Origin of the sequence: Novosphingobium sp. FSW06-99 (genome assembly GCF_001519065.1) — a bacterium.
Classification (GTDB): Bacteria; Pseudomonadota; Alphaproteobacteria; order Sphingomonadales; family Sphingomonadaceae; genus Novosphingobium.
Genome location: NZ_KQ954255.1, coordinates 252,870 through 365,659, shown reverse-complemented (window position 1 = coordinate 365,659; position 112,790 = coordinate 252,870). Strand labels below are relative to the sequence as shown.

107 protein-coding genes and 1 tRNA gene (1 of these 108 only partly in view) are annotated in these 112,790 nt (G+C 64.3%); 55 read left to right on the top strand and 53 right to left on the bottom strand.

Translation table 11 applies throughout. The features are described 5' to 3' along the window. The 4 genes from AQZ49_RS10515 to AQZ49_RS10500 form a co-directional block, all read left to right on the top strand. A protein-coding gene (locus AQZ49_RS10515; RefSeq protein ID WP_067615269.1) for a tyrosine recombinase XerC crosses the window boundary here: on the top strand, window positions 1-890 show its 3' portion. The gene continues 7 nt to the left of window position 1, outside the view; 890 of the gene's 897 nt are visible here — the last part of the coding sequence; its start codon lies beyond the left edge, outside the window; its stop codon occupies window positions 888-890. A 115-nt stretch (window positions 891-1,005) separates the two neighbouring features. Then, window positions 1,006-1,338: a type II toxin-antitoxin system ParD family antitoxin gene (locus tag AQZ49_RS10510; RefSeq protein ID WP_231739179.1), complete on the top strand. Its 333-nt coding sequence runs from the start codon at window positions 1,006-1,008 to the stop codon at window positions 1,336-1,338. A 3-nt stretch (window positions 1,339-1,341) separates the two neighbouring features. Next, window positions 1,342-1,659 carry a type II toxin-antitoxin system RelE/ParE family toxin gene (locus AQZ49_RS10505; RefSeq protein WP_067615265.1) on the top strand — a complete coding sequence of 106 codons (318 nt, stop codon included), beginning with the start codon at window positions 1,342-1,344 and terminating at the stop codon, window positions 1,657-1,659. A gap of 150 nt (window positions 1,660-1,809) precedes the next feature. Then, entirely contained in the window at window positions 1,810-2,325 is a 516-nt protein-coding gene (locus tag AQZ49_RS10500) for a hypothetical protein (protein WP_197411001.1), read from the top strand. Between the two features lie 43 nt (window positions 2,326-2,368). Here the strand turns inward: AQZ49_RS10500 and AQZ49_RS22295 are convergent, their stop codons facing one another. The 4 genes from AQZ49_RS22295 to AQZ49_RS10485 all read right to left on the bottom strand — a co-directional run bounded on the left by AQZ49_RS22295 (window position 2,369) and on the right by AQZ49_RS10485 (window position 5,893). Further along, on the bottom strand, window positions 2,369-2,803 hold the full coding sequence (locus tag AQZ49_RS22295) for a hypothetical protein (RefSeq protein ID WP_156428244.1): 435 nt from the start codon (window positions 2,801-2,803) through the stop codon (window positions 2,369-2,371). A 351-nt stretch (window positions 2,804-3,154) separates the two neighbouring features. Next, window positions 3,155-4,546: an ATP-binding protein gene (locus AQZ49_RS10495; protein ID WP_067615450.1), complete on the bottom strand. Its 1,392-nt coding sequence runs from the start codon at window positions 4,544-4,546 to the stop codon at window positions 3,155-3,157. 40 nt (window positions 4,547-4,586) lie between these two features. Further along, window positions 4,587-5,249, bottom strand: coding sequence for a response regulator transcription factor (locus AQZ49_RS10490; protein WP_067615260.1), 663 nt, complete (start codon window positions 5,247-5,249; stop codon window positions 4,587-4,589). Between the two features lie 284 nt (window positions 5,250-5,533). Next, window positions 5,534-5,893, bottom strand: coding sequence for a PepSY domain-containing protein (locus AQZ49_RS10485; RefSeq protein WP_231739178.1), 360 nt, complete (start codon window positions 5,891-5,893; stop codon window positions 5,534-5,536). A 129-nt stretch (window positions 5,894-6,022) separates the two neighbouring features. On the opposite strand from AQZ49_RS10485, the gene AQZ49_RS10480 reads away from it, so the two are divergent. The 3 genes from AQZ49_RS10480 (at window position 6,023) to AQZ49_RS10470 (ending at window position 9,702) form a co-directional block, all read left to right on the top strand. Further along, window positions 6,023-7,831, top strand: coding sequence for an ABC-F family ATP-binding cassette domain-containing protein (locus tag AQZ49_RS10480; RefSeq protein ID WP_067615258.1), 1,809 nt, complete (start codon window positions 6,023-6,025; stop codon window positions 7,829-7,831). Window positions 7,832-7,942: 111 nt separating this feature from the next. Then, the gene (locus AQZ49_RS10475; protein WP_067615256.1) at window positions 7,943-8,515 is read left to right on the top strand and encodes a helix-turn-helix domain-containing protein; all 573 of its coding nucleotides are present in this window, start codon (window positions 7,943-7,945) and stop codon (window positions 8,513-8,515) included. Window positions 8,516-8,517: 2 nt separating this feature from the next. Then, on the top strand, window positions 8,518-9,702 hold the full coding sequence (locus AQZ49_RS10470) for a glycosyltransferase (RefSeq protein WP_067615254.1): 1,185 nt from the start codon (window positions 8,518-8,520) through the stop codon (window positions 9,700-9,702). Between the two features lie 31 nt (window positions 9,703-9,733). On the opposite strand, the gene secF is transcribed toward AQZ49_RS10470, so the two are convergent. The 3 genes from secF to yajC are packed head-to-tail and all read right to left on the bottom strand — an operon-like array spanning window position 9,734 to window position 12,692. After that, window positions 9,734-10,705 (bottom strand): protein translocase subunit SecF, encoded by a 972-nt coding sequence (gene secF / locus AQZ49_RS10465; protein WP_067615252.1) that lies wholly within the window; start codon window positions 10,703-10,705, stop codon window positions 9,734-9,736. 15 nt (window positions 10,706-10,720) lie between these two features. Then, window positions 10,721-12,328, bottom strand: coding sequence for a protein translocase subunit SecD (gene secD / locus AQZ49_RS10460; protein WP_067615250.1), 1,608 nt, complete (start codon window positions 12,326-12,328; stop codon window positions 10,721-10,723). Window positions 12,329-12,347: 19 nt separating this feature from the next. Continuing rightward, window positions 12,348-12,692 carry a preprotein translocase subunit YajC gene (yajC, locus tag AQZ49_RS10455; protein WP_067615446.1) on the bottom strand — a complete coding sequence of 115 codons (345 nt, stop codon included), beginning with the start codon at window positions 12,690-12,692 and terminating at the stop codon, window positions 12,348-12,350. A 229-nt stretch (window positions 12,693-12,921) separates the two neighbouring features. Here yajC and AQZ49_RS10450 point away from each other — a divergent pair. The 5 genes from AQZ49_RS10450 to AQZ49_RS10430 all read left to right on the top strand — a co-directional run bounded on the left by AQZ49_RS10450 (window position 12,922) and on the right by AQZ49_RS10430 (window position 16,941). Beyond that, a tRNA-Pro gene (locus AQZ49_RS10450) sits at window positions 12,922-12,998 on the top strand. A 162-nt stretch (window positions 12,999-13,160) separates the two neighbouring features. Further along, window positions 13,161-13,955 (top strand): CmcJ/NvfI family oxidoreductase, encoded by a 795-nt coding sequence (locus AQZ49_RS10445; RefSeq protein ID WP_067615248.1) that lies wholly within the window; start codon window positions 13,161-13,163, stop codon window positions 13,953-13,955. Between the two features lie 107 nt (window positions 13,956-14,062). After that, window positions 14,063-14,425 carry an EF-hand domain-containing protein gene (locus AQZ49_RS10440; protein ID WP_067615247.1) on the top strand — a complete coding sequence of 121 codons (363 nt, stop codon included), beginning with the start codon at window positions 14,063-14,065 and terminating at the stop codon, window positions 14,423-14,425. 126 nt (window positions 14,426-14,551) lie between these two features. Next, entirely contained in the window at window positions 14,552-16,021 is a 1,470-nt protein-coding gene (locus AQZ49_RS10435; protein ID WP_067615245.1) for a lignostilbene-alpha,beta-dioxygenase NOV2, read from the top strand. Beyond that, window positions 16,018-16,941 carry an NAD(P)H-binding protein gene (locus tag AQZ49_RS10430; protein ID WP_067615444.1) on the top strand — a complete coding sequence of 308 codons (924 nt, stop codon included), beginning with the start codon at window positions 16,018-16,020 and terminating at the stop codon, window positions 16,939-16,941. Before AQZ49_RS10435 ends, AQZ49_RS10430 begins: the two co-directional genes overlap by 4 nt. A 246-nt stretch (window positions 16,942-17,187) precedes the next feature. Here AQZ49_RS10430 and AQZ49_RS10425 read toward each other — a convergent pair whose 3' ends face one another. The 5 genes from AQZ49_RS10425 to AQZ49_RS10405 form a co-directional block, all read right to left on the bottom strand. After that, window positions 17,188-17,685 (bottom strand): DUF3237 domain-containing protein, encoded by a 498-nt coding sequence (locus AQZ49_RS10425; RefSeq protein ID WP_067615243.1) that lies wholly within the window; start codon window positions 17,683-17,685, stop codon window positions 17,188-17,190. After that, on the bottom strand, window positions 17,682-18,548 hold the full coding sequence (locus AQZ49_RS10420; protein ID WP_067615241.1) for a CmcJ/NvfI family oxidoreductase: 867 nt from the start codon (window positions 18,546-18,548) through the stop codon (window positions 17,682-17,684). Before AQZ49_RS10420 ends, AQZ49_RS10425 begins: the two co-directional genes overlap by 4 nt. A gap of 11 nt (window positions 18,549-18,559) precedes the next feature. Next, window positions 18,560-18,973: a nuclear transport factor 2 family protein gene (locus AQZ49_RS10415; RefSeq protein ID WP_067615239.1), complete on the bottom strand. Its 414-nt coding sequence runs from the start codon at window positions 18,971-18,973 to the stop codon at window positions 18,560-18,562. Window positions 18,974-19,099: 126 nt separating this feature from the next. Beyond that, window positions 19,100-19,810 carry a nuclear transport factor 2 family protein gene (locus AQZ49_RS10410; RefSeq protein ID WP_067615237.1) on the bottom strand — a complete coding sequence of 237 codons (711 nt, stop codon included), beginning with the start codon at window positions 19,808-19,810 and terminating at the stop codon, window positions 19,100-19,102. A 109-nt stretch (window positions 19,811-19,919) separates the two neighbouring features. Next, window positions 19,920-21,323 (bottom strand): syringate O-demethylase, encoded by a 1,404-nt coding sequence (locus AQZ49_RS10405; protein WP_067615235.1) that lies wholly within the window; start codon window positions 21,321-21,323, stop codon window positions 19,920-19,922. A gap of 125 nt (window positions 21,324-21,448) precedes the next feature. On the opposite strand from AQZ49_RS10405, the gene AQZ49_RS10400 reads away from it, so the two are divergent. Continuing rightward, a complete protein-coding gene (locus AQZ49_RS10400; RefSeq protein ID WP_067615232.1) occupies window positions 21,449-22,579 on the top strand; it encodes a cobalamin-independent methionine synthase II family protein in 1,131 nt (376 codons plus the stop codon). 4 nt (window positions 22,580-22,583) lie between these two features. Here the strand turns inward: AQZ49_RS10400 and folD are convergent, their stop codons facing one another. Continuing rightward, complete coding sequence (gene folD / locus AQZ49_RS10395; protein WP_067615230.1) at window positions 22,584-23,453, bottom strand: bifunctional methylenetetrahydrofolate dehydrogenase/methenyltetrahydrofolate cyclohydrolase FolD; 870 nt, start codon at window positions 23,451-23,453, stop codon at window positions 22,584-22,586. A gap of 145 nt (window positions 23,454-23,598) precedes the next feature. Here folD and AQZ49_RS10390 point away from each other — a divergent pair, with 145 nt between their 5' ends. Beyond that, window positions 23,599-24,105, top strand: a complete 507-nt coding sequence (locus AQZ49_RS10390) for a MarR family winged helix-turn-helix transcriptional regulator (protein WP_067615229.1) — start codon at window positions 23,599-23,601, stop codon at window positions 24,103-24,105. Window position 24,106: 1 nt separating this feature from the next. On the opposite strand, the gene AQZ49_RS10385 is transcribed toward AQZ49_RS10390, so the two are convergent. Further along, complete coding sequence (locus AQZ49_RS10385; RefSeq protein ID WP_067615227.1) at window positions 24,107-24,826, bottom strand: nuclear transport factor 2 family protein; 720 nt, start codon at window positions 24,824-24,826, stop codon at window positions 24,107-24,109. A 105-nt stretch (window positions 24,827-24,931) separates the two neighbouring features. On the opposite strand from AQZ49_RS10385, the gene AQZ49_RS10380 reads away from it, so the two are divergent. After that, a complete protein-coding gene (locus AQZ49_RS10380) occupies window positions 24,932-25,846 on the top strand; it encodes an SDR family oxidoreductase (protein WP_067615442.1) in 915 nt (304 codons plus the stop codon). A 12-nt stretch (window positions 25,847-25,858) separates the two neighbouring features. Here AQZ49_RS10380 and yghU read toward each other — a convergent pair whose 3' ends face one another. Together yghU and AQZ49_RS10370 are read right to left on the bottom strand one after the other, a co-directional pair. Beyond that, window positions 25,859-26,764 (bottom strand): glutathione-dependent disulfide-bond oxidoreductase, encoded by a 906-nt coding sequence (yghU, locus tag AQZ49_RS10375; RefSeq protein ID WP_067615225.1) that lies wholly within the window; start codon window positions 26,762-26,764, stop codon window positions 25,859-25,861. Between the two features lie 85 nt (window positions 26,765-26,849). Then, complete coding sequence (locus tag AQZ49_RS10370) at window positions 26,850-27,323, bottom strand: Saro_0803 family transcriptional regulator (RefSeq protein WP_067615223.1); 474 nt, start codon at window positions 27,321-27,323, stop codon at window positions 26,850-26,852. A 58-nt stretch (window positions 27,324-27,381) separates the two neighbouring features. Here AQZ49_RS10370 and AQZ49_RS10365 point away from each other — a divergent pair, with 58 nt between their 5' ends. Then, window positions 27,382-28,851 carry a lignostilbene-alpha,beta-dioxygenase gene (locus AQZ49_RS10365; RefSeq protein WP_067615440.1) on the top strand — a complete coding sequence of 490 codons (1,470 nt, stop codon included), beginning with the start codon at window positions 27,382-27,384 and terminating at the stop codon, window positions 28,849-28,851. Next, on the top strand, window positions 28,848-29,309 hold the full coding sequence (locus tag AQZ49_RS10360) for a DUF3237 domain-containing protein (protein ID WP_231739177.1): 462 nt from the start codon (window positions 28,848-28,850) through the stop codon (window positions 29,307-29,309). Before AQZ49_RS10365 ends, AQZ49_RS10360 begins: the two co-directional genes overlap by 4 nt. A gap of 59 nt (window positions 29,310-29,368) precedes the next feature. Here AQZ49_RS10360 and AQZ49_RS10355 read toward each other — a convergent pair whose 3' ends face one another. Genes AQZ49_RS10355 through AQZ49_RS10340 form a run of 4 tightly spaced genes read right to left on the bottom strand, consistent with a single transcriptional unit; the run spans window position 29,369 to window position 34,833 of the window. Further along, the gene (locus AQZ49_RS10355; protein WP_231739176.1) at window positions 29,369-30,976 is read right to left on the bottom strand and encodes an MFS transporter; all 1,608 of its coding nucleotides are present in this window, start codon (window positions 30,974-30,976) and stop codon (window positions 29,369-29,371) included. Beyond that, window positions 30,973-32,028 (bottom strand): amidohydrolase family protein, encoded by a 1,056-nt coding sequence (locus AQZ49_RS10350; RefSeq protein WP_067615438.1) that lies wholly within the window; start codon window positions 32,026-32,028, stop codon window positions 30,973-30,975. Before AQZ49_RS10350 ends, AQZ49_RS10355 begins: the two co-directional genes overlap by 4 nt. 4 nt (window positions 32,029-32,032) lie before the next feature. Further along, window positions 32,033-33,463 (bottom strand): NAD-dependent succinate-semialdehyde dehydrogenase, encoded by a 1,431-nt coding sequence (locus tag AQZ49_RS10345; RefSeq protein ID WP_067615216.1) that lies wholly within the window; start codon window positions 33,461-33,463, stop codon window positions 32,033-32,035. Then, a complete protein-coding gene (locus AQZ49_RS10340) occupies window positions 33,460-34,833 on the bottom strand; it encodes an MFS transporter (RefSeq protein ID WP_231739175.1) in 1,374 nt (457 codons plus the stop codon). The genes AQZ49_RS10345 and AQZ49_RS10340 overlap by 4 nt, the downstream gene beginning before the upstream one ends. 181 nt (window positions 34,834-35,014) lie before the next feature. Between AQZ49_RS10340 and AQZ49_RS10335 the strand changes: the two genes are divergently transcribed. After that, the gene (locus AQZ49_RS10335) at window positions 35,015-35,941 is read left to right on the top strand and encodes an SDR family NAD(P)-dependent oxidoreductase (RefSeq protein WP_067615214.1); all 927 of its coding nucleotides are present in this window, start codon (window positions 35,015-35,017) and stop codon (window positions 35,939-35,941) included. A gap of 3 nt (window positions 35,942-35,944) precedes the next feature. Next, window positions 35,945-36,865: an SDR family NAD(P)-dependent oxidoreductase gene (locus AQZ49_RS10330; protein ID WP_067615212.1), complete on the top strand. Its 921-nt coding sequence runs from the start codon at window positions 35,945-35,947 to the stop codon at window positions 36,863-36,865. A 30-nt stretch (window positions 36,866-36,895) separates the two neighbouring features. Here AQZ49_RS10330 and AQZ49_RS10325 read toward each other — a convergent pair whose 3' ends face one another. Further along, the gene (locus AQZ49_RS10325; protein WP_067615210.1) at window positions 36,896-37,774 is read right to left on the bottom strand and encodes a methylenetetrahydrofolate reductase; all 879 of its coding nucleotides are present in this window, start codon (window positions 37,772-37,774) and stop codon (window positions 36,896-36,898) included. A gap of 3 nt (window positions 37,775-37,777) precedes the next feature. Beyond that, window positions 37,778-39,178, bottom strand: a complete 1,401-nt coding sequence (locus AQZ49_RS10320; protein WP_067615208.1) for a vanillate/3-O-methylgallate O-demethylase — start codon at window positions 39,176-39,178, stop codon at window positions 37,778-37,780. 133 nt (window positions 39,179-39,311) lie between these two features. Between AQZ49_RS10320 and purU the strand changes: the two genes are divergently transcribed. Continuing rightward, window positions 39,312-40,181, top strand: coding sequence for a formyltetrahydrofolate deformylase (gene purU, locus AQZ49_RS10315; RefSeq protein WP_067615207.1), 870 nt, complete (start codon window positions 39,312-39,314; stop codon window positions 40,179-40,181). Between the two features lie 34 nt (window positions 40,182-40,215). Here the strand turns inward: purU and AQZ49_RS10310 are convergent, their stop codons facing one another. The 5 genes from AQZ49_RS10310 to AQZ49_RS10290 form a co-directional block, all read right to left on the bottom strand. Beyond that, a complete protein-coding gene (locus AQZ49_RS10310) occupies window positions 40,216-40,938 on the bottom strand; it encodes an alpha/beta fold hydrolase (RefSeq protein ID WP_067615206.1) in 723 nt (240 codons plus the stop codon). A 9-nt stretch (window positions 40,939-40,947) separates the two neighbouring features. Beyond that, the gene (locus AQZ49_RS10305) at window positions 40,948-41,709 is read right to left on the bottom strand and encodes a glutathione S-transferase family protein (RefSeq protein ID WP_067615204.1); all 762 of its coding nucleotides are present in this window, start codon (window positions 41,707-41,709) and stop codon (window positions 40,948-40,950) included. 13 nt (window positions 41,710-41,722) lie between these two features. Beyond that, window positions 41,723-42,481 carry an SDR family NAD(P)-dependent oxidoreductase gene (locus AQZ49_RS10300; RefSeq protein ID WP_231739174.1) on the bottom strand — a complete coding sequence of 253 codons (759 nt, stop codon included), beginning with the start codon at window positions 42,479-42,481 and terminating at the stop codon, window positions 41,723-41,725. 4 nt (window positions 42,482-42,485) lie between these two features. Further along, the gene (locus AQZ49_RS10295) at window positions 42,486-43,358 is read right to left on the bottom strand and encodes an amidohydrolase family protein (protein WP_082701709.1); all 873 of its coding nucleotides are present in this window, start codon (window positions 43,356-43,358) and stop codon (window positions 42,486-42,488) included. A 79-nt stretch (window positions 43,359-43,437) separates the two neighbouring features. Beyond that, window positions 43,438-44,964: an aldehyde dehydrogenase family protein gene (locus tag AQZ49_RS10290; RefSeq protein WP_067615200.1), complete on the bottom strand. Its 1,527-nt coding sequence runs from the start codon at window positions 44,962-44,964 to the stop codon at window positions 43,438-43,440. 342 nt (window positions 44,965-45,306) lie between these two features. Between AQZ49_RS10290 and AQZ49_RS10285 the strand changes: the two genes are divergently transcribed. Together AQZ49_RS10285 and AQZ49_RS10280 are read left to right on the top strand one after the other, a co-directional pair. Continuing rightward, on the top strand, window positions 45,307-47,829 hold the full coding sequence (locus tag AQZ49_RS10285; RefSeq protein ID WP_231739173.1) for a TonB-dependent receptor: 2,523 nt from the start codon (window positions 45,307-45,309) through the stop codon (window positions 47,827-47,829). 74 nt (window positions 47,830-47,903) lie between these two features. Further along, on the top strand, window positions 47,904-49,379 hold the full coding sequence (locus AQZ49_RS10280) for an aldehyde dehydrogenase (protein WP_067615196.1): 1,476 nt from the start codon (window positions 47,904-47,906) through the stop codon (window positions 49,377-49,379). Window positions 49,380-49,463: 84 nt separating this feature from the next. On the opposite strand, the gene AQZ49_RS10275 is transcribed toward AQZ49_RS10280, so the two are convergent. Genes AQZ49_RS10275 through AQZ49_RS10265 form a run of 3 tightly spaced genes read right to left on the bottom strand, consistent with a single transcriptional unit; the run spans window position 49,464 to window position 51,055 of the window. After that, window positions 49,464-50,183, bottom strand: coding sequence for an SDR family oxidoreductase (locus tag AQZ49_RS10275; RefSeq protein ID WP_231739172.1), 720 nt, complete (start codon window positions 50,181-50,183; stop codon window positions 49,464-49,466). A gap of 25 nt (window positions 50,184-50,208) precedes the next feature. Beyond that, window positions 50,209-50,655, bottom strand: coding sequence for a nuclear transport factor 2 family protein (locus AQZ49_RS10270; RefSeq protein ID WP_082701695.1), 447 nt, complete (start codon window positions 50,653-50,655; stop codon window positions 50,209-50,211). 10 nt (window positions 50,656-50,665) lie between these two features. Next, entirely contained in the window at window positions 50,666-51,055 is a 390-nt protein-coding gene (locus AQZ49_RS10265; RefSeq protein ID WP_067615190.1) for a nuclear transport factor 2 family protein, read from the bottom strand. A gap of 117 nt (window positions 51,056-51,172) precedes the next feature. On the opposite strand from AQZ49_RS10265, the gene AQZ49_RS10260 reads away from it, so the two are divergent. Genes AQZ49_RS10260 through AQZ49_RS10240 form a run of 5 tightly spaced genes read left to right on the top strand, consistent with a single transcriptional unit; the run spans window position 51,173 to window position 56,518 of the window. Next, window positions 51,173-52,033: a DUF8021 domain-containing protein gene (locus AQZ49_RS10260; RefSeq protein ID WP_067615188.1), complete on the top strand. Its 861-nt coding sequence runs from the start codon at window positions 51,173-51,175 to the stop codon at window positions 52,031-52,033. Next, window positions 52,030-54,195, top strand: coding sequence for an outer membrane protein assembly factor BamB family protein (locus tag AQZ49_RS10255; RefSeq protein WP_067615186.1), 2,166 nt, complete (start codon window positions 52,030-52,032; stop codon window positions 54,193-54,195). Before AQZ49_RS10260 ends, AQZ49_RS10255 begins: the two co-directional genes overlap by 4 nt. A 15-nt stretch (window positions 54,196-54,210) precedes the next feature. Next, the gene (locus AQZ49_RS10250; RefSeq protein WP_067615185.1) at window positions 54,211-55,788 is read left to right on the top strand and encodes an FAD-binding oxidoreductase; all 1,578 of its coding nucleotides are present in this window, start codon (window positions 54,211-54,213) and stop codon (window positions 55,786-55,788) included. Then, the gene (locus AQZ49_RS10245; protein ID WP_156428240.1) at window positions 55,788-56,189 is read left to right on the top strand and encodes a c-type cytochrome; all 402 of its coding nucleotides are present in this window, start codon (window positions 55,788-55,790) and stop codon (window positions 56,187-56,189) included. The genes AQZ49_RS10250 and AQZ49_RS10245 overlap by 1 nt, the downstream gene beginning before the upstream one ends. Then, window positions 56,186-56,518, top strand: a complete 333-nt coding sequence (locus tag AQZ49_RS10240; protein WP_067615183.1) for a hypothetical protein — start codon at window positions 56,186-56,188, stop codon at window positions 56,516-56,518. The genes AQZ49_RS10245 and AQZ49_RS10240 overlap by 4 nt, the downstream gene beginning before the upstream one ends. Here AQZ49_RS10240 and AQZ49_RS22560 read toward each other — a convergent pair whose 3' ends face one another. The 3 genes from AQZ49_RS22560 to AQZ49_RS10225 all read right to left on the bottom strand — a co-directional run bounded on the left by AQZ49_RS22560 (window position 56,519) and on the right by AQZ49_RS10225 (window position 65,121). Further along, entirely contained in the window at window positions 56,519-61,672 is a 5,154-nt protein-coding gene (locus AQZ49_RS22560) for an autotransporter-associated beta strand repeat-containing protein (RefSeq protein ID WP_067615182.1), read from the bottom strand. Between the two features lie 458 nt (window positions 61,673-62,130). Then, window positions 62,131-64,251, bottom strand: coding sequence for an acetate--CoA ligase family protein (locus AQZ49_RS10230; protein WP_067615181.1), 2,121 nt, complete (start codon window positions 64,249-64,251; stop codon window positions 62,131-62,133). 30 nt (window positions 64,252-64,281) lie between these two features. After that, window positions 64,282-65,121 (bottom strand): p-hydroxycinnamoyl CoA hydratase/lyase, encoded by an 840-nt coding sequence (locus AQZ49_RS10225; protein ID WP_067615180.1) that lies wholly within the window; start codon window positions 65,119-65,121, stop codon window positions 64,282-64,284. A gap of 101 nt (window positions 65,122-65,222) precedes the next feature. On the opposite strand from AQZ49_RS10225, the gene AQZ49_RS10220 reads away from it, so the two are divergent. From AQZ49_RS10220 to AQZ49_RS10210, 3 genes are all read left to right on the top strand, one after another. Continuing rightward, window positions 65,223-65,639, top strand: a complete 417-nt coding sequence (locus AQZ49_RS10220; protein ID WP_067615432.1) for a MarR family winged helix-turn-helix transcriptional regulator — start codon at window positions 65,223-65,225, stop codon at window positions 65,637-65,639. Between the two features lie 157 nt (window positions 65,640-65,796). Further along, window positions 65,797-66,651 carry a beta-etherase gene (locus AQZ49_RS10215; protein ID WP_067615430.1) on the top strand — a complete coding sequence of 285 codons (855 nt, stop codon included), beginning with the start codon at window positions 65,797-65,799 and terminating at the stop codon, window positions 66,649-66,651. Further along, complete coding sequence (locus AQZ49_RS10210; protein ID WP_067615179.1) at window positions 66,644-68,221, top strand: AMP-binding protein; 1,578 nt, start codon at window positions 66,644-66,646, stop codon at window positions 68,219-68,221. The genes AQZ49_RS10215 and AQZ49_RS10210 overlap by 8 nt, the downstream gene beginning before the upstream one ends. 22 nt (window positions 68,222-68,243) lie before the next feature. On the opposite strand, the gene AQZ49_RS10205 is transcribed toward AQZ49_RS10210, so the two are convergent. Continuing rightward, window positions 68,244-69,293 (bottom strand): isopenicillin N synthase family dioxygenase, encoded by a 1,050-nt coding sequence (locus AQZ49_RS10205; protein ID WP_067615178.1) that lies wholly within the window; start codon window positions 69,291-69,293, stop codon window positions 68,244-68,246. Continuing rightward, window positions 69,290-70,147, bottom strand: a complete 858-nt coding sequence (locus AQZ49_RS10200; RefSeq protein ID WP_067615177.1) for a sugar phosphate isomerase/epimerase family protein — start codon at window positions 70,145-70,147, stop codon at window positions 69,290-69,292. Before AQZ49_RS10200 ends, AQZ49_RS10205 begins: the two co-directional genes overlap by 4 nt. Window positions 70,148-70,246: 99 nt before the next feature. Between AQZ49_RS10200 and AQZ49_RS10195 the strand changes: the two genes are divergently transcribed. After that, on the top strand, window positions 70,247-70,528 hold the full coding sequence (locus tag AQZ49_RS10195) for a DUF427 domain-containing protein (protein ID WP_067615428.1): 282 nt from the start codon (window positions 70,247-70,249) through the stop codon (window positions 70,526-70,528). 85 nt (window positions 70,529-70,613) lie between these two features. Here AQZ49_RS10195 and AQZ49_RS10190 read toward each other — a convergent pair whose 3' ends face one another. Genes AQZ49_RS10190 through ligK form a run of 3 tightly spaced genes read right to left on the bottom strand, consistent with a single transcriptional unit; the run spans window position 70,614 to window position 73,226 of the window. After that, a complete protein-coding gene (locus AQZ49_RS10190) occupies window positions 70,614-71,483 on the bottom strand; it encodes an amidohydrolase family protein (protein WP_067615176.1) in 870 nt (289 codons plus the stop codon). Beyond that, the gene (locus AQZ49_RS10185; RefSeq protein WP_082701694.1) at window positions 71,480-72,559 is read right to left on the bottom strand and encodes a 4-oxalomesaconate tautomerase; all 1,080 of its coding nucleotides are present in this window, start codon (window positions 72,557-72,559) and stop codon (window positions 71,480-71,482) included. Before AQZ49_RS10185 ends, AQZ49_RS10190 begins: the two co-directional genes overlap by 4 nt. Next, on the bottom strand, window positions 72,552-73,226 hold the full coding sequence (ligK, locus tag AQZ49_RS10180) for a 4-carboxy-4-hydroxy-2-oxoadipate aldolase/oxaloacetate decarboxylase (protein WP_067615426.1): 675 nt from the start codon (window positions 73,224-73,226) through the stop codon (window positions 72,552-72,554). Before ligK ends, AQZ49_RS10185 begins: the two co-directional genes overlap by 8 nt. Before the next feature lie 126 nt (window positions 73,227-73,352). Between ligK and AQZ49_RS10175 the strand changes: the two genes are divergently transcribed. After that, entirely contained in the window at window positions 73,353-74,501 is a 1,149-nt protein-coding gene (locus tag AQZ49_RS10175) for a LysR family transcriptional regulator (RefSeq protein WP_067615174.1), read from the top strand. Between the two features lie 4 nt (window positions 74,502-74,505). Here AQZ49_RS10175 and AQZ49_RS10170 read toward each other — a convergent pair whose 3' ends face one another. Further along, the gene (locus AQZ49_RS10170; RefSeq protein ID WP_067615173.1) at window positions 74,506-75,345 is read right to left on the bottom strand and encodes a class III extradiol dioxygenase family protein; all 840 of its coding nucleotides are present in this window, start codon (window positions 75,343-75,345) and stop codon (window positions 74,506-74,508) included. Further along, window positions 75,338-75,706 (bottom strand): protocatechuate 4,5-dioxygenase subunit alpha, encoded by a 369-nt coding sequence (locus AQZ49_RS10165; protein WP_067615172.1) that lies wholly within the window; start codon window positions 75,704-75,706, stop codon window positions 75,338-75,340. Before AQZ49_RS10165 ends, AQZ49_RS10170 begins: the two co-directional genes overlap by 8 nt. Window positions 75,707-76,044: 338 nt before the next feature. On the opposite strand from AQZ49_RS10165, the gene AQZ49_RS10160 reads away from it, so the two are divergent. From AQZ49_RS10160 to AQZ49_RS10140, 5 genes are all read left to right on the top strand, one after another. Then, on the top strand, window positions 76,045-76,869 hold the full coding sequence (locus AQZ49_RS10160) for an NAD(P)-dependent oxidoreductase (protein ID WP_067615171.1): 825 nt from the start codon (window positions 76,045-76,047) through the stop codon (window positions 76,867-76,869). After that, entirely contained in the window at window positions 76,866-77,891 is a 1,026-nt protein-coding gene (locus tag AQZ49_RS10155) for an amidohydrolase family protein (protein ID WP_067615170.1), read from the top strand. Before AQZ49_RS10160 ends, AQZ49_RS10155 begins: the two co-directional genes overlap by 4 nt. Continuing rightward, entirely contained in the window at window positions 77,888-78,307 is a 420-nt protein-coding gene (ligA, locus tag AQZ49_RS10150) for a protocatechuate 4,5-dioxygenase subunit alpha (RefSeq protein ID WP_067615169.1), read from the top strand. Before AQZ49_RS10155 ends, ligA begins: the two co-directional genes overlap by 4 nt. Before the next feature lies 1 nt (window position 78,308). Then, window positions 78,309-79,151, top strand: a complete 843-nt coding sequence (locus tag AQZ49_RS10145; RefSeq protein WP_067615168.1) for a class III extradiol dioxygenase subunit beta — start codon at window positions 78,309-78,311, stop codon at window positions 79,149-79,151. Between the two features lie 64 nt (window positions 79,152-79,215). Continuing rightward, window positions 79,216-80,175, top strand: a complete 960-nt coding sequence (locus tag AQZ49_RS10140; protein ID WP_067615167.1) for a Gfo/Idh/MocA family oxidoreductase — start codon at window positions 79,216-79,218, stop codon at window positions 80,173-80,175. Window positions 80,176-80,227: 52 nt separating this feature from the next. Here AQZ49_RS10140 and AQZ49_RS10135 read toward each other — a convergent pair whose 3' ends face one another. Beyond that, window positions 80,228-82,282 (bottom strand): putative bifunctional diguanylate cyclase/phosphodiesterase, encoded by a 2,055-nt coding sequence (locus AQZ49_RS10135; RefSeq protein ID WP_067615166.1) that lies wholly within the window; start codon window positions 82,280-82,282, stop codon window positions 80,228-80,230. Between the two features lie 225 nt (window positions 82,283-82,507). Here AQZ49_RS10135 and AQZ49_RS22810 point away from each other — a divergent pair, with 225 nt between their 5' ends. Further along, the gene (locus AQZ49_RS22810; protein WP_067615165.1) at window positions 82,508-82,837 is read left to right on the top strand and encodes a DMT family transporter; all 330 of its coding nucleotides are present in this window, start codon (window positions 82,508-82,510) and stop codon (window positions 82,835-82,837) included. Window positions 82,838-83,548: 711 nt separating this feature from the next. Here AQZ49_RS22810 and pobA read toward each other — a convergent pair. After that, window positions 83,549-84,718: a 4-hydroxybenzoate 3-monooxygenase gene (pobA, locus tag AQZ49_RS10125; RefSeq protein WP_067615164.1), complete on the bottom strand. Its 1,170-nt coding sequence runs from the start codon at window positions 84,716-84,718 to the stop codon at window positions 83,549-83,551. A 115-nt stretch (window positions 84,719-84,833) separates the two neighbouring features. On the opposite strand from pobA, the gene AQZ49_RS10120 reads away from it, so the two are divergent. The 5 genes from AQZ49_RS10120 (at window position 84,834) to accC (ending at window position 88,477) form a co-directional block, all read left to right on the top strand. Then, on the top strand, window positions 84,834-85,673 hold the full coding sequence (locus tag AQZ49_RS10120) for a helix-turn-helix domain-containing protein (protein ID WP_067615163.1): 840 nt from the start codon (window positions 84,834-84,836) through the stop codon (window positions 85,671-85,673). Between the two features lie 36 nt (window positions 85,674-85,709). After that, window positions 85,710-86,033 carry a hypothetical protein gene (locus AQZ49_RS10115; protein WP_067615162.1) on the top strand — a complete coding sequence of 108 codons (324 nt, stop codon included), beginning with the start codon at window positions 85,710-85,712 and terminating at the stop codon, window positions 86,031-86,033. A 61-nt stretch (window positions 86,034-86,094) separates the two neighbouring features. Then, on the top strand, window positions 86,095-86,529 hold the full coding sequence (aroQ, locus tag AQZ49_RS10110) for a type II 3-dehydroquinate dehydratase (protein ID WP_067615161.1): 435 nt from the start codon (window positions 86,095-86,097) through the stop codon (window positions 86,527-86,529). 110 nt (window positions 86,530-86,639) lie between these two features. Continuing rightward, the gene (accB, locus tag AQZ49_RS10105; protein ID WP_067615160.1) at window positions 86,640-87,113 is read left to right on the top strand and encodes an acetyl-CoA carboxylase biotin carboxyl carrier protein; all 474 of its coding nucleotides are present in this window, start codon (window positions 86,640-86,642) and stop codon (window positions 87,111-87,113) included. 14 nt (window positions 87,114-87,127) lie between these two features. Beyond that, a complete protein-coding gene (accC, locus tag AQZ49_RS10100; RefSeq protein ID WP_067615159.1) occupies window positions 87,128-88,477 on the top strand; it encodes an acetyl-CoA carboxylase biotin carboxylase subunit in 1,350 nt (449 codons plus the stop codon). Window positions 88,478-88,508: 31 nt separating this feature from the next. Here the strand turns inward: accC and acpA are convergent, their stop codons facing one another. The 4 genes from acpA to rsmI all read right to left on the bottom strand — a co-directional run bounded on the left by acpA (window position 88,509) and on the right by rsmI (window position 92,415). Then, window positions 88,509-90,173 carry an acid phosphatase gene (acpA, locus tag AQZ49_RS10095; protein WP_067615158.1) on the bottom strand — a complete coding sequence of 555 codons (1,665 nt, stop codon included), beginning with the start codon at window positions 90,171-90,173 and terminating at the stop codon, window positions 88,509-88,511. Further along, complete coding sequence (gshB, locus tag AQZ49_RS10090; RefSeq protein ID WP_067615157.1) at window positions 90,170-91,141, bottom strand: glutathione synthase; 972 nt, start codon at window positions 91,139-91,141, stop codon at window positions 90,170-90,172. Before gshB ends, acpA begins: the two co-directional genes overlap by 4 nt. A gap of 66 nt (window positions 91,142-91,207) precedes the next feature. Continuing rightward, window positions 91,208-91,570, bottom strand: a complete 363-nt coding sequence (locus tag AQZ49_RS10085; RefSeq protein WP_067615156.1) for a YraN family protein — start codon at window positions 91,568-91,570, stop codon at window positions 91,208-91,210. Further along, a complete protein-coding gene (rsmI, locus tag AQZ49_RS10080) occupies window positions 91,567-92,415 on the bottom strand; it encodes a 16S rRNA (cytidine(1402)-2'-O)-methyltransferase (RefSeq protein WP_231739171.1) in 849 nt (282 codons plus the stop codon). Before rsmI ends, AQZ49_RS10085 begins: the two co-directional genes overlap by 4 nt. Window positions 92,416-92,469: 54 nt before the next feature. Between rsmI and AQZ49_RS10075 the strand changes: the two genes are divergently transcribed. After that, on the top strand, window positions 92,470-93,639 hold the full coding sequence (locus AQZ49_RS10075; RefSeq protein ID WP_231739170.1) for a penicillin-binding protein activator: 1,170 nt from the start codon (window positions 92,470-92,472) through the stop codon (window positions 93,637-93,639). A gap of 62 nt (window positions 93,640-93,701) precedes the next feature. Next, window positions 93,702-95,714, top strand: coding sequence for a DNA topoisomerase IV subunit B (gene parE / locus AQZ49_RS10070; RefSeq protein WP_067615154.1), 2,013 nt, complete (start codon window positions 93,702-93,704; stop codon window positions 95,712-95,714). Window positions 95,715-96,183: 469 nt separating this feature from the next. Here parE and AQZ49_RS10065 read toward each other — a convergent pair whose 3' ends face one another. Further along, complete coding sequence (locus AQZ49_RS10065) at window positions 96,184-97,155, bottom strand: hypothetical protein (RefSeq protein WP_156428238.1); 972 nt, start codon at window positions 97,153-97,155, stop codon at window positions 96,184-96,186. A gap of 81 nt (window positions 97,156-97,236) precedes the next feature. On the opposite strand from AQZ49_RS10065, the gene AQZ49_RS10060 reads away from it, so the two are divergent. The 4 genes from AQZ49_RS10060 to AQZ49_RS10045 all read left to right on the top strand — a co-directional run bounded on the left by AQZ49_RS10060 (window position 97,237) and on the right by AQZ49_RS10045 (window position 101,092). Next, window positions 97,237-98,079, top strand: coding sequence for an AAA family ATPase (locus AQZ49_RS10060; protein ID WP_067615152.1), 843 nt, complete (start codon window positions 97,237-97,239; stop codon window positions 98,077-98,079). A gap of 28 nt (window positions 98,080-98,107) precedes the next feature. After that, the gene (locus tag AQZ49_RS10055) at window positions 98,108-98,536 is read left to right on the top strand and encodes a GFA family protein (protein WP_067615151.1); all 429 of its coding nucleotides are present in this window, start codon (window positions 98,108-98,110) and stop codon (window positions 98,534-98,536) included. Between the two features lie 4 nt (window positions 98,537-98,540). Next, entirely contained in the window at window positions 98,541-99,722 is a 1,182-nt protein-coding gene (locus AQZ49_RS10050; RefSeq protein WP_067615150.1) for a vWA domain-containing protein, read from the top strand. A 62-nt stretch (window positions 99,723-99,784) separates the two neighbouring features. Beyond that, window positions 99,785-101,092 carry an MFS transporter gene (locus tag AQZ49_RS10045; protein WP_067615149.1) on the top strand — a complete coding sequence of 436 codons (1,308 nt, stop codon included), beginning with the start codon at window positions 99,785-99,787 and terminating at the stop codon, window positions 101,090-101,092. Here the strand turns inward: AQZ49_RS10045 and AQZ49_RS10040 are convergent. Further along, window positions 101,086-102,294: an exo-beta-N-acetylmuramidase NamZ family protein gene (locus AQZ49_RS10040; protein WP_067615148.1), complete on the bottom strand. Its 1,209-nt coding sequence runs from the start codon at window positions 102,292-102,294 to the stop codon at window positions 101,086-101,088. The two genes, AQZ49_RS10045 and AQZ49_RS10040, sit on opposite strands and share 7 nt — an antisense overlap. Next, window positions 102,291-102,926 carry a DOMON-like domain-containing protein gene (locus AQZ49_RS10035; RefSeq protein WP_067615147.1) on the bottom strand — a complete coding sequence of 212 codons (636 nt, stop codon included), beginning with the start codon at window positions 102,924-102,926 and terminating at the stop codon, window positions 102,291-102,293. Before AQZ49_RS10035 ends, AQZ49_RS10040 begins: the two co-directional genes overlap by 4 nt. A gap of 46 nt (window positions 102,927-102,972) precedes the next feature. On the opposite strand from AQZ49_RS10035, the gene tyrS reads away from it, so the two are divergent. The 5 genes from tyrS to AQZ49_RS10010 all read left to right on the top strand — a co-directional run bounded on the left by tyrS (window position 102,973) and on the right by AQZ49_RS10010 (window position 107,810). Further along, entirely contained in the window at window positions 102,973-104,202 is a 1,230-nt protein-coding gene (tyrS, locus tag AQZ49_RS10030; RefSeq protein WP_067615146.1) for a tyrosine--tRNA ligase, read from the top strand. 253 nt (window positions 104,203-104,455) lie between these two features. Continuing rightward, on the top strand, window positions 104,456-104,794 hold the full coding sequence (locus tag AQZ49_RS10025) for a pilus assembly protein PilZ (RefSeq protein ID WP_067615145.1): 339 nt from the start codon (window positions 104,456-104,458) through the stop codon (window positions 104,792-104,794). An 80-nt stretch (window positions 104,795-104,874) separates the two neighbouring features. After that, the gene (locus AQZ49_RS10020) at window positions 104,875-106,170 is read left to right on the top strand and encodes an MFS transporter (protein ID WP_067615144.1); all 1,296 of its coding nucleotides are present in this window, start codon (window positions 104,875-104,877) and stop codon (window positions 106,168-106,170) included. Window positions 106,171-106,192: 22 nt separating this feature from the next. Continuing rightward, entirely contained in the window at window positions 106,193-107,110 is a 918-nt protein-coding gene (gene cysK / locus AQZ49_RS10015) for a cysteine synthase A (RefSeq protein WP_067615422.1), read from the top strand. A 7-nt stretch (window positions 107,111-107,117) separates the two neighbouring features. Further along, on the top strand, window positions 107,118-107,810 hold the full coding sequence (locus tag AQZ49_RS10010) for a dienelactone hydrolase family protein (RefSeq protein WP_067615143.1): 693 nt from the start codon (window positions 107,118-107,120) through the stop codon (window positions 107,808-107,810). A 132-nt stretch (window positions 107,811-107,942) separates the two neighbouring features. Here the strand turns inward: AQZ49_RS10010 and AQZ49_RS10005 are convergent, their stop codons facing one another. The 4 genes from AQZ49_RS10005 to AQZ49_RS09990 all read right to left on the bottom strand — a co-directional run bounded on the left by AQZ49_RS10005 (window position 107,943) and on the right by AQZ49_RS09990 (window position 111,906). Next, entirely contained in the window at window positions 107,943-109,739 is a 1,797-nt protein-coding gene (locus AQZ49_RS10005; RefSeq protein ID WP_067615142.1) for an acyl-CoA dehydrogenase C-terminal domain-containing protein, read from the bottom strand. Window positions 109,740-109,777: 38 nt separating this feature from the next. Then, window positions 109,778-110,269: a MerR family transcriptional regulator gene (locus tag AQZ49_RS10000; RefSeq protein ID WP_197410997.1), complete on the bottom strand. Its 492-nt coding sequence runs from the start codon at window positions 110,267-110,269 to the stop codon at window positions 109,778-109,780. A gap of 31 nt (window positions 110,270-110,300) precedes the next feature. Beyond that, on the bottom strand, window positions 110,301-110,705 hold the full coding sequence (gene hisI, locus AQZ49_RS09995) for a phosphoribosyl-AMP cyclohydrolase (protein ID WP_255355425.1): 405 nt from the start codon (window positions 110,703-110,705) through the stop codon (window positions 110,301-110,303). Window positions 110,706-111,057: 352 nt separating this feature from the next. Then, window positions 111,058-111,906, bottom strand: coding sequence for a ComF family protein (locus AQZ49_RS09990; protein ID WP_067615140.1), 849 nt, complete (start codon window positions 111,904-111,906; stop codon window positions 111,058-111,060). Between the two features lie 64 nt (window positions 111,907-111,970). On the opposite strand from AQZ49_RS09990, the gene AQZ49_RS09985 reads away from it, so the two are divergent. Further along, on the top strand, window positions 111,971-112,777 hold the full coding sequence (locus AQZ49_RS09985; protein ID WP_067615139.1) for a methyltransferase domain-containing protein: 807 nt from the start codon (window positions 111,971-111,973) through the stop codon (window positions 112,775-112,777). Window positions 112,778-112,790 lie beyond the last annotated feature (13 nt).

Below are 112,790 nucleotides of genomic sequence, written 5' to 3'. Positions count from 1 at the left end.
ACGCGGATATCCTTGGGCCCTGGCACGACCACCTCGCCCACGCCCGCCGCCGTTCGCCACACACCGTGCGCGCCTATGTCGCCACCGCCCGCCGCCTGCTGACCGCGCTGGGCGACCAGGGCCCGCTCGACTGGACCAGCCTGTCCACGCTCGATGTCATCGGCCTGCGCGATCAGCTTGCTGCCCGCCGTGCCGCCGGGATCGGCCAGGTTTCCGCCGCGCGCGAACTGTCCGCGCTCAAAGCCTTCCTCGCCTTTGCCCGCAGCCAGGCCGGCCTGCCCGCCGCCGCCCCCAAACTGCGCGGCCCGCGCGTCAAAAAAGGCCTGCCCCGCCCCGTCACCCCCGACGAAGCCCAGCACCTGACCCAGACCGTCGCCGACAACGCCGCCGAACCGTGGATCGCCGCGCGCGACACCGCCGTCCTGCTGCTGCTCTATGGCGCAGGCCTGCGCATCGGCGAAGCCCTGGCGCTGACCCCCGCCATCCTGCCGCTGGGCGAGGCCATGGTGATCACCGGCAAAGGCGGCCGCCAACGCCTGATCCCCATCCTGCCCGTCGTGCGCGACGCGATCACCCACTACACCACCCAGGTCCCCTGGCCCCTGCCCCGCGACCAACCCCTGTTCCGCGGCGCCAAAGGCGGCCCCCTGTCCCCCGCCCTGATCCGCCGCGCCATGGCCCGCGCCCGCATCGCCCTGGGCCTGCCCCCCACCGCCACCCCCCACGCCCTGCGCCACAGCTTTGCCACCCACCTGCTGGGCGCAGGCGCCGACTTACGCAGCCTGCAAGAACTCCTCGGCCACGCCAGCCTGTCCTCCACCCAGATCTACACCCGCGTCGATGCGGCGCGCCTGCTGGAGGTCTATCGCGGGGCGCATCCCCGGGCTTGAAGGGGAAGAAAGGCCTCCGGCGGGCAAGGGCTACTGCCCTTGCATCCCGGGTTCTTTTGCTCTCGCCGCCCGAGCGGCCGCATCAGCCCCGGATTGACCAACTTGCATCGTCAGCTTGAACTGCATCGTCGATAGGATTAAATCCCATTCAACCATCAAGGACAGCCCTATGCGCACGACTCAGCAATTGAGCGTTACACTGCCGGTCGAAATGGCGGCGCAAGTCCGCGCAAAGGTCGCCTCGGGCGAATATGCCAGCGAAAGCGAAGTGATCCGCGCCGGCCTGCGCGCCCTGCAAGCCCGCGACAAAGCGCTTGAATCATGGCTGCGCAACGAAATCGCACCCATCTACGATGGGCTCAAATCTGACCCTGTTCAGGCACGATCGATCGGCGACGTGAAGGCCACGCTGGCCGCCGAACACCAGCAGCGCGCCAAAACGCGCTGACCCATGTCGCATCGTGTTGTGTTCGCACCAGCGGCAGAAGCCCAACTGGTCTCCCTGTACCGCTATATCGCGCAAGAAGCATCAGCAGACATCGCCGAACGCTTTACGACGGCAATCATCGAACAATGTGAAGCCCTTGCAACCTTCCCGCATCGCGGCACGCAGCGCGATGACATTCGCCCCGGCCTCCGCACCATCCCATTTCGCCGCCGAGTGACGATCGCCTATACGGTCGATGCCGTCCAGGTTTCGATACTGGGTCTGTATTATGGCGGGCAGGACTTCACTGCGGGGTGGACTGACGACGACCAGCAGCAATGATACCATCGAAGGCGTCAGCCGCCTCAGTTGCAGCCGTAACCTCTACCCAATTCGCCTGTCAAAACCGACCTTTGGTTCATCAATAGAGATGCGTAAGCTGTCCACAGAATTCCGGAATTTACTTGGCGTGGCTTAAGCGGGAGAATGAATTTGACGGAGACGACCCCTTCGCCGCTGTATGCGCTGCTCAATCAGATTAACGCTGCGGCTAACGGCGGACTTCATTTGGTTGCCATTGGCATGGCTTCGGCGTTGCCTACGATATGCGCATCGCTAGCATCACAAGATGGAAGGGCTGGAGGTAAGGAATATAAGGCTTGGTGCGCCGCAAATCTGACTGGCACAGCTTTCAGCTTTGTTACGCCCGACGATCTTTATTCGATACGCTGTGGCGTCCTGCATCAAGGCAGATTTGGCAATCTGCAGCACAACGTCGCCCGCGTTGTTTTCACCCCGCCTGGCGGGGCATCTTTCACCAATTGCCAGTTCAACGATGCCTACATTTATGGGGTCGTCGAATTCTGCAAAAACATGTGTGATGCAGCCTATGTGTGGTACGAGGCAAACAAGGTTGACCCCATCATTGAAGCAAACAGCAAGCGCATGATGCAGTATTATCCGGAGGGCCTCGCACCCTACATTGTCGGAATGCCGGTAATCGCATGACCATAGGAATTCTGGCGACAAAGATGCCCCCGGAATTCCCGGGCTAGGTGTTTGATTTCGTTCGCAGCTCGGCAATCGGCTTCCAGCGAGTTGAATGAGGAGTTTGCGTCTCCCAGTAGGACCAGCCATCCAAAGACACTGGGCGGCCCTGCTTTGATCTCGCAACGCCACCCGCAGCGGCTGATGGGGAGCGGTAAATGCCACCTTCAATATGCCACGCACCATTGAAGATTTCACCATGGTGGGTCTTACCGTTGTAGTTCATCCGCAGCTTTGTGCCATGAGGAAGAGAAACGCCCTTCCCGGTCCATGCAAGCCCTGCGGACGAATCTATTCCAACTTTGTCGTTCGACGACACGGCAGGTGTTAGGCCTGCGATCACGCGGAGAATATCATTGTGGGATTGGGCGAATGAGGTCCGCTTTCCTTCGATGAAGCGATAAACGTCGATATCTACTTCAATTGGGCGCTGTTGCATGCCAAATCTCCAAAATCTTAAAAAAATATAAAATTAAGAGATTTAAGAGTCAAGTAAATTTTCGCACTGGTGGACTGGGACACGAATTCGGAGGACACAATCTCCGAGGACTCATTACCCAATAACCCAAAAAAACCAGCGGGTTCCTGACCCAGGGCCGAGAAAACGAGGGGACAGGATGGGTGCGATGTGAAGTGTTGGCGCGCGATTGTCGATGAGTCAGGCAGGGCAAATGGGCGGCGGCTTTATCCCGGCGGCCTTCTGAGCCAGACGTTCAGGATCGGACCCGAACCCCACCAAAGAACCCGGGATGCAAGGGCATAGCCCTTGCCCGCCGGAGGCCCCCTTCCCCTACTTCACCTGCCGCGCCCTGGGCAGCCGTAGCACGACCAACAACCCGCCCAGATCCTCGCTTTCGCCCAGTTCGATTGACCCGCCGTAGATTTCGACCACGTCGCGCACGATGGCGAGGCCGAGGCCGGTGCCGGGTTTGCCGGTGTCGAGGCGGGCGCCGCGGGTGAACAGGTGGTTGCGGGCGGCTTCGGGGATGCCCATGCCGTCGTCTTCGATCCAGATGTCGCAGTGTTGGGCGTCTGATGTTTTGGCTTCTACGGTGATGAACACTGATCCGCCGCCGTATTTGGCGGCGTTTTCGATCAGGTTGCCCAGTATTTCGTCGAGGTCCTGACGTTCGACGGCGACTTGCGCTTCGGGATTGCCGTCGAGGTCAAAGCGGACCTGGGGGTACAGGCGTTCGACAGCGCGCAGCACGGCGGCGACGCTTTCGCGCACGGTGGCGCGCGATTGTCCGGCGGCGCGGCGGCCGACGGCGCGGGCGCGGGCCAGGTGGTGATCGACCTGACGGCGCATGACGGCGGCTTCGCGGGTGACGGTTTCGGCCAGATCGTCGGCGTGGGCGGCGGCGGCGTTGGTCACGACGGTCAGCGGGGTTTTCAGCGCGTGGGCCAGGTTGCCGGCGTGGGTGCGCGCGGCTTCGGCCTGACGCTCGGAGTGGGCGAGCAGGGCGTTGAGTTCGAGCACGAGGGGTTGCACTTCGAGGGGCAGCGGTTCGGTCAGGCGCGATCCGCCTTCTTCGCGCAAGTGCATGATGGCCAGGCGCACGCGGCGCAACGGGCCGAGGCCATAATACGTCTGCGCGACGGCCATGGCGATCAGGCCCAGGCCGAGCACGACGAACGACCAGATCAGGATGGCGCGGATGCGGCGGATTTGCGCATCGAGTTCGCTGCGGCTTTCGGCGACGGCGAATTGCCACAGGGTGCCGCTGCCGGGCAGGATGACCGAGCGTTCGATCACGCGCAGCGGCTCGCCTTCGAACTGGTTGCTGTCATAGATGTGGGGTTGATTGTCGAAGTGGTCGTTTTTCAGCTTGAGCGTGCGGTCCCACAGCGATCGTGAAGGGAATTCGTCGTGCCCGGCGCCCGATATCTGCCAATAGAGCCCGCTGTTGGGTTCGAGGAAGCGCTGATCGCCCAGGCCCCGGCTGAAATAGACTTCGCCTTCGGGGCCGATTTCGGCGGAGGCGACCATGGCCGTCAACATATAGTTGAGCTGATCGTCAAAGCTGCGCGTGACCAGCCCGGTCAGCGTGCGATCGAGCGCCAGCCCGCCGCCCAGCAGCAGCACGAAGATCCATGCAAAGGCGATGAACAGCATGCGCCGCCGCAGCGATCCGGTGTGCGGCGCGGTGGCACCGGGCGCGGTTTCGGCGGCGGCGGCCATATCGGCCGCCGCCGTCCCGATCACCGGCGCCGGGGCGCGATCAGGCGGGTTCGTTGAGGCTGTAACCGAGGCCACGGATTGTCGTGATCACGTCGGGACCGAGCTTTTTGCGGATGCGCGTGACGAACACCTCGATCGTGTTTGAATCGCGGTCGAAATCCTGATCATAGATGTGTTCGATCAGTTCGGTGCGGCTGACCACTTTGCCCTTGTGGTGCAGCAGGTAGGACAACAGCTTGTATTCCTGCGCGGTCAGCTTGACCGGCTCGCCCGCCAGCGTGACGCGGCCGGAACGGGTGTCGAGCCGCACATCGCCCGCGATCAGTTCGGCGCTGGTGTTGCCAGAGGCGCGACGGATCAGCGCGCGCAGGCGGGCGATCAGTTCCTCGGTCTGGAACGGTTTGGCCAGATAGTCGTCCGCCCCGGCATCGAGCCCGGCAACTTTGTCGGACCAACTGTCGCGCGCGGTCAGCACCAGCACGGGAAACTTGCGCCCTTCCTTGCGCCACATGCCCAGCACGGTCAGGCCGTCGATCTCGGGCAGGCCCAGGTCGAGCACGACGGCATCATATTCTTCGGTCGACCCCAGGAAATGCCCGTCCTCGCCATCGGTCGACAGATCGACCGCGTAACCGTTCGCTTCGAGCGTCGATTTCAACTGGCGGCCAAGCGTGGGTTCATCCTCGACGATCAGGATACGCATGGAAGTTGTCTGCCCCTTGTTCGCGAAAGGGCCTTGCGGCCCTGCGCCGTTCATGCCCCGATCCTTGCGCCCTTGATCCTGAACGGTCAAGGAATGGGACAGTTGCTTCTTGTTCAGACTCTGATTGAAAATTCGCCAAAGGGCGAATTTTGAAGACGGCACCGGCCCGCTCCCCCACCCGACCACCCTACGATAGTACCCTATGGGTGGTCGGGTGGGGGAGCGGGCCGGTGCCGTCTTCCTGAAATTCCGGAATCGCCGGAATTTCCAATCAGACCCGCGGCTTAGCGCGTGCGCGACAACACTTGCCCGGTGCGTGCATCGACATCGACAAAGGTGACACGCCCGTCGCGGATGAATTTCAGCCGATAGGCCATCGCTTCGGGATCGTATTCGGGGCCCAGGTATTGCGTGCCGCGCATGGTCGGCAGCACCGATCGTTCGATATCGCGCAGCGAATGCACATTGCCCGCGCGCATTTCGCGCCTGGCCTCGTTTTGCGCTTCGTGCCCCGGATGGCGATCGATTGCCGCGCGCTGGAACGACGCGGGGGCAAACCGGTCCGGATGCGCAGCCACCGGCGGCGGCGACAACAGCGCCAGCACGACCATGGCGCCGCATAGGGCAAGATGATTGCGTTTCATTATGCCACGGCCCCTACCATGGGTGCATTGAACGCATAGTGAATGAGGTTGCAAGCCTGTTGCGCATGCGCCCGGTTTTTATCGGGACAGGCTTTTGCATTGGCGCCATCTGCTTTATGCGCGCGGCCTATGGCAATTGCACCAATTCTAAGCTGGGAAGGCCTTGGCCTGATCCAGGGCGCCTCCAATCAAAATGGCGGCTGGCTGTTTCAGGACATCGACCTGTCGATCGGGCCGCGCGACCGGCTGGCGCTGATCGGGCGCAACGGCGCGGGGAAAACCACGCTGATGAAACTGATCGGCGGGTTGATCGAGGCCGATCGCGGCAAACGCTCGGTGCAACCGGGCACGCGTATCGTCACGCTGGAACAGGACCCGTTCTTTACCGGGCACGACACGCTGCTGGATTTTGCACTGCACGGCGCCGATGCGCCGCAACGGCACGAAGTGGAAGCGATCGCCGACCAGCTAGGCATCGACCTGTCGCGCCAGGCCGACAGCGCATCGGGCGGCGAACGCCGCCGCGCCGCGCTGGCCCGCGCGCTGGCCAGCGAGCCCGATCTGCTGTTGCTGGATGAACCGACCAACCACCTCGACCTGTCGGCGATCGAATGGCTGGAGGCGTGGCTGCAACGCTATAATGGCGCATTTGTCGCGATCAGCCACGACCGCACGTTTCTGGAACGGCTGACCCGCGCCACGCTGTGGCTCGATCGCAGCAGCCTGCGGCGCAAGGACATCGGCTTTGGCGGCTATGAAGCGTGGATGGAAACGGTCTATGCCGAAGAGGCGCGCGCCGCCGAAAAGCTGGATGCCAAGCTGAAGCTGGAACTGCACTGGCTGCAACGCGGGGTGACCGCGCGGCGCAAACGCAACCAGGGGCGGCTGGCCAAGCTGGGCGAAATGCGCGCGCAACGCGCCGCCATGCTGTCACCGCAGGGCGCGGCCAAGCTGGCACTGGCCACCGACGATGCCAAGAGCAAGGCGGTGATCGTGGCCGATGGCGTGACCAAGCGGTTTGGCGAACGCACGATCATCAAGGATTTTTCGTTGCGCATCACGCGCGGCGATCGCATCGGCGTGGTCGGCGCCAATGGCGCGGGCAAGACCACGCTGCTGAAACTGCTGACCGGCGAACTGGCGCCAGACAACGGCACGATCACGCTGGCCAAGACGCTGGAAGGCGTGATGATCGATCAGCAACGCAGCCTGATGTCGCCCGAAAAGCGCATCCGCGACGTGCTGGCCGAAGGGGGCGACTGGATCGATGTGCGCGGTGTGCGCAAACATATCCAGGGCTATCTCAAGGATTTCCTGTTCGATCCCGGCCTGGTCGAGGCGCGCGTGGGCACGCTGTCGGGCGGCGAACGATCACGGTTGCTGCTGGCGCGCGAATTCGCACGCAAGTCCAATCTGCTGGTGCTCGACGAGCCAACCAACGATCTCGATCTGGAGACGCTCGACTTGTTGCAGGAAGTGATCGCCGATTATGACGGCACGGTGCTGATCGTCAGCCACGACCGCGACTTTCTCGACCGCACGGTGACCATCACGCTCGGGCTCGACGGATCGGGCCGGGTCGATGTGGTGGCGGGCGGCTATGCCGATTGGGACGCCATCCGCAAGCAGCGCCAGCAGGGCCGCCCGGTGGCCAAGGCCACCGCCGCAACCCCTGCCGCGCCGCCTCCCCCGCCGCCGCCGCCGCGCAAGGCCAAGCTGTCGTACAAGGATCAGCGTGATTACGAATTGCTGCCCAGGCGGATCGAAGAGATCGACACCGCGATCGCACGGGGCGAGGCCGATCTGGCCGATCCGGCGCTCTATGCGCGCGATCCGGACCGGTTTGCCAGGCTGACCGCCGCGCTCGATGCCCTGCGCGCCGACAAGGATGCGGCCGAAATGCGCTGGCTGGAGCTGGCCGAGCTGGTCGAAGGTTGAACTCTTTATGAAATTTGCATGTCACGCAACAAGGATACGGATCGCGCACTTGCCCAGCCGCCAATAGTATAGGACTATTTGCGTAGTCCCTGTGCCTTGCGAGAGTTGAACATGATCAATCGCATTCGCGACATCCGCCGGCAAAAGGGCCTGACGCTGGCCGAAGTGGCGGCCCGCTGCCAGCCGCCGACCACGGCGCAGACGATCGGTCGGCTGGAAACCGGCATGCGGTCGCTGTCGCTATCGTGGATGAACCGCATTGCCGGCGCGCTGGGCGTCGATCCGCAATTGCTGGTCAAGGCGGAAAGCAGCACCACGCCGACGCTGATCGCGCGGCTGGGCGTCCATGGTGCCGAAGCGGTGACCAACCCGGTCGAGGCGCTGTTTCCGATTGTGCCGGGTGGCGAGGCAACGCTGGTGGTGGTCTCGGTCGAGGCCAGCGCGGGCGAATACCGCACCGGCGACCAGATCTGGCTGCGCCAGACTGGGCCCGACGAATTCCCCCGCGCGCTCAACCGCGACGTGCTCGCCCCGCGCCCCGGCGGACGCTACGCGTTTGGCCGGATGATCGATCGCGATGGCGAACGCATTGCCATCCTGCCCCCCGGGATCGGCCAGCGGCAGGTGGTGATCGACCGGCCCAACTGGCTCGCCGTGGCGGAGATGCTGGTGCGCCGCCTTTGACCTTGCGCCTGTTGTCGCTGGCGACACTCTATCCCGCCCCGCCCCGCCCCGGCTTTGGCCGGTTTGTCCAGAACCAGATGGAGGGGCTGGCGCGCCGGGGCGATTGGGAGGTGACGGTGATCAACCCGATCGGCCTGCCCCCGCTGCTGCCGCTGGCGCGCTATGCCGCGTTGCGCACGATCCCGGCGGTCGAACACTCCGGCGGGGTTACCGTGTACCATCCGCGGTTTGCGCTGATCCCCGGTCTGTCCGGGCGGTTCAATCCCCTGCTCATCGCGCGCGCGGTGCTGCCGCTGGCGCGGCGCCTGCATGCCGAACGGCCGTTCGACATGGTCGATGCGCAATTCTTCTATCCCGACGGGCCTGCCGCCGCGCGGATCGCCCGCGCGCTGAACCTGCCGCTGGCGATCAAGGCGCGCGGCGGCGACATTCTCTATTGGGGCACGCGGCCCGCCGCGCTGGCGCAGATCCGCGCCGCCGCCGATCAGGCGCGTGTGCTGCTGTCGGTCTCAGCGGCGCTGGCGCGCGACATGGTGGCACTGGGCCTGCCCGAAGAGCGTATGCAGGTGCATTATACCGGGCTGGATCACAGCCGGTTTTACCCGCGCCCGCGCGATGATGCGCGCCGCGCGCTGGCCGAGCGTCTGCCTGCGCTGGCCATACCCGCCACGGCGCGCATCGTGGCGAGCGTCGGCGCGCTGATCGCGATCAAGGGCCAGGCGCTGGCGATCGAGGCGCTGCGCGATCTGCCCGACAATGTGGCGCTGGTGCTGGTCGGCGCGGGGCCCGACGAAGCCGCATTGCGCCAACAAGTGGCGCGCGCCGGGCTGGACGCGCGGGTGCGCTTTGCCGGCAGCCTGGGCCATGACGATCTGCCGCTGCTGCTGAGCGCGGCCGAGGCGATGGTGCTGGCCTCTGAACGCGAAGGCATCGCCAATGCCTGGATCGAGGCGCTGGCCAGCGGCGCGCCGCTGGTGATCCCCGATGTCGGCGGTGCGCGCGAGGTGATCGACCGCCCCGCAGCAGGCCGCCTGGTGGCGCGCGAACCAGCCGCAATTGCTCAAGGGCTGCGCGATGTGCTCGACGCACAGTTCGATCCCGCCGAAGTCGCCGCGGTTGCCGCGCGGTTCACGTGGGATACCAACGCGGCGCGGCTGGCCGAAATCTACCGCGCCGCGATTGGCTGAAACCCTCCCCGCGACGGAGGAGGGTTCTGCGTCAGGCGCGCTTGGCCGAGGGCGGAACGTCGCCCGACGCCTCACCGGGCACAAAGCTCTTGGACGACACTTTCAGCCAGATCAGGATCGGCGCAGCCATATAGATCGAGCTGTAGGTGCCGACAAAAATCCCCAGCGTGATCGCGGCGGTAAAGCCGAAAATCACTTGCGGACCAAGCAGCAGCAGCGCGATCAGCGTGATCAGCATCGAGAGCGAGGTCACGATCGTGCGCGCCAGCGTTTCGTTGACCGACAAGTCGAGCAATTCGGGCATCGGCATCTTGCGATACTTTTTCAGGTTTTCGCGGATGCGGTCATAGACGACGATGGTGTCGTTGAGCGAATAGCCGATCAGCGTCAGCAATGCCGCGACGATATTCAGATCGAACTCCATCTGCGTCAGCGCAAACAGGCCCAAAGTCAGACTGACGTCGTGAACCAGCGACAGCAACGCGCCGATCCCGAACTGCCATTCAAAGCGCAGCCAGATATAACCGGCCACGAACACCGCCGCCAGCCCGAGCGCGCGGAACGCATCCCAGCCCAATTCCTTCGACACTTTGCCCGACACCGAATCAACCCCGTCGATCCGCGCATCGGCATGATGCGCCTTCACCGATGCGGTGATCGTGCGCGACATCTTGTCGGACAGCGCCGGGTCCTTGTCGGCGCCGACCGGCAATTTCATGCGGATCGAAATCTCGTTGGGTTTGCCGAACCGCTGGATCGTCGGCTCGCCATAGCCCAGTTGGGTCACTTCATCGCGCAAGGTTGCCACCGGCGCCTCTGCGCTGTGGTCGAACGTCACCCGGATCATCTGTCCGCCGATGAAATCGACGCCCAGATTCAGCCCCTTGGTCAGCACCAGCCCCCACGAGGCGGCGACCAGCAGCACGCTGACCAGATAGAACGGCACCCGCCATTTGAGGAAATGGATGTTGGTATGGTCGGGAACGAGTTTGAGGAGTTTCATCGAACCGGCCTCCTCTTACAGATTGATTTCGGCGGGACGGGCGCGGCGCAACCATTGCGCGACCCACATCCGCGTCAGCACCACGCCGGTGAACACCGACGTCACGATGCCGATCATCAGCACCACGGCAAAGCCCTTGACCGGGCCCGAACCGAACGCAAACATCAGTGTGGCGGCGATGATATTGGTGAAATTGGCGTCAAAGATCGCGCGGGTCGCCTCCTTGTAGCCGATTTCCACCGCCTGCACGACGCGCCGCCCGCGATGGCGTTCCTCGCGGATGCGCTCAAAGATCAGCACTTGCGCATCGACCGCCGCGCCGATCGTCAGCACGAACCCGGCAATCCCCGGCAATGTCAGCGTGGTGCCGATCAGCCCCATCGTGCCCAGGATCATGAACAAGTTGATCAGCAGCGCGACGCAGGCATAGACCCCGAACCGGCCATATGTGACCAGAATGAACACCACCAGCGCCAGCGTGCCGACGCCCATCGCGATCACGCCCTTGCGGATCGAATCCGCGCCGAGATCGGGCCCGACGGTACGTTCCTCGATCACCTTGAGATCGACCGGCAAGGCACCCGACCGCAGCGAGATCGCCAGTTGGCTGGCGCTGTCGTTGGTGAAATTGCCCGAGATCACCGCGCTGCCGCCCAGGATCGGTTCATTGATATTGGGCGCCGACAGCACTTTGCCGTCGAGGATGATGGCAAACGGCTTGCCCACGTTGGCCGAGGTCAGCTTGGCGAATTTGGCCCCGCCGTCGCTGTTGAAGGTGATCGCCACGTCCGCCGCGTTGGTCTGCGGGTTGTTCGACAGTTGCGCGTTGGTCAGTTCGTCGCCGCGAATCCCGCCCAGCCGGTGCACCGCGATCTTGGGCGCGGGCTGGCCGGGCTTCACATCGGCATAAGGCACGATCTCGTCGCCCGGCGGCACAATGCCCTGCGCCACGTCGGCCGGATTGGCGGAGCCGTCGACCAGCTTGAATTCCAGCTTGGCCGTCTGGCCAAGCAGGTTTTTCAGCGCCTGCGGGTCCTGCAGACCAGGCACCTGCACCAGAATGCGGTCGGCGCCCGAACGCACGATGGTCGGTTCCTTGGTGCCCAGTGCGTCGATACGTTTGCGCACGACTTCGACCGCGGTGTCCATCGCCTGCGTCACCGCCTGGTCGATGCCTTCCTGCGTTGGCGCCAGCACAAAGCGATTGCCGTCGACGACGTTGATCGTCCAGTCGCGCTTGCCGGTCAGCCCGGCGCCATTGGTCAGCGGCAGCACCGCTTCGCGCACCGCGTCGATCTTTGACGGGTCATCGACCAGGAACGTCAACGTGCCGTTGTTGTTGGAAATATCGCTGATCCGCACCGGCTGCGACATTGTGCGCAGTTTGTTGCGCACTGATTCTTCCATCCCCTCGATCCGCTGGGTGCGGACCTGGGTGGGATCGGCTTCGAGCAGGATATCGCTGCCCCCGGCCAGGTCGAGGCCCAGATTGACTTTGGGTTCGGGCAGTCCGGCGGGCCAGCGCAGCCCGGCGACATCGACCACCGACGGCAAGGCCGCCAGCGCAAACCCCAGGGTAATCAACCAGAGCCAGATGACTTTCCAGCGCGGAAATTCGAGCATGCGTAAAGGTCCCGTCCGCTCAGTCGTTGGCCACTGGCGTACCGCCCGGCGGGACGATATCGCCCAGGGTCGATTTCACCGCACGGACTTTGACGCCCGGCGCGATTTCCAGATCGACCGTGGTTTCATCGACTTTCAGCACTTTGGCGATCAGCCCGCCGGCGGTCACCACCTGATCGCCCTTTTTGATCGTGCCAAGCTTTGCCTGGTGATCCTTCTGCCGGCGCATCTGCGGGCGAAGGATCAGGAAATAGAAGATCACCGCCATCGCCACCAGCGGCAGGAACTGGACATAAGCGGGGGGATCACCGGCAGTTTGCGCGGCGGCCAGATCAAGGATGGAGAACAAGGCAGGTCCGTTCATGGAAGAAATCTGGGTCTGTGTTTCGCGAATCGCCATATCGGGCGCACGAGGCCATCTTTAAAGCCCCCCACTCCCCGACGTGGCTGGCGCGACTAGCAGTTTGGCCGCGCATTGGCAAACCCAAGCGGCAAACCCGGGTGCGGCGCCCCCCGAATGCCGCTTCGCAAAAATAGTCGCGCCAACCCGCTTGCCATCGCGATGCACGCTCCGTATAGGCCCGTCCTCCGGTCGGGACGTAGCGCAGCCTGGTAGCGCATCACACTGGGGGTGTGGGGGTCGGAGGTTCGAATCCTCTCGTCCCGACCAATTCTATCCGCGATAGCTGGACAAGCGAGCCTGCCCCACCGGGGCGCTCGCGGTCATTGTACGCGAAACATACAAAACCCCTCGACAAGCAGAAGCAGTGCCATCACTCTGGCGCCAAAGACCGGGCCAGCCAGCGCCCGGCGGCCACGAGAGGATTGTGCCATGGGCTCCGACAGCGCCGAAATCGCCTATGTCGCGCGCGACGGCAACCGACCTTATTATTACGCCAACGCGCATCACCTCGACCGCGTGCCGCTTGATCCGCGCGACATGCCGCTGATCGACGGGCGGCGGGCCGGTACCCAGCTTGATCGCGAGGGCTTTGCCTGTTTGCCGCATGCCAGTGCGGTCGGCGATTTTACCGATCGCGATGCGGTTGCTGCGGTCTATCCCGACGAGATCGTCGCGCTGGTGCGCGCAGCCACCGGCGCCGATGCGGTGATCGTGACCGCGCCGGGGATCGTGCGCTTCAGCGAGGCTTCGGGACAGGCGGGCACGCGCGACAATTCACATCCGGCGCGGTTTGTCCATATCGACCAGACCGCCGAGACCGCCGCGCAATTCGCCCGGCTCACCATCCCGGCGGGACAGGCGGTGCGCCGTTACGCGCATTACAACGCGTGGCGCGCGTTTTCGGGCGCGCCGCAGGATGTGTCGCTGGCGCTGTGCGATATGACCAGCGTCGCGCCTGATGACAGGATCGAGGCCGATGCGATCTTTGATCCCCCCGGTGGCGAGCCATGGCGGTTTGGCAGTTGGGTGCTGGCGGCCAATGCCGCGCACCGCTGGCACTGGTTTCCCGATCTGACGCGCGATGAAGTGCTGCTGTTCCAGAGCAGCGATTCGCGCGATGGTCGCGCGGTGCCGCATGTCGCATTCGACAATCGCCGCGCGCCTGTGGGGTGTGCCCCGCGTGCCAGCATCGAAATGCGCTGCATCGCGCTGTGGCACGAATGATCGCAGTTGGTCACAGTTTGTCGCGCCATCTTCCGCATGGCCCCTTCGCAGACTAAATTGTGGCATGCAGCGGCGTTGCCGTGATGCAGATCGGGAGACTTGTTGCCATGACCAGGACACTGGCATTTCCGCTTTCACTGGCCTTGCTGGCCGCCGCACCGCTGGCGATGGCGCAGACCGCGCCCGACCAGAATGCGCCCCCCGCCGCGCCGGATCAGGGCGAACACCATCACGGCGGCGGCGGCGGCGCGCACGGCTTTGACGCGATGGACACCAACCACGACGGCTTTATCACGCTTGACGAATGGAAAGCCGCCGGGCGCCGCGAAGACCGTTTCAACGCGATCGACGTGAACCACACCGGCAAGATCAGCCGCGATGATCTGCGCGCCTATATGCAGAAGATGCGCGCCGAGCATCAGCAGAACGGCGGCGGCAACTGGAGCGGCGGGCAAAGCAACGGCAACTGAGCCCCTTCCCCCCGCAAAACCTGCAACGGCCCGGTGCGCAACACCGGGCCGTTTGCGTTTCCGGTCTTGCAATATGCCGCGAAATCTCCGAAACGATAACAAATGTTATAAATGTGGAGAGGGTCGATGGCCGCAGGCGAACAGGGCGGTTTTCCGCAAGAGCCGAACTATGTGGGGCTCAACACCCCGCAACGCGCCGAATATGCGGTGGACGATCTGCCCGTCACCGGCGCAATCCCCGCCGATGTTTGCGGCACATTCTTTCGTGCGGTGCCCGATCCCGCCTATCCGCCGTTTGTCAGCGATGCCGGGGCGATCCTGTCGGCCGATGGCATGGTTTCGGCGATCCGCTTTGCCGATGGCAAAGTGTCGACCGCGATCCGCTATGTCGGCACCGCGCGCCATCTGGCCGAGCGCGCCGCAGGGCGCGCGCTGTTCGGCAAATATCGCAACCCCTATACCGACAAGCCCGAAGCGGCGGGCATCGACCGCACGGTCGCCAACACCACCCCGGTGTGGCACGCTGGGCGCCTGTTGCTGACCAAGGAGGAGGGACGGCCCTATCAGGTCGATCCGGTGACGCTGGAAACGCTGGGATCGTATGATTTCGGTGGCGCGCTGCGGTCCGAAACGTTCACCGCGCATGTCCGTATCGATCCGGCGACTGGCGAGATGTTTGCGTTTGGGTATGAGGCGGCAGGGCTGGCCAGTCCGACGGTGGCCTATCTGGTGATCGATCGCGACGGTCATCTGGTGCGCGAACAGTGGTTCGATGCGCCCTATTGCGCGATGATGCACGATTTTGCGATCACCGCGCATCATGTGCTGTTTCCGATCTATCCCACCAGCGCCGATCTGGCGCGGTTGCAGGCGGGCGGCGATCACTGGGTGCATGATCAGGATCAGGATAGCTGGCTGGGGGTGATGCCGCGTTATGGCGATGTGGCGCAGATCCGCTGGTTTCGCGGGCCCAAAGGCGTGTCGTGCTATCACATGATGAACGCGTTCGAGGATGCGGCAGGCGTGATCCATTTCGACCAGTGCCTGTCGGATTCCAACGCCTTTCCGTTCATCCGCGCGGCATCGGGCATCGCCATCGACCAGAGCGATCTCAACGGACGGCTGGCGCGCTGGAGCGTCGATCCAAACGGCGCCGATGATGCCATCCGTGAAACCGTGATCGGCCCGCCGGGCGATTTTCCGGTGATCCCCGCCGACCGGCAGGGGCGCGCATATGACCATGCCTGGATGCTGACGATGAACCCCGAACGGCGCGGCCCCCCGGTCATGGGCGGCCCGGTCGGGGCGATGTTCGACATGCTGCTGCGGCTCGATTTCACCGGCGGCCCACCGCAGGCGCTGGCGCTGTCGATGGGCAGTTGCTTCAACGAGCCGGTGCATGTGCCCGCCGCCGAACCGGGGCATCAGGGCTGGCTGGTAACGGTGGTCGATCACCAGCACGGGCCCGACGCGTTCAGCCACGAGTGCTGGATCATCGATGCGGGGCGGATCGGCGCCGGGCCGGTGGCCAGGGTCACGATGCCGCACCGCCTGCGCCCGCAAGTCCACGGCTGGTGGGTGGGGGGCCCGGCATGACCCGCATTGCCATCACCGGCGCATCGGGCCACTATGGCCGGATCGTGATCGAGGCGTTGATCGCCGCCGGGCGCGCGGCCGACCTGATCCTGATGACGCGCAGGCCCGAGCGGCTGGCCGACTATGCCGCGCGCGGCTGCACCGTGCGGCCTGGCGATTATGACCGGCCCGAATCGCTTGCGCCTGCGTTTGCGGGGGCCGAACGCCTGTTGCTGATATCGGGCACGCGCGTCGGGGCGCGGGTGGTGCAGCACCGGGCGGCGATCGATGCGGCGGTGGCGGCAGGGGTGTCCCATCTGGTCTATACCAGCTTCATCGGCATCGACGATCCCGCCAACCCCGCCGAAGTGCGCCACGACCACAGCGAGACCGAACGCCTGATCAAGGCCAGCGGGCTGCGCTGGACAATGCTGCGCGATGCCCATTACGCCGATGCAATGATCGTGATGGCCGGCCCCGCCGTGATGGCCAGCCGCGAATGGATCAGCAACGCCGGGCACGGCCGCGAAGCAATGGTGTGGCGCGAGGATTGCGCATTATGCGCCGCCGCCGTGCTGACCGGCGAAGGCCATGCAGGCCGAACGTATGACATCACCGGGCCCGACTTGCAGACATTTGCCGAGGTCACCGCGCTGATGGCCGGGATCACTGGCGTGCCGCTGACTTATCGCACAATCGACGATGCGGCCCAATATGCGCTGTTCGACGCCATGGGCATTCCCCGCCGCCCGGTCGATGACCAGTCGGTGGACGGCATCCCGTGGAACAGCGACGATATGGTCACCTTTGGCCAGGCGATCCGCGAAGGGTTCCTCGCCATCCGCAGCGATCACGTTGCCGCATTGCTTGGCCGACCCGCGCGCAGCACGCGGCAGATGATCGAGGCGAACGTGGCCATGCTGCGCGCAGCGGCGCGCTGATCCCGCCCGGCACGTCATGCCGGACTTCATCCGGCATCCAGCACGCCGTAGCGCGATACTGCTGGCGGTTGCGCATGCTGCAGGCCTCTACGCCAAATCCTGCCAACCGGAATTGGCCGCGACAGAGGAGAACTGTGTCGCTCCGGTGAAAGTCCTCCACCTGGCCTCAGGTTGGATGCCGGATCAGGTCCGGCATGACGAAGGGAATGGGGTGCGATGAAATTCGCGCCCCGGCAACTTCGCGGCTCAGGTCAGCGCATAATACCGCACCAGATTACCATCGGGCTTGCGTTCGCCCACGCCGACGAACACGTGGCGGGTCATCCAGTCGTGGCGGCCTTTGGGCGTTTCAAAGCTGGGCTGGGCGCGCAGGTAATAGTCGCCATGTGCCACGGGTGGCCCGCCTTCGAAGGCCCAGGCGCGCAGGCGGGCCATCGCGTCGGCCGCCCTGCCCCACAGAAAACCACGGTTCTGCATATAGATCAGCGTGCCGTCATCGACTTCGAGCAGATAGCGCGCGTCGAACACGGCGGTGTCGTCGGCGCGGAAATGGGCATAGTCGCCGCCCGAATTGGGCACTGCGCGGCCCCGAAAGCCGGGCCCTTCGAAATGCCCTTCATCGACCAGCACCGCCGAGCGGAACCCGCCATCGGGCACATGGGGGATGGCGAACACGCGGGTGAACATCAGCCGGCATTCGAACACGAATTCCAGGCGTGGTTGGTCGAGCGTCGAAAAGGTCATGACGCATCCCGGGTGAAATAGGCCACGCCGCGAAATTCCATGCTGCGCCGTTCGACCGCATCGGGCCGCGACACATCGCGAAACGCGGTGTGCGGCGCGCGCCAGGCGCGGCTGTGATCGGAATCGTGGAACTTGATGAAAATCACTTCGTCGGGCGTCATGTCGGGGAAAAACCACCAGCGATGGTCGGGCGAATGGTGAAAGATGGTGGCCGCCACCATATCCTCTTCGCCGGCGATCGGCGCGAACAGCGCATCGCCGGTGGGGATCGCATCGACATCGACTTTGGTGTTGGCGGTGCCTTCATCATCGCGCACGCTGCCCGCTTCGCACAGCGCCAGCGGCATGTCCTGCGGCGGCGGAGACAATGCGCGCCACAGCGAAAAGCAGATGAACCGGTCATAGCCCGCACCCTCGGGCCGCGCCTTGCGATAGACCCGTTCGGCAACCATCTGTGCGGAACGCGTGGTGAAATCGACATGCGCCTCTGCCGCCGGGGGCTGCATCATCGCGCTGGTCAACCCCGATGTGCGCACCATGCCGCCCATCGGCACGACCAGATCGGCCCCGGTCAGGCCGCGCACCGCCGCCACCACTTCGGCGGCATAGGCGCTGTCGGGACCATAATTGGTGTCCCAGTCGGTGATCGCGGTGGGATGGCTGGCCAGGCAGAACCCGTGCCGGTCGGCCGTGAACGGCCCGGCCAGCCGCGCATTGCGGATCGTCACGTCATAGGGGGCATAGACGCCGGTGTTGTATTCCTCGCCAGGCGCCCAGAACCGCCGGTTGATCCGGCTGGTCGGCAGCAGATAGGTGATCTGCACGGCGACTTCGGGCAAGGGCTGGCTCGGCACATTCGGCATCGCGCGCGCTTTCAGGTTGGCGGAAAATCCAGGCTTCCGGCGCGCTCGGCAAAGCGCCAGCCCGCAGGCGTGCGGGCCAGCCGGTCGTGATATGTGCCCACCAGCGGTGGCGCGGCGGGCGCGGTAAACAGCAGGATCTGGCTGGTTGCGGTGGCGGTGTCGCCAGTGACCGTCACGCGCAGATTGGCGATGATATGCCGCGCCACGCGGCGCGGCCGCGCGGCGAACGCGGCCAGGATTTCGGCGCGCCCGGTGATGAACACCTCGGGCGCAGTTGGCCTGCTCATCCGCCCGTCGGGCAGATAGAGCGCGGCCAGCGTCTCCCAGTCGCCCGCATCGTTGAGCGCGGCATAGTCGATGATCAACCGCTCGATCGCGCGTTCGGCCAACAGGGTGGCAAAGTCCGGTTCGCTCTGTTCGCTCATGCCAATGCCTTGTTGCGCTTGTCCGTCAGGGTCTGAAAAGGGTGCGACGCCCGGCCTTGAGGGAAGGCCCTGATCGGGCGCCGCACACCCCTCCCCCAACCCCTCCCCGCACGGGGAGGGGCTAAGTCAATCCTCGAACCCTTCGCGGGCGCGGCTGTTGTCGCATACGATCGGTGCGCCGGTTACCGGGTGCGGATATGGGAACGGCACAATGTCGGTGGCGGGCCACAGGCGCGGCAGCGGGTCGACAAAGGCATCTGGGCCCAGCGGATCTTCTGGATAGAGAGTCTTTGTCATCGGGATATAATCGATCGGCGTCTTGGCCCAGCCTTCGGCAAAACTGCCGTGCCAGAACGGAAAATAGCCCAGCCGGGCGATTTTCCACACGCCGTCTTCACGCACATAGCGGTTGTCGTAAAGGCCGCCTTCCCACCACGCGCGCTGGTTGCCCTCGGCGGTTTCGTGCAGGCCCGCCTGCATCATCGAACGTCCGCGCACGGTCGCGGTCTGGCGATCGGGGGCAACATCGATGACCACCTGCAACTGCGGATGATCAAGCAGCCAGCCATAGCGCGGACCATTGTGGCCACTGGTGAAATTGGTCTGGAAGCGGTCGATATAGAGCCGTTTGACCCCCGCCTTGCCGCGATAGATGCCGCCCAGGAACCACACTTCGCCATCATCGGAAAACAGGTCGACGGTTTCGTTGTACTGCGATTTGTCGATGAAATAGCCATAGGTGTACTGCAGCTTGCGGATCGCCTCGATGTCCTGCGCCACGCCCAGGTCGTGTTCGAGCCGTTCGATCCGCGCCACCAGTGCCGTCAGGTCTGTCATGGGTATCCTCTCCACCGGTATCGGTTTCAACCGTACCATTTGTTATGAATTATACCTATGCTCGCGGCCGGACAAAGGCAAGCAATACCCTTGCCCGGCCCGAACATTTTCAGGCCTGCTTGCTGCGCCAGCTTGGCGCATAGGCGGTGCGCGCGACTTCGGAATAGGGCACCGGGGCAACCACCCCGCGAATGCGGATCTGGCGGTGCTTTTCAACCGTCGGCTTTGACGTGCCGCCATCGGGTTCGCCCCACACCAGATCGATTTCGGTGCCCGGTTCGGCGTGTTCGGGATCGACCATCGCCAGCGTGACGATCTTGCCGTAATTGGTCGTATAGCCGATCCAGGTCGACAGGCCGATCAGTTGCCCGTCGCGCTCGACCCGGTCGAACTGGTGCATCGAATAGACCGCGCTGGGGAATTCCATATATTTGGGGCGCAGGCCTTCGCGGCCGAACTGGCCAAAGATCGCCTCTGACACCGCTTCATCGTCGAGCGCCAGCGTCACTTTCTTGCGGTGCGGCCCGGCAGCGATCGCTTCCAGCGCTTCGCGACCGATGAAATCGTGGTCGAACTTGACGAACGCGCCATAGCCCAGATCCCACGGCGTGGTGTAATAGCCCTCGACGCTGTCGGGCACATAGCTGCCGCCGACCGAACAGCGCGATTCGTACTGGTTGGCCGTCAGCCATTCGCGATAGGCACGGTTTTCCTCGCCAGTATAGATCCCCGGCAAAGGGGAGGGAATCCAGCCGGATTCCAGCGTGTTCGACGAATAAGTCCGTCCGCCGACCAGCGCGAGGCCATGGTTGGCCCCCGCCGCGACCAAGGCGGCGTGGATCGTGTCATGGTCTTCAAACGGGCCCATCAGTTCATAGCCCGGCTGCCCGGCCATACCGTGGCGCAGCGCGTGGACTTTTTTGCCCGCGATCTCGATCCAGGTCATGTGAAAGAATTTCAGATCGGGCGCGGTCGTCCCCATCGCGTCTGTCAGCACCGCCGCCGCATTGGGCCCCTGCAACTGAAACCGGTAATGGCGGCGGTTTTCCGGATCGGGACGCGCCACGGTGCGCTCGTCATAGGTCAGCGTGACGCCTTCGCGCCCTTCGCCGTGGAACATCAGCCAATTGAGCGTGGGCGCACGGCCCACCAGATTGAACTTTTCCGGCGCGAGATAAAACAGGATCACATCGCCGATGACATGGCCATAGGCCGTCACCGGCACATATTGCTTGGCCCGGTCGGGGATGAACCCCTTGAAGCTGTTGATGCCCAGCCCGTGCAGAAAATCGAACGCGCCCGGCCCTTCGACCATCAGTTCGGCCATGTGATAGCTCTGGTTAAACAGCACGCACGCCTCGTTCCACGCGCGCTGTTCATCACGCCAGTTGGTATATTCGGCGGGCACGCCGGGATAGGCATTGGGCCCGACCTGCTGGTTGCGCAGCCAGGTCACCAGATCGGCGGGGCTGTCGCCCAGGCTGGACAGGATCGATTCGAGATTGCTGGTCATGGTCCGTTCTCTCCCATAAAGTGTGATCGCGGCATCGGTTCGACGCTTGCGCTTGCCGGCTGTTTTGTTAGTAATACATACAAATTGCAAGATCGAAAAACACGACCGGGAAGGATCATTCGACGATGGGCACGATCGCCACCACGCATGTCGGAAGCCTGCCACGCGGCGAGGCGCTGGTGCCGCTGCTGCTCGCGCGCGACCATGGCCAGGCTTATGATGCCGCGGAATTCGACCGCGTGGTTGCCACCGCGGTGGCCGATGCGGTCGACCGGCAGATCGCCGTCGGGGTCAGCGTGGTCAGCGATGGCGAACTCGGCAAAGTCGGCTATTCGACCTATATGACCGAACGCCTGTCGGGCTTTGGCGGCGATGTGCCACGCAAACCCGCGCTCGATCTGGCCCCGCTGCCCGATTTCCGGCGCAAACTGGCGGCGGTGATGGGCGATCAGGAATTTGTCCGCGCCGCCTGCATCGGCCCGGTCCGGCTGGTCGATCTGCAACCCGCGCTCGACGATATCCGCCGGTTTTCCGCCGCGACCGAGGGCAAACCGGTGCGCGGCTTCATGAATGCCGCCTCGCCCGGCCTGATCACCGCGTTTCAGCCCAACCAGTTCTACCCCAGCCACGAGGCCTACCTGGCCGATCTGGTCGATGCGATGCGCCCCGAGTATGAGGCGATCGTCGCCGCCGGGTTCGATCTGCAACTCGATTGCCCCGATCTGGCGATGTCGCGCCACACCGGGTATCAGGATCTGTCAGAAGCCGAATTCGTGAAAATCGCCGCCGCCAATGTCGAGGCACTGAACGCGGCAACCGCCAATCTGCCGCCCGAACGGCTGCGCATGCATGTGTGCTGGGGCAATTACGAGGGCCCGCACGATCACGACATTCCGCTCGAACGCGTGATCGACGTGATCCTGGGCGCGCGACCATCGACCGTGCTGTTCGAAGCGGCCAACCCGCGCCACGAACACGAATGGAAAGTCTGGGCCGACGCGCGGATACCCGATACCAAAGTGCTGGCGCCGGGCCTGATCGACACCTGTTCGAACTATGTCGAACACCCCGAACTGGTGGCCCAGCGCATCGAACGGTTTGCCGCGATTGTCGGCGCCGACCGCGTGATCGCCTCCACCGATTGCGGGTTCGGCACGTTTGCCGGCTATGGCAAGATCGACCCGGCAGTCACCTGGAAGAAACTGGCCGCGCTGCGCCAGGGTGCCGATATCGCCGGGGCGCGGCTGGCGGCCTGATCGTTCAGGCCTCCACCGCCGTCGCTGCCAGCGCGCGCTCTGCCGACACGACGGTGTTTTCCAGCAGCATGGTCACGGTCAATGGGCCGACGCCGCCCGGCACCGGGGTGATCGCCGCCGCCTTGGCCGACACGCCGGCGAAATCGACATCGCCGACGATCCGCCCGTCGGGCAGGCGGTTGATGCCGACATCGATCACGACTGCACCGCGCTTGACCATCTGCGCCACGATCAGGCCGGGCACCCCGGCGGCAACCACCAGAATATCGGCCATGATGGTATATTGCGCCAGATCGCGGGTGTGGATGTGGCAGATCGACACCGTGGCGCCTTCGGCCATCAGCATCAGCGCGGTGGGTTTGCCAACAATGTTGCTGGCACCCACCACCACCACATTCTGCCCGCGCAGATCGATGCCTTCGGATTCGAGCAGTTTGACCACGCCATAGGGCGTACAGGGCGAAAACACCGTGTTGCCGGTGACCAGCGCGCCGATGTTGTAAAGGTGGAACCCGTCGACGTCCTTGTCCACGCTGATCGCTTCGAGCACGCGCGGCATGTCGATCTGCGGCGGCAAGGGCAATTGCACCAAAATGCCGTGCACCGCCGGATCGGCGTTGAGCGCGGCAATGCGCGCCAGCAGGGTCTGGTTGTCGATGGTCGAGGGATAGCGTTCGGCAAAACTGCGAATGCCGACCGCTTCGCACGCTTTGACCTTGCGCCCGACATAGACCGCGCTGGCTGCATCATCGCCAACCAGAATCACCGCCAGCCCCGGCGTTACGCCCTGCGCGGTCAGCGCGTCGACACGTGTTGCAATGCCCTGCCGCAAACGACGCGCCAAAGCCGTGCCGTCGATGATCCGCGCTGTCATGTGTGCTCCCCGATTTGTATGTATTGCTTACAATGTATCGTCCAGCCGCACCACCGGCAAGGCCAGTTCACGCTAACAATCGTTGTCATTTTGATGGCCGGCCCCTCTTGCAAGCCGCGCCGCGCTGTGTCTTAGCTCCCGCCCCATGAACGATCAATCCACCGACACGCCTTTTCCTGCCCCCGCCGAGCTTTTGGTGCGCCTGTTGAAACTGGGCAGTTTCATTTCCGGCCCGATGCGCGACGGGGTCTGCGATCCCGCCGAAATCAGCAGCAACGAGTTGCGCGTGATCATGGCGCTGGCAGGTGAAGGCGCCCTGGCCGGGCACGATCTGGTCGAGATCACCGGCCTGCCGCCAATGAACATCAGCCGGGCGATCGCCAGCTTGCGCGATCGCGGATGGATCGAGGATGCCGTCGACCCTGACAACCGCCGTCGTCGCCCGGTACGGCTGAGCGCCGAAGGGCACGAGGCCTATCGCCGCACGCAGCCCCATTTCGACGTGGTGGCCGACGCGCTGCTCAGTTCGCTGACCAATCGCCAGCGCCAGCAGCTCGCCAGCCTGACCGACAAAGTCAACGCGCGGCTGATCGCGTGGATCCGCGATCACCACAGCGAGGTAAAGCTGGCCCGGCCCGATCAGGACGCGTGAGTCACGGCCACTTGCGCTGGAATTGGGTAAAATCGCCGCGCACAAACGCTGCACCCAGCACTGGATGGGCAAAGCTCATCGCCACTTCCTGCCGGTGCGGCCAGGTCTGGCGCAGCTCTTTTTCGGGCAGGATCACATCGGGGCCGATCGGGTTTTCGGGATAGCACACTTGCGCCGGCTGCAGATGCGCCACGGTATGCGCCCAGCCGGTTTCGTAGTCGGCCTGCCATTGCATCATGTAATCAAGCCGGCGAATTTTCCACACGCCGCCTTCACGCACATAGTCGTTTTCATAGATGCCCGCTTCCCAGAATTGCTGCGGCACGCCCGCGGGCTTGTCGGCCAGCGCGCTGTCGTGCCAGCCACCCGCCAGCAGGCCGCGAAACCGGCCCTTGGCGGTCTGGCGATCGGGGGCAACGGTGATGATATCCTGCAACTGGAAATGATCGAGCAACAGCCCATCGACGGGTCCGCGTCGTCCGCCGGTAAACAGGTTCTGGAACCAGGTGCCGTACAACCGCACGATCCCGGCATGGCCCCGATATTCTCCCGACAGGAACACCACTGCGCCGTCGTGTGAAAACAGCGCGGCGGTCTCTTCGGGCCGGTTGTAATCGATATAATAGCCATAGGCCATTTGCAGGCGCCGGATCGCGTTGAGATCTTCCAGTTCACCCACGCGCGCTTCCAGCGCGGCCAGCCGTGCATCTGCATCATCCATTCCAGCTCTCCCACGATCATGGTGCGCCCCGGCTTGCCTGCCGCCGGGGTCATTTGGTATGCATTGCTAACAAATGATAGAATGCGTGGCGAGAGGGAATTGGACATGATGCAGGCAGATCGCTTTGCCGGGACAACCGCGCTGATCACCGGCGGGGTGTCGGGGATCGGTTTCGGAATCGCGCGCGCGTTTGCGCAGGCCGGGATCGAACTCGTGCTGACCTGGCGCAATCGCGCCCATCGCGACACCACCGCGCGCTGGTTTGCCGACCATGGCCTGCCGTCGCCCCGATTCGAACATCTCGACGTTACCGACCGCGCGCGCTGGGCGGAACTGGCTGCGCAGCTTGGCCCGGTGCACATTCTGGTCAACAACGCCGGGATCAGCGTGTTCGGACCGACCGATTGCGCCACGCATGCCGATTACGACTGGATCATGGGGGTCAATTTCGGCGGGGTGGCCAATGCGCTGGTGGCCATGTTGCCGGGGATGAAGGCGCTGGATGGCCCACGCCATGTGATCAATGTCGCCTCGATGGCGGCCTTTTGCGCCGGGCCGCAGGCGGGTATCTATACCGCCAGCAAATTTGCCGTGCGGGGCCTGACCGAAAGCTTGCGGTACAACCTCATGCCCCACGGCATCGGCGTGTCGCTGCTATGCCCTGGCCTGACCCAAAGCAACGCCTGGGACAGCGCGTTGAAGCGCCCCGCCCGGTTTGCCGAGTCGGGCTTTCCCGCGATCGATGCCGATGAACTGGCGCAATTCGGCACCGCGTTCGATCTGGGCATGGATGCGTTCGAAGTCGGCTGCAAAACCCTGCGCGGGATGATCGACAATCGCCCGCTGATCCTGACCCATCCCGATCATCGCGAGGATTTCGACGCGATTGCCGCCGAATTGCTGGCGGCGCTGCCCGACGAGCCGATTCCCGCCGGGCGCGCCCATATCGAAGACTTGCGCCGCGAAGCCAACCGCGCCGCGCTGGCCGGATCGCAGATCAGGATCAGCGACCTGACCTGATCTGCGAAAAAATCACACCCGGCTACCGCCGCGCGCCTGGACTTTGTCTTCGGTGTTCAGATCGAAATCGCTGGCGTCATGGCGTTCGCGCAACTGGCTGGCGGGATCGCCCATCGCGCGGTTGACCATGCGGCCACGCTGCACCGCCGGGCGCGCGCCGACCAGATCGACCCAGCGGGCGATGTTGGTGTATTCATGCGTCGACAGGAATTCCTGCGCGCCATAGGCTTCGCGCACCATGTTGCCATACCAGGTGAAATTGGCGATGTCGGCAATCGTGTAATCGTTGCCGGCCACATATTCGGTCTTGCCCAATTGCGTGTCGAGCACGTGCAGCAGCCGCTTGGTTTCCATCGCAAAGCGGTTGATGGCATATTCGATCTTGATCGGCGCATAGGCATAGAAATGCCCGAACCCGCCGCCCAGATAAGGCGCGCTGCCCATCTGCCACATCAGCCAGTTCATCACCGCTGCGCGCCCGCGCGTTTCGGTCGGCAGGAATTCGCCGAACTTTTCGGCCAAGTAGAACAGCATCGAGCCGGATTCGAACAGATGCACCGGCGGATCGAACGAATGATCGGCCATCGCCGGGATTTTCGAATTGGGGTTGATATCGACAAACCCGCTCGAAAACTGGTCGCCCTGCCCGATGTTGATCAGCCAGGCGTCGTATTCGGCACCGCTGTGTCCTTTGGCGAGCAGCTCTTCGAGCATGATCGTCACCTTGACGCCATTGGGCGTGCCCAGCGAATAGAGCTGCAGCGGATGCTTGCCCACCGGCAGCACTTTGTCATGCGTGGCGCCCGACACCGGACGGTTGATATTGGCAAAGGCCCCGCCGGAAGGCTGGTCGAATGTCCACACGGCAGGGGGTACATAGCCTGCGGGCAGGTTGTCGGCAGGGTCGCCATTGGCCATGATCGTGTCCTCGATTGCGATGGGGGAAAGATGTACCTTCAATTGGTCCGGGCGCGCCACATTACAAGGGCGAGAAGGTTTCCGCTCATTCGTGGATGCGGGTCAGCATCTCGATCAGCATTTCGACTTCCTTGTCGGTGAAGCGCGATTTCAGCCAACGTTCGTGTTCCAGGATCGCCTCCTTGGCCTTGGCCAGCGCGGCGCGGCCATCATCGGTCAGGTTGAGCGTCTGTTTGCGCCGGTCAGTCAACGAGGCGCCGCGCACCAGATAGCCACGATCCTGCAACCGGTTGACAATCGCCATCGTCGTCGCGCGGTCCATGCGCATGCGATGGGCCAGGTCGGTCTGCGCGATATCGGGGTGATCGTCGATCAGCCACAGCACCGACACCTGTTTCTGGGTCAGGTCGATATCGGTAAATGTCTCGGTAAAATGGCGATACGTCGCGCCATGCGCCAGCCGGATGTGAAACCCGACGATCGACCGGATCTCGCCAATGTCCTCATCACCCTCCACATGCGGGGTGGTCGGTACGAGTGTTTCTTTTGGCCTTGCCATTCACGTGTCCCTAGGGGATTGTCAGCACAACATACAATAACAAATGAGAGCGTTGTCGATGGCCCATTTTCCACAGACACCCGCCTTTACCGGTTTCAACACGCCTTCGCGGATCGAAGCCGACATTGCCGATCTGGCGCACGAGGGCACCATTCCGGCCGGTCTTGCGGGCGCGTTCTACCGCGTTCAGCCCGATCCGCAATTCCCTCCTTTGCATGGGGATGACATCGCTTTCAACGGCGATGGCATGATCACCCGGTTCCATATCCACGATGGCCAGGTCGATTTCCGCCAGCGCTGGGCCCGCACCCGCAAGTGGGAACTGGAACATGCGGCTGGGCACGCCTTGTTCGGAAACTATCGCAACCCCTTAAGCGATCTGCCTGAAGTTGCCGGAGAAATTCGTTCGACCGCAAACACCAATGCGTTCATTTTCGCAGGCAAACTGTGGGCGCTGAAGGAAGACAGCCCCGCGCTGCTGATGGACCCGGTCAGCATGGAAACGCTGGGTTTCGAAAAATTCGGCGGCGCGATGACCGGACAGACGTTCACCGCGCATCCCAAGATCGATCATGCCACCGGCAACATGGTCGCCATCGGCTATGCCGCCAGCGGGCTGTGCACCGATGATGTGACCTATCTGGAAGTCGCGCCCGACGGCACGCTGATCCGCGAAGTGTGGTTCAAGGTGCCGTATTATTGCATGATGCACGATTTCGGCATCACGCGCGATTATCTGGTGCTGCATATCGTGCCCTCGATCGGCAGTTGGGAACGGCTGGAGGCCGGCAAGCCGCATTTCGGGTTCGACACCACGATGCCGGTCTATCTTGGCATCATCCCGCGCCGCGACGGGGTCACCGATGCCGATATCCGCTGGTTCAAACGCGACAACTGCTTTGCCAGCCATGTGCTCAACGCCTGGCAGGATGGCAGCAAAGTGCACTTTGTGACGTGCGAGGCGAAGAACAACATGTTCCCGTTCTTTCCCGATGTGCACGGCGCACCGTTCAACCCGCGCGAGGCGATGAGCCACCCCACCGAATGGGTGGTCGACCTGGCGAGCAACGACGACGGTTTTGCCGCGATCAACCGCCTGTCCGACACGATGGGCGAATTCCCGCGCATCGATGACCGCTTTGCCGGACGCCAGACGCGCCATGGCTGGTTTCTCGAAATGGACGTGGCACGCCCGGTCGAACTGCGCGGCGGCAGCGCGGGCGGATTGCTGATGAATTGCCTGTTCCACAAGGATTTTGAAACCGGTGCCGAACAGCATTGGTGGTGCGGCCCGGTCAGCAGCCTGCAGGAACCGTGCTTTGTGCCGCGCGAGGCCGATGCCCCCGAAGGCGACGGCTGGATCGTGCAAGTGTGCAACCGGCTTGACGAAGCGCGCAGCGATCTGCTGATCTTTGATGCCCTCGACATTGCCAAGGGGCCCGTAGCGACCGTGCATATCCCGATCCGCCTGCGCTTTGGCCTGCATGGCAACTGGGTCAATGCCGATGCCATCGGGCTGGCCGCGTGATCAAGCCCGGTCTGGAATTTGTCTACGAGGCGCACGGCGATCTCGAACCGCCGCGCGCCATCGGTGAAACCTATGATGGCACCCGCCGCATCGTGCCGATCGTCGGCGGCGGGCGCGTTGAAGGCCCGCTGATCAAGGGGCGGCTGGTCGGCAATTCGGCCGACTGGCAATGGACACGGCACGACGGTGTGACCGTGGCCGACGCGCTCTATGCCATCGAAACCGACGACGGCGTGGTCATCCAGATTCGCAACCGGGGCCTGCGCCATGGCCCCCCCGAGGTGATGGCGCGGCTGGCAGCGGGCGAAGCAGTCGATCCGGCGGACTATTATTTCCGCACCGTACCCGAATTCATCGCGCCCAACGGGGCCTATGAATGGATGAACCGGTCCATCTTTGTGTGCGCGGGCGCCCGCTATCCACTCGGCATCCATCTATGGGTCTGGCGCGTCACATAGGCCCGCCTTACAAAGACATCCGTTCAGGCTGAGCGTGTCTCTTTCGCGGTATCAGTGCCCTACACCGGCTCCCCCGCCGCCTGCGCCCGGCCCAACGCCGCGGCCGCATCGCGTTCGGCCCGGCGCCACAGCACCAGCAGCAGCACCACGATCACCGGCGCCAGGGCGTTGACCGACAGGATCGCCAGCCCCAGATTGCCGTGCAACCGGTCCGCCACCATACCCACCCAATAGGGCCCGATACCCAGCCCCAGAATCGTCATCAGCAGGATATAGAGCGCCGCCGTCTGCCCGCGCATGCGCGGCAGCACTTGTTCGTACAGCACCGCATAGAGCGGCGGCAGCCACATCGTCAGGATCACGCTGTAGAGCGTGAAACGCAGGTAAAACGCGGTCGGATCAGGCGCGGTATAGACCGCCATGGCCACAAACGGCGACAGCCCCAGCGCCAACACCACCAACCCGACGCGTCCCCCGGCCCCGGCGCGCGCGGCAAAAAAATCCGACAGCGGCCCCGACAGCATCGGCCCGATCATGCCGATTACCGCCGACAACAGGCCGAATTTCACCCCGACATCGCCCGCGCTCAGATGCCAGGTCTTCATCAGGAACGCCGGGGTAAACCCCATCACGCCATAATTGATGGTGGTCTGCAACGATCCAACGATCAGACACAGCCACAGCGCGGGCGATCCCATGATCACCGCATGGGTGGGCGCATCGGCCAGCCGCAGCGATTGCAGGAAATTGACCACGACATAGCCACCGATGCCCACGATCGTCCATTGCAGCGCGTGCGGATCGATCGTCAGCCCCAGCAGATGCAGCGGCGGACGCGGCGACAGCCACGCGCACAGATGCGCGATCCCAACCATCGCCACCACGATCGCGATCAATGCCAGCGGATTGCGCACGATCGCGCCGCGCCCAGCCCCGCGCCGCGCCAAAGTCCACCACACGCCCAGCGGCAGCACCGCGATCAGCACATCGAGGCTGGCACGAAACGGCGCCGGATCGACGCGGCTGACGATCCCGTCGCTCAATCCCCGCACCGGTTCGCGCATCAGCAGCAACAGCAGCGCCAGCGGCACGCCGGGCAGCGCCGCCAGCACAAACGCGAATTGCCATCCCTTCAGCCCCAGCGGCGCCGCATGGCCCGCAAAGGCATGGTCCCAGCCATCCGCCGCCATGCCGCCCAGCACCGACGACAACCCCAGCCCCGCCGCCAGCAGGGCCGCCATTACCGCCAGCGCCAGCCCGCGCCGGTGCTTGGGAAAATAATCGAACACCAGGCTGGTGCCGGCCGGTTGCCCAGCCGCTTCGCCGATGCCGACCCCCAGCCGCGACACCGCCAGCAGCGCAAAACCACTGGCAAATCCGGCCAGCGCCGTCGCCAGCGACCATAACGCGATGCAGATCGCCAGCAGCCAGCCCCGCCGCCAGCCATCGGCCAGCCGGCCCAGCGGCAGCGAAAACACCGCATAGAACAGCGCGAACACCGTGCCATAGAGCAGCCCCATTTCGGCATCGCCGATATGCAGATCGGCCTTTATGCGCGGATTGAGGATGGCCAGAATGTTGCGATCGAGCATCGACAGGCATTGCATCGATGCCACCAGCGCAAGACAGATCCACGCATCGCGCGACAGCCGCTGGCAGCCCTTCACAGTTTGAACCAGCGTTCGGCGTTGGTCTGGAAAAAGCGCTGCTTGGCCTCGATGCCGATATCCATCGCATCCATCGCGCGCACTTCATCGGCGACATATTGATAGGGGTAATCCATCGCATAGAGCACGCGATCATCGCCCATCACCTGCTGGCAGAACCGCACCGCCGGCTCCCACGCCATGCCGCTGCAGGTCACCAGCACGTTCGAGCGGAAATAGTCGGCGATGGATTTGTTGAGTGGCTTCATCCGTTCATAGCGGTTCGAACGCACCCCGGCCTGGTGCATGTAATCGAGCCGGTAAAGCCAATAGGGCAGTGCCTCGCCCATATGCCCGACCATGATCTGCAACGTCGGATAGCGGTCGAAAATGCCGATCGTGATCAGCCGCAGCAGGTGCATGCCGGTTTCCACGCCAAAGCCGAAAATCGCGCCATCGAGCCCGGCCTCCAGCATCGGCCCGATCATGCTGTCGGGCGGTGTGGCGGGATGGATATAGAGCGGCTGATCAACCTCGACCAGCGCGCGAAAGATCGGATCGAAGAATGGATCGTCGAGATAGCGCCCCTGGGTGTGGCTGTTGATCTGCACGCCCTTGAAACCAAGCTCGGTCGCGCCCCGGCGGATTTCCGCCGCCGACCACACCGGGTCTTGCGGTGCCACTGCGGTCAGCCCGATGAACCGGTCGGGATAGCGCGCGCAGGCCGCCGCCAGTTGGTCATTGGCGGCGCGCGCGATGCGTTTGGCTTCATCCAGGTCGAGCATCGGCTGCACGCCGGGCGACGTCAGCGCCAGAATGGCCTTGTCGATCCCGGTCGCATCCATGTCCGCGATCCGCCGCTCGCCCAGATCGAGCAGCCGTTCCATGATCAGGGTCGCACGTTCGGACGGCGATTGCGCGTAAAAGCCCCATAGCGAGACCAGCCCGCGATCCGCCTGGCCATCGCGGATCATGCGCAGAAACACATCGACTTGTTCGCGCGTGGCAAAGGCCTCTTCGGTGGCGATGCGCAAATAGCCCTGGGCACCGCCCGTTTTCAGATCGTCAGTCACGTCATCATCCTTCATGTACGGTCTTGGTGACCAGGCAGGCGTGCAGACCCTCGGGGCCATCCTCGGCGCCATGGCCCGACCATTTGACCCCGCCGAACGGCGCATCGGCGCCCGCGATCATGGTGGTGTTGAGGCCGATCATCCCGGCTTCGATATCCTCGGCCAGCCGCCGCTGGCGCCGGGCATCCTCGGTCCAGGCATAGGCGGCCAGACCATAGGGCAGCCGGTTCGCCTCGGCGATCATCGCTGCTTCGTCAGGCAGCGGGTTGATGATGGCGACCGGACCGAACGGTTCCTCGTTCATGATCGCGGCGCTTTGCGGAACCTGGGCCAGCACGGTCGGCGCAAAGAAATAGCCATGGTTGCCGACGCGTGCGCCCCCGGTCAGCAGCCGCGCGCCCTGCGCCGTGGCATCACCGATCAGCCGGTCCATCGCTTCCGGACGCCGGGCATTGGCCATTGGCCCCATCTGCGCCGCGGGATCGAGCCCGTCTCCGACCCGAGTTGCGCCGGCGCGCGCGGCAAACCCGGTGGCAAAGCGGTCAAACACACTTTCCTCGACCAGAAACCGCGTCGGGCTGACACAGACTTGCCCGGCGTTGCGCAACTTGTGCGGCACCACGGTATCCAGCGCGCGTTCGATATCGGCATCACCAAACACCAGCACCGGCCCATGCCCGCCCAGTTCGAGCGTGGTACGCAGCATGTTGTCGGTGGCCAGCCGCGCAAGATGCTTGCCCACCACGGTCGACCCGGTGAACGACAATTTGCGGATCACCGGAGAGGCCAGCAGATGACGGCTGACTTCGTCGGGCACGCCGAACACAGCCTGCGCCACATCGCCGGGCAGCCCGGCATCGAGCAGCGCCTGCAACACCGCCAGCGCCGAAGCGGGGGTTTCCTCGGCCGATTTCAGGATCACCGAACAGCCTGCCGCGATTGGCGCGCCCAGCTTGCGCCCGGGATTGCCGATCGGGAAATTCCATGGAGCAAATGCCGCGACCGGCCCGACCGGGGCATGCGTCACCGTCGATCGCTGCCCGGCAGGGCGCACCAGCGTGCGGCCATAAATGCGCTGGCATTCCCCGGCATAGAACCGGAACAGGCCGACCACCATCAGCACCTCGACCCGCGCCTCGGCCAGCGTCTTGCCCTGTTCGCGCACGGCGTTGCGCGCGATCATGTCCTGCCGTTCGAGCAGCAGGCGCGCCGCGCCTTCGAGCACGTGCGCGCGCTCGGCCGCGCTCGATCGGCGCCAACGGGCAAAGCCGCGCGCGGCGGCATCGAGCGCCCGGTCAAGATCGGCCGGATCGGCCAGCGGCAGATGTCCGATCACCTCACCCGTGGCCGGATTGACCACGGCATGGGTGCGCCTGCCGCCACCGGTCACGTGTTCGCCGGCGATGATCATCGACAGCGCGGGGTAATCACTCATGATGCGGTTCGCTCCAGTCGTTCGATTTCTTCGCGATAGGGTTTGATCGCCAGCACCATCAGCAGCGTGGCGGCGGGCAACAGCGTGGCGGCGCAGATGACCAGCGTCAGCCACAGGCGATGCGGATCACCAACCACCCGGTCCTGCACCACGCCAACCACAAAGCTGCCCATCGCGCCGAAAAAGGTGAACATGAACAGATAGATCGCTGTCACTTGCGCACGCATGGCGGGCGGGATCACGCGCTGCACGGCGGCATTTTGCGGCACCGCACCGGCCAGCCCGAACGCCACCCCCACCCCCATCAGCGCCAGCGACCACTCGGCGCGCGGCATCAGCGGCGACAGCACAGCGGCCACTGTCGTCCCGGCAAAGCAGATCGCCGCCGCGCGCACATTGGCATCGGCGTAACGCCGCGCCAGCGCCTCGACCAGCACGGTGCCGAGCGCCAGCCCGGTCAACGACCCGACCAGCACGGCCAGGCCCATCGCCGCACCGATCTGCCCCTCGTTCCAGCCATACGTGCGGATCAGGAACGGCGTGCGCCAGAATTGCAGCCCGAACACGTCGAGCGCCGACAGCGCCAGCGCGCCGAACAGGGGCACGAACAGGCGCGGGCGTTCGGCCAGCGCAACGATCGCCTGCCAGCCCAGCATCGCCGCCAGCCCGTCATGCACTCCGCCGCGTTGCAGCGCCGCCGCGCGATCGGGTTCGCGCACGGTCAGGAACAACAGGCCCACAACCATGGCGGCCGCGCCGCACCCGATCAGGATCCATTGCCAGCCAAACATGTGCAGCGGCCCCAGATGGGTCGACCAGCCACGGCTTTGCATCACCAGCCGCCCGCCGATCAGCGGCCCCAGCGTGGTCCCGCCGATGAACCCGAATTGCAGCAGCGCAAACGCCCGCGTCAGCCGTCGCGGCGGAAAGGCATCGGCCAGCAGCGAATAGCTGGCCGGCGCATGCGCCGATCCGCTGGCCGCCAGAAACACCCGCGCGGCCACGAATTGCGCCAGGTTTTGCGCCAGCCCGCCCGCCGCGATGACCGTGCCGATTGCCAGCGATCCCGCCGCCAGCACCAGCTTGCGCGGAAACACGTCGGCCAATCGCGCCAGAGGAATGCCCACAAAGAAAAACGCGATCACCCCTGCCGGGCCCGCCAGAAAACCCAGTTGCGAATCGGTCAGACCGAAATCGTGCTTGATGCGTTCGGCCAGCATGCCGAACGTCACCTGGTCGAAAAAGATCACGAACGTGCCCAGCACGATCACCGCCAGTGCCCAGTGCCGCGCCACCGGTGAAGGCGGCGTGTGCGCGGGCGTTGCTGCATCGGGTTCGCCCGTCAGTCCGGGCTGTACTGCGCCTGCCATGGCCATCATCTCATCCCGTGTGTGGCCGCCGGTCGTGCATCGTGTCACGCCACCGTACCATTTGATATCGTATGTCTTGCACACAATCGCAGCATGGTGAATAGTCGGCTGCGAAAAAACAGCAACGACCTTGCGGGGGATGACCGGAACGCCCGGCACCCCCGCCGTATGGGAGCGGGAAATGCAGGATCTGATAGGGAAAACCGCGTTTATTACGGGCGGCGCCAGCGGCATCGGGCTGGGCATAGCCAAAGCGGTGCTGGGCGCCGGGATGAACGTGGTGATTGCCGACATTCGCGACGATCATCTCGAATCGGCACGCGCCGAACTGGGCGATGATGCGCACGTGCTGGCGCTGCGGCTCGATGTCACCGACCGCGCCGATTTTGCCCGCGCCGCCGATGCGGCAGAGGCGCGCTTTGGCAAAATCCACTTGCTGGTCAACAACGCCGGGGTGGCGGTGGTCGGCCCCACCGACATTGCCACCCATGCCGACTGGGACTGGGTGATCGGGGTCAATCTGGGCGGTGCGATCAATGGCGTGGTGGAAATCCTGCCGCGTATCCTGGCGCATGGCGAAGGCGGGCACGTGGTCAACACCGCCTCGATGTCGGCGCTGGTACCGGTCGGCGGCACGACAATCTATTCGACGTCAAAGGCGGCGGTGGTCGGCATGATCGAATGCATGCGGCCAGAACTGGAACCGCGCGGGGTGATCTGTTCGGCGTTTTGCCCCGGCGCGGTGCAATCGAACATTGCCGAGGCGGGCCAGACCCGGCCCGCCACGCTGGCACAGACCGGCTATGCCGAGGCGGACAAGCGTCGCCAGGCCGGCGGCAATCTGTTCCACCTCTACCAGACCAAGGAACAAGTCGGCGCGCGCGTGCTGCAGGGCATTCTCAACGACGAATTGTATATCCTGACACACAGCGAATTTCTGACCGGGGTGCGCGAACGCGGCGAAGCCACGACTGCTGCGGTGCAGACGCAACTGCCCGAAAACCCCGAATACAAGGCGACCTTCGACCGCCTGTTCCGCAACCCCGCAATCACCGACGAGATCGCCCGCCAGAACCGCCTGCGCGCCGCGCAAATCCAGGGAGCCTGAGCCATGAAGAATTTTGCCGGGCGCACCGCCTTTGTCACTGGGGGCGCCAACGGGGTGGGCATCGGGCTGGTGCGCCAGTTGCTCAATGAAGGGTGCAAGGTCGCCATCGCCGACATCCGCCGCGATGCGATCGACCGCGCGTTGCAGACACTCGACAACCGCGAGGTGATGGGGGTCGAACTCGATGTTTCCAGCCGCGACGGATTTCGCGCCGCCGCCGACGAAGTCGAGGCGCGGTTCGGCCCTGTGTCGATCCTGTGCAACAACGCCGGGGTCAACTTGTTCCAGCCGATCGAGGAAAGCAGCTATGACGACTGGGACTGGCTGCTCGGCGTCAACCTGCACGGGGTGATCAACGGGGTGATGACGTTTGTTCCGCGCATGGTCGAACGAGTGAAGGCGGGCACGCTACAGGGCGGCCATGTCGTCAACACCGCATCGATGGCGGCCTTTCTCGCCGCCGGTACGCCCGGCATCTACAACACCACCAAGTTTGCGGTGCGCGGCCTGTCGGAATCGCTGCACTATTCGCTGCTGCAATATGGCATTGGCGTATCGGTGCTGTGTCCCGGGCTGGTCAAAAGCTATATCTATGCCAGCGACGATATCCGCCCCGACGGACTGAAGGCCGGCGCGCGCCCGGTCAACAAGGAGGCGGTCGAGCGCCTGGCCGGTGTCCACGAATTCGGCATGGAGCCCGACGTGATCGGCGCCCGCGTGATCGAGGCGATGCGTGCCAACCGGCTGCACATCTTTTCCCACCCGGACCACAAGGCCGAACTGCGCGGCATCTTTGACGAGATCATCGCCGAATATCAGGACTATCCCAAAGACCCGGGGTTCGACCAGCGCGTCGCATTCGAAGCGTTCCGCGAAAAGAGCTTTGCCGACGCCCGCGCCAGATCCCGCGCCGCCGATTTCTGACGCCCAATCCTCCCCGGAAACGGGGAGGATTCAGGGCGTTGTGTGGCGGCGTTCGTAATCGGCAATCCATTCGACCGTCTTGCGCAAGCCGCCGAACGGATAGAAATGCAACCGCACGCGGCCATGTTGCGGCCCCAGCCCCGCAGCAAAGGCATCGACCAGCTTGTCGGGCCCCGCGCTGCCCAGCAGGTTGGTGACCGAAATGCCGTATTTCTTCAAGACGCTGGTCGAGGCGCCCACGCCGCAGCGCGCAGCAAACGACAACAGCCGCTTGATCCCCGCCGGGCCAGGCACACCGATCCGCACCGGCGCATCGATCCCGCGCGCGCGCAATTCGACCAGCCAGGCCAGAAAGGCATCGGGATCAAACCCGAACTGCGTGACCACCAGCGGCGCCATGCCGCGTGCGGCAATGTCGGCCGCCTTGCGCGTCAACACGTCCCAGCATTGTTCGACGGACATGTTGGGATGGCCTTCGGGATGGCCGCCAACGCCGATCGCGGTGATCCCGGCGCGCTCGAACGCGCCGGTCGCCAGCAAGGCCATGGTGTCGAAATAGGGCCCTTGCGGTTCGGGCGGATCACCCGCCACGATGAAGCAACGGCGGACCCCCGCCTCGCGCACGACGGCATGCAGATAGCCCTCGAAATCATCTTCCGAGGTGATCCGCCGTGCCGAAAAATGCGGCATCGGCTCCAGCCCAAGTTCGCGCACCGCAACCGTTGCGGCAATGCGCGCGCTGGCCTCTTCACCGGGCAGGAATGTCACCGCGATCGGTGTTTCGGGCGGGATCAGCGGCGCCGCCTCGTGCAGCGAAGCCTTGTCCTTGGCGGTCATCTCCAGCGAATAGCCTTCGGTGATCGTCGTTGGAGCCCTGTCCCAATTGGGGTGGATCTGGGGGATCGCCATCGTTCAGCGCCCGGTGCGCCAGCCTTCGGCATAGGCCTCGCGCGCCACCCGGCTATAGGGCACGGGGCTGACGATCGCGCGCACTTCGATCTGTTTGTGCGGTTCGACCGTGGTCTTGCGCGTGCCGCCGTTTTCTTCGCCCCACACCACGCGCACTTCGGTGCCGAAGGGGATTTCATGATCGACCGTGGCGAGCGAAAGCCCCGATTTCTCGTTGTAGGAATAGCCGGTGAACATCGACAGACCTACCGTCTTGCCGCCGGCATCGACCACGCGGTCGTAATTCGACGAGGCATAGTTGGCCAGGGGCACGTCGAAGAACTTGTACTGGTCGCCATCGGGGTTGAACAGCGAGGCCCAGATTTTCGCCAGATCCTCGGGGTTCCAGGCCAGCGTCACTTTCTTGCGCTGTTGCGCCGGATCGATTTTTTCCAGCGCCTCGCGGCCATGGAAATCATGGTCGAACTTGACGAACGGGCCATAACCCAGCTCCCACGGGTTGAGGTAATAGTCCTCGATATTGTTCGACACGAACGAACCGCCGATCGAACCGGTCGCCTCATAGCTGTCGACCCCCAGCCATTCGCGGAAACCCTTCAGCTTTTCGCCGGTGTAGATCGCCGGCAGTGGCGAGGGAATCCACCCGGATTCGAGCGTGTTCGACGGATAGGCGCGACTGCCGCAGGCGATCAGGCCGAATTCCTTGCCCGCCTCCAGAATGGCGGCGCGGATCTCTTCCTGTTCTTCATAGGGGCCCCAGATTTCCAGCCCCGGTGCGCCCGACATGCCGTGGCGCAGCGTGCGCACCGAACGGCCTGCGATATTCATCGTCGACATGTTGAAGAACTTGAGCTGTTCCAGCGGTTTGCCGTGCAGCTTTTCGATCACGTTCCACGCCTGCGGGCCCTGGATCTGGAACCGCCATTCCTTGCGATGCGCCGGTTTGCCCATCAGCCGCATGGGCGAGCGATCATCGAGCTCGATCTCGACATCATAGCCGCCGGTCGCCCCGTGATAACGCAGCCAGTTCGACGCGGGCGCGCGACCGACATAGGTGAACGATTCCGCCTCTTCCCAAAAGATGATGCCGTCGCCGATGACATGGCCATAAGGCGTGGTCGGCACATATTGCTTGGCCTTGTTGACCGTCCAGCCCTTCGACGAATTGATCATCGTGTCGGACAGCAGCTTTGCCGCATCCTTGCCCCGGATATAGAGGTTCACCATGTGGTGCGACTGGTCAAACAACACCGCGCTGTGCTGCCACGCCCATTGTTCGGACCGCCAGTTGGAAAATTCGGGCGCTACCACCGGGTAGACATAGGCACCAAGCTGCGAATTGCGCAGCATGTCGACGATGCTGCTCTGCTGCGCCAGCAGCTGGTCCAGATTCGTGGCAGACACGGTATTCCCCTCCAAACGTTTATCGCCAAGGCATTGCCAATTGTATGCAACACATACTATGAATTGGTTGCCATGCAAATGAAAAGTGGTCAGGCAAACGCCGCACCATCGGCCGTGAGGAGAGATGCACAAAATGTCCCTGATTTCCGCCCCAGAGCACCTGATCCTGTCGCTGTCCTGCCGCGACACCCCTGGCATTACCGCAGCGGTGACCGGCTATCTGGCTGGCGCCGGGGCCAATATCGTCGAGGCCAAACAGTTCAACGACGAAATCGAGGGCACGTTCTTCATGCGCGTCGAATTCGACCCGCGCGGCGCCAAAGTGGAAGAGATAAGTCAGGGATTTGAACCCCTTGCTGCGCAACATGCGATGCATTGGGCGCTGCGCGAAAAGGCCGCGCGGCGCAAGGTCGTGCTGCTCGTCAGCAAGTTCGACCACTGCCTGGGCGACTTGCTCTATCGCAACCGCATCGGCGAATTGAACATGGACGTGGTGGCGATCATCGGCAATCACCCGCGCGAGGCGCTGGCGATCACGTTGCTCAGCGATATCCCCTATTACCACTTCCCGATCACCCGCGACACCAAGCCGCAGCAGGAAGCGCAGATCCGCGAAGTGATCACAGCGACCGGCGCCGATCTGGTGGTGCTGGCGCGCTATATGCAGATCCTGTCGGACGAGATGGCGGTGTTCCTGTCGGGCCGTTGCATCAATATCCACCACTCGTTCCTGCCCGGTTTCAAGGGCGCCAAGCCTTATCACCAGGCGCATGCGCGCGGGGTCAAGATGATCGGCGCGACAGCGCACTATGTCACCGCCGATCTCGACGAAGGGCCGATCATCCACCAGGATGTCGAGGCGATCACCCATGCCCACCGCCCCGACGATCTGGTGCGCAAGGGCCGCGACATCGAACGCCGCGTGCTGGCCGAAGCGGTCCGCCTGCATCTCGAAGACCGTGTGCTGGTCAACGGATCGCGCACTGTGGTGTTCCGCGACTGATCCACCCATCCTCCCCGCCCCGGCGGGGAGGATCCTACACCAGGGCCAGCAGCATCGCCGCAAGCGCCTCGGGGCGCGACAGGTACGGGCTGTGGTCGGCCCACAGGGTCTCGACGCGCGCGCCGGGCACCAGATGCTGCATCCGGCGCTGGCTGGCGATCGGGATGGTGCGGTCGTCGGTGCATTCGATATAGACGCGCGGCACCCGGCCAAACCGGTCCGGGCTCAGCCGCAGCGGTTGCGCGCGCGGTCCGTGCGGTTCATCGACCAGCCGCGCCATAGCGCCTGCCACCAGGTCGGGCGGCGACAGTTGTGCAAACACCGCTGCCGGATCGGCACCGGTGATGCGCGTGCCATGCCCGCCCGGCGTGCGCGAAATCAGCGCGTCGAACGGCGGATTGGGTCCTTCGTCCTGTTTGAAGTGCGCGCGCGACATGCCATCGGGCAGCATCATCGCACAGATATAGACCAGCGTGCCGATGGCATCGGGCGCCAGTTCGGCGGCCTGGCTGATCACCAGGCCGCCCCGGCTGTGCCCGGCCAGAATGACCGGATGCTGCGGCGCGTTGCGACACAGATCGGCGGCAAATTGCGCCCACCCGTCAAGCGTGACCGCCGCCAGCGCCGCTTCATCACCGCCCATGCCGGGCAGATCGGGCGCCATCACCGCATGGCCCGCCGCTTCGAGCAGCGGGCGCACCTGGTCAAAGCACCATCCGCCGTGCCACGACCCATGAATCAGGACAAATGTCGCCATATCCGTGGTTTACCGCACGTGCCCGGTCCAGGTGCGCAAGGCCGGATTGGTATGGTCGGGCATCTCCAGCGCCGCGCGCACGCCGGGCCGCGCGGTCATCCGTTCGCGCCAGTCGATCAGCCGCGGATAGTTTGCCGCCACTTCGAGCTCGGGAAACATGCGTTCGACCATCATCCCGCACATGGCGTAGAAATTGGCGTCGGCAGTGGTGAACATGGCACCTGCCAGCCACGCGTTGTCGGCCAGGTGCGCCTCGATCTTGGCACAGGCATAGACGATCTTGTCGGTCGCATGCGCCAGATCGGCCTCGGAAAAGCCCGAACGCGCGGTCTGCCATTTGCGGCGTTGATCGGGCAGCGGGATGCGTTCGACCAGCTTTTCGAATTCGCCGCTTTCGATCCCGCGTGCGATCACGCCGACCATGCGATGCCACCCGTGCATCGAAACATAGTTCATCACGTGTTCGTCGACGAACTTGTTCCAGTACCGCATGCGCGCCTTGCCCACCGCATCGGCGGGGCGCAGCGGCACATCGGGAAACACGTCTTCGAGATATTCGTTGATCACGGTGGTCTGGGTGATCACCGCCCCGTCATGCACCAGCACCGGCACCTGGCCTTCGGGATTGATCGCCACGAACCAGTCGCAATGCTGTTCGAACTTGTGCAGATCGACATAGACGCTGTCGAACGCCAGCCCCTTTTCCTTGAGGCAGATCATCGATTTCAGCGAATTGGCCGCCGGTTCGGCGTGGTAATAGACCAGGCTCATTGTCACTCTCCCGTTATCCCGGCATCAGTGTGCCGAGTATTCCGCCATCGACGGCAATCGTCTGGGCGGTGATATGGCTGGCCGCATCCGACAGCAGAAAGGCGACCAGTTCGGCCGCTTCGTGCGCGCTGCCGACGCGGCCCTGCGGCACTTTGGCGCCCAGCCGCGCGCGGATCGCGGCGGGATCATCGCCCAACTGGTGCAGCATCGGCGTGTCGATAAATCCGGGCAGCAGGCAATTGACCCGCACCCCCGCCCCGGCGCCCTCTGCCGCGGCGGCCAGCGCCAGCCCGACCAGGCCGTGTTTCGATGCCACATAGGCCGCGTTCATCGCCATGCCGCGCACACTGGCCAGGCTGCCGGTGACCACCACGCTGCCGCGCGCGCGCTCGATCATGGCGGGCAATACAGCGCGCAGCAGGCAGAACACCGAGGTCAGATTGGTCGCCAGCACCGCTTCGAACACCGCATCGGGGCATTCACCGATCGGGCCGAACCTGCCCCCGGTGCCCGCGTTGGCAAACACCAGGTCGATCGGCCCGAAGGTGGATTGTGCCGCATCGAGCGCGGCGTCCTGCGCGGCGGCATCGGCCACATCGGCGGCGAAAGTCGCCACCATGCCGCTTAACGCAGCCCGCGCCAGATCCAGCTTTGCCCGGTCGCGCGCGATGATCGACACGCGCGCCCCGCGCGATGCCAGCACTTGCGCGGTGGCCAGACCGATCCCGGTCGACCCGCCGGTCACCAGGGCATGGGCGCCTGCAAAATCCACTGGCTCAGGCCAGCCCCAGCACGCGCACCGCATTGTCCTTCATGATCAGCGGCAGAACATCGTCGCGGAACCCCACCTGCTTTGCCGCGGAAATCCATTTGGCCGGGTGGATCAGCGGAAAATCGCTGCCGAACAGCATCTTGTGCTTCAACTGGGTGTTGGCGTACTGGATGATCTGCGGCGCGAAATACTTTGGGCTCCACCCCGACAGATCGATGAACACGTTGTCCTTGTGCAGCGCCATCGACAGGCTTTCATCGACCCATGGCCAGCTCGGATGGGCCAGGATGATCTTCATGTCGGGAAAATCGACCGCGACATCGTCGACCAGCATCGGCTGACCATATTTCAGCCGCACCCCGCCACCGCCGCGCATCCCGGTGCCCATGCCCGAATGGCCGGTGTGGAAGATCGCGGGCAGCTTGTAGTGGTTGATCACTTCATAAATGGGATAGCCCATCTGATCGGCCGGCAGGCAATTTTGCATGATGTGGTGAAACTTGAACCCGCGCACGCCATGGTTTTCGATCAGGTCGCGCGCCTCGCGCGCGCCCAGCTTGCCCTTGTGCGGATCGACCGAGGCAAACGGGATGCACACATCGTCATTGCGGTTGGCGATTTCAGCCACTTCATAGTTCGACACGCGTTTGGCGCCGATGCCGCTTTCGCAATCGACCGTGAACATGCAGAACGCGATCTGCTGTTCGCGGTAGATTTCGATGATCTCGGGCATTTTCGGGCGTTCGCGAGGCGCCTTGAAATAGGCGCTGGCAGCGTCGAAGAACTGGCCCATCACCGGGTCTTCGGGATCGTGGCACGACACTTCGGCGTGAACGTGCACGTCGATGGCGGAAATGCGGGACAGATCGATCGGCATCACAAACACTCCAAAGGGGGGGCAACGCGCCACTGTCCCTCTTGCGCGCGCGGGCGGCAAGCCCGCGCGCACCGCCCGCTCACAACTGGATGATCACCGTCTTGGTTTCGAGATAGGCTTCGATCCCTGCGCGGCCCTGTTCGCGACCCAGCCCCGATTGCTTGTACCCGCCGAACGGCAGCGCGGTGTCGATCATGGCATGGCAATTGCCCCACACCGTGCCCGCCTTGATGCGCGAGGCGAGCCGGTGCATCGCCGTCAGGTCGCGCGTCCACACCCCCGCACCCAGCCCGAAACAGGTGTCGTTGGCCATCCTGGCCACTTCATCGAGATCCTCGAACCGCTGTGCCACTACCACCGGGCCGAAGATTTCCTCGCGCACCACGCTCATTTGCGGGTTCACATTGGCCAGGATGGTCGGATTGACGTAATAGCCGCCGTCGCTGGCCGGGACATCGCCGCCGATCACCACGCTGGCGCCATCACGCTTGCCCGCCGCGATATAGCCCATCACCCGGTCGTGTTGTTCCTTGCTGACCAGCGGGCCGGTGTGTCCGGCGGGATCGAGCGAGGGGCGCGGCGCCCAGAACGGCGCGGTGGCGGCCATCCCTTCAAGCACGTCGTCGAACACCGACTTGTGCGCAAACAGCCGCGATCCGGCAATGCACACTTGCCCCGAATTGAAGAAGATCGCCCCGGCCACGCCCGGCGCCACTTGCGCGACATCGACATCGGGCATCACCACCACCGGCGATTTTCCGCCCAGTTCCAGCGTTACGCGCTTCAAGGTATCGGTGGCGGCGCGGTTGATCACTTTGCCGATCTCGGTCGAGCCGGTGAACGCGATCTTGTCGACATCGGGATGTTTGACCAGATGGTCGCCCGACACATGACCATGCCCGGTGATGACATTGATCACGCCCGCCGGGAACCCGGCCTCGACCACCAGATCGGCCAGCCGCAGCGCGGTGATCGAGGTCTGCTCGGCAGGTTTGAGCACCAGCGTGCACCCGGCCGCCAGCGCGGGCGCGATTTTCAGCGTGGCCATCAGCAGCGGAAAGTTCCACGGCACGATCTGCCCGCACACACCGACCGGTTCGCGCACGGTATAGCTGAACACGGTCCCGGCAGGCAGCGTGTAGGGCGCGGTGGTTTCGCCCGCGACTTTGCTGGCCCAGCCCGCCATGAAACGCAACTGGCTGATCGCCCCGGGAATGTCGACCGCGCCAGCCATGCTCTTGGGCTTGCCATTGTCGATCGCTTCCAGCTCGGCAAATTCTTCGGCATGGGCTTCTATCAGATCGGCCAGCCGGTTGATGATCCGTTCACGCGCCATCGGCGGCAGGCCCGACCAGCGCCCATCGTCAAACGCGGCGCGCGCGGCGGCCACCGCCCGATCGACATCGGCGGGCGCGGCATCGACAATGTGCGAGACGATCTTGCCGTTCGACGGATCTTCCACCGCGATCACCGACCCTCGCGTCGAATCGACCCACTGGTTGTTGATGAACAGTTGCGGTTTTCGCGCCAGCGCCTTTGCCGCAGCGGGCGAATAGGCGGGCTGCACATAGCTGATCGGGGCGTTGATCGGGGCGATGTCGTTCATCGGTCATCCTCTGTTTACGGGGCTGTCCCACGCGACGGCTGCGCGAGGCCTCTTTTGTAGGCAAGACATACAAAATCTGTGTCGGCTTGCAACCGCAAATGCATGTCGACCAGCGATTGGCGCGTCACCCCCGATTCGGCGCGAAAGACCCCGACACAGCCTGCACGATTGCGGCAAGACCACTGCCACATTCTATCATATGTGATCTTTTTACAGCATCGGGGCTTGCAAAACAGCGCCTTGCGACATGCCCTCTTGCCAAGGTTCTTTTCGTATGTACTACCTACAAAAAGCAGGTGTCCTGAACAGCAAGAGACGCCGCAAAGGAGAGGGATTAGGGACATGAAAGCTGAAAGGATGTCGCGCGCGCCGGGCAATCGTATGCTGCGCAGCAAACGGTCGTTGGCCGGGGCGTCGTGGCTGGGTCTGGCGCTCGGCGTTGTGGTTGCGGGCACGGCCCATGCCGATGCCCCTGCCCAACCTGCGCCCGACAGCGCTCCCAAAGTCGAAGAAATCATCGTCACCGCGCAGTTCCATACGCAAAAGCTGCAGGATACGCCGATCGCGATCACCGCGCTGAGCGGGGCAAACCTCGAAGACCGCAGCGCGGGCAATCTTTCGGCCATTTCCGACAGCGCACCCAGCGTCGTGCTGCGCCCGGCCTCGGCGGCATTCGGGGATTCGATCACCGCCTCGATCCGCGGGCTGGGCCAGGGCGATTTCGACCCGGCGATGGAACCGGGCGTGGGCATCTATATTGATGATGTCTATTTCCCGCGCCTGACCGGCGCCAATCTCGACCTGATGGATGTCGACCGGGTGGAAGTGCTGCGCGGGCCGCAGGGCACGCTGACCGGCAAGAATTCCGAAGGCGGCGCGATCAAGTTCTATTCGAAACAGCCTTCAGGCGATACCGACGGCTTTATCACCGCGACCTATGGCAGCCGCAACCGCATCAATCTGGCGGCGAGCGCCGATTTCAAGGTGACCGACACGCTGTTCGGCCGCATTTCGGGCGCGTTCGCCAGCCAGGACGGCTATGTCAATGTCTATGACTATGGCTGCAAAAATCCCGGCAGCGGCGTCGCATCGACCGTCGGCGGATCGAACTGCCTGAAATACAAGGAAGGCGATGTCGGCTATCAGGCGGTACGCGGCATCCTGCGGTTCAAGCCGGATGACAAACTCGATGCCACGCTGAGCGGCGACTATACCCATGATCAGCACCACAATGCCGCGCAAGTGCTGCTCTATGCCAACAATCCCAACCCCAACGTGGCGGCAGCACCGGGCGTGCCGTTCGACAGCCGGTTCATCTGCGGCGCGTTCTGCAACTATGACGTGACCGGCGCGCCGGCCGCCAGCTTTGTGGCGGGCGACATTCCCGCGCTGCAGGGCATGCCGTTCCAGGCCACATCGGGGTCCGAGCTGACGACCTACACCAGTTGGGGGGTGTCGGGCAAAGTGCTCTACAACCTGACCGACACGGTCAAGATCACCTCGATCAGTTCCTACCGCGCATTCGAAGACAAGTTCAGCGTCGACAGCTCGCTGTCGCCCGCGCCGATCGGGTTTGGCAACAACGACATCACCGACTGGTCATGGAGCCAGGAACTGCGCGTGAATGCCAAACTGAACGACATGATCAACGTGACCGGTGGCGGCTATATTTCGGATGAAAAGGCGGTCTATTACACGCTGCAGGATATCCGCTATGTCGCGGTCGGCGTGTCGGGGCCGATCTGCGCCGCAATCGGCGGCGTCAACACGCCGACTTGCCCGGTCTATCCGCTGCAATTCATCGGCAACGACCCGATCCAGACCAAATCGAAGGGCGTCTATGGCGATATCGAGATCAAGCCGATCGACAACCTGACCATCAACGGCGGCTTGCGCTATACCAACGATTACAAGAGCTACACTTTCGTGCGGCTCAACCTCGACGGCGTGACCCCGTCGACGTTCCTGGGCGCGCTCAACGGCTATACCGCGCCGCCGTTCAACGGCAACCGGGTCGATTACCGCTTTGCCGTCGACTACCGGTTCAGCCCCGAAGTGATGGCTTATGCCTCGGTCGCCTCTGGCTACAAGGCGGGTGGCGACGGGCCGCGTCCGTTCAACCCGGCACAGGCGATCGCGTTCGGGTCGGAATCGGTGGTCAACTATGAGCTGGGCACCAAGACCGACTTGTTCGACCGCAAGCTGCGGCTGAACCTCGACGTGTTCTATCTCGACTTCAAGAACGCGCAGTTGACGCTGCTGTCGTGCCCGCAATATGGCGGCCCTGGCCCTTGTGCGCTGCCGCAGAATGCCGGGAACGCGCATTCCAAGGGCGTCGAAGCCGAAGTCACATTGCGCCCGGTGGCGGGTTTCGTGATCGACAGTTCGCTGTCCTATCAGGACTGGCACTGGACTTGCGTCAATCCGCAAGTCGTCGGGCTGGCCGAAGGCCCATGCAGCAACGATCCTTCGGTCACCAGCCTGATCAACCAGCAACCGCCCGGCTTTGAAAAGTGGAAATGGAATGTCGGCGCGCAATACGATGCCGAACTGGCCCAGTACGGATCGCTGACCCCGCGCGTCGATGTCAGCTATCAGGGCAGCCAGATCGGCAATGTCGCCGCACCGGCCCCCGGTTCGCCCTCGGCGATCTATGGCCAGCTCGACGCCTATACGCTGACCAACGCGCGGCTGACCTGGCGCAGCGCAAAGCGGGACCTGTCGGTCGCACTGGCGGTGACCAACGTGTTCAACAAGTACTATTACACATCGAAGTTCGACCTGACCGGTGCGGGCGCCGGGGTGATCGCCGGTTCGCCGGGCCGTCCGCGCGAATGGGCCATCACTGTCAAAAAGACGTTCTGATCCGTGCCGCCGGGCAATGGGGATGGCTTGGCGCCTCCCATTGCCCGGCCCTTTTGCAACAGGACATTCCGACGATGACGCTTCTGCCCACCGGCGTATCGATCGCCCATCCCGAACGGATTTATATCGGCGGCCAATGGGTGCCAGCGCATAGCGGGCGGCTGATCGAGCTGGTTTCGCCCGACACAGAACACGTGGTGGCGCGGGTGGCAGAGGCCGACGAGGCCGATATGGATGCGGCAGTGACGGCCGCCCGCGCGGCATTCGACCATGGCCCGTGGAGCCACACGCCGCCCGTCGAGCGCGTTGCCGCGTTTCGGCGGATGATCGACCATCTCGAACCACGCGTGCCCGAACTGGCGCGGGCGTGGAGCGCGCAGATGGGGGGCCTCGCCAGCTTTGCCGGGCCGATGCACGCCGGCAGCGTAATGGCGCTGCGCCAGATCGCCGGTTTTGCCGAACGCTTTGCCTTTGTCGAACAGCGCCCCAGCATGGCCGCCGCCTGCGCGCTGGTGGTGCACGAACCGGTCGGCGTGGTTGCCGCGATCGCGCCGTGGAACGGCCCGTTCGGGATCATGGCCAACAAAGTCGCCTATGCGCTGTTGACCGGGTGCACGGTGATCATGAAGCCCTCGCCCGAAACCCCGCTGGAGGCCTATCTGATCGCCGAGGCGGCGGAGGCGGCGGGCCTGCCCCCCGGTGTGGTCAATCTGGTGCCCGCACACCGCGAAGCCAGCGACCATCTGGTGTGCAACCCGGGTGTCGATAAAGTCAGCTTCACCGGATCGACCCTGGCGGGCAAACGCATCGCCACGGTCTGCGCCGGGCGGATGGCGCGCTGCACGCTGGAACTCGGCGGCAAATCGGCGGCGATCGTGCGCGACGATTTTGCCATTGCCGATGCCGCACGGCTGTTGACCGGCACGATCACGATGATGAGCGGGCAAGTCTGCGCGATGCTGAGCCGGGTGATCGTGCCGCGCCACCGCCATGACGAACTGGCCGCCGCGATTGCCGAACAGATGCGCGGCGTGCACATCGGACACAGCGACGATCCCGCCGCGCAACTCGGCCCGCTGGCGATGAAGCGCCAGTTGGAGCGCGTCGAAGGCTATATCGAACAGGGCCGCAAAGAGGCCGATCTGGTGACCGGCGGGGGGCGCCCGGCGCATCTCAACCGGGGCTATTTCATCGAACCGACGCTGTTTGCCCATGTCGACAACGCCAGCGCGATTGCACAGGAAGAAATCTTTGGCCCGGTGCTGTGCCTGATCCCCGCCGACGACGAAGACGACGCAGTGCGCATCGCCAATGACAGCACTTATGGCCTTAACGGATCGGTGCTGACCCACGATGCCGACGCCGCCTGGCGCATCGGCCGGCGCGTGCGCACCGGCGGCTTTGGCCAGAACGGGCTGCGCATGGATTTCGGCCTGCCGTTCGGCGGCTTCAAGCAATCGGGCATCGGCCGCGAAGGCGGGCCCGAAGGCCTGCTGCCCTATCTCGAAATGAAGACCATGCTGCTCGATGCGGTGCCCGCAGGATTGTGATTGCCATGCCCGCATAGCCCCTCCCCGTGCGGGCAGGGCTTGTTGACCGCTGCGGGGATACCCCGCGCACGCTCGGTGGCCGACCTACCCCAGCTCCACGCACCCGCCATCGACATAAAGATCGACCCCGTTGATGAAGCTGGCGTCGCGGCTGGCCAGGAACAGCGCGGCGCGGGCCACTTCGTCGGCTTCGCCCATGCGGCCGATCGGCACCACGTCGGCAAACATCGCGCGCATCGCGGCGATCTCGGCCTCGGCCGCGTCGCGCTTGAAGATTTCGGTATCGGTCGGGCCGGGGCTGATCATGTTGACCCGGATGCGGCGCGGCAGCAGTTCCTTGGCCACGATCCGCACCACCGCGCGCAACCCTGCCTTGGCCGCGGCATAGGCGACATTGCCAGGCACCGCCGCGACCGATCCGATCGAGCCGGTCACCACGATCGCACCGCCATCCCGCATATGCGGCAGCGCGGCCTGCAACGCGAAAAACGCACCGCGCAGATTGACCGCGTGGATCTGGTCCCAGAAAGGTTCGGTCACATCGGCAACCGGCGCAAACCCGCCGACCCCGGCATTGAGGAACAGCACGTCGATCGGTCCGAGCGCCCCGGCAAACGCGGCCAGTGCCGCCGCGCAGGCCCCGGTATCGGCCATATCCGCCACACGCGTGATCGCCCCGGTCTCGGCACCGGCCGCCAACAGGGTTTCCGCGTTGCGCCCAGTCAGCGCCAGCCGCGCGCCTTCGCCGGCAAACAGCCGTGCCGCCGCCAGCCCGATCCCGGCATTGCCGCCCAGGATGACCACGGACTGGTCGCGAAACCGTCCCCTTTCAGAACATGGTGTTGGCATTGGCCGATGTCTCCGGAACGGGTTGCAGCACATCCCAGTGTTCAACCACTTTGCAGCCTGCGACGCGGAATATGTCGACCACGGCGTTGCCCCGATCAGACTTGGTCCAGCGCACATGGCTGTGCACGACCACCAGATCGCCCTCGGCAATCACGCGTTTGATCTCGCCGTGCCATTCGGGATGCGCCGCGACAAACGGTTCGAGAAAGGCGATCGCCGCATCGCGGCCATTGGCCGCAAACGGGTTGTGCTGGATATAGCCGGGATCGACCCAGGCCATGAACGCAGCGCGCACTTTGCCCTGCCCATAGAACGCGTCGAGAAACTGCGAGACGATCTGTTTGGGGGCCCATGCACAAGGTTCGGCCTGCGCCGAAACAGGGCCAAGCGCCAGCACGGTTGCCAGCAGCGCAGTGCGCTTCATCATCGTTCTCCCTTCAAAACATCGTGTTGGTGTTCACCGGCTGATCAGGCACCGGCTGGATCACATCCCAGTGTTCGACGATCATGCCCTGGTCCAGGCGGAAGATATCGACCACCGCCAGCCCCGCATCGCCTGGCCAGCGCACCACATGAACATGCACAATCACATGATCGCCATCAACAAAGGCACGGTGAATGGTCTGCACCGCATCGGGCGAATCCGCACGTCGATCATCGAGCCAGCGCTTGAGCGCGGCCACCCCCGGCTCTGCCAGCGAGCTGTGCTGCACGTAATGCTGCGCAATGTATTGATCCACCCGCGACGAATCGAGCGCCATCAGCACGGCCTCGTACATCGCCAGAACGTGTGCCAGATTGGCGGCCTCTTCGGCGCTGCGCCCCATGCCCGGTGATCCTCCCGCGTGGCGCAAACGACAAACCACCCCTTGCGCTCTTTATAACATTTGATACGATAGTGGCGAGGTCGAAACAAGGCCGCAAGCACAATTTCGGGAGAGATCATGGACCGGCAGGCGCTTTACGCCGCGCTCGACCGCTATCTGGACGCGCTGCGCGTCGGGGATGCGGCACAGGTGACCTGGGCGCGCGATGCCCGCGTGTCTGAAAACAACGTGATGCTGGCGATCGGCGACGGGGTCTGGGGCACGATCCAGGGTCTGGGGGCTTATGAATTGCGCTTTGCCGATCCCGCCACCGGGCAAGTCGGCTATTTCGGCACGGTGATCGAGGCGATCGAGGAATCGGGCTTTACCCTGCGCCTGGCGATCGATGCCACGGGCGCCGTGGCCGAAGCCGAAATGGTTATCGTGCGCCAGTCGGACAGCGGCATCAAATTCGAAAACCCGCGCTATTGGACCAAGCCGATCCTCGAAGCCGACGCCGTGGCGCCCATGCCGCGCGCCGACATGGTGCGGCTGTCAGATGGCTATTTCGACACGCTGCAACTGAACGACGGCACCATCCACACCCGTTTTCACCCCGATTGCCAGCGCGTCGAAAACGGCGTGCAGACCACTAACAATCCTGAATTCGCGAAAATCGTGCCGGTGTCGGCGCTGGGGTGCGAGGCGCAGTTCCGTATGGGCAACTATCGTTATGACGATGAATTGCGCGCGCGGCGGTTCCCGATGGTCGATGAGCAACGCGGGCTGGTGCTGGCGTTCGGGTTCATCGATCATTCGGGGCGGCTCGATACGTATCAGTTGACCGACGGGCGCACCGTCAAAAGCCCGGTGCGGCGCCCGCACAGCTTCTACATTTCAGAACTGTTCAAGATCGATCACGGCATGATCTGCCAGATCGAGGCCAATTTCATCACCGTGCCCTATCGCATGCCCTGCCCGTGGGATGCGATCGCATGAAGGCATGGTTGGGACTATTGGCGGCGCTGGCGACCTCACCGCTGGCGGGGGCGGCGTTGCAGGATGTCGAATGGACCAGCCCGGGCGGCGATGCCGGCAAGACGCACTTTTCGCCGCTGACCGATATCGACCCTGGCAATGTCGCGCGGCTGGGGCTGGCCTGGCAGGCAGAACTGGGCACCAACCGCGTGCTCGAAGCGACCCCGGTGATGGTCGGCGGGGTGCTCTATACCAGCGGCGTGGCGGGCCGGGTCTATGCCTTTGACGCTGCGACGGGCCGCGAACTGTGGCGGTTCGAACCCGACATCGACATGCAGATCAACCGGTCGGTGTGTTGCGACATGGCCAATCGCGGGATCGCGGTCGCCCAGGGTCTGGTCTATGTTGGCGCGCTCGACGGCTGGCTCTATGCGCTCGATGCCGGAACCGGCGCGGTGGTGTGGAAAGTCGACACGATCGAGGACCACCATCGCGGCACCAGTTCGACCGGCGCGCCCGAACTGGCCGGGGATCTGGTGGTGCTGGGCAATGCCGGATCGGATTATGACGCGCGCGGCTATGTCACCGCCTATGACCGGCGGACCGGTGCCTTGCGCTGGCGGTTTCACATCACCCCCAAAGACCCCGCGCTGGGCCCGCAGGACAATCCGGAACTCGACGCCGCGCTCAAGACCTGGGACCCGGCCAGCCGGTGGGACATCGGTGCGGGCGGGTCACCGTGGGATGCCATCGCCTATGATCCCGAAACCGGGCTGGTGCTGGTCGGCACGGGCAATGCCGAACCCTACAGCCTGACCGCGCGCAGCCCGCGCGGCGGGCACAATCTCTATGTCTCCTCGATCGTCGCGATCGAGGCGCGCACCGGGCGGATGCGCTGGTTCTATCAGGAAAGCCCCGAGGATCAGTGGGATTACGACGCCACCGCGCCGATGATCCTGACTCACATGACGATCGACGGGCGCGACCGCGCGGTCGTGCTGCACGCGCCGAAAAACGGGTTTCTCTATGCGCTTGATCGCGCCACCGGCGCGGTGCTGCGCGCCAATCCGATCGTGCGGGTCAACTGGGCGCGCCATATCGATGCCGTGTCGGGCGAGCCCGAACTCGACCCCGCCGCCGACATTTCGGCGGGGCCGAAAATCGTGTTTCCCGCCACCCCCGGCGCGCGCAACTGGCACCCCGGCGCCTATGATGCGGCACGGGGCCGCTGGTATGGCGCGGTGCTCGACATGGGCAATCTGATTTTCGTGCCGCCCGGGCCAAAGCCCTATGCCGCCAAGGGGCTCAATACCGGCGCGGCGCTGATCTTCACCAGCGATCTGGCCCGCGCACTGCCCACATTGCCGCCACCGGTACAGGCGGCGGTGAAGGCGCTGCCCGCGTGGCAGGACGTGCTGGCCAATCCCGCGCGGGCCGATATCCGCGCGATCGATCCGTTGACCGGGCAAACGCTGTGGTCCGACCCGACCGGCGGCTGGCAGGATCGCGCGGGCGTGCTGGCAACCGCGTCGGGGCTGGTCGTCCACGGCACGATCGGCGGCGAGCTGCGCGTGCTCGATGCGCAGACCGGGCGCCTGCTCAAATCGATCCGGACCGGCACCACGATCATGGCCGCGCCGATGACTTATCGGCTGGGCGGGGTGCAATATATCGCGGTGATGGCGGCCTGGGGCGGCGGCGGCTATCCTTATGTGCCGACTTATTCCGCCGCCTATCAACGCGGCAACATGGGCCGCCTTCTGGTGTTCCGGCTGGATGGTGGCCCGGTGCCGATCCCGCCGCCGCTGCCCCCGCTCGAAATTGCACCGCCGCCGCCACCGCAGGCGCCGGGCGTGACCCCGGCCACGATCGCGCGCGGACAGGGGCTGTACTTTTCGGTCGGCTGCGCGCTGTGCCATGCCAACCAGCCGCGTTCGATCACCCCCGATCTGCGGCGGATGAGCACCGAGACGCATGCCGCGTTCCGCCAGATCGTGTTGGGCGGGCTGTACCAGGCGGCCGGCATGCCGCGCTGGGACGATGCGCTCAAACCCGCCGACGCCGATGCGATCCACGCCTGGCTGATCGATCAGCAAGCCAAGACCCGCGCCGAAGACCTTGAAAAGCGCAGACGCGGCCTGCCGCTCGATGCGCCCAGCCTTGCCATTCTGTCGAATTATTGAAGGACCAAACGCCGCATGAAACTGGTGCTCCCCCCCCGCCTCGGGCCACGGGCCTTTGATACCGCGCTGTCCGCCTTTGCCGGGGTGGTCGGCAAGGACTGGGTGTTGTCGAGCGATGCCGATCGCGATGCCTATGCCGATATCTATGCCCCCGGCCCTGCCGAACAATGGCCTGCCTCGGCCGCCGTGGCGCCCGCCTCGGTCAAGGAAGTGCAGGCCATCGTGCGGCTGGCGAACGAACACAAAGTGCCCCTGTGGCCGGTCTCGCGCGGCAAGAACCTGGGCTATGGCACTGCCGCGCCGCGTATGGCGGGTAGCGTGGTGCTGGATCTGGGGCGGATGAACCGGATCATCGATATCGATCCCAAACTGGCCTATTGCGTGCTGGAACCCGGGGTCAGCTTTTTCGACCTGCACGAGGCGATCGCGCGCGAAAACCTGCCGCTGTGGCTGTCGGTGCCCGGCAATGCCTGGGGCTCGGTGCTGGGCAATGCGTTTGAACACGGCATCGGCTATACCCCCTATGGCCTGCACGCGCGCAATCTGTGCGGGTTTGAGGTCGTGCTGCCCGATGGCGATCTGGTGCGCACCGGGATGGGCGCGATGACCGGCAACCATGCCTGGCACTTGCACCCGCTCAGCTATGGCCCGACGTTCGATCTGGCGTTTACGCAATCGAGCCTGGGCGTGGTCACCCGCGCCGGGCTGTGGCTGCAACCCGCGCCCGCCGCCTCGCTCGAACTGGTGTTCGACATCCCCCACGAAGACGACATCGGCTGGGTGATCGACACCATCGCGCCGCTGAAAATCTCCGGGACGATCGATCAGAACGTGTTCATCCCGAGCTGGCTGGGCAAGATGGTGCTCAAAGGCCAGCGCCGCGATTTCTGGGACAAGCCCGGCGCCATTCCCGACTGGCGCGTCAAGGAACTGCTGGCGCAATACAAGCTGGGCTATTGGCAAGTGGCACTGCGCCTCTATGGCGAGGACAGCGTGATCCGCGCCAAGGCCGATATCGTGCGCGCGGCAATGGCGCGCAATCTGGCCGCGCCGCCGGCCGAGCACTGGTGGCACAGCGGCGATGAACGCAACGCCATCGACACCACCATGGGCGTGCCGTCGGCAGTGCCCTTGCAGATGAGCGACTGGGTCGGCGGACGCGGCGCGCATATGGGATTTTCCCCGGTGGTGCCCGCCACGTCAGAGCATGTGATGGGCCAATTGAAGCGCAGCCGCGCGATCATCGCCGCGCACGATGTCGATTTCTATGCCAGCTTTACCATCGGCGGGCGGTTTGCCACCAATATCAACATGCTGATGTTCGACCGCGACCAGCCCGAACAGATCGCCAACATGAAGTCGCTGTTCAACGCGCTGATCGGCGAAACCGCCAAGGCCGGGTACGGCGAATATCGCACCCACCTGGGCTGGATGGACACGGTGATGGACACGTATGACTTCAACGGTCACGCGCTGCGCCGCCTGAACGAGCGGATCAAGGACGCGCTCGATCCCAATGGCGTGCTGTCGCCGGGCAAACAGGGGGTGTGGCCGGCGGCCTGGCGCGATCAGGCAAAGGAGGGCCGGGCGTGATGACACCGATTGCACGTTGGGCGCTGGGCGCCGCGCTGACGCTGGCCCAGGCGGGCATGGTGCTGGCCGATCCGCCGCCGCTGCCCCCCTATCAGATGCGCGCGCCTGCCCCGCCGGGCGACCGGCTGGCACCGGGGCGCGATGGCAAGGCGCTGTTCGAAAACCATTGCGGATATTGCCACCTGACTTTTGGCATGGGCACCAATCTGCTGGTCAAGCAGCGGCTGGCCGTCGGTGCCAGCCCGGCCAGCGCCCTGCTGGCCAACCGCGACGATCTGACCGCAGGCTATGTCCGGGCGATCGTGCGCATGGGCAAAGGGGCGATGCCGCCGCAGACGCGCGTCGATGTCACCGATGCCGAGCTGGCCAGCATCGCCACCTGGCTCGGGAGGGGCAAGTGAGGCTGGCGCGTCGGACGCTGATCAAGGGTGGCCTGCTGGCCGGACTTGTGCCGCTCGCCCGCGCGGTGCCGGTCGCCGATGTGGCGATCCACGACAGCCGCTTTGCCGCCGGTCCGGCGCCTGCCGATCGCCTCATCGATCTCGTCGACGAACGGCGGGCGCATTGGGCGCGCATCCGCAGCGGGCTTGCAGGCGCGCGGCGGATCGACGGCGTCAGCACGTGGAGCGATTATGTGATGATCGCCCATGAACTGGAACGGCGCGGCTTTCGCCGCGCCGTCGAAGTTCGCGCCGGGGCCTTGTGGCGCTTCACCCTGTTGCGCCAGTGATCAGAACCGCGCGCGCAGCCCGATGTTGGCCGTGCCCTCGTTGTGGTTGTCGCTGTATTTCCAGTCGATATCGCCGAAGAATTCGATCGAACGGCTGGTCTGCGCGTTGAAGCCCAGCTTGACCAGCGCCGCCGTGCGCGCGGCGCTGACCGCCGCACCGGCAAAGTTGGCCCCGGTCACGCTGGCCAAGGTGCCATAGACCGTGCGGTCGGTCTGGCCGATCTGCTGATCCACGCCGATTTCCAGATGCGGCGTGATCGATCCGGCGCCAGCGCTATAGACCGGCGCGATGCGCAGGCCGGCAATCGCATGGCCATCGTCGTGCGATTGCCGGGCGATCCCGAAATCGAGCGCGCCGACCCCGCTTTCGGTCACGCCATCGCGCGTCTGATGGGTCCAGCGCAGTTCGGCAAACGGGGTTGCCACGCTGTCCTTCAACGGCAGTGACAGGCGCACCGCCCCGCCATAGCCGCGACCGTTGAACTGCGCGAGCGCGGTGCCACCGCCCTGGGTGTCACGCGTCACGTGGTTGGTCGACGATCCATAGAACCCGTCGGCATCGATCCGTGCCACGCCCAGTTGCACACTGGTATAGAGGCCAAAGTCATACTGATCGACTTTTGCACTGGCCGCATAGTCAAACGAATTGGTCGAGGTGTGCTGCCATCCGAACGAGACGCCCAGCTTGATCCCCGCGGCAACCGTACGGTCGATGCCGCCGATGAAGCCGCCCCGGTTGAAGCTGTAGCCACTGGCCAGCGGGGTGCTGTCGGTTTCCCCCGTGCTGCCCAGCGCCTTGAGCCAGACGCCGTTGCTGGCACAGGCGGTGCCGCCGCTGGCCTGGTCGGCGCCCGCACAGTCCACACCGTGGTCCAGCACGGTCCGTGCATAGGCATCGGCGCTGTCGAGCGCCGCAGACAGCGCATCGCCATAGACCGAAGTGCCCTTGGTCGATGCCAGCACCAGATCGACCTCGTTGCCCGCTGGCGCATAGGACAGGCCATAGACCAGCCCCGGCAGTGCCGCGCCGCTGGCCGTCAGCGTGCTGAAGGTGCCGGTGACCGATGCGGCGGTCAGGATCGGATAGACGTGCGAGGCATACGTGCCCGGATCCAGCGTCACCGCAACCGTGCCCGCGATCGAGGCCGTGCCGGTCACTTGCAACAGCGACGACTGGGTGGGTGAAACCTCGATCGCCAAAGTCGAATTGGCGCCCTGGACATAAGAGCCGACGGTCAGCGTGCCGATGCTGCCACCCGGCCGCACCGTACCGCCTGCCGTGTTGGTGACCGCACCCAGGATCGTGCCGTGGCCTTCCAGCGTGGCCCCTGCACCAACCGTCACGCCGCCCGACGAAGCATTGAGCACCGCGCCCGGCGTAGCCGCATTGCCCACTTCCAGCGTGCCCGATGCCACCGTCACTTTGCCCGAAACGGTATCCTTGCCCAGCAGCACCAGCGTGCCGGTGCCAAGCTGGGTCAGGGCGCCCGTCCCGCCGATATTGCCGGTGATCGTGACGGTGTCGCTGCGGTTGAACACCAGCGTGCCATTGTCGGCAAAGTCACCCGCCACTGCGCCCGATGTTCCGCCCGTGCCGATCCGCAGCGTTGCACCGCTGCCGATCGAGGTGAGCCCGGCATAGGTGTTGTCGCCGGTCAGCGTCAGCGTGCCGCCCGCAACCGTCAGCCCGCCTGATCCGGCGATCACGCCGGAAAAGGTGGTGGCGGCATCGGTCACGGTCAGCGTCCGGTTGCCCAGAGCGACCGCGCCGCTGCCCGACAAGCTGGTGATCGAAGCACCCGCAGTGGTGCCCGAAATATCGAACACACCGTTGGCCGCCACGCCCGAAGATGCGGCGATACTGCCGCTGCCGGTCAGCGCCAGCGTCGCGCCATTGGCGATGGTGGTCGCGCCGGTATAGGTGTTTGCACCAGACAGCGCTTCAGAGCCGCGCGCGATGGTCAGCGCTCCGCCCGTGCCGCCGCTGAGGCCGCCATCGGCGATAACGCCCGCAAACGCGCCGCTCGCCTTGGTCAGGACCAGCGTCTGGCCGCCCAGAGCAACCGCACCGCCGCCCGACAGGCTGGTGATCGACGCACCCGACGTGGTGCCCGAAATGTCGAACGTCCCGTTGGCGAGGACTCCCGACGATGCGGCAATGCTGCCCGTCCCGGTCAGCGCCAGCGTCGCGCCATTGGCGATAGTGGTCGCGCCGGTATAGGTGTTTGCACTCGTCAACGTCTGCGAACCGCCCGCGATGGTCAGCCCACCGCCCGTGCCGCCGTTGAGGCCGCCGTCGGCAATCACGCCCGCAAACGTGTCGCTCGCACTGGTCAGGATCAGCGTCTGGCCACCCAGATCAACCGTCCCGCTGCCCGAAAGGGTGGTGATCGACGCACCCGACGTGGTGCCCGAAATGTCGAACGTCCCGTTGACAAGGACCCCCGACGATGCGGCGATGCTGCCGGTGCCGGACAGCAGCAGCGTCGCCCCGGTGTTGATGGTGGTCGCGCCGGTATAGGTGTTTGCACCCGACAGCGTTTCCGAGCCGCCCGCGATGGTCAGCGCCCCGCCCGTGGCTCGAGAGATGGAGGCATCGGCAATCACGCCCGCAAACGTGCCGCTCGCGTTGGTCAGCGTCAGCGTCTTGGCACCCAGGCCGACCGAACCATTGCCCGACAGGCTGGTGATCGACACACCTGCCTTGGCCTTCGAAATGTCGAACACACCGTCGTCCAGGACATTCGATGATGCCGCAATGCTGCCATTGCCTGTCAGAAACAGGCCGGCGTTCGTGGCGATGGTGGTCGCACCGGTGTAGGTATTCGCGCCAGACAGAATTTGCATGCCACCCGCGATCGTCAGCGACCCGCCGGTGCCGCCATAAAGGCCACCATCGCTGATCACGCCGCGAAAGATCGTGTCCGTCTGGGTCAGGATCAGCGTCTGGCTGCCCAGTGCGACCGTGCCCGTGCCAACCAGGTTGGAGATCGACGCCCCCGACGTGGTGCCCGAGATATCAAGCGTCCCATAGACCAAGTCGGACGTCGATGCGGCAATGCTGCCCGTACCGGTCAGCAGCAGCGTCGCGCCGCTGGTGATGCTGGTCGTGCCGGTATAGGTGTTTGCACCCGACAGCGTCTGCGCGCCGCCCGCGATGGTCAGCCCCCCGACCGTACCGCCGTTGAGGCCGCCGTCGGCAATCACGCCCGCAAAGGTGCCGCTCGCGTTGGTCAGGATCAGCGTCTGGCCACCCAGAGCAACCGCCCCGCTGCCCGACAGGCTGGTGATCGACGCACCCGACGTGGTGCCCGAAATGTCGAACGTCCCGTTGGCGAGGACCCCCGACGATGCGGCGATGCTGCCCGTGCCGGACAGCAGCAGCGTCGCCCCGGTGTTGATGGTGGTCGCGCCGGTATAGGTGTTTGCACCCGACAGCGTTTCCGAGCCGCCCGCGATGGTCAGCGCCCCACCCGTGCCGCCGCTGAGGCCGCCATCGGCGATCACGCCTGCAAAAGTGTCGCTCGCACTGGTCAGGGTCAGCGTCTGGCCACCCAGCGCGACCGTGCCACTGCCCGACAGGCTGGTGATCGACGCACCCGACGTGGTGCCCGAAATGTCGAACGCGCCATTGGCCGCGACCGCGCTGGCACTGATCGATCCGGCGCCGGCCAATGCCAGGGTTGCCCCGGTATCGATCGTGGTGAGCCCGGTATACGTGTTCACGCCCGACAGGACTTCGACGCCGCCGGCCTGTTCAAGGCTGCCGCTGCCCGAGATCACGCCCGCAAAAGTGCCGCCGCCGGTGTTGACCAGCGCCGCGCTCAGCAGAACATTGCCGCCCAGTGCGCCGCCGCCGGACAAGCCGTTGATCGTCTGGTTATAGCCGTTCAGATCCAGCACGGTGCCCGCCACATTGTCGAGCTGCACCGCGGAATTGGGCGAAAAGGCGTTTACCGCACCAGCCTGCAGCGTCGCGCCGCTGACTTCGGTCGTGCCGGAATAAGTATTGCCGCCCGCATTGCTCAGCACGATCGTGCTGCCCAGATTGCTGCTGTCGGTAAAGATCAGGCCGCCTGCACCCGTGAACGTACCGGAAAAATTGGCGTTGTTGCCGATCGCATCGATGGTGTTGCCGACATAGGCTTCAACGGTGAAATTGCTCGAAACGGTGGTCGCGCCCGGCACGACCTGTAATGTGCCACCCTGAAAATCCGGGTTGACCGTCGTGCCCAGATCGCTCGTCTGATAGGGCCCGTTGGTATCGATCGGCGTTGCCGGCGCGGCGGCCAGATAGATGAAGCTGCCGCCACCGCCGCCGCCGCCCCAGATGCCGCCAAAGTTGCCGTTCTGGCCACCTCCGCCGACTACGATATCCAGCGTGGTGCCACCCGTCAGCAGGTCATAACCCGATGCCAGCGCCCCATATCCGCCGACGGTGCCAATGTCACCGCCGCCGCCTTGTGCGCCGATGGCCTCGATCAGATAGGACCCGGTCGTCGGCACGACATATTGAACGATCGTGCCGGTATAATCAAAGGTCGTCGTGCCAATGATCACTTCGCCGTTGAGGCCATTCACACCCTGCGCAGACGAACCGTTATAGTCGGCAGTCAGCGTCACCGACGTCAGCGAACCCGCGACATAAGAGCCGCCCCCGCCGCCGCCTGCGGTAGCACCCGACCCGCCGCCGCCGCCCGAATACCCGCCGCCGCCGCCGCCGCCCTGAAATCCGGCACCGCCGCCGCCGCCAAAGCCGCCGGCAGGTTGGCCGTTCGAATTCTGCCCTCCAAGCCCACCGGCAAAGGTGGGTGCAGACTGGCCGCCAAGCCCGGCCTGGCTGGCCTGTCCACCCGAACCGTCGGCGCCGTTGCCCAAAAAGCCGGCCCCGCCGCCGCCATCGGTAAATCCTGCGGTGCCACCGCCTCCGCCCGACCCTTCGGTGCCGCCCGCGCCGCTCGTTGCGGCAACCCCACCGGTACCATCCGCCCCCGATGTGCTGACTGTCGCGCCGATCCCGTTGACACCTTCATAACCAGCACCGCCGCCACCGCCAGCAACCACCAGCGCGGTTTGCGCCTGCGCCGTCCCCGCGATGGCGAACATACCGATGATTGCCGTGCTGGCGATCAATTGTGACTTCAGTCGCAACATACGTAATAGCCCCTGTAATTTACGTCGGTCGAATCGCGGCAGTCGCGAAAAATCGTTGGCATGTCTATTTGACCGCAACAAATTTTCAATAGTGGGTCAGACCACTTGCCGATGTTTTCATCGGATTAATATTCATTAAACATTTCTGAAATGTGATGTTATCTCCACCAATCTGGCGGAAAAAAGATTGCTGTCACCAATCTTTCGCGCTGGTTGGGAACCGGGCCCGTAAATGGCGGCCGGCTTTTTACCCCAAACGCTGCAAAAACAGCGTGTTCCGAGACATGCCGTGATTTGCCAATGCGGTCAGCCGCAGCACTCGGTCAACGGGATCTCGGGACGTACGAGGCCGTCACCCCATTTACCGTTCTGGTACAAACCAAACGGGGCGCGGCCTTCGCCGCGCCCCGTCCGTTTGGTAGATCTGTGCCGCAAACGCAGCACCGCCCCCGCGTGGTCTATTGTGCGAAAATGAGCGCATCGAGCGCGATCACGCCCTCGCCCGCAGGATAGAGGATGACCGGATTGAGATCGAGTTCGGCCAGACGGGGTTCGCTTTCCAGCAGCCGCGCCACCGTCACGATCAGCCGCGCCAGTGCTGGCACGTCGAGCGCAGGCGCACCGCGCCAGCCCGCCAGCAGCGCCGCGCTTTTCAGCTTGCCCAGATCGGCAATCACTTCAGCCTCGGTCATGTCGGGGGTGAACAGGCGCACGTCCTGCAGGATTTCGGCGGTCACCCCGCCAAATCCGGCCAGCACCACCGCGCCCCATTCGGGATCGTTGCGCCCGCCGACGATCATTTCCACGCCGCGCGGCCCCATCGCCTCGATCAGCACACCGTCGAGCGCGATCGTCGCGTCATAGGCGGCAACGCTGGCATGCATGCGATACCAGGCCGCGCGCACTGCATCGTCATCGGCCAGATTGAGGATCACCCCGCCCGCATCGCTTTTGTGGCTGAGCGCGCTGGCCTGTGCCTTCATCGCCACCGGATAGCCCAGGCCTTGCGCAGCCGCGACCGCAGCATCGGCATCGGCCGCAAAGGCGCCTGCGGGGAACGGCACGCCGAGTGGTGCGAGCAGCGCCTTTGCGCGATATTCGGGGACCACCCCCGCCTCGTCAGCCAACGCGGGCAACGGCAACGGCGCAATTGCCGCACCGTCGGCGGGCCCACGCGCCAAACCCAGCCGGGCGAGTGCCGCCAGCACGCGCTCGGTGGTGGGAAACCACGGCACGCCCCGCGCGCGCAGGGCAGCGATATAGTGGTCGGGCATGCGCGCGCCTTCGTCGAGCCCGGCAAAGATCATCGGTTTGGTCAGCGCGCGGCCATCGAGCGCGGCGAGGATCGCGGGCACCTTGATGTCCGCAGTCGCGGGGTCCGACTGGATGATCCCGGCCACAACCGCCCCCACCCGGTCATCATCGAGCAGCGCGGTGATCACCTGGGTATAGAGCGAAGGCTGGCTGAGCCCTTGCGCGGTCAGATCGAGCGGATTGCTGACCGGCACAAACGGCGGTAACGCCGCGCGCAAGGCGGGCGCGTTGGCGTTGTCGAGCGCGGTCAGCGGCAGGCCGAGCCGTTCGGCCTGATCGAGCACCATCGCCTTGAACGCGCCGGATTCGCCCAGCACGGCAATGTCAGGCCGCGCCAGCGCCGGGCAGCGCACCAGCAATTCGGCCAGATCGCCCAGTTCCTGCAAGGTCTCGGCAAAAATCACCCCGGCGCGCGCGACTTTGGCGCGCATCAACTGGTAATCGCCCGCCATCGCCCCGGTGTGGGTCGCGGCGGATTCGCGTGCCGCGCTCGATGTGCCGGGATGCAGCAGCACGATCGGCTTGCCCGCCGCGCGTGCGCGCCGCGCGGCGGCCAAAAACCGCGCGGGTTTGCGAAAGCTTTCGACGATCATCGCGATGACCTGGGTATCGGGATCATCAATCAGCCAGTCGACATAGTCTTCGACCCCGCTGACCGCTTCGTTGCCGGTGGATACCGAAAAGCTGGTCGGGATCGCGCGCGCGATCAGCACCGTGCCGACCACCGCCGCCATCGCGCCTGATTGTGACACCACGCCCACCGCACGGCGCCCGGCGGGCGGCTCGCAGAACGCTTCGACAAAGGTCAGCGGGATCTTGTCGACATGATTGACCAGGCCCAGGCAATTGGGCCCTTCGATCACCATGCCCGCCGCATCGGCGACAGCGGCAATTTCGGCCTGTTCGGCCAGACCCTCGGGACCGTCTTCGGCAAAGCCTGCGGAAAACACGATCGCCGCGCCGACGCCACGCGCGGCCAGCGCGCGCACCGCGTCGAGCACCGCCGGACGCGGGATCGCCAGCACCGCGACATCGACACCCATCGGCAGATCGGCAATGCCGGGCAGGCATTTACGCGAGCCGATCGTGTCGCGCTTGGGATTGATCGGCCACACGTCACCGGCAAACCCGGCGCGATCGAGATTGGTGATCAGCGTCGCGCCAAGCGCGCCCGGCTTGTCGCTGGCGCCGACCACCGCCACCGATTTCGGCCGCAACAGTCGCGCCAGCGCAGCGCGTGCGAAACGCGGTGACGTGTCAGACATGCATTCTCTCCACCGCTATGCGTTATGCGTTCAGCCTTTGATTTTCGACGTGTCGAACGTGCCCAGCCCGGGCTTGAACGTCTTTTCGTCGAGGAACTGCTTGGTCGCTTCTGTGCGCGCGGCCACGCCGCCAAAACTGTGCAGCGCTTCCTGTGCGCGGATCAGATAGTCCTCGGCATTGTCATAGGTCATTTCGGTCATGCGCCGAATGGCCCACTTGGTGGCGCGCAGGGCATTGCCATCCTTTTTCAGCAGCGCCTCGGCAATTTCGAGCACGCGCGCGTGCAGGCGATCGGCCGGCACCGCTTCGGTGATCAGGCCCTGTTCGGCAGCCTGCGTGGCGGTCAGGTTTTCGCCCATCATGGCGTGATAGAGCGCCTTGCGCAGCGGCATCAGGTCGACCGCGACCTTTGACGCGCCGCCGCCGGGCAGGATGCCCCAGTTGATTTCCGACAGACCGAATTGCGCATCGTGCGCCGCAACGGCGATATCGCAGGCAAACAGCGGGCCATAACCGCCGCCAAAGCACCAGCCGTTGATCATTGCGATGGTCGGCTTTTCATACCAGCGCAGACGGTCCCACCAGCTATAGGCTTCACGCTGCGCCTTGCGCACGGCGCCCAGCCCTTGTGCTTCGGTCTCGCGGAAATATTCGCGCAGATCCATGCCGGCCGACCAGGCTTCGCCTTCACCGGTCAGCACCAGCACGCCGACATCGTCGCGAAATTCCAGATCTTCGATCACCTGCTTCATGCGGCGATTGAGCTTGGGGCTCATGCAATTGCGTTTTTCGGGACGGTTGAACTTGACCCAGGCAATCCGGTTTTCCACCGAAAATGCCACAGTATCCTCTTCGCTGCGCTCGCTCATGGGACCCTCTTTCGTGATCTGGCTGATATGGTATGAGCAATATCGATGATATTGTTATTGTCAATAACCATCCGCTTTGCGGATCGATGGAATCTGACCCGATGACCGATATCCTGCGCCAACGTCCGGGCTATGCCCTGCGCCGTGCGGCCAATGCCATGATGGGCGAACTTTCGCGCCGCCTTGCCACGATCGATCTGCGCATTGCCGAAGCTTCGGTGCTGTTGCTGGTCGACCGGCGCGACGATGTCACCGCCAGCGAAATCGGCCGCGTGCTTGATATCCAGCGCGCCAACATGGTGCCGCTGCTGGGGCGGCTGGAAGTGGCGGGGCTGATCGAGCGCAAGCCGATCGACGGCAAGTCCCAGGCCGTGCTGCTGACCGCGCTTGGCCATCAGCGCCGCGCCGAAGCCGACGCGATCACCACCACATTCGAAGACGACCTGCTGGCCCGCATCGCGCCTGAACACCGCGACCATCTGGTGCCCGCACTGGGCGCGCTGTGGCGCGCGGACTGATCCGCCAGGGCTGAGGGTCTGACGGGCATGCGGCCAGCCCCAAATCCCGCTTTCCTTCATCGTTATTGTATGTATTACTCACAAATAACGGACCGATCGGTGCCGCCGTGCATCACCCGATGCGCGCGACAGGCCCCGGCGCGAGAGGATGGCAAAGATGGCCCAGAACAACCGCATCACCTTTTTCGACCTACAGCATGCCAGCGGCGCAACCACCAGCCCGTTCGTATGGGCCACCAAATATGCGTTGAAACACAAAGGGTTCGACCTTGATGTGATCGATGGCGGGTTCATCGGCATCCTCGATCGCACCGGTGGCCGGTCCGAACGGTTGCCGGTGATTGTCGATGATGGCGAATGGATTCTCGATTCGTGGCTGATCGCCGAACACCTTGACCGCAAATATCCCGATCGCCCGACGCTGATCGGCGATCCATCGGTGCGCGTGCTGACCCAGTTCCTGGAAACCTGGCTGTGGAAGACGGCGGTCGGCCCCTGGGCGCGCTGCTTTGCGGTGCAATACCGCGATCGCTGTTTCGAACAGGACATCCCCTATATCGTCGAATCGCGCCGCCGCATGTGGGGCGCCCCGATGGAAGACCTGATCGTGGGCCGCGAAGACCGGCTGCCGCTGGTGCTGCCCGAACTGGAATTGCTGCGCGGCATCCTGCGCGAACACAAATGGCTGGGCGGGGACACCCCCAACTATGCCGATTATCGCGCGCTGGCGGTGTTCCTGTGGTGTGCCAGCATCGCCGATATCCCGCCGATGACCGACGATGAACCCTTGCGCGACTGGATCGATCGCGGGTTTGATCTCTACGGCGGACTGGGCCGCATTCCCGGCATGAGCCCGCTGTTCGGATTGCAAGTGCGCGAAGGCGATCCCGAACCTTTTGCCAAAGGTCCGACGCTGGTCGGCGGGCTGATCAGCCGCAACACCGGCCCCGCCTCGACCTCTGCCGAAACCGCCAAGATCACCGGACGCGCAGAGGCCGCCAGCGATGCGTAATATCGACTATTTCGACCGGCAGGTCCGGCTCCATCCCGATCGCACTGTGCTGATCGCCAATGGCCAGTCGCTGACTTATGGCGAAGTCCAGGCGTTGAGCCACCGGGTTGCCGGGGCCCTGCTGGCGGCGGGGTTGGCGCATCAGGAGGCGGTGGCGGTGATGAGCCCCAACCATCCCGGCGTGCTGGTGGCGATGCTGTCGCTGTGGCGCGCGGGCGCGGCATGGATTCCGGTCAACACGCGCAACGCGCTGGCCGATAACATCGCCTATCTGACGTATGTGCGCGCCACTGTGCTGTTCTATCATTCGCACTATGCCGAGGATGCGCGCACCGTGCAGCAGGCGGTGCCGACCATCCGCCTGATGGTATGCATCGATGCAGACGATGGCGATGTGCCGTCGCTCGACCGGTTCATGCTGCCGGCCGGATCATCGCCGGTGCCCGACTGGGGCGATCCCACCGGCAATGGCGAGGAACTGACTGCGATCATTGCCACCGGCGGCACCACCGGCCCGGCCAAGGGCGTGCGCGTGCTCAACCGCAGTTGGGGCACGATGCTGGAAACCATCGGCAACATCATGGCGCTGAAAGACACCGGCGACGACAGGCCGCCGGTGTTCCTTGCCACCGCGCCGCTGACCCATGCGGCCGGTCCGTTCACGATGGCGGGGATCGCGATGGGCGCGACGGTGGTGGTATTGCCGCAATTCGATGCGGATGCGGTGATGGACGCGATCGGGCAATACCGCGTGACCCACACATTCCTGCCGCCCACGGCGGTGTATACGCTGCTGGCCCATCCGCGCGTGCGCGATGTCGATTATACCAGCCTGGAATATTTCCTGCTGGCCGGGTCGGCCTGCGCGCCCGAAAAGCTGCGCCAGATGGTCGACGTGTTCGGGCCGTGCATGTGCCAAAGCTATGGCCAGACCGAATTTCACCTGGTTGCCACCTGGCTTTCACCGCGCGACGTCGCGGCGGCGGCGGCGGGCGATCATCCCGAACGGCTGGCCAGTTGCGGGCGCCAGACCTATTCGGTGCGGGTCGAACTGATGGATGATGACGGCAACCTGCTGGGCGATGGTGAAGTGGGCGAAATCGTCGGGCGCGGCGGCATCGTCGGCGGCGGCTATTTCGAAATGCCGCAAGTCAGCGCCGAAACCTGGGCGCATGGCTGGCACCACACCGGCGATGTCGGTCGGCGCGATGCCGACGGGTTCTATTACATCGTCGACCGCAAGAAGGACATGATCGTCACCGGCGGCTTCAACGTGTTCTGCACCGAAGTCGAAGCGGCGGTGACCGAACTGCCCGGCATTCTCGAATGTGCGGCGATCGGCATTCCCGACGAAAAGTGGGGCGAAGCGGTCACCGCGCTGGTCGTCACCAGCCCTGGCGCGCCCGACGCCGCCGCGATCATCGCCCATTGCAAGGCCCGCATCGGCAGCGTGAAAGCGCCCAAGCACGTGGTGTTCAAGGACGCCCTGCCCCGCACCGCCGTCGGCAAATTCGACAAAAAGGCAATGCGCGCCGAATTCTGGCAAGGGCAGGATCGCGGAGTGGCCTGATCCTTCCCGGAATGGGGAGGATTCAGGGCGTTTCCGCCAGGGTCTTGAACTGGCCAAAGGTGTTGGTCGCGCGGGCGTTTTCGGGCAGCGTCAGCTCGCCCGCCGCGACTTTGTCGCGCAAATAGCGATAAGTCTGCAACGCCATCGACCACATGTGATCGCCGATCGAGATATCGGGATAGAGCGCGGTTTTTTCGTCGGTCGGGTCGAATTCGGGCAGCGGGCGGATTTTGGTCGCATAGTCGCAGGCGAAGAACAGCGGGAACGAATAGCGTTCGGCCCGCACTTTGCGCACGCGATGCGTCGTCGCCACGAATTGCCCGGCGGTCATCACTTCGAGCATGTCGCCGACATTAATCACGAACAGTTCCTCGCCATCGACGGTAACCGGCGGCGCATCGATCCACTGGCCCAAGCCGTTGAGCACCTCCAGCCCCGGCTGATCGGCCAGCAACAGCGTGAAGCATTCGTAATCGGTGTGCGCGCCGATCCCCGGCGCATCCTCGGCGGACGGATCGACCGGATAATGGATCAGCCGCAGCTTTGACGGGGGGCATGTCACCAGCGCATCGAACGCATGTTCATCCTGCCCCAGCGCCAGTGCAAACCCCTGAAACAGTGTGCGCCCCAGCGCAAAGACATCGGCGTAATAGGCATCGACCGTTTCGCGAAACCCCGGCAGCGCAGGCCACTTGTTGCCGCCGATCAGCGGTTGGCCCGCGCGCACAAACGGGTGGTCGTCATCGGCTTCAAAGCCGATGTCCCAGGCCTCTTTCAGGTCGGGGCGCCCGCTGCCGTACCATTCCGATCCTTCGGGCACATAACCCTTGTGCCCGCGCCCAAGCCCGATGTGATAGTCCATTTTCCAGTTGTGTTCGCGCGCGAACAGCGCCTGCGCCGCCGCGCGCAGGCCCGCGATGCGTTCGGGCGCGATGCCATGGCCGCGAATATAGAAAAACCCCACCTCGCGCGCGGCGCGACCCAGTTCTTCGGCCACCGCCTGCCGCGCGGCAAGATCGGCGCTGAACAGGCCGGTGATATCGATGATCGGCAAGGCTTGAAATGAGGTCATGGCAAGGCGCTCCATGCGGCAAAATGATCGTGGGTGGTTGCGGCCATCCAGCGGTTGAGGTCCCAGGTATCGGCGACCGGCGCGCGGGTGAACGGCAGCAAGTGCGTATAGCCATCGGGGCCGAATTCGGGGGTAACCGTGGTTGTCGCACGCCCGGCGGCGCGATGCGTAGCCCAGACCCGTTCCCACTGCGCCTGGTGCCAGGCAAGCGGCGCGGCATATTCGGGCGCGGCAGGGTGCGGCACTTGCGGCCCCTGGTCATAGCCGACGCGCGCCTGCACATGGTGAACGCGCGACAGGAACGGCGCCAGATCGTCGGCGGGATGGTCAAGCAGGCGTTCGCACACCACCACCCAATGGCTGAGATCGGCGGTAAACCGCAGATCGGGCAATTGCGCGATGATGTCCAGCGTCACCCACGGGCTGTAGAGCGAGGTCGCGCGATGAATCTCGAAACTGCACGTCAGCCCCGCCGCATCGGCCAGCGCCTGCGCCCGGCCGAAGAAATCGACTTGTTGGGCCAATGGCCAACGGTCGTTGCCCGGCAACACATTGACGAACCGGGCGCCCACAATCTGCGCCCCGGCGATCGCCTCGGCCAGCCGGTCGAGATGCTGCGCCGGGGTCCAGGTCTGGTCGGGAATGACATCACCGCCGGTGAACACCACTGCGATATAGGCCAGCCCCTCGTCGGCCAGCGCCGCCTTGAGCGCACGCCGCGCAAAGGGATCGGCCGGCAGCCGCGCCTCCACCCCGACAAAGCGGTTTTCGCGGCATTGCGCCCCACACCGCGCCCAATCGGCTGGACCCTCGACGGGCCATCCCCACAAAGACCGAAACAGTTGCAGTTGCATGGCACAATCAGACCACCAAGCGCGCCCGTCCGCAAGCACCTAGGTGCGCATTGACATCGCCCGGCCCCGCCCCGACTTGTGCGGATAGGGAGAGCGATGATGGTCGAAGCACGATGGAACGGCGTTCTGATTGCCAGCAGCGACGATACGGTGGTGGTCGAAGGCAATCACTATTTCCCCACAGCATCGGTCGATACCACGCTGTTGCGCGCCAGCACGACCACGACGATCTGCCCCTGGAAAGGCACCGCGCACTATTACAGCCTGCACGCAGGCGGCGCCGACAACACCGATGCGGCCTGGTATTACCCCGACCCGAAAGAAAAGGCCGAGGCTATCCGGGGCCGCATCGCGTTCTGGAAGGGTGTGAAGGTCGGCTGACGCCCCGGGCCGCCCCGCACCAGCCAGTCATTTTCAATCCTCCCCGTACCGGGGACGATTTATTGCGGGCTTGATCAGACCTTGATTAATCCGCCCAATAGAGCGCCGTCGGGTTGGCCACCAGCACCTGGTGTTGCAATGCCTCGGTCGGGGCGATGCGGGGGATCATGTCGACCAGGTGGCCGTCGTCGGGGATGGCGTCCTGCATGTTGGGGTGCGGCCAGTCGGTACCCCACAGCGCGCGGGTGGGGTAATCGGCCACCAGCGGCGCCACCGCCTCGGCAAAGGCATTCCACGGATCGCCGCCCGGATCGAGCCGATCGGGGCATGTCGCCTTGAACCAGATGTCGTCACGCGAATCGAGCAGGCGGCGAAACGCCTTCATGTCGGCGCCATCGGGGCCCTGGGCGACATCGGGGCGGCCCATGTGATCGACCACCAGCGGCACCGGGATGGCGTCCATGAATGCGCGCAAGTCTTCGAGGATGTCGGCCTCGAAATAGATCACCACATGCCAGCCGGCGGGCAGGCGGCGCGCGACATCGAGAAACTTGTCCTTGGGCGCATCATCGACCAGCCGCTTGAGGAAATTGAACCGGATGCCGCGCATCCCTCCGGCGTGGAGCGCGTGCAGTTCATCCTCGCCGATCGCCGGATCGACCACTGCCACGCCGCGCGCGCTGCCCTGCGAGCGGGCAATGGCATTCAGCGTGGCAGCATTGTCGGTGCCGTGGCAACTGGCCTGCACGATGACGTTTTTGGCAAAGCCCAGATGATCGCGCAGCGCAAACAGCCTGTCCGGCCCGGCATCTTCGGGTAGATACTTGGCCTTGGCGCTGAACGGAAACTGCGCCTGCGGACCGAACACATGGCAATGCGCATCGATCGCGCCAGCGGGCGGGCGATAGCGCGGCTTTGACGGGCTGGCGTGCCAGGAAACAATCCGATCGCTCATCCGAACACCACTCCATCCATCAATTTGCGCGCGGTGCGCAACAGCGCGGCGCTGACCACGGCGCCGCCATCATCGGTTTCGAGCACGCAGCTCATTTCGCCGGTCGGGTGTTCCACCGACAGCAGCTTGCGCGCGCCATCGGGCACGTGCGCCACAGCGGCGGCGGGCGAGCCCGGCAACAGACAGGCCGTCGCCACCGACACTGCGCCCAGCACGCCGATCGTGGCATGCGCGCGGTGCGGGATGAAACTGCGCACCGTCACCGCGCCGCCCTGACGCGGCGGGGCCACCAGCATCATCTTGGGCACAGATTTGTCGGTAACATCGCCCAGGTTCATCAGCGGGCCGACCGCCAGCCGGATCGCCTCGATCCGCGCCTTCAGTTCGGTCGCGCCATCCAGCCATTCGCGATCTTCATAGCCGGTGATGCCCAGATCAGCCGCCGCCATCACCACGCAGGGCATGCCGTTGTCGATCAGCGTCACCGCCACGCCGTTGATCACATCGACAGTCTGGTCGGTGGGCAGCAGGGCGCCGCAACTCGATCCGGCGGTGTCGCGAAATTCCAGCGGCACCGGGGCATGCGTGCCGGGCACGCCGTCGATCGCGGCGTTCCCGGCATATGTCGGCACGCCGCCCGGCGTCTGCACCGTGGCCACCGCAACTTGCCCGGTGTTTTCCATATAGATCGCCACGCGGGTTTCGTCGCCGGTGGCGCGGATCAGCCCGCGCTCGATCGCGAACGGGCCGACTCCGGCCAGGATATTGCCGCAGTTCTGCGCGTCGGTAACGATCGCCTGATCGACGAAGACTTGCAGGAACAGGTAATCGACGTCGATCCCCTCGCGCGCAGAACGCGACACCACCGCGACTTTGCTGGTCAACGGATCGGCGCCGCCCATCCCGTCGATCTGGCGCGGATCGGGCGATCCCATGACGGCCAGCAGAAAGGCGTCGCGCTCTGCCACGTCTGCGGGCAGATCATCCTTAAGGAAATAGCCGCCTTTCGACGTGCCGCCGCGCATCCAGGTGCACCTGGCAGAGCGAGCACCCATCGGGGCGGTGGGCTCAGACATATTTCAGCCCTTCCTTCTCCAGCCGTTCGCGCATCTTGTACATATCGAGCCCAAGCACGCCTGCGGCCAGTTTGGCCCGCTTTTCGCCTTCATTGGCTTCGCGTGCCTGTGCGGCCTTCAGCACTTCGGCCGCTTTGGCGCGCGGCACCACGCAGACACCATCATCGTCGGCCACGATCACATCGCCCGGCAAGACCGCCGCGCCGGCGCAGACCACCGGCACATTGACCGATCCCAGCGTGTTCTTGACCGTGCCTTGCGCAAAGATTGCCTTTGACCACACCGGAAACCGCATTTCGGTCAGATCGCGCACATCGCGCACCCCGGCATCGATCACCAGCCCGCGACAGCCGCGCGCCTGTGCGGAAGTGGCCAGCAAATCACCGAAATAGCCGTCTTCGCATGGCGATGTCGGCGCCAGCACGAGAATGTCGCCCGGCTGCAACTGTTCGATCGCGACATGCACCATCCAGTTGTCACCCGGAGGCGCGCTGATCGTCACCGCCGATCCGGCAATGCGCGCACCGGCATAGATCGGGCGCATGTGGCTGGCCAGCAGGCCGGTCCGCCCTTGCGCCTCGTGCACCGTGGCGACGCCGCAATGGGCCAGGGCATCGATAATTTCGATCGGCGCCCGTTCGATGTTCTGCACGACAATACCGCTCACGTTTCGCATCCCGTCTGCATGGCTGATTGCGACGGGTTGCGCCCGACTTGCGGCGAGGGAAAGCCGGAACTCTGGCCAAGCCATTAGATTTTGCTAAAGCGGGGCTTGGACCAACAGGAGCGGTGATTGGAAATCTGGGACTACAACTTGCGCCATCTGGCGGCGATCGCGCAAATTGCGGAACTGGGTACAATGGGCGCGGCGGCCCGTGCGATCAATCTGACCCAGCCCGCGCTGACCCAGGCGCTGGCCCGCGTGGAAGGCCAGTTGGCCCTGCCGCTGTTTGAACGCCGCCACGATGGTATGGTGCCCACGCCCGCCGCCGATGTGCTGGTGCCACGTATCCGCAGCGCGCTGGGCCATGTCAGCAGCCCGCATGTCACCACGGCCCGCTTGCGCGCGCTGCTCGCGCTGGCCGACAGCGGCAGCTATCTGGGCGCGAGCCTGACCACGGGCCTGGCGGTGCCGACGCTGCATCGCGCGGTCAAGGACCTGTCGCTGTCGTTGCGCAAGACACTGGTCGAACGACGCAGCAACGCCGTGGTGCTGACCGAGGCTGGCCAGTCGCTTGCCCGCGCGTTCCGCCTCGCCCGTGTCGAACTCGAAGCCGGGCTGGCCGAAATCGAGGCACTGAAAGGCCGCGAAGTGCGCCGCATCACGGTCGGCGCCATGCCGCTGTCGCGCGCGCGCATCCTGCCCGCCGCCGTTGCGCGGTTTCTCAAGCGCCATCCCAACGTGCATATCGCGATTGCCGAAGGCGCGCGCGCCGAACTGGTCGAGCCGTTGCGCAACGGCATGATCGACATGATGATCGGCGCGCTGCGCCTGCCCCTGCTCGAACCCGATCTGGCACAGACCGCGCTGTTCGAGGATGAGCCGATCATCGTCGCGCGCCGCGATCATCCGCTGGCAGGCGGCGCGCCCGATCTGGCCGCGCTAGCCCGCTATCCGTGGATTCTGCCCGGACGCGGCGCGCCCTTGCGCGATTCATGGGATGCCATGTTTGCCCAGGCCGCCGTGCCCGCCCCGGCCGTGCCGGTCGAATCCGGATCGGTGATGGTGATCCGCCAGGTCCTGATCGAAAGCGATTTCCTCGCGCTCGTCTCGCCCGATCAGGCGGCGGTCGAGCTGGAGGCCAACTGGCTGGTCTCGCTCGGCACCGTGCCCCGTGCGTTTCACCGCGTGATCGGCGTCACCACCCGCGCCTCATGGCGCCCGACCGCGGTACAGGCAGAATTTCTGGCCGATCTGGATGCCGTGGCGCTGGCCCGGTAGGGCCCTATACCGGATCGAGCAACAAGGTCGCCGCCGCCGTGTTGGAGATCGGGATGTGGTAATTGCGGTGCACCTCGCGCGCGGTTGGCCCCAGCGCGCCGCGCGCGGCGATCCAGTTGAGCACTTCGACGCCCTGGGTGCCCGACAGGCGCACGATCTCGTGGATCGAATGGTGGGTCAGCGCATCGGGATCGTTTGCCAGATGATCGAGGCAGAACCGGTCGTATTCGGGATTCATGAACCCGGCGCGCGCGCCGTCCAACTGGTGCGACAAGCCGCCGGTGCCGATCACCACCACACGTTCGGCCCCCGGCCAGCTTGCCAGCGCGCGGTGCACGCTGCGCCCGAAGGCCAGCGCGCGTTTGGCACTGGGCAATGGATGCTGCACCGTGTTGATCGCGATCGGCACGATCTTCACCGGCCAGGCATCAACCTCCGGCCAGGCCAGTTCGAACGGGATCGACAGCGCATGGTCAACCAGCATCTTCTGGCAGGTGGCCGGGTCGAATTCGTCGGCCACCAGCGTTTCGATGACGTGCCAGCTCAGATCGGGGTGCCCGGCAAACGGCTTGTACAGCGGCAGGCCCCAGCCTTCATCGGCGTTGTGGTATTCCGCCGCAGCGCCCACCGCGAATGTCGGCAGGCAGTCGAGGAAGAAATTGAGCCCGTGGTCGTTGTTGAACACCACCGCGACATCGGGTTTGACCTCGGCCAGCCATTCGTGGACGCGGACAAAGCCGTCGAAAAACGGTTTCCAATACGGCGTCTGCTGATCGCCGCGATGGATCGCGCCGCCGATCGCGGGCACGTGGCTGGTGAAATAGGCGCCAACGATCTCAGCCATGGGCCAGTTCCTTTCCCTGATCGAGCAGAAATTGCTTGAATTCGGCAACCGTCCTGCCGGTCTGCAAGGCGCCGACATCCTGCACGTTCAATCCGAAGATCCCGGCCAGCTTGGCCAGATAATAGATGTTGCCGCCCGCCGCGATCATGCCAAGCACGTCGCGATCGGCCACCGCCTGCCGCTGCGCGGGGGTCAGCGCGAATTTCGCGCAATAGGCCGCTTCGTCATCGACAAAGGCCTGCCGGTTGGCCGTATCGTTGAACGAATAGCACATCGCATTGAGCGCATAGCCCTTCACCGCCGCATCGCCGTCGAACAACGTCGTGCCGGGAATGGGCGGGTCTCGTTCGGGGTCGGCCATAGACATGCTCCCATGGTTTGTCTGAAGGTCTGACCCGACACTGTCGTGTCGGGAAGTCGGCACCGGCCCGCTCCCCCACCCGACCACCCTACGATAGTACCCTATGGGTGGTCGGGTGGGGGAGCGGGCCGGTGCCGACTTCGAAACGCGCCCTTTCACGCGTTTCGACTCAGAAACTGAAACGTTGTCCGCGATGTGACAGCGTGCGCCCCGCGTCGGCTTGATCTGGATCAAAGCGCGCGCCGGTGCATGTCAAACCAAGCAGACTTAGCATAATCTAATGCCACGCGGCGCAATTGGATTGGCAGCCCCGTTGGGGGTGCGGCAGGGATGCGAGCATGGCAGGACACATCGCCCTTATCGGATTTGGCGAAGCCGGATCGACGTTTGCCCGCGCGGCGGGGTGGGCCGGTGCGGCGCGCGCTTTCGACATTCGTGCCGATCGCGCGCGCGTGGCGGCAGAGTTGGGCGTGCCGTTTGCCGTCAGCGCCGCCGAAGCGTTGGCCGGGGCCAGGCTGGTGCTGTCGCTGGTCACGGCCGATGCGGCACTGACGGTTGCGCAGGACTTTGCGCCGCTGTTGTCGCCCGGCGCCTTGTGGTGCGACATGAATTCGGTCGCCCCCGAAACAAAGCGCGCCGCCGCCGCCGCGATCGAGGCCTATGACGCGCGCTATGTCGATGTCGCGGTGCTGGCGCCGGTCGAACCGGCGCGGTTGAAGGTGCCGCTGTTGCTGGCAGGCGACGCCGCCGAGGCCGCCGCCGACGCGCTTAGCGTGGCAGGCTTTACCAATCGGCGCGTGGTCGGCCACGAGGTCGGCCGGGCCAGCGCGATCAAGATGATCCGCTCGGTAATGGTCAAGGGCATCGAGGCGCTGACCGCCGAAATGATGCTGGCCGCCACGCGCGCCGGGGTGGCCGAAGAGGTGCTTGCCTCGCTCGATGCCAGCGAGCGCCAGGCAAGCTGGTTTGCCCGCGCCGCCTACAACCTGGAACGCATGGCCACCCACGGCGCGCGGCGCGCCGCCGAGATGGAAGAAAGCGCACGCACGCTGATTGCACTGGGCGTGGCACCGATGATGACCAATGGCACCGTGCTGCGCCAGCGCGAACAGGCCGGGCACCCGCTACCGACACCGAAAAAACCCGAAGGAACAGGCGCATGACGCTGATCATCGATTGCCACGGGCACTATACCGTCCTGCCCAAGGCGCACGACGCCTGGCGCGCGGCGCAGACCGCCGCGTTCAAGGCCGGAGAGGCCGCCCCGCCCTACCCCTCGATCAGCGACGACGAAATCCGCGAGACGATCGAGGCCAATCAGTTGCGCCTGATCGAGGAACGCGGCGCGGATCTGACGATCTTTTCCCCCCGCGCCAGCGCGATGGCCCCGCATGTGGGCGATCAGTCGGTCGCGGTGCCGTGGGCACAGGCGTGCAACACCCTGATCGCGCGGGTGGTCGGCCTGTTTCCCGATACCTTCGCCGGGGTCTGCATGCTGCCGCAATCGCCCGAGGCGGACATGGCCTCGTCGATTGCAGAGCTTGAACGCTGCGTCACCGAACTGGGATTCATCGGCTGCAATCTCAATCCCGATCCCGGCGGCGGGCATTTCACCCATCCACCGCTGACCGATCCGTATTGGTTCCCGTTCTATGAAAAGATGGTCGAGCTTGACGTTCCGGCGATGATCCACGTGTCGGGATCGTGCAATCCGGCCATGCATGCCACCGGCGGCTATTACATCGCCGCCGATACGATCGCGTTCATGCAATTGCTCGAAGGCGATCTGTTCGGCCGGTTCCCGACATTGCGCTTCATCATCCCGCACGGCGGCGGGGGCGTGCCCTATCACTGGGGGCGCTATCGCGGGCTGGCCGACATGCTGAAAAAGCCTGCGCTCGACAGCCATCTGATGAACAACGTCTATTTCGACACGTGCGTCTATCATCAGCCGGGGATCAACCTGCTGAACGAAGTGATCGAGACCAAGAACATCCTGTTCGGGTCCGAAATGGTCGGCGCGGTGCGCGGGATCGACCCCACCACCGGCCATTATTTCGACGATACCAAGCGCTATATCGACGCGCTGCCGATCACGGCGGATCAGCGTCACGCGATTTTTGAAGGCAACGCCCGCCGTGTGTTCCCGCGGCTCGATGCCCGGCTGAAGGAGAAGGGTCTGTGACACAGGCACCAGCAATCCGCGACATTCACGCCTATCTGGCCGAGTTGGAAGATATCCCCGGCACGCGCGTCTATACGGCGGCGCGCGCGCGCAAGGGCTATCACATAAACCAGTTCGCGATGAGCCTGATGACGCCGGAAAACCGCGCACGGTTTCGCGCCGACGAGGCTGCCTATCTGGACGAATGGCCGATCTCGGCAGAGGCCAAGGCGGCGCTGCTGGCGCGCGATTACAACGCCCTGCTCGACATGGGCGGCAATATCTATTTCCTGTCGAAACTGTTTTCGAGCGACGGCATCCCGTTTGCCGAGGCGGTCTCGACGATGACCGACATGACCTGGCCGGAATACCGGCAAATGATGCTTGACGGCGGCCGCAGCCCCGAAGGCCAGCGTTCGATCAAAGGGGGTTACTGACATGGCACGCATTACCGCAGGCGTGGGATCGAGCCACGTGCCGCTGCTGGGCGTCGCGGTCGATCAGGGCAAGACGCGCGACGATTATTTCGGGCCGATCTTTGCCGGCTATGACTGGACCCGCGAATGGGAAAAGGCCGAAAAGCCCGACGTGGTCATTCTGGTGTTCAACGACCACGCCTCTGCGTTCGACATGAAGATCGTGCCGACGTTCGCGATCGGCTGTGGTGATCACTACAAGCCCGCCGACGAAGGCTGGGGCCCGCGCAAAGTGCCCGATGTCGAAGGCCATGCCGATCTGGCCTGGCATATCGCGCAAAGCCTGATCCTCGATGATTTCGACATGACCATCATCAACGAGATGGATGTCGATCACGGGCTGACCGTGCCGCTGTCGATGATGTTCGGCACGCCCGACAAATGGCCCGCCAAAGTGGTGCCGCTGGCGGTCAATGTGGTGACCTATCCGGTGCCGTCGGGCAATCGCTGCTGGGCGCTGGGCGAAGCGATCCGCCGCGCGGTGGAAAGCTTTCCCGAGGATCTCAACGTGCAGATCTGGGGCACCGGCGGGATGAGCCACCAGTTGCAGGGCCCACGCGCGGGGCTGCTCAACCGCGAATGGGACAATGCGTTCCTCGACATGCTGGTGGGTGACAGCGACGCCGCGCGGTGGATCCCGCATATCGAATATCTGCGCGAAACCGGCAGCGAAGGCATCGAAATGGTGATGTGGCTGATCATGCGCGGCGCGCTGGGGCCGAAAACCCGCCTGCTGCACCGGCATTACCACATTCCGTGCAGCAACACCGCGATCGGGCATATCGTGCTCGAACCGGCGGACTGAATTCCACCCTGCCGGGCGCGGGCTCACACCCGTGCCCGGCTTTTTTGAATCAAGGACTTGCCCCATGGTTGGAATAGCATTGGCCGGAGCGGGCGCTTTCGGCGAAAAGCATCTCGACGGCCTGAAGAATATCGATGGCGTCGAAATCGTCTCGATCATCAGCCGCACCGGCGAACAGGCCGCCGCAGTTGCCGCCAAATATGGCGCGCGGCACAGTTCGACCGAACTGGCCGATGCGCTGGCGCGTGACGATGTCGATGCGGTCATCTTGTGCACCCCCACCCAGATGCATGCCGAACAGACCATCGCCTGCCTGAACGCAGGCAAGCATGTCCAGGTCGAAATCCCGCTGTCCGATAGCTGGGCCGATGCGCAGGCGGTGCAGGCCAAAGTGGAGGCAACCGGGCTGGTCGCGATGGTCGGCCACACCCGCCGGTTCAACCCGTCGCACCAATGGGTGCACAAGCGTATCGTCGCGGGCGAATTCGCCGTGCAGCAGATGGACGTGCAGACCTATTTCTTCCGCCGCAAGAACATCAACGCCAAAGGCGAGGCGCGTAGCTGGACCGATCACCTGCTGTGGCACCACGCCGCGCACACCATCGATCTGTTCGCCTATCAATCGGGCAGGATCGTCGCCGCCAACGTGCTGCAGGGGCCCAAACACCCCGATCTCGGCATCGCGCTCGACATGTCGATCCAGTTGAAGACCGAGACCGGCGCGCTGTGCACGCTATCGCTGTCGTTCAACAACGACGGCCCGCTCGGCACGTTCTTCCGCTATATCGGCGACACCGGCACGTATATTGCGCGCTATGACGACTTGTTCGATGGCCGCGATGCGCAGATCGATGTCAGCCATGTCGATGTCAGCATGAACGGCATCGAATTGCAGGACCGTGAATTCATCGCCGCGATCCGCGAGGGCCGTCAGCCCAACAGTTCGGTCGCCGGCGTGCTCGATTGCTACCGCGTGATCGGCGAGCTGGCCGCGCAACTCGAAGCACAGGACGGCTGGTCATGATCGCGCGTGCCGGTCGTGCCGCCCGGATGGCGGCACGACCGGCACACCCGGTTCATGTCCCCGGCGACAATGTGGCACGCCCGAACAGATAGCCTTGGCCATAGTCGCAGCCCAGTTCATGCAGCAGGGCGGAAATTTCGGGCGTTTCGATCCCTTCGGCGACGACTTTCATGCCCATCGCGCTGCTGAGGCCCAGGATCGAGCGGATGATGCCGAGCTTTTCCTGCGAATCGCGGCAATCCATCACAAAGCTGCGGTCGATCTTGATGCGATCGGCGCGCAGTTTCAGCAATTGCGACAACGACGAAAACCCGGTGCCGAAATCGTCGAGCGAAATCTTCAGCCCGCCCGCGCGCATCGTGCGGATATTGTCCTGCACCGCGCTCGACATGTCGAGCGAGGCGGATTCGGTGATCTCGATATCGATGCGATCGGGCGACAGCCCCAGCCCCTCGATCAGCGCCAGCGCGTCGCTGGCAAACTTTGGCCGCTGCAACTGGATCGGCGAAACATTGACCGCCACCCACAAATCGGGGGCAAGCGTGGCGGCGAACCGTGCGGCAGTTTCCAGCAGGCGGCGCCCCAGCGCGTGGATCATACCATTGCGTTCGGCCACGTCGATGAATTCGGGCGGCGCGACGTCGCCCAGCGCCGGATGGTGCCAGCGCGCCAGCGCCTCATACCCGACGACCGCGCCGCCACCCAGCGCCACCACCGGCTGATAGTGCAGGCAGATCTCGCCCGATTCCAGCGCCCGTTCCAGATCACGCTCGATCACCGCGCTGCGGCGCGTCGCATCGGCCAGCGCAGTGTCATAGATCCGCGATGACGCCTTGCCTTCAACTTTGGCCGCCGCCAGCGCGGCCTGCGCGCAGACCATGATATCGTCTGCGCCTGCCTCACGTGCCATGCGCCAGCCTTGATCGCAGATCAGCCCGGCCGACGCCGTCACCGTGATCTGCAGGTCGCCCACCGCGATCGGCATGGCGATGGCCTGCTGCACCCGTTCGACAAACCCGCCCAGCCCACCGCGTTCGTCCGCCGGTGTCTCGACAAAGGCCGCGAACAGATCGCCATTGATGCGCGCGACGATATCGCGCCCGCGCAGCACATCGCGCAATCGTGTGCCCACCACCCACAGGATGGCATCGCCCGCTTCGTGGCCATAGGCGGCGTTGATCGACGAAAATCCGTCGATATCGATCAGCATGATCAGACTTGCCCCGGTCACGCTGCCGCCAACCGGATTGAACGCGCTCTGCACCGAGCGCAGGAATGTGGCCCGGTTGGCCAGGCCCGTCAACGCGTCGATCGTCGCGGATTTGCGCAGTTGCGCACTGGCGTGCGCCTCGGTGCGCTTTTGCAGCGTCAGATCGCGCGCCAGAAACACCACCTCCACCGGCAGGCCGCGCGAATCCATAATCGGGTGATAGGCGCCATCCACCCAGACCTGGCGCCCGTTGCGACCATACCGCATCGCCTGCACGCAATGGCGGGTACCCGATCGCAGTGCGTTCCAGAACGCGGTATATTCGCGCGTGGCGGCATAATCGGCATCAACCAGCGCGCCGTGATCGATCATCCCGACATCGGCGCCGGTAAAACCGAACGCCTTTTGAAACCGGGGATTGGCGCGGGTCAGCGTGCCATTCATGTCAAAGGCAGCGACCAGAAACTGCTGGTCGATCGCTTCGATAAGGCCACTTTCGGTGATCAGCCGCTGCCCCAGCATGTCGAAATCATGTGCCACCAGACGGATGGTTGCATCCTCGCCCGTACCGCCGCGAGTCAAAGTGCCGTAGAGCCAGAGGATGTCACCGGCCTTGGTGATCAGGGGAATTGGCTGTGGCTCGCCATGCGCGGGATCATCGACATCCAGCCCCAGATCGAGTGCGATATAGCGCAGCACACGCATCGCGATCACGGCTGTATAAGGGCTGCCGTGGATATCGTTGAGGGCATGGCCGCTGAGATCGAGAAAGCGATCGTTGACATCGACGATCAGGCCGCGATGGTCGATCGACAGCACCGCCAGCGCGGGCTCGGTCTGCCCATCCGGTGCGGATCGACGCGTCTGCGCCCTGGGCGATCGAAATGGCGCGTTCATTGCCTGGCACCGGCGCGCCACGGCGCACAACCAGGCCGCCAGAACTGATGCCGATGGCAGGAAATCACGGTGTGCATGGACATTGCCGAGGCTCCTAACCATCGGGCATTACCAGACCGGCCAGACCCGTCTGCGTATTCCCCCTTGGGCGTGGCGGCAAAAAGATGTCGAACAGGACCGCCGACCGATGCTACCCTGCCCGGCATTGGGCATGGGAGCATCCGGGTGAAATATCTGTACCTGACGATCGCGATCATCGCCGAAGTGCTCGGCACATCGATGCTCAAGCAATCCGACGGCTTTGCACGCATCGTGCCCGGCCTGGTCGCGATTGTCGCCTATGTGATCGCGCTGTACTTGCTGTCGCTGGCACTCAAGACGTTCCCGACGGGCATTCTCTATGCCATCTGGTCGGGGCTCGGCATCGTGCTGATCGCGACTGTCGCGTGGATCTTTCAGGGCCAGAAACTCGATGCCCCGGCGGTGGCAGGCATGGCGCTGATCATCATCGGCATCTGTGTGATGAACCTGTTTTCAAAAGCCGGGGTGCAATGATGCCATCCTCGACGAACTGCGTATTCCTCGTCAACTGTCTCGAAATTATCAAAACCGTGTCCGCGGTCCTACCAGCATTCATTGCTTGGCTAGCCTTGCGAAATTGGCAGAAGCAAGACAAAGCAAAGCGCCAAGCAGAATTTCTAGACAACCTTATCGAAGCTATGCACACTTATCTAACGGATATGAGGCAGCCTGTATTTCTTCTATACACAGCAAAGCTAGGTATCGATTGCCACAAGCGCCCTTGGATTCAAGACGAAGATGAAAAAATAATCCTTGATGCAATTTGTGAATATATCAAAAATAGTGGGCACGAAATACAAAATGAATTTTTTACATCATTAAAAAATCAGAGCCTTCATTTATAAAATTAAAATCTCTTTCAGCAAAGGGTCAGGTATTCGATTTCAATGATTACAAAAAATGCCAAGATGCGATAAAAATGTTAACTTGGTGCTTTGAGAGAATTCAAGCATTTTCAAGCGTAATAAACCTGCATACATCAAACACAGACAATCCATTATTTTCCAAAATGATCTTGGATACAGTAAACATTGATTCAGAATACATAAATAAAATTTTCTGCGAAAATGATATTGCCGTAATGGAATTCTCGAAGAAAATATATAGACGCATTTATGGTTAATTTATATTTATCGAAGGCAATATTTCGATCCAACGTCAATTAATAATTATAGATGGTTAGATTTATACCGGTAACCCCACGTAGTTTTCCGCGATCGCCCGCTGCGCCGCCTCGCTCGACGCGATGTAATCGAGTTCTGCGACTTGCATGCGGCGTTCGAACGGGCCGTCTTCGGGAAAGCGGTGCATCAGCTTGGTCAGCGACCAACTGAACCGTTCGCTTTTCCACACGCGCGCCAATGCCTTGCCGGAATAGCCCGCCACCGCATCGCCATCGCCGTGGCGAAACAGCGCGATCAGCGCCTGCGCCGCATAGTGCACGTCGCTGGCGGCCAGATTGAGCCCCTTGGCGCCGGTCGGCGGCACGATATGCGCCGCATCGCCGCACAGCAGCAGGCTGCCGTGGCGCATCGGTTCGAACACGAAACTGCGCAACGGGGCGATCGATTTCTCGATCGCCGGCCCGCGCGTGATATGCGCCGCCGCATCGGGGCCCAGCCGCACCGCCAGTTCGTCCCAGATGCGATCGTCAGGCCAGTCCTCGATGCGTTCGGTCAACGGCACATCGATATAGTACCGGCTGCGCGTCGCACTGCGCATCGAGGCGAGCGCAAAGCCGCGTTCGTGGTTGGCATAGATCAGTTCGTGATTGCATGGCGGCACATCGGCCAGAATGCCAAGCCAGCCGAACGGATAGACGCGTTCAAAGCCGCGCCCGACCTGTTCGGGAATGGCGCGGCGGCTGGGGCCATGGAATCCATCGCACCCGACGACAATCCGCGCATCGACGCGCCGCGCCTGCCCGTCGCAGGTATACGTCACATAAGGCGCATCCCCGTCGATTTCGTGGAGCGCGACATCGCTCACCTGATAGATCACCTCCAGGGCGCGCGCAGGCGCGGCCTCCATCAGATCGCGGGTCAGCTCGGTCTGGCCATAGACCATCACGCTCTGGCCGGTCAGCCCGGCCACATCGATGCGGATCAGGCGTTCGCCATCGGCCAGGTTGAACCCGCCATGCGGCAACCCTTCCGCTTTCATCCGCGCATCGAGGCCCAGCCGTTCCATCAGGCCGACGGTGACTTGTTCCAGCACGCCCGCACGGATGCGCGACAGCACATGATCGCCGCTTTGGCGTTCCAGCACGATGCAATCCACGCCCTCGGCGCGCAACAGATGGCCCAGCAACAATCCGGCGGGCCCGCCGCCGATGATGGCGACCTGGGTTTTCACAGGCATTTCTCCCCATTGCATCCCGGCTTGCCGGTCAACCCCGACTATTGACGGCAGGCCCAGCTTCGTGAAGGGATGGTGCGGTCAGATCGCTGGTACTTTCCGGACAAAATGCATGATCCCTGCCGCCATCCCGACGTTCGCGCTCTATGGCGAGGATGACTGGCAAAACCCGGTCGGGTTCGGTCATATCGAAACGATCGCCTCGCGCAGTGTCTTGCACGATTGGGCCATCGCCCCGCATCGCCATGATCGCGCGGTGCAACTGTTGCTGGTGCACGAGGGGCCTGCCGAGGTGACGCTCGACGGCGCGCTGTTCGCGCTGACCGGCCCGGCGTTCCTGATCGTGCCGACCGGCGTGGTCCACGGGTTCCGGTTCGCGCCACACACGCGCGGCCATGTGCTGACGCTCAGCCAGGAATTCGTGCGCCGCGCGCAAGGCCCGACCGACGCGCTTGGCGCGCTGTTGACGCGCGGCGGGCATGGCCGGTTGCAAGGCGCCGCTGCGGCTCGCACGGCGCGGCTGGCCGATGAACTGCTGGGGCTGGGTGATGCGGGCATCGTCGGCAATGCGCTGTTCGATGCGCTGGCCGAAGCGCTGGTGCGCGCACTGATCGCCGATGATCCCGTCGATGATGGCCCCGGCGACCGGCGACTGGCAGTGTTTCGCCACATGGTCGAAACCCATCTGGCCGAGCATCGCCCGCTGACGTTCTATGCGCGATCGATCGGCACCACCGTACGCACGCTGACCCGGCTGACCCAACGCCATCTCGGCCACAGCCCGCAGACGCTGATCAACCGGCGCCTGGCGCTCGAAGCACAACGCCTGCTGCGCTATACCGGCATCAGCGCCAGTGCGGTGGCGGCCGAACTGGGGTTTGCCGATCCGTCCTATTTCTCGCGATTCTATCTGCGCATGACAGGCAAGCGGCCACAGGAGGAACGCGCATGATGGTGAAGATTGGGTAATCTTTTGGCGCTATGGTCCATGGCGATGGTTCCCCACCGCGCCTTTTGCCTGATGCTTGCCCCTGCCGCACTGCTGGCCGGATGTTCGGGGGCGTCGACGTCCGAACAGGCCGACATGCAGCAAAAGCTGGTGGCCGCCGAAGCGCGCGCCACCGCGGCCGAAAAGCGCGCGCGCGATGCCGAAACCCGCGCGCAACTCCATGCGCAAGAGCCCGCACCGCATGCCGAGGCCGCCGACAAGCCCGAGTTTGACGATGGCGCCAACGATTTCGGCAAACCGGTCTCCGACACCGCACCGATCGAGCCGGTTCCGGTGGTGAACACCGAGCCGCAACAGCAATAAGTTGCGCTTTGGGGCCTGGCGGCTATCACGCGGGCAGAAACGCCAACCGGATTGCTGCGCCATGACCCAGGTCATCTATGTTCTCAACGGTCCCAATCTCAACCTGCTGGGATTGCGCGAGCCCGATATCTATGGCCACGACACGCTCGACGATATTGCCGGGCGGCTGGAAGACCGCGCGCAGGAACTGGGCCTGGAAATCGACATGCGCCAGTCGAACCACGAAGGCCATCTGGTCGACTGGCTGCACGAGGCACAGGCCGAAGGCGCGCGCGCGGTACTGCTGAACGCCGGGGCGTTTACCCACACCAGCGTTGCCCTGCACGACGCGATCAAGGCGATCCGCATTCCGGTGATCGAAGTGCACTTGTCAAACCCGCACCGGCGCGAGGAATTCCGCCACAAATCCTATGTCGGCATGGCCGCGCTGGGCACCATTGCGGGGTTTGGCGCAAACAGCTATCTGCTCGCGCTGGAGGCGGTCGCACAGCTTTAATCCGGGGAATCGCGTAACGGCTTTGCGACAAGCCTCTTGCCAGCCGGGCCCGTCGCGGGCATGGCGCGGCGCTACGCAACGCATTCATCCCACCGCGAGGACAACGACAAATGGCGCAAGACCGCGGCGCGAACACCGAAACGATGGCCATCGACAGCGCACTCGTGCGCGAACTGGCCGAATTGCTGACCGAGACCGGGCTTACCGAAATCGAAGTCGAAGATGGCACACGCAAGATCCGCGTGGCCCGCACGCTGACCGCTGCCCCGGCTGCCGTGGCCGCGCCCGCGCCAGTCGCCGCTGCCCCGATCGCGGCGGCAGCGCCGGCCCCGACCCCGGCTGAAACGCATACCAACGCCGTGCGTTCGCCGATGGTCGGCACCGCCTATCTGACCCCCGAACCGGGCGCGCCGCACTTCATCGCGGTGGGCCAGACGGTGAAGGCGGGGCAGACCTTGCTGATTATCGAAGCGATGAAAGTCATGAACACGATCACCGCCCCGGCATCAGGCACGGTGAGCGCGATTCTGGTCGAAAATGCCCAGCCGGTCGAATTTGACCAGCCGCTGGTCGTGATCGCCTGACGGGACACGCACAGATGGCCATCACCCGGTTGCTGATCGCCAATCGTGGCGAGATCGCGTTGCGCATCCATCGCGCCGCGCGCGAAATGGGTATCGAAACAGTCGCGGTGCATTCCACCGCCGATGCCGATGCGATGCATGTGCGGCTGGCCGACCATGCGGTGTGCATCGGGCCGCCCGCTGCCAAGGACAGCTATCTCAACATCGCGGCGATCATTTCGGCGGCGGAAATCACCCATGCCGATGCGATCCACCCCGGCTATGGGTTCCTGTCGGAAAACGCCAAGTTCGCCGAAATCGTCGAAGCCCATGGCATCACCTGGATCGGGCCAAAACCCGAACATATTCGCACCATGGGCGACAAGGTAGAGGCCAAGCGCACCGCGGGCAAGCTGGGCCTGCCGCTGGTGCCGGGCTCTGACGGGGCAATCGACGATCCGGTCGAGGCGGCCAGGATCGCCGAAGAGATCGGCTATCCGGTGATCATCAAGGCGGCCTCAGGCGGCGGCGGGCGCGGCATGAAAGTGTGCAACGGTCCCGACGAGCTGGAAACGCTGATGCAGCAGGCCGGCAGCGAGGCCAAGGCCGCGTTCGGCGATGCCACCGTCTATCTCGAAAAATACCTCGGCAACCCGCGCCACATCGAATTTCAGGTGTTCGGCGACGGCAATGGCAAGGCGATCCATCTGGGCGAACGCGACTGTTCGCTGCAACGCCGCCACCAGAAAGTGCTGGAAGAAGCGCCCAGCCCGGTGATTTCGGCCGCAGAGCGCGACCGCATGGGCGGCATCGTCGCCAAGGCGATGGCCGACATGGGCTATCGCGGTGCCGGCACGATCGAATTCCTGTGGGAAAACGGCGCGTTCTATTTCATCGAAATGAACACCCGTCTGCAAGTCGAACATCCGGTGACCGAAGCGATCACCGGGGTCGATCTGGTGCGCGAACAGATCCGCATTGCCGATGGCCGCGAACTGTCGGTCACGCAGGATGAAATCGTGTTTTCCGGCCACGCCATCGAGTGCCGCATCAACGCCGAAGACCCGTTCACGTTTGCCCCCTCGCCCGGCCTGGTCACGGCCTATCACGCGGCGGGCGGCATGCATGTGCGCGTCGATTCGGGGCTCTATGCCGGATATCGCATCCCGCCCTATTACGATTCGATGATTGCCAAGCTGATCGTCTATGGCCGCACCCGCGAAGGCTGCATCATGCGGCTGAAGCGCGCCTTGCAGGAAATGGTGATCGAAGGGGTCAAGACCTCGATCCCGCTGCACCAGCGCCTGATCGAAGACCCGGCGTTCATCGACGGCGACTATTCGATCAAATATCTCGAACAGTGGCTGGCCGAATCCGCTGAATAATCTGATCCTCCCCGCTTCGGGGAGGATCAGATCACGCCAGATCGAGCGCGTCGGTCAGGTCGCCCGGCGGCGGGCCGCCCGCTTCCACCATCGCGCGGTCGCGCAACGCCAGCCCGTCGAGCGTTTCCAGCCCGAACCGGCGCGTGATCAGGCGCAGCACCGATCCGGTGTCATACGTCGTGTGGTCGACATGGCCCTTTTTGGCGTGCGGGCTGATCACCAGCGCGGGGATGCGTGTGCCGGGGCCCCAGCGGTCGCCCTTTGGCGGGGCGACATGGTCCCACCAGCCGCCGTTTTCATCGAACGTGATGACGATCGCCATGCGGTCCCACTGCGGGCTGGCGCGCAAGGCATCGACCACCGCGGCAATGTGGCGGTCGCCCGAATCGACGTCGGAATAGCCGGCATGCATGTTGAGATTGCCCTGCGGCTTGTAGAACGTGACGGGGGGCAGCTTGCCCGCTTCGGCATCGGCCAGCAGGCGGTTGGTGCGGGCGGTGTCGCCCATCCCGCTATCGCGCAGATGATGGTCGCGCGCCGCCGTGCCTGGGGCAAGCGCGGCGAAATAGTTGAACGGCTGATGATGGAACTGGAAATTGGGCGACGGCGGATATTGCCCGTCGCCTTTTGCGCCGGCCAGCGCGATGGCCCAGCCACCGGCATACCACGCCCATTCCACCCCGGCCTTGTCGAGCTTGCTGCCGATGGTGTCGTGGCTTTGCGGCACCAGAATGATCGGCCGCGTGGCATCGGCATAGCCGGGCCGCGCCGGATCGGCCCAGGGCGAAGGCAGATAAGGCGGCAGCATCGTGTTGACCGCATGAAATTCGGGATAGCCGGGCGCAGGCGGCGCGATCTGGCTCTTGACGAAAATCGCCGGGCCGTCGAGCGCGCTGGCCTTGCATTCCGCGGCACGTTTCAGGCGAATGCCACCGGGGCCGTCCTCAAGCTGCGCCACCAGATCCTTGGCGATGCTGGTATCGGCATGGGGATAGAGCGGTGGCTGCGCGGCGATCAGGTACTGGTGGTTGAGGAACGAACCGCCGAACGCGCCCATGAAGAACCGGTCGCACAGCGTGAATTCGCGCGCCAGTTGCCACAGCCGCAGATCGCGCCGCGCCTGCGCATAGTGCCCCATCACCAGCGCGCCGCTGTCGCCCCAGGCGACAAAGCCATCGTTGCGCCCGCCGTTGATCTGCAACTGGTTTTCATAAAACTGGTGCACCAGATCGCGCGTGACCAGCCCGGTCGGCAGCGGATCCCCAGCCGGCGTCGTTAGCGCAAACGGTCCGTTAGCAATCTGCGGCAGGTCATCCTGCCCGATCTTGTGCTTGCGGTGTTCGACCACTTGTTCGACCGGGACCAGCCCTTCCCACACCGGCGGCAGATGCGGCAGCACGCTGCCATCGCGGTCGCGCTGCGCGGCACGGTCCGGCGACACTTTGGCCAGCGGTTCGGCCAGCCCCGGAAAATCGGCAAACAGGCAATTGAAGCTGCGATTTTCGGCATAGATCACCACGATCGTGTCGATCTGGCGTCGCAGCGCCGCGTCCACAGCTTTGTCCCCAGGCTTTTCCACAGCCCGTGCCTGTGCCGTTTCGGCCGCGCCACTCGCCAGCGCCGCGCCCAGCCCCAGCGCCAGCCCGCCCAGAAAATCACGGCGATCGGTCTTCAGGCTGTCGTCGTCGGCACTCATGCGCGGCTTCCTTCACCATGCAACCGCCGCTCGATCGCGTCCCAGATCGCGCCGCCGGTATCGGTTCCGTCAAATTTTTCGATGGCGACGATACCGGTCGGTGATGTCACATTGATTTCAGTCAGCCATTTGCCGCCGATCACGTCGATGCCGACAAACACCAGCCCGCGCGCCTTCAGTTCGGGGCCCAGGGCGGCGCAGATTTCCGCCTCGCGCTCGGTCAGGCCGGATTTTTCGGCATAACCGCCGACCGCCAGGTTCGAACGGAACTCGCCCTCGCCCGGCTTGCGGTTGATCGCGCCCAGCACGTCGCCATCGACCAGTACGATGCGTTTGTCGCCTTCGGCCACTTCGGGCAGGAACGTCTGCACCATATAGGGTTCGGGCCAGACCAGCCCGAACAGTTCGGACAGCGCCGACAGGTTGCCGCCATCGGCGTCGATCTTGAACACCGCCTTGCCGCCATTGCCGTGCAGCGGCTTGACCACCACCGCGCCACCGCCGTGGTCGCGCTGAAATGCGCGCACATCGGCGGCCGAACGCGTGATCAGCGTCGGCGGCATGAACCGCGCATAGTCGAGCACATAGACCTTTTCGGGCGCATTGCGCACCGAACGCGGGTCGTTGACGACCAGCGTTTCACCCTCCAGCCGTTCGAGCAGATGGGTCGCGGTGATATAGCCCAGATCGAACGGCGGGTCCTGCCGCATCAGCACCACATCGACATCGCGGCCAAGATCGATCTTGCGCATTTCGCCCAGCGTATAGTGATCGCCCGCCACGCGCTGCACGCTGACCGGCGCGGCATCGGCGGTGACGCGCCCGGCCTGCCAGGCCAGCGAGCGCACGTCGTAATACCATAGCTCGTGCCCGCGCGCCTGCGCCGACAGCATCAGGTGAAAAGTCGAATCCCCGGCGATGTTGATCGAGGCCAGAGGGTCCATCTGGACCGCGACGCGTACCGGCATGCCAATATGTTCCCGTGCGTTAGGCGTGACACAAAAAATCACGCGACACCAACGTCTCCAACCTGTTCAGGGCTGCCAGACATGGACGATGTGGCGCGGCCAGTGCCATGGCGCAAGCAATATCACATCGATCCGCACCGTGTCTTCGGCCCGCGCCAGACGCGGGATCAGCGCCTGTGCCGCATGCGCCACGCGTTGCAGGCGGCGTTCGTCGATCGCTTCGGCAAAGGCTGTGACATTGCGCCGCCATTTCACTTCGACAAAGGCCAGCACCCGCCCGCGCCGCGCCACCAGATCGACCTCGCCCACCCCGCGCCCGTGACCGATCCGTTGCCGCCGCGCAACAATGCGCCAGCCCTTGGCCATCAGATAGAGCGCGGCCAGCGTTTCGCCGCGGCGCCCGTCGCGATCGGCGCGGCGCCGGTTCACGGTGCCTCGGCCTGCAATTCCAGCGCCCGGCGATAGAGCGCGTGGCGATCGACCCCCAGCGCGCGCGCCACATCCTTGGTCGCCTGCGACATCGGCAGGCGTTCGAGCGCCGCGCGCAAGGCCGCGTCGATTGCTTCGGCATCAGGCGCCACCGGCGCCACTGGCGGCCCCGCCAGCACGACGATCTCGCCACGCGGAGGATGTTCGCGATAATGCGCGGCCAGTTCCGCCGCGCTGCCCCGGCGGCATTCCTCGAACATCTTGGTCAGTTCGCGCGCGACCGCAATTTCGCGCCCCGGCAGGATCGTCGCCATCGCGTCGAGCGTATCAGCCAGGCGCGGCCCGGTGTCATAGAATACCAGCGTGGCCGGCACCGCGCCCAGTTCGCGCAGCATATCGCCGCGCGCCTTGTCCTTGCCGGGCAGAAACCCGCCGAACAGGAACCGGTCGGTCGGCAATCCCGCCAGCGTCAGCGCGGTGATCAGCGCGCTGGGGCCCGGCAGGCTGGTTACCGCGATGCCTTCCGCCTGGGCCGCGCGCACCAGGCGATAGCCGGGGTCGGAAATCAGCGGCGTGCCCGCATCCGAGACCAGCGCCACCGGCTCTGCCCGCATCAGCGCGATCAACCCGTCGCGCGCGGCCACATCGGCGTGATCGTCATAGCGGCGCAGCGGCTTTTTCAACCCCAGATGCGCCATCAGCTTGCCGGTGACGCGGGTGTCTTCACACGCTATGACCGTTACGGCACCAAGCACGTCGATCGCGCGCCGGGTCATGTCGCCAAGATTGCCAATCGGCGTGGCGACAATATAGAGGCCGGGTGCGAGCACGAGCGGTTCGGGCATTGGGGTTTCCATCGGTCCACCCATGGACCGATGCAGGGGAAAGAGGCAAGGCGCATGATAAGCAAGCACACGCGCGGCACAATGATGCGGCGTGCGATGGGTATGGGTATCATGGCGTTGCTGTCGGCCTGTGCGGTGGTGCCAAAGCCCGCGCCGGTCGCCCCGGTGCAGAAACCGGTCGAAGCCGCGCCGATGGCCAATGTCCTGCCCAGCGATGGCGATCGTCACCGCGTCGCGCTGCTGGTGCCGATGACCGGCAGCAATGCCACGGTGGGCCAGGCGATTGCCAATGCCACCACCAAGGCGCTGCTTGACACCAATGCGCAGAACCTGCGGATCACAACGTATGACACCGCCAATGGCGCGGGTCCCGCCGCAGCGCGGGCGATCGCCGACGGCAACAAGCTGATCCTGGGCCCGCTCAATGCCGAAGACGTGACCGCCGTGGTCAGCGTGGCGCGGCCCGCCCATGTGCCGATGATCACCTTTTCCAACGATGCCGATGTCGCCGCGCGCGATGTCTTCGTGTTTGGCGAAGTGCCGGGGCAATCGGTGGCCCGCGTGATCGCTTATGCCCGCGCGCATGGCGTTACCGCGATCGGCGCGATCATCCCCACCGGTACTTATGGCCAGCGCGTTGCATCGGGGCTGGCTGCAGCGGCGCGTGCCAATTCGGTGCGGGTGACCGACGTCGAACTCTATGAACGCACCAACACCTCTGCGGGCAGCGCGATCCGCCGGGTCAAGGCCAAAGGCCAGGTCGATGCCATCCTGATCGCCGACAATGCGCGCATCGCGACGTATGCCGCGCCGTTTGCCAATGGCGTGCGCCTGCTGGGCACCGAACTGTGGGCAGGCGATCCCGCCATCGCCAAAAGCAAGGCGCTCGATGGCGCATGGTTTGCCACCGTGTCCGATACCCGGTTCGGCCTGTTCGAACGATCCTACCGGTCGCGGTTCGGGTCCAGCCCACCGCCGATCGCCACGCTGGGCTATGACGCGGTGCTGCTGACGCTCAATGTCGCACGCGGGTGGAAGGATGCCGCGCTGTTCCCCACCGCCAAGCTCTATGATCCGCAAGGCTTCATCGGCATCGACGGAGTGTTCCGCTTCAACGAATTCGGCATTGCCGAACGCGCCCTGGAAGTGCGCGAGGTGCACGGCGGCACTTTCGTCAAGGTCAGCGCCGCACCCGAACATTTCCAGCAGCCCTATCATCAATAAGGCCGGGATAAGCGTGCGCACTGCCTTGCGCGCGATTCGGTCGATCCGCTATGGCACCTGCCATGGCCGATGACCTGTTTGCAAAGCTGCCCGCCCCGTCGTCAGCGGACAGCTATGATGGTTCCGCGATCGAAGTGCTCGAAGGGCTGGAGCCGGTGCGCCGGCGCCCCGGCATGTATATCGGCGGCACCGACGAACGCGCGCTGCACCATCTGGTGGCCGAAGTGCTCGACAACGCGATGGACGAAGCCGTTGCGGGCCATGCCAACCGTATCGAAATCACCATCGAAGAAGCCCCCGGCAGCGCCGGCCGGGTGACCATCAGCGACAACGGGCGCGGTATCCCGGTCGACGAGCATCCCAAATATCCGGGCAAGTCCGCGCTCGAAGTGATCATGACCACGCTCCATTCGGGCGGCAAGTTTTCGGGCAAAGCCTATGCCACCAGCGGCGGCCTGCATGGCGTCGGGATTTCGGTGGTCAACGCGCTGTCGACGCTCACGCGCGTCGAAGTGGCGCGCAACAAGGAATTGTATGCGCAGGAGTTTTCCTGCGGTCACGCCAAAGGCCCGCTCGAACGCATCGGCAATGCCCCCAACCGGCGCGGCACCACCGTCATGTTCGAACCCGACGCCACGATCTTCGGGCCCGACGCGCGGTTCAAGCCGGCGCGGCTGTTCCGGCTGGCGCGATCAAAGGCCTATCTGTTCGCCGGGGTCGAAATCCGCTGGAAATGTGCGCCTGCGCTTGCCAGCGACGATGTTCCCGCCGAGGCGACATTCCAGTTTCCCGGCGGTCTGGCCGATCACCTGGCCGAACAAGTGGCGGGGCGCGAATGCGTGACCACCATTCCCTTTGCCGGGCGGCAGGATTTTCCGGCGGGCCCGGATGGCGAGGAAATGGGCCGCGTCGAATGGGCGATCGCCTGGCCGCTGTGGTCTGACGGCGCCTACAGCTATTACTGCAACACCATTCCCACCCCCGATGGCGGCACCCATGAACAAGGGCTGCGCGCCGCGCTGACGCGGGGCATTCGCGCCTTTGGCGATCTGATCGGCCAGAAAAAGGCCAAGGACATCGCGCCCGAAGACATGATTACCGGCAGCGAGATCATGCTGTCGGTGTTCGTGCGCGACCCCCAGTTCCAGAGCCAGACCAAGGACCGGCTGACCAGTCCCGAAGCGGCGCGCATGGTCGAGGCCGCCGTGCGCGACCATTTCGACCATTTCCTGACCGACAACATGGATCGCGGGCGCGCACTGCTGGGCGCGGTGATGGAACGCATGGACGAACGTTTGCGCCGCAAGGCCGAACGCGAGATCAAGCGCAAGACCGCCACCAATTCGCGCAAGCTGCGCCTGCCGGGCAAGCTGACCGACTGTTCGGGCGAAGGCGATGGCGAAACCGAACTGTTCATCGTCGAAGGCGACAGCGCCGGGGGCAGCGCCAAACAGGCGCGCGACCGCAAGACGCAGGCGATCCTGCCCATTCGCGGCAAGATCCTGAACGTGGCCTCGGCCACCAACGACAAGATCCGCGCCAACCAGGAAATCGCCGATCTGTCGCTGGCGCTGGGCTGCGGCACGCGCAAGGACTGCAACGCCGACGCCCTGCGCTATGACCGCGTGATCATCATGACCGACGCCGATGTTGACGGCGCACATATCGCCACGCTGCTGATGACATTCTTTTTCCAGGAAATGCCTGACCTGGTCCGCCGGGGACATCTCTATCTGGCACAACCGCCGCTCTATCGCCTGACCGCGGGCACCACCAATGCCTATGCGCGCGACGACGCCCACCGCGCCGAACTGGAAGCCACGGTGTTCAAGGGCAGGAAAGTCGACGTCGGACGGTTCAAGGGCCTGGGCGAAATGAACCCGGCACAATTGCGCGAAACCACCATGTCACCGGCGACACGGTCGCTGCTGCGCGTCACATTGCCCGACACGCACGAGCAGCGCCATGTGATCAAGGATCTGGTTGACCGCCTGATGGGCCGCAACCCCGAACACCGCTTCATGTTCATCCAGAACCGCGCGGGCGACATCGACCCGGATCTGATCGACGCCTGATCGGCGCAAAACCGACGATTTCCGTCGCTCCGGGCTTGCCCCCTACGCCATGCGCCCACCTTGGTTCGACATGCGATTTGCCCGACGCGCAGGTCCAAGCGGCGGCAGATAATATAAATTAACACACTGATATTAATATAATTTCGCTCATCCTGAGCCTGTCGAAGGAAGCGCACCGACGTTTGCCCTGGGCCCACCAATACGCCCTTCAGGCAGCCGCCGCGCGCACTCTTCGACGAAGCTCAGGGTGAACGGATCTTTCTGAGACCATTGCTTTAAATCAGAATAGATGCACATGTGTGAATGACGTACGAGCTTTATCCAGACAAAGATTCCTGTTTCCGCAATCGATCAGAAAGAAGTTTGATCCGGAGTCAAGTCCAGGAAGACAAAGTGGGCGTGAGTAAGCCCGCCCGATCAGAGCGCATCCGATTGGTTGGCCAATTGCTCTGCCACGCTGTGTGGTAAATCACGGGGATTCGCCAGTTTTCGGTGTGTCATCTTCTTCTTTTCCGACGTTGAAATCGGTGTGGAATACAACCTCAGCGCCAATCAAATATTCGGTACCCTTCTTTGGTGGCCATATTAGATATTGCCAGGCCGCTTCGCGCATGACGCGCGCGAACCCAGAACCACGCGGAGATTCAGCCAGCTCATGACAATCCTCAACGTGATGCTGGTCAATCGCGCGGCAGACAACTTCCCCCCATCCCGTGATGCCGCGTTGTTCTGGCCGCATATAGCTTTCGTAGACCGACCTTGGCGGCTTGCGGTACCAGTGCGCTCGGTAATAGCCACGATCGTCCGGTCCATCGCCAAAGCTATGGCCACCACCGCCCGATGCCTGCGCATTGCCAGGCGCAACACCAGAATGGATCTTAGCGATATCGGAATTGGCCATTTCCAGATGGTCGGTGTGGATGAAGCCTGGCGGCCATTCGACTTTGTTCGGGTTGTTGACGTCGATGTGCGGCGGCTGCTTCATGGTTGCTGCCGGTGCGGTCTGTTGGGCTGGTTTGGGCGCCTGCGCGGCTTTGGTCGGCTTGGGCTGTTTCTGCTTTTCGACCGGCGGCGGCACCAGCGTCAGCGCGGTCAGGATCGACTGGTTGCCCCGGCCCAGGTCCTGCACCGCCGCCATCGAGATCAGCACCAGCGCCAGCAGGCCGCACACGCCGGCCGACAGCACAGCGGCGACATAGCGAGACTGGCGCGGCGCGCCATAACGGCCCGGCACCTCGTTCCCAAAACCCGGATTTTGGTCAGGTGTGAACAGCGGAGATTCCATCACCCGTAACAACGCTTCAAACCGCAAATCCCATCGATCGGCCCTGCCAATGGGCCGAGGCGGATGCAACCGTTTTGCGGTGCAACCATCACCCTTGCGACGTTTTGCGACAGATGCCCGCATTTTCATGGCAATTGCGGCACGCACGGTCGGCATCGCACCATTGCGCGACCCCCTTGCCGAGATCACACAACCCCGATAGTCTTAATCACTTGGTTAAATGGGCAGGACGGATCGATGCGCTTTGAAGGCACCAGCAACTATGTCGCCACCGATGATTTGAAAGTTGCGGTCAACGCAGCGGTGCTGTTGCGCCGCCCGTTGCTGGTGAAGGGCGAACCGGGCACCGGCAAGACCGTGCTGGCGCACGAAATCGCCAAGGCGGTCGGCGCGCCGCTGATCGAATGGAATGTCAAATCGACCACCAAGGCGCAGCAGGGCCTGTATGAATACGACGCGGTGGCGCGTCTGCGCGATGGCCAGTTGGGCGACGAACGCGTCCACGACATCAAGAACTATATCAAGAAGGGCAAACTGTGGGAGGCGTTCACCGCACCCCAATTGCCCGTGCTGCTGATCGACGAGATCGACAAGGCCGACATCGAGTTTCCCAACGACTTGTTGCAGGAACTCGATCGCATGAGCTTTGACGTCTATGAAACGCAGGAGCGCATCACCGCCGCCGAACGCCCGATCGTGGTGATCACCTCGAACAACGAAAAGGAACTGCCCGATGCATTCCTGCGCCGCTGTTTCTTTCATTATATCAAGTTTCCCGATCGCGACACGATGCAGGCGATCATCGATGTGCACTTCCCCGGCATCCAGCGCACGCTGATCGCCAAGGCGATGGAGGTGTTCTACGAAGTGCGCGATGTGCCGGGTCTGAAGAAAAAGCCCAGCACGTCTGAACTGCTTGACTGGCTGAAACTGCTGCTCAACGAAGATATGCCGCTCGACGTGTTGCAGAACCGCGACCCGACCAAGGCGATCCCGCCGCTGCACGGAGCCTTGCTGAAAAACGAACAGGACATCATGCTGTTCGAACGGCTGGCCTTCATGGCACGGCGCAACGGTTAACGACCGGACGAACCGCGGGAGAACGCAGATGAGCTATACCGGACGCTGTGCCTGCGGCGCGGTCACCTTGCAGATCGCGGCCGGGGCAATTGCCACACGCCAGTGCTGGTGCCGCCAGTGCCAGACGCTGGCCACGGGCAGTGCCGCCACCAACGCCATGTTCCCCGCCGACGCGGTGCACATCGACGGCACGCTGGCGCATTCGACCTGGACCGCGGCCAGCGGCAACACGCTGACCTTCCACTTCTGCCCCGGCTGCGGCAGCCAGGTCTATGCGCAAAGTTCGGCCCGCCCGCATATCCGCACGGTGCGTTTCGGCGTGATCGACCAGCCGCACGATCTGGCCCCGCAGGCGATAATCTGGACCGCCGATGCCCCGCCCTGGGCGGTGTTCGACCCCGCGCTCGACCGGTTCGAACGCCAGCCCCCTCCCCCGCCGCCCCTTGCCCAAGGCTGAGCCCATGTTTTTCAACTTCGTCGACGAATTGCGCGCCGCCGGGATTTCGGCCAGCTTCAAGGAGCACCTGGTGCTGCTCGAAGCGCTCGACAAAGAGGTGATCGATCGCACGCCCGAGGCGTTCTATTACCTGTCGCGCGCGACATTCGTGAAGGACGAGGGCCTGCTCGACCGATTCGACCAGGTGTTCAACAAAGTGTTCAAGGGCCTGCTGACCGATTATGGCCAGCGCCCGGTCGATGTGCCCGAAGACTGGCTGAAAGCGGTGGCCGAAAAGTTCCTCACCGAAGAGGAAATGGCCGCGATCAAGGCGCTGGGGTCGTGGGACGAGATCATGGAGACGCTGAAAAAGCGCCTCGAAGAACAGGAAAAGCGCCACCAGGGCGGCAACAAATGGATCGGCACCGGGGGCACCAGCCCGTTCGGCAATGCGGGCTACAACCCCGAAGGCGTGCGCATCGGCGGCGAGGCCAAGCACGGCAAAGCGATCAAGGTGTGGGAAAAGCGCGAGTTCCAGAATCTGGACAACACGCGCGAACTGGGCACCCGCAACATCAAGATCGCGCTGCGCCGCCTGCGCCGGTTTGCGCGCGAAGGCGCCGCCGACGAGCTTGATCTGGATGCCACGATCGAGGGCACCGCGCGGCAGGGCTGGCTGGATATCCGCATGCGCCCCGAACGGCACAATGCGGTAAAGCTGCTGCTGTTCCTCGATGTCGGCGGATCGATGGACCCGTTCATCAAACTGGTGGAGGAACTGTTCAGCGCGGCAACGGCGGAATTCAAGAACCTGGAATTCTTCTACTTCCACAACTGCCTGTACGAAGGGGTGTGGAAAGACAACCGCCGCCGCTGGTCAGAACGCACCACGACCTGGGACATTCTTCACAAATACGGCCACGATTACAAGGCGATCTTTGTCGGCGATGCGGCAATGAGTCCCTACGAAATCACCCATCCAGGCGGCTCGGTCGAACATTTCAACGAAGAGGCCGGCGCGGTCTGGCTGCACCGCGTGGCGCAGACGTATCCCGCCACGGTCTGGCTGAACCCCGTGCCCGAAAAGCAGTGGACCTATTCGCAATCGACCAAGATGATCAAGGATCTGGTCGGCGGTTCGATGCACCCGCTCACGCTCGACGGGCTCGATGCAGCGATGCGTGAACTGACCCGCAAGAAGGGGTGACCCCCCGCTTGACCTTTTGCGCACAGGGCTGATTACTGCGCCCTGCCCGCGAAAGGACCTGGATGACGACGCCCGCGCACGATCCCCGCCTTGCCCGCCGCGCCGTGGTCGCGGCGACATGCGGCAACGCGCTCGAATTCTATGATTTCGTCACCTACGCCTATTTCGCGATCCAGATCGGGCATACCTTCTTCCCCTCGGTCAATCACTATCTCAGCCTGATGGGATCGCTGGCGACGTTTGGCGCCGGGTTCGTCGCCAGGCCCGTGGGGGCGTGGATGATCGGCGGCTATGCCGATCGCCACGGGCGCAAGCGCGGCATGTTTCTTTCGATGATGCTGATGGGCGTCGGTATCGTCACGCTGGCCTGCACGCCGGGCTATGCCACGATCGGCATCGCCGCGCCGATCCTGGCGATTGCCGCCCGGCTGTGCCAGGGCTTTGCGCTGGGGGGCGAAGTGGGCGCGGCAACCACCTACATGCTCGAATCCGTGCCCCCCGAACGGCGCGGCTGGGCCTCCAGCTGGCAGAATTCCAGCCAGATGATCGCGTTCACGGTAGGCGCGCTGGTCGCCTTTCTGCTCAGCCTGTGGCTCAACGATGATCAGTTGGGGCGCTATGGCTGGCGCATCGCGCTGCTGGTCGGCACCACCATCCTGCCGTTTGCGCTGCTGATCCGGCGCAGCCTGCCCGACCACCCGGTGCACCACGACGCGCCGATGACCGAGGCCGAGCATTTGTCGGCCACGCGCACAGGATTCGCGCGGATTGTCGTGCTGGGCATGCTGATCATCGGCGCGGGCACCACCACGACCTATATCTTTCTCTATATGGCGACTTATGCGCAGAACACGCTGCACCTGCCGATCTGGGTCGGCATGGCGGGCGATCTGGCCAACAACGCGGCGGGCATGATCACCGCGATCATCGGCGGCTGGCTGTGCGACAGGGTCGGGCGGCGCCCGGCGATGATCTGGCCGCAACTGGCCTTTGTGATCGCGATCATGCCGATGTTCACCTGGTTTCTGGCCGCGCCCACGGTGTTTGCGTTCATGGCACTCAACATCGTGCTGTCTGGCCTTGGCACGATGCCGTTTTCGGCCGCGTTCACCGCCGTCAGCGAAAGCCTGCCGCGCCACATGCGATCGCGCGCGTTTGCCTTGGTCTATACCATCCCAGTCACCACGATGGGCGGCACCACCCAGCTCAATCTGGCCTGGCTGCTGCACCATACCGGCAACCCGGCGGTGCTGGCGTGGTATTTGATGGCCGTCGCCTGCATGGGCCTGGCCGCAATGCTGTTCCTGCCCGAAACCGCGCCGATGAGCATCCGGCGCCGGCCGTCAACGGCGCCCCTGCTTGCTCAATAGATTTGATAGGCGCGCATCTGGTCGATCCATGCCGCCTCATCCCGCGCCGCCAGCGCATCCAGATCGCCCGGCTGCGCCGCCGCGTCATCGACCCATTCGCGCAAGGCGGGGCCGCCGTTGATCACATCGATCGCCAGCCGGTCGGTGACATATTCATAAGGAAAATCGCGCCACAGCGGATAATCGGGGTACAGCCGCCGGATCGCCTTGAACGCCAGCGCCTGCAATCGCCACGGGCGAAACGCGCCATGGTCATAGAACCGCCCTTCGGCATGGATCATCAGCGCCGAACAGGCCTGATGCACGTGTTTGTGAAAGGTCGGTTCGAACCAGCATTCGCGCAAGGCGCAGCCCGCCATCCACTGCGGGGCCAGCGCCTGCATCTCGGCCAGCACGGCGCGGGCCGAAACATCGGGCGCACCGAACAGCACTTCCAGCGGCCGGGTGGTGCCGCGCCCTTCGGACAGCGTGGCGCCCTCGATCATCACCGTGCCGGCATAAGCGCGCGCCATGTTCAGGCTGGCGGCATTGGGCGACGGGTTGATCCACACGCGGCTTTCGGGCCAACCGAAACCGGGGCCGTGGTCCGGCGCCCAGCCTTCCATCGCGATCACCCGGTAATCGACATCGAGGCCATAGTGATCGATGAACCAGCGGCCCATTTCACCCAGCGTCAGCCCGTGGCGCATCGGCATCGGCCCCGCGCCCACAAAGCTTTCGTGCCCGGGCAGCAACGTGGTGCCTTCGACCGGGCGCCCGGCGGGATTGGGCCGGTCGAGCACCCACACCGCCTTGCCGGTGCCCGACACCGCCTCCAGCAGATAGAGCAGCGTGGTCACGAACGTATAGATGCGGCACCCCAGATCCTGCAGATCGAACAGGAACACATCGGCGTGATCGATCATCGCTGCGGTCGGCCGCCGCACTTCGCCATAGAGGCTGAACACCGGAATATGGTGATCGGGGTCGGTGAAATCGGGCGATTCCACCATGTTGTCCTGCTTGTCGCCCTTCAGCCCGTGTTGCGGACCGAACGCGGCGGTCAGGCGCACTTCGGGCAGCACTGCCAGCGCGTCGAGCGAATGGGTCAGGTCTTGCGTCACCGAGGCAGGATGCGCCACCAGTGCGACGCGCTTGCCGATCAGCGGCTGGCGCAAGGCGGGATCAGCGATCAGGCGGTCGATGCCAAACAGGACTGTCATGCGTCATCCGGTGCCGCAAGCCATGCGCCAAGGCAAGCCGGATCGTGGAAATCAGGCTTTTCGGCCGGGTGCGCCAGGGCCCAATAGGATTTCACCCCGCCTGCCTCTTCCAGCACCGCCGTCAACCCATAGCGCCACGGCAACGGCGGCAGCGTGGCACTGGCGATCGCCACATCGCAGAACAGCACATCGCCACCCCGGCGCGGGGTGATCACCGGCGCGCGCGCCATCGCGCGCTCGGCCATGCCCGTGCGATACCCGGTAAAGTCATAGGCCGCCCAGCGCTCGGACGGGGCAAAGTTGAATTCGCTGTAAGCCCCTGCGCCCAGGCGAGGGGTTGGGGTGGGGTGTCCGACGCCCGACGGGTCGCGCACCGCATCCCCGTCAGACACCCCCACCCAACCCTCCCCCTGGAGGGGGAGGGCTTCGAGGAACAGTTCGAAACACGTCGTCTGCCACAACCCGTCCTGCCGCCGGTTGCCCGCAAACGGCGGCACCACCAGATCGGCCGCCCCATCGACTTTCCAGCGCAGCACACACCAGTCGGCATCGTGCGACAGCACCCGCGCCGCGACCGCGCGCACGCGCAAGGGTGGGTGCGCGGGATGCGAAATCAGCTCCAGCGTTTTCAAGCCTGCCGCTCCATGCTAGGCGCCACGCAGTTCAGGAAAGAGTGTCATGACCGCATACAAGTCCGATCTGCTTCGCCTGCTCTCCGAACGGGGGCATATCCATCAGTTGACCGACGCCCACGGGCTCGACACGCTGGCCAGCGAGGCGATCGTCACCGCGTATAACGGCTATGACGCCACCGCGCCATCGCTCCACATCGGCAATCTGGCCTCGGTCATGCTGCTGCGCCGCCTGCAACAGGCAGGGCACAAGCCGATCGCGCTGATGGGCGGCGGCACCACCAAGATCGGCGACCCCAGCGGCAAGGATGAAAGCCGCAAGCTGCTGACCACCGAAACGATCGCAGCAAACATCGCGGGCATTTCGCAAGTGTTCCACCGCCTGCTCGATTTCGGCGAAGGCCCGACCGGCGCGGTGATGGTCAACAACGACGACTGGCTGGCTCAGCTTGGCTATATCGATCTGCTGCGCACGGTCGGGCCGCACTTCACGGTCAACCGCATGCTCAGCTTTGACTCGGTGAAAACACGCCTCGATCGCGAACAGCCGCTGACCTTCCTCGAATTCAACTACATGATCCTGCAGGCCTATGATTTCCGCGAACTGGCGCTGCGCCATGGCTGCCGCCTGCAACTTGGCGGGTCGGACCAGTGGGGCAATATCGTCAACGGCATCGAACTGACCCGGCGGATGAACGGGATCGAACTGTTCGGCGTGACCACCCCGCTGCTGACCACTGCCGACGGGGCAAAAATGGGCAAGAGCGTCAATGGCGCGATCTGGCTCAACGAGGCCATGCTGCCCGCGTACGATTTCTGGCAATATTGGCGCAATGTCGACGATCGCGATGTCGGGCGGTTCCTGCGGCTGTTCACCGATCTGCCGCTCGACGAGATTGCCCGGCTCGAAGCACTGGCGGGCAGCGAAATCAACGCCGCCAAAGTGGTGCTGGCCAATGAAGTGACGCGGCTGGTGCGCGGTGACGAGGCGGCGCAGGCCGCCGCCGCAACCGCCGCAGCGACATTTGCGGGCGACGGCCTGGGCCAGGATCTGCCGACCATCGCAGTCGGGCCCGAGGGAATCGGCGTGGTCGACGCGTTGATCGCGCTGGGCTTTGCCGCCAGCCGGGGCGAGGCCAAGCGCCTGATCGCCGGTGGCGGCGCGCGATTCGATGGCGCCCCGGTAACCGATGAAGCCTTTCGAATCGTGGTGAATTCCGGCGAAGCGCGGCTGTCGTCAGGCAAGAAGAAGCACGGCATCTTGCGCCCTGCCTGACCAGAGTCCCGATCCGGTCCACAAACCATGCCCCGATGTCCCGCATCGGGGCATTTTTATAACATTGCCAGAGTCTTACCGGCAGATCGTGGCCGCAACCGGCATCTATTTGCCGCCTGTTTTACCAAATGTAAGCCAATTCGGATGAATATGGCCTCGTACCTGCCGCGGGCATCCCGTGCGCAAGTTGCATGGTAATTCTCGGACGACCCAATTCTCGAACCACCCAATTCTCGAACCACAAGGAGGAACGATGTCCGGCGGGGCTCAGCTATCAGTCACCGATCAACGCCGTTCCACCCGTCATCCCGTGGATCTGCCGCTGATCGGAGAGCATCGCCGGCTAGGCGACATCATGCTCAATCTGATCAACGTGTCGACCACCGGGTTCATGGTGCGCGGTACACTTGATCTCGAACGCGGCGAACGTCTGACCATTCGCCTGCCGCATATTGGTCGGATAGAGGCCTTTCTGGTGTGGTCTGATCCGATGCGGTCGGGGTTTCAGTTCGAACGCATCGTGCGCATCGATGACTTTTCGAGGATGATCAAGGCGCTCCAGCCCAATCCCCGGCTGCGCTCGCCACATTGAGCGAGCGCTATATCAACAAATTTCGTTGAGAATGCACGGCTGACACATTTGCGTGCTTGGCAAGCCGCGCTAGCGCTGCCATGCCACGGCGCGTGACGACGCGCGAAGCCCTGCCATCCTCGCCGCTGGCGATTGCCGACTACCGCCGTTTCTGGGTGGGGCGCTGTGCCGCCGTGTTCGCCACCAGCGGCATGGTGGTCGTGCTCGGCTACCAGCTTTATGATCTGGCGCGCGGGTCCTATGGCATGTCGATCCGCGCCGCGGCGTTTCAGCTTGGCCTGTTCGGCCTGGTGCAGTTCCTGCCGCAGATTCTGTTTGCCCCGGTGGCCGGCGTGCTGGCCGACCGGTTCGACCGGCGCGCAATTGTCGCGGTGGTCACTTTGGCCGATGTGCTGGTGGCGCTGGCGCTGGCGCTCGGCACGGTGTTTTCGCTGCTGACGCTGCCTTTGCTGTTTGTCATGGCCGCCCTGCATGGTGCTGTGCGCACATTCATCGGCCCCGCACAAAGTTCGATCGCGCCCAATATCGTGCCTGCCGCACTGATGCCGCGCGCCGTGGCGATCAGCGCGATGTCGTGGCAGATCGGCTCTGTCGCCGGGCCTGCGCTGGCCGGTGTGCTGTTTGCGCTTCATCCCGCGCTGCCTTATGCGGTGTCGGCGGTGCTGCTGCTGATCGCGGCGATCAGCACAGGGCGCATCCGTCCGGTGCCGCCGCCGCCCGGCAATCACCACACCCACCCCTTGCGCCAGATCGGCGAAGGCATGGTCTATGTCTGGCGCGACCGGTTTCTGCTCGGCTGTGTCACGCTTGATCTGTTTGCGGTGCTGCTGGGCGGGGCCACCGCGCTGCTGCCGGTCTATGCGCGCGATATCCTGTTGTGGCACGGCCATCCCGTCGGCTCGTTCGGGCTGGGGCTGATGCGCGCGATGCCCAGCCTTGGCGCCTCGGTGATCGGCCTGATCATCGCACGAAGCCCGATCGAGCGCGATGTCGGCGCGCGCATGCTGCTGGCGGTCGCCGCGTTCGGCATTGCCACTGCCGCGTTTGGCCTGTCGCGCAATTTCATCGTGTCGCTGGCGCTGCTGGCGACGCTGGGCGCGGCCGACATGGTTTCGGTGTTCATCCGCAACACGCTGGTGCAACTGCATACTCCCGATGCCATGCGCGGCCGGGTCTCGTCTATTTCGGGGCTGGCGATTTCCGCGTCGAACGAACTGGGCGAAATGGAATCGGGGCTTGCCGCCGCGCTGCTGGGTGCAACCGGGGCGGTGGTGTTCGGCGGGGTCGGCGCGGTGCTGATCACCGTGATATGGACCTTCGCCTTTCCCGAATTGCGCAGAACGCGCGCATTTTCAACGCATTATGCTGAAACCTGAACACTTTGAAGGAGCAAGCGACATGAAAGCGGATTCCGTTCTTGCGACGATTGGCGCCACGCCGCACATCCGGCTGTCCCGGCTGTTTCCCGACCATGAAGTGTGGATCAAGAGCGAGCGGTCGAACCCCGGCGGATCGATCAAGGACCGCATCGCGCTGTCGATGATCGAAGCCGCCGAAGCCGACGGCACCCTGAAACCCGGAGGCACGATCATCGAGCCGACCTCGGGCAACACCGGCATCGGCCTGGCGCTGGTCGCGGCGGTCAAGGGCTATCGCCTGATCCTGGTCATGCCCGAATCAATGTCGATCGAGCGCCGCCGCCTGATGCTCGCCTATGGCGCCACGTTCGACCTGACCCCGCGTGAAAAGGGCATGAAAGGCGCGATCGAACGCGCGCACCAGTTACGCGACGAAATCCCCGGCGCATGGATTCCGCAACAGTTCGAAAACCCCGCCAATATCGCGGTACACGTGCGCACCACCGCGATCGAGATCCTGACCGATTTCGCCGACACGCCGATCGACGTGCTGATCACCGGCGTGGGCACCGGCGGGCACCTGACCGGGTGTGCCGAACGGCTGAAGCAGACCTGGCCGAACTTGCAGGCGTGGGCGGTCGAACCCACGCTGTCGCCCGTGATTTCGGGCGGCCAGCCCGCGCCGCACCCGATTCAGGGCATCGGCGCCGGGTTCATCCCGGGCAACCTGCACACCCAGTCGATCGAAGGCGCGATCCAGGTCGATCCCGCCGACGCCAAGGAATGGGCACGGCGCAGCGCCAGCCTCGAAGGTCTGCTGGTCGGTATCAGTTCGGGCGCGACGCTGGCCGCGATCGCGCAGAAATTGCCTGACCTGCCCACCGGCAGCCGCGTGCTCGGGTTCAACTATGACACTGGCGAACGCTATCTGTCGGTGCCCGATTTCCTGCCGGAGTGATCCCCGGATGACTCTGGAACGCATCGACTATGCCGATGGCGCAGTGGCCTTGACCGGGTGGCTGGCCCGCCCGGTCGGCACCCCGCGCGGGGCAATCGTGATCTGGCCGACAATCATGAACGTCAACGCACCGATCGAACGCCGTGCGCAGATGCTGGCCCAGGCCGGGTTCCTGGCACTGATTGCCGATTTCTATGGCACGTCCGTCACCGATTTTGCGCACGCAAGAGACCTGGCCGATGCCTTGCGCGCCGACGTCGATGCCTATCGCCGCCGCATCGGTGCCGGCGTGGCCGCCTTGCGCGCGCGCGCAGGCGGGCTGACGCTGTCGGCGATCGGCTGGTGCATGGGCGGACAGGCCGCGCTCGAAGCCGCCCGCGCGGGCGAGGATCTGGCCCTCGTCGCCAGCTTTCACGGCATCCTGTCGACCGACCGCGCGGCCACCGCAATCGCGTCGCGGGTGTTCATCAGCCACGGCGATGCCGATCCGCTGGTGCCGCGCGCGCAAGTGCTGGCCTTCTGGGAGGAAATGGATGCCGCCGGTGCCAACTGGCATTTCCACAGCTATGCGGGAGTGAAACACGGCTTCACCGATCCCGGCAGCGATGCGCGCGGGATGCCCGCAATCGGCTATGACGCCAGCGCCGACCGCCAGTCATGGGCCGCGCTGAACGGACTGCTCGACGAAATCTACCCCTGATATCCTCCCCGGAACGGGGAGGGGGACCGCCCGAAGGGGGGTGGAGGGGCGGTGCCTCATTGCGCAAGGTTCGCATGGGGCACCGCCCCTCCACCGGCTTCGCTGGTCCTCCTCCCCGTTTCAGGGAAGCTATCAGGCCGTCGCGAACGCCTCGATCGGCAGCGCCATCACGGTATCGGGCCCGGCCTCGACTTCGCGGCGCAGGGCGCCTGCCTGTGGCGCAAAGCGCGTGGCCCAGTGGCGCGCACACGTCAGCTTGGCGGTGTAGAATGCCGGTTCATCGGTGCCGTTGGCCAGCGCGGCGGCGGCGATACGCGCCATTTTCAGCCACATCAGCCCCTGCGACACCACACCCGTCAGCGTCATATAGGCATAGGCCCCGGCGCCCAGCGCATTGGGGTCGGCCATCGCGTGTTGCATGAACCACAGGGTCGCGGCCTTCAATTCGCCATTGGCCTTGGCCAGCGGGCCCGCCACGGCCGCCAGGTCTTCGCCTGCTGCGGCCACTTCGTCATCGACCAGCTTGAACAGCCGCTGGATCGCGCGACCGCCATTCTGCGCCAGTTTGCGCCCGCACAGATCCATCGCCTGCACCCCGTTGGCGCCTTCGTAGATCATCGCGATGCGCGCATCGCGCACGAACTGTTCCATGCCGTTTTCGGCGATATAGCCGTGCCCGCCCCAGATCTGCTGCATGTCGGTGGCAGTCTTGTAGCCCATGTCGGTGCCATAGCCCTTGATCACCGGGGTCAGCAGGCTGATCACGTCATCGGCCGCCTGGCGCGCTTCTTCAGTCGGCGCGGAATGCGACAAGTCGACTTGCAGCGCGCCCCACAGGCTGAGCGCGCGCATGCCTTCGGTAAAGGTCTTGGCATCCATCAGCATGCGGCGCACGTCGGGATGCACAAACAGCGGATCGGCCTTTTGCTGCGGTTCGGCCGGGCCCGTCAGCGCGCGGCCCTGGCGGCGTTCCTGCGCATAGAGCACCGCGTTCTGGTAAGCCGCCTCGGCCTGGGCCAGCCCCTGCATGCCCACGCCCAGCCGCGCCGCGTTCATCATGATGAACATCGCCGCCAGGCCCTTGCATTCCTCGCCAACGAGAAAGCCCTTGGCACCGTCATAGTTCATCACGCACGTCGCGTTGCCATGGATGCCCATCTTGTTTTCGATCGAGCCGACCGACACGGCATTCCTGGCGCCGAGCGATCCATCGGCGTTGATCAGGAACTTGGGAACGATGAACAGCGAAATGCCCTTTGACGATTCGGGCGCGCCCGGCGTCTTGGCCAGCACCAGATGGATGATGTTTTCCGACAAGTCATGATCGCCCGCCGAAATGAAGATCTTGGTCCCGGTGATCGCATAGCTGCCATCGGCCTGCGGCTCGGCGCGGGTGCGCAACAGGCCAAGATCGGTGCCGCAATGCGGCTCGGTCAGGTTCATCGTGCCCAGCCATTCGCCGCTGACCATCTTGGGCAGATAGGTCTGCTGCTGCTCATGCGAGCCCTTGACCAGGATCGACGAAATCGCCCCGTTGGCAAGGCCGGGATACATCGCAAAGGCCTGGTTCGCGCTGGCCAGGTATTCTTCCATGACAAAGCCGATCACATGCGGCAGCCCCTGCCCGCCGAATTGTTCGGGCGCGCTCAACGTGGCCCAGCCGCCATCGACATACTGGCGATAGGCCGCCTTGAACCCGGTCGGGGTGGTCACGCTGCCATCCGCATGCCGGGTGCAACCTTCGCGATCGCCGATCTGGTTGAGCGGGGCCACCACTTCAGACACGAACCGCCCCGCCTCGTCGATCACCGCGTCGGTCAGATCGCGCGCGGCATTGGCAAAACCCGGCAGATTGGCAAAGTTTTCCAGACCGATCAGTTCGTTGACAACAAATTTGGTGTCGCGCGTGGGCGCCTTGTAAACGGGCATATCCTGGCTCCTGAAAACGGTGTTGTGGTGTTGTGTCGTTATACCGTGATGCCGGGGTCGCGGCCTTCGGCCTTTTCCCGGTCAACCACCAGGCCGACAAAGCTGGTCAGTTCGGCGATGGTCGCCTCGATATCCTGTTGCTGGCGGCGCAGATTGGCGATCCGTTCGCGGCATTTGGCGATGGTCACGCGGCGCTGTTCGATGCGGCCATCGCCACGGTCGTACAAATCGATCATGTCGCGGATTTCCTGCAGGCTGAAGCCCACGTTCTTGGCGCGCATGATCCACGCCAGCCGCGCCCGGTCGCGTTTTGAATAGATGCGTGACAACCCATTGCGGGTCGGCGCGATCAGCCCTTCGTCTTCGTAAAAGCGCAAGGCGCGCGCGGTTACCCCGAATTCGGCCGACAAGTCAGATATCGTATAGCTTTCGCGCGCCAGCTCATCGGGCTGGTGCAGATGGCCGGTATGCGCATCGGCATGCTGATGGACCGGATCGTGATTCGATAGATTTGCGGGCTGCGTCGACATGCCCGCAGACTAGCTAACCTTTACGTAAGCGTCAATCAGGCACCCGTTCCAGCGAACCGTCGGTGGTCAGCCGCCGGTAGAAACAGGCAGGTGCCAGCGTGTGGCATGCCGGACCCGCAGCATCGACCCGCAGTTCCAGCGCATCCTGGTCGCAATCGACGCGGATTTCGGCCACCCGCAGCACGTGGCCCGAAGTTTCGCCCTTCATCCACAAGGCGCCGCGCGATCGCGACCAGAAATGGGCAAAGCCCGTTTCGCGCGTGCGGGCAATCGCCTCGGCATTCATGTGCGCCAGCATCAGCAGGCGCCCGCTGGTGCGATCGACCGCGACTGCGGTCACCAGCCCGGCAGAATCAAAGCGCGGCATGAACACGCTGCCCTGTTCGCGATCGTTCGGGGCAGCAGGCGTGGCGCTGGCGGCGTTAAGGGTCGAAATGGGGGCAATCCTTGATAAAGTGTTGGCAAGCCGTGCGGCATTTGTTGCACGATAACCACATCAACGGTGCAAAATCCACGCTGCTGTTACATTCCCGTTTCACTGCGCGCCAGTTCGCGGCAAACAGGGCGTGCGGTTTGAGGGAACCGCGTTCTGAACCGCCAGTTGGTTTCAAACATCAATCGGCGGCGCAAACGGCGCCAAAGTTCAGGGAAATACTGCGCGTTGGCTGGTGCGTTGAACCGCCAGTGCCGCAGGACATGAGGGACCAAATGCGATGGCGGTCGGGGGGCCGCCCGGTGGATGAAAATCTACCATGTCGCTGCAAATTCGTCACGCTGGCGCCCGGAGCTCACGCTTCGGGCGCCAATGTTTTGGGGCCTGTTTCCCTTTCTGCATCGGCATGATCATGGTGCGTGGCGATTGCGTGGGTATCGTCGATCACCCGTGCAAAACAGGCAATCCGCGCGGTTTTGACCCCGGCCTTGCGCAGCGCGATCAAACAGGCATCGGTGGTGGCCCCGCTGGTCAGCACATCGTCAACCAACAGCACCCGCGCGCCACGCAACCGCGACGCCAGGGCCGGATTGGCGCGAATCGTCCCCTGCAACAGTGCGGCGCGCCGCTTTCTGCCCAGGTGGCCCAGCGGCGGGGTAGCGCGTGGGCGCAGCAAACCATCCACCAGCAGCGGCTGCCCGATGGCGCGTGCGATCCCCCGCGCCAGCAGTGCCGACTGGTTGAACCCGCGCCGCCACAACCGCCAGCGATGCAACGGCACCGGCACCACCAGCCATTCGCCATCGAGCCGTGGCAGGCGCGGCACCATCAGCCGCACCATCAGATCGGCCAGCGCAATGCGCCGCCCATGCTTGAAGCCCAGCACGATCTGGCGCGAAATGTCGTTGTACAGCGTCGCTGCGGCAACGCCTGCATGGCGCGGCGGTTCGGCCATACACGGCGCGCAGATCCAGTTGCCCAGTGCCGCGTCGGCCAGCGCCAGCGCGGCATCGCCCCCCTGTTCGGCGGTGCGATCGGGCAACGGGCGCTGGCACAGCGCACAACCGGGACCGCCGGGAATCGCCAACCCTTGCCAGCACGCCAGGCACAGCCCCCCGTGCTGCGCCAGCGCCGCGCCACACAGCGGGCATCGCGGCGGGAACACCAGATCGACCAGCGGGGCAAAGGCCTTGTTCCAACGCATCGCGGCACAGTCGGCACGAATGCCGGGCTTGGCAAGAGCGCCCGGCACCGGCAGGGGAGAATTCATGACCGCCAGCGCGCCCCCTGCCCCGCCCCGGATATTTTCCCCCCGCCGTCGAATTGCCCTGCGTCAGCGCATGCGCGTGCTGCAACGGCAGCCCGATGCAGCGCGGTTCGTAATCGACGACATGATCGATGACGTGCTCGACCGGCTGGCGTTTCTGCGCCACACCCCGGCGCGCGCGCTGGTGGTGGGCGATTTCACCGGGTCGCTGGCCGCTGCTCTGGCCGCGCAAGGCGCCGTGGTCACGCACGCCGATCCCGCACCGGGCGGCGATTCGCCGGCGATCGATGAAGAACAGCCCTTGCCGTTTGCGCAACCGTTCGACCTGATCGCCAGCCTGGGCACGCTCGACACTGTCAACGACCTGCCCGGCGCACTGATCCATCTGCGCCGCGCTTTGGCGCCCGACGGCCTGATGATTGCCGCGCTGAACGGTGCGGGCAGCCTGCCGGCCCTGCGCGCGGTGATGCTGACCGCCGATGGCGACCGCCCCGCCCCGCGCATCCATCCGCAGGTCGATGTGCGCGCGGGCGGGCAATTGCTGCAACGCGCCGGCTTTGCCGATCCGGTGGTCGACAGCCACAGCATCACGGTCAGCTATCGCAGTCTGGACCGGCTGGTCGGCGATCTGCGCGCGCAGGCCCTGTCGGCCTGCCTGTCGCGTGGCGGCGCGCCGCTCGGCAAGGCCGCGCTGGCCCGCGCACGCGCCGCCTTCGCCGATGTGGCGCAAGACGGACGCGTGACCGAAACGTTCGAGATCCTGACCCTGTCGGGCTGGGCCAAAGCCCTCAGACCCCCAAAATTCTGATCCTCCCCGAAAC

What these genes read in the sequence shown, in the direction of transcription:
- AQZ49_RS10505 (WP_067615265.1), top strand. Translation starts at nt 1,342, where the DNA reads ATGTCGCATCGTGTTGTGTTCGCACCAGCGGCAGAAGCCCAACTGGTC.
- AQZ49_RS22295 (WP_156428244.1), bottom strand. Translation starts at nt 2,803, where the DNA reads ATGCAACAGCGCCCAATTGAAGTAGATATCGACGTTTATCGCTTCATC.
- AQZ49_RS10495 (WP_067615450.1), bottom strand. Translation starts at nt 4,546, where the DNA reads ATGGCCGCCGCCGCCGAAACCGCGCCCGGTGCCACCGCGCCGCACACC.
- AQZ49_RS10490 (WP_067615260.1), bottom strand. Translation starts at nt 5,249, where the DNA reads ATGCGTATCCTGATCGTCGAGGATGAACCCACGCTTGGCCGCCAGTTG.
- AQZ49_RS10485 (WP_231739178.1), bottom strand. Translation starts at nt 5,893, where the DNA reads ATGAAACGCAATCATCTTGCCCTATGCGGCGCCATGGTCGTGCTGGCG.
- AQZ49_RS10480 (WP_067615258.1), top strand. Translation starts at nt 6,023, where the DNA reads ATGGCAATTGCACCAATTCTAAGCTGGGAAGGCCTTGGCCTGATCCAG.
- AQZ49_RS10475 (WP_067615256.1), top strand. Translation starts at nt 7,943, where the DNA reads ATGATCAATCGCATTCGCGACATCCGCCGGCAAAAGGGCCTGACGCTG.
- secF (WP_067615252.1), bottom strand. Translation starts at nt 10,705, where the DNA reads ATGAAACTCCTCAAACTCGTTCCCGACCATACCAACATCCATTTCCTC.
- secD (WP_067615250.1), bottom strand. Translation starts at nt 12,328, where the DNA reads ATGCTCGAATTTCCGCGCTGGAAAGTCATCTGGCTCTGGTTGATTACC.
- yajC (WP_067615446.1), bottom strand. Translation starts at nt 12,692, where the DNA reads ATGAACGGACCTGCCTTGTTCTCCATCCTTGATCTGGCCGCCGCGCAA.
- AQZ49_RS10445 (WP_067615248.1), top strand. Translation starts at nt 13,161, where the DNA reads ATGGGCTCCGACAGCGCCGAAATCGCCTATGTCGCGCGCGACGGCAAC.
- AQZ49_RS10440 (WP_067615247.1), top strand. Translation starts at nt 14,063, where the DNA reads ATGACCAGGACACTGGCATTTCCGCTTTCACTGGCCTTGCTGGCCGCC.
- AQZ49_RS10435 (WP_067615245.1), top strand. Translation starts at nt 14,552, where the DNA reads ATGGCCGCAGGCGAACAGGGCGGTTTTCCGCAAGAGCCGAACTATGTG.
- AQZ49_RS10430 (WP_067615444.1), top strand. Translation starts at nt 16,018, where the DNA reads ATGACCCGCATTGCCATCACCGGCGCATCGGGCCACTATGGCCGGATC.
- AQZ49_RS10425 (WP_067615243.1), bottom strand. Translation starts at nt 17,685, where the DNA reads ATGACCTTTTCGACGCTCGACCAACCACGCCTGGAATTCGTGTTCGAA.
- AQZ49_RS10420 (WP_067615241.1), bottom strand. Translation starts at nt 18,548, where the DNA reads ATGCCGAATGTGCCGAGCCAGCCCTTGCCCGAAGTCGCCGTGCAGATC.
- AQZ49_RS10415 (WP_067615239.1), bottom strand. Translation starts at nt 18,973, where the DNA reads ATGAGCGAACAGAGCGAACCGGACTTTGCCACCCTGTTGGCCGAACGC.
- AQZ49_RS10410 (WP_067615237.1), bottom strand. Translation starts at nt 19,810, where the DNA reads ATGACAGACCTGACGGCACTGGTGGCGCGGATCGAACGGCTCGAACAC.
- AQZ49_RS10405 (WP_067615235.1), bottom strand. Translation starts at nt 21,323, where the DNA reads ATGACCAGCAATCTCGAATCGATCCTGTCCAGCCTGGGCGACAGCCCC.
- AQZ49_RS10400 (WP_067615232.1), top strand. Translation starts at nt 21,449, where the DNA reads ATGGGCACGATCGCCACCACGCATGTCGGAAGCCTGCCACGCGGCGAG.
- folD (WP_067615230.1), bottom strand. Translation starts at nt 23,453, where the DNA reads ATGACAGCGCGGATCATCGACGGCACGGCTTTGGCGCGTCGTTTGCGG.
- AQZ49_RS10390 (WP_067615229.1), top strand. Translation starts at nt 23,599, where the DNA reads ATGAACGATCAATCCACCGACACGCCTTTTCCTGCCCCCGCCGAGCTT.
- AQZ49_RS10385 (WP_067615227.1), bottom strand. Translation starts at nt 24,826, where the DNA reads ATGGATGATGCAGATGCACGGCTGGCCGCGCTGGAAGCGCGCGTGGGT.
- AQZ49_RS10380 (WP_067615442.1), top strand. Translation starts at nt 24,932, where the DNA reads ATGATGCAGGCAGATCGCTTTGCCGGGACAACCGCGCTGATCACCGGC.
- yghU (WP_067615225.1), bottom strand. Translation starts at nt 26,764, where the DNA reads ATGGCCAATGGCGACCCTGCCGACAACCTGCCCGCAGGCTATGTACCC.
- AQZ49_RS10370 (WP_067615223.1), bottom strand. Translation starts at nt 27,323, where the DNA reads ATGGCAAGGCCAAAAGAAACACTCGTACCGACCACCCCGCATGTGGAG.
- AQZ49_RS10365 (WP_067615440.1), top strand. Translation starts at nt 27,382, where the DNA reads ATGGCCCATTTTCCACAGACACCCGCCTTTACCGGTTTCAACACGCCT.
- AQZ49_RS10345 (WP_067615216.1), bottom strand. Translation starts at nt 33,463, where the DNA reads ATGAGTGATTACCCCGCGCTGTCGATGATCATCGCCGGCGAACACGTG.
- AQZ49_RS10340 (WP_231739175.1), bottom strand. Translation starts at nt 34,833, where the DNA reads ATGGCAGGCGCAGTACAGCCCGGACTGACGGGCGAACCCGATGCAGCA.
- AQZ49_RS10335 (WP_067615214.1), top strand. Translation starts at nt 35,015, where the DNA reads ATGCAGGATCTGATAGGGAAAACCGCGTTTATTACGGGCGGCGCCAGC.
- AQZ49_RS10330 (WP_067615212.1), top strand. Translation starts at nt 35,945, where the DNA reads ATGAAGAATTTTGCCGGGCGCACCGCCTTTGTCACTGGGGGCGCCAAC.
- AQZ49_RS10325 (WP_067615210.1), bottom strand. Translation starts at nt 37,774, where the DNA reads ATGGCGATCCCCCAGATCCACCCCAATTGGGACAGGGCTCCAACGACG.
- purU (WP_067615207.1), top strand. Translation starts at nt 39,312, where the DNA reads ATGTCCCTGATTTCCGCCCCAGAGCACCTGATCCTGTCGCTGTCCTGC.
- AQZ49_RS10310 (WP_067615206.1), bottom strand. Translation starts at nt 40,938, where the DNA reads ATGGCGACATTTGTCCTGATTCATGGGTCGTGGCACGGCGGATGGTGC.
- AQZ49_RS10305 (WP_067615204.1), bottom strand. Translation starts at nt 41,709, where the DNA reads ATGAGCCTGGTCTATTACCACGCCGAACCGGCGGCCAATTCGCTGAAA.
- AQZ49_RS10295 (WP_082701709.1), bottom strand. Translation starts at nt 43,358, where the DNA reads ATGCCGATCGATCTGTCCCGCATTTCCGCCATCGACGTGCACGTTCAC.
- AQZ49_RS10290 (WP_067615200.1), bottom strand. Translation starts at nt 44,964, where the DNA reads ATGAACGACATCGCCCCGATCAACGCCCCGATCAGCTATGTGCAGCCC.
- AQZ49_RS10285 (WP_231739173.1), top strand. Translation starts at nt 45,307, where the DNA reads ATGAAAGCTGAAAGGATGTCGCGCGCGCCGGGCAATCGTATGCTGCGC.
- AQZ49_RS10280 (WP_067615196.1), top strand. Translation starts at nt 47,904, where the DNA reads ATGACGCTTCTGCCCACCGGCGTATCGATCGCCCATCCCGAACGGATT.
- AQZ49_RS10270 (WP_082701695.1), bottom strand. Translation starts at nt 50,655, where the DNA reads ATGATGAAGCGCACTGCGCTGCTGGCAACCGTGCTGGCGCTTGGCCCT.
- AQZ49_RS10265 (WP_067615190.1), bottom strand. Translation starts at nt 51,055, where the DNA reads ATGGGGCGCAGCGCCGAAGAGGCCGCCAATCTGGCACACGTTCTGGCG.
- AQZ49_RS10260 (WP_067615188.1), top strand. Translation starts at nt 51,173, where the DNA reads ATGGACCGGCAGGCGCTTTACGCCGCGCTCGACCGCTATCTGGACGCG.
- AQZ49_RS10255 (WP_067615186.1), top strand. Translation starts at nt 52,030, where the DNA reads ATGAAGGCATGGTTGGGACTATTGGCGGCGCTGGCGACCTCACCGCTG.
- AQZ49_RS10250 (WP_067615185.1), top strand. Translation starts at nt 54,211, where the DNA reads ATGAAACTGGTGCTCCCCCCCCGCCTCGGGCCACGGGCCTTTGATACC.
- AQZ49_RS10245 (WP_156428240.1), top strand. Translation starts at nt 55,788, where the DNA reads ATGACACCGATTGCACGTTGGGCGCTGGGCGCCGCGCTGACGCTGGCC.
- AQZ49_RS22560 (WP_067615182.1), bottom strand. Translation starts at nt 61,672, where the DNA reads ATGTTGCGACTGAAGTCACAATTGATCGCCAGCACGGCAATCATCGGT.
- AQZ49_RS10230 (WP_067615181.1), bottom strand. Translation starts at nt 64,251, where the DNA reads ATGTCTGACACGTCACCGCGTTTCGCACGCGCTGCGCTGGCGCGACTG.
- AQZ49_RS10225 (WP_067615180.1), bottom strand. Translation starts at nt 65,121, where the DNA reads ATGAGCGAGCGCAGCGAAGAGGATACTGTGGCATTTTCGGTGGAAAAC.
- AQZ49_RS10220 (WP_067615432.1), top strand. Translation starts at nt 65,223, where the DNA reads ATGACCGATATCCTGCGCCAACGTCCGGGCTATGCCCTGCGCCGTGCG.
- AQZ49_RS10215 (WP_067615430.1), top strand. Translation starts at nt 65,797, where the DNA reads ATGGCCCAGAACAACCGCATCACCTTTTTCGACCTACAGCATGCCAGC.
- AQZ49_RS10210 (WP_067615179.1), top strand. Translation starts at nt 66,644, where the DNA reads ATGCGTAATATCGACTATTTCGACCGGCAGGTCCGGCTCCATCCCGAT.
- AQZ49_RS10205 (WP_067615178.1), bottom strand. Translation starts at nt 69,293, where the DNA reads ATGACCTCATTTCAAGCCTTGCCGATCATCGATATCACCGGCCTGTTC.
- AQZ49_RS10200 (WP_067615177.1), bottom strand. Translation starts at nt 70,147, where the DNA reads ATGCAACTGCAACTGTTTCGGTCTTTGTGGGGATGGCCCGTCGAGGGT.
- AQZ49_RS10195 (WP_067615428.1), top strand. Translation starts at nt 70,247, where the DNA reads ATGGTCGAAGCACGATGGAACGGCGTTCTGATTGCCAGCAGCGACGAT.
- AQZ49_RS10190 (WP_067615176.1), bottom strand. Translation starts at nt 71,483, where the DNA reads ATGAGCGATCGGATTGTTTCCTGGCACGCCAGCCCGTCAAAGCCGCGC.
- AQZ49_RS10185 (WP_082701694.1), bottom strand. Translation starts at nt 72,559, where the DNA reads ATGTCTGAGCCCACCGCCCCGATGGGTGCTCGCTCTGCCAGGTGCACC.
- AQZ49_RS10170 (WP_067615173.1), bottom strand. Translation starts at nt 75,345, where the DNA reads ATGGCTGAGATCGTTGGCGCCTATTTCACCAGCCACGTGCCCGCGATC.
- AQZ49_RS10165 (WP_067615172.1), bottom strand. Translation starts at nt 75,706, where the DNA reads ATGGCCGACCCCGAACGAGACCCGCCCATTCCCGGCACGACGTTGTTC.
- AQZ49_RS10160 (WP_067615171.1), top strand. Translation starts at nt 76,045, where the DNA reads ATGGCAGGACACATCGCCCTTATCGGATTTGGCGAAGCCGGATCGACG.
- AQZ49_RS10155 (WP_067615170.1), top strand. Translation starts at nt 76,866, where the DNA reads ATGACGCTGATCATCGATTGCCACGGGCACTATACCGTCCTGCCCAAG.
- AQZ49_RS10145 (WP_067615168.1), top strand. Translation starts at nt 78,309, where the DNA reads ATGGCACGCATTACCGCAGGCGTGGGATCGAGCCACGTGCCGCTGCTG.
- AQZ49_RS10140 (WP_067615167.1), top strand. Translation starts at nt 79,216, where the DNA reads ATGGTTGGAATAGCATTGGCCGGAGCGGGCGCTTTCGGCGAAAAGCAT.
- AQZ49_RS10135 (WP_067615166.1), bottom strand. Translation starts at nt 82,282, where the DNA reads ATGAACGCGCCATTTCGATCGCCCAGGGCGCAGACGCGTCGATCCGCA.
- AQZ49_RS10120 (WP_067615163.1), top strand. Translation starts at nt 84,834, where the DNA reads ATGATCCCTGCCGCCATCCCGACGTTCGCGCTCTATGGCGAGGATGAC.
- AQZ49_RS10115 (WP_067615162.1), top strand. Translation starts at nt 85,710, where the DNA reads ATGGCGATGGTTCCCCACCGCGCCTTTTGCCTGATGCTTGCCCCTGCC.
- aroQ (WP_067615161.1), top strand. Translation starts at nt 86,095, where the DNA reads ATGACCCAGGTCATCTATGTTCTCAACGGTCCCAATCTCAACCTGCTG.
- accB (WP_067615160.1), top strand. Translation starts at nt 86,640, where the DNA reads ATGGCGCAAGACCGCGGCGCGAACACCGAAACGATGGCCATCGACAGC.
- accC (WP_067615159.1), top strand. Translation starts at nt 87,128, where the DNA reads ATGGCCATCACCCGGTTGCTGATCGCCAATCGTGGCGAGATCGCGTTG.
- acpA (WP_067615158.1), bottom strand. Translation starts at nt 90,173, where the DNA reads ATGAGTGCCGACGACGACAGCCTGAAGACCGATCGCCGTGATTTTCTG.
- gshB (WP_067615157.1), bottom strand. Translation starts at nt 91,141, where the DNA reads ATGCCGGTACGCGTCGCGGTCCAGATGGACCCTCTGGCCTCGATCAAC.
- rsmI (WP_231739171.1), bottom strand. Translation starts at nt 92,415, where the DNA reads ATGCCCGAACCGCTCGTGCTCGCACCCGGCCTCTATATTGTCGCCACG.
- AQZ49_RS10075 (WP_231739170.1), top strand. Translation starts at nt 92,470, where the DNA reads ATGATAAGCAAGCACACGCGCGGCACAATGATGCGGCGTGCGATGGGT.
- parE (WP_067615154.1), top strand. Translation starts at nt 93,702, where the DNA reads ATGGCCGATGACCTGTTTGCAAAGCTGCCCGCCCCGTCGTCAGCGGAC.
- AQZ49_RS10065 (WP_156428238.1), bottom strand. Translation starts at nt 97,155, where the DNA reads ATGCCGACCGTGCGTGCCGCAATTGCCATGAAAATGCGGGCATCTGTC.
- AQZ49_RS10060 (WP_067615152.1), top strand. Translation starts at nt 97,237, where the DNA reads ATGCGCTTTGAAGGCACCAGCAACTATGTCGCCACCGATGATTTGAAA.
- AQZ49_RS10055 (WP_067615151.1), top strand. Translation starts at nt 98,108, where the DNA reads ATGAGCTATACCGGACGCTGTGCCTGCGGCGCGGTCACCTTGCAGATC.
- AQZ49_RS10050 (WP_067615150.1), top strand. Translation starts at nt 98,541, where the DNA reads ATGTTTTTCAACTTCGTCGACGAATTGCGCGCCGCCGGGATTTCGGCC.
- AQZ49_RS10045 (WP_067615149.1), top strand. Translation starts at nt 99,785, where the DNA reads ATGACGACGCCCGCGCACGATCCCCGCCTTGCCCGCCGCGCCGTGGTC.
- AQZ49_RS10040 (WP_067615148.1), bottom strand. Translation starts at nt 102,294, where the DNA reads ATGACAGTCCTGTTTGGCATCGACCGCCTGATCGCTGATCCCGCCTTG.
- tyrS (WP_067615146.1), top strand. Translation starts at nt 102,973, where the DNA reads ATGACCGCATACAAGTCCGATCTGCTTCGCCTGCTCTCCGAACGGGGG.
- AQZ49_RS10025 (WP_067615145.1), top strand. Translation starts at nt 104,456, where the DNA reads ATGTCCGGCGGGGCTCAGCTATCAGTCACCGATCAACGCCGTTCCACC.
- AQZ49_RS10020 (WP_067615144.1), top strand. Translation starts at nt 104,875, where the DNA reads ATGCCACGGCGCGTGACGACGCGCGAAGCCCTGCCATCCTCGCCGCTG.
- cysK (WP_067615422.1), top strand. Translation starts at nt 106,193, where the DNA reads ATGAAAGCGGATTCCGTTCTTGCGACGATTGGCGCCACGCCGCACATC.
- AQZ49_RS10010 (WP_067615143.1), top strand. Translation starts at nt 107,118, where the DNA reads ATGACTCTGGAACGCATCGACTATGCCGATGGCGCAGTGGCCTTGACC.
- AQZ49_RS10005 (WP_067615142.1), bottom strand. Translation starts at nt 109,739, where the DNA reads ATGCCCGTTTACAAGGCGCCCACGCGCGACACCAAATTTGTTGTCAAC.
- AQZ49_RS10000 (WP_197410997.1), bottom strand. Translation starts at nt 110,269, where the DNA reads ATGTCGACGCAGCCCGCAAATCTATCGAATCACGATCCGGTCCATCAG.
- AQZ49_RS09990 (WP_067615140.1), bottom strand. Translation starts at nt 111,906, where the DNA reads ATGCGTTGGAACAAGGCCTTTGCCCCGCTGGTCGATCTGGTGTTCCCG.
- AQZ49_RS09985 (WP_067615139.1), top strand. Translation starts at nt 111,971, where the DNA reads ATGACCGCCAGCGCGCCCCCTGCCCCGCCCCGGATATTTTCCCCCCGC.